Origin of the sequence: Nonomuraea sp. NPDC049158, assembly GCF_040648335.1 — a bacterium.
Lineage (GTDB): Bacteria > Actinomycetota > Actinomycetes > Streptosporangiales > Streptosporangiaceae > Nonomuraea.
Genome location: NZ_JBEZDM010000005.1, coordinates 111174 through 224492 on the forward strand (window position 1 = coordinate 111174; position 113319 = coordinate 224492).

Consider the following 113319-nt stretch of genomic DNA (forward strand, 5'->3'; position numbering starts at 1 on the left):
CAGCTGAGAAGCCGCTCTACACGGCCGTTTGGGCTGCCGGGGCTGTCACGGGAACCCTCCACGTGACCACCGGCCAGACCGTGGAGCAGCGCGGCAAGGAGCTCCTGGCGCGGGCGAAGCAGGGCCTGCGTCCCGTTGCCATGGCCGTCGAGCCCGGCAAGCTCTACACCACCGTGTGGGGTACGGGCAGCTCGGCCGGCCTGAAGGAGTATCTGCAGCTGTCCAGCGTGACCTACAAGCTCAAGTCCCTCGAGTTGAAGGGGCTGGGCTACCACCCCATCGTCACGAACGTCGAGGACAACGTCTACGCGGCGATCTGGAGCAAGAACTAAGAGTTCGGTGGCCGCCGGGTGGTCGATCTCGGATCGAGAATTCCGCCTGGCTGGGTGCTTCCGCGTTCTGGGAGACGGCCGTAGGTCGTCGCCCGGCCGCTGCTGCCTCCGGATGGACTCTTCGGCTCTACCTGGAGGGGAAAGGCTCAGGGCCATGGGTACGGGCTTTGGACCAACTCGTACCCGTGGCCCTGGTCTGCTCTACGGCCATCGCCGATACCGTGCAGTTGAGCCGGCCTTCGTGTTCGGCCCCGGCAGTCCGGGCGGTCAGGTTGCCCCGGATCTCCTCCAGGCGGTGCCGCCGACTCAACCCTCAAAAGCGGACGATTCGCCGAACTGATCTTGCTGGAGCTCAAAGTCATGAGGACCGGGTCAATGGCGATGATGAGTGGGATTGGATCTTCGGGCGCGTTCCCGGGTGCCGGCGTTTCAGACCGAGTCGACCAACTGGCGTGAGGGCCCATATCCGATCTTCCAGTCCGCGCAGTAGCCGATGAGCCCGTCGGTCGTGCATCGGACCGCGATGCTGACCCAGCGGATGTCCGAGGTCGGCGTGTCGTCGTAGAACGAAAAGCCGACTGCCGTCTCGAACTGGTCCGAGCCGCAGGTGCACTCGACGAAGTAGTTGGCTTCGGCCTCTTCCTCTGTTGTCGGCCAGTTCTCTTCGCTGTCGAGCATGTAGGTGGTCTGGTCGCATTGGGCGCATGTGCGGCGCACGCATGTCGAGGATTCGTCGGTCTCGAGGACGAAGACCTGACCTGAGCAGTGGGCGCAACGTGCCGCAACCACCTGATGCGCGACGTATTCGTTCGGCTCGACGCCGATATAGGTGACCAGGTCATTGATGTCGTCTCCGACCCAGCTGTCGTTGATCTTCCTGAGCGTCACATAAGCAAGGTAGCGGGCGCCCTCCGGCCGGTACGTCCGCTGCCGCCCTTTCGTGCGCTCCTTCGTCCAAGCTCTTGTGCCGACACGCCAGGGTGTGTCGGCCATCGGGTGTTCACAACGCGTTCACCAAGAGGGTGCGGCCGTGGGCGGGGCCTTCCACGGCGTCCACATAGACGCGCGCGACGTCGGCCGCCGGTGTACCAGCGGCGGGGTCCATGCCCAGGTCGAGGAGGGTTTCGCGCACCCAGCCAGGGCTGACGGTGTTCAGGCGGACACCTCGCGGCATCTCGATCGCGGCGGCGTGTACGAACGCCTCCAAGCCCGAGTTGACCAGGTAACCGAGCGAACTGCCCGGGATGGGCTCCGCGAACCGTCCGCTGGTGAGCGTGACGGATCCGCCGTCCCGTACGCGCGTGAGCGCTCGCCGGACCAGGTTCACCTGTCCGATCAGCTTCCCTTCGAGCCCGTCGCCCCAGAAGTCCGCGTCCGAGCGCGTGTCCAGTGGTGACAGGCCGCCGCTCGCCGCGCAGCACACCACCGCGTCCACTTGGCTGACCTGCGAGAACAGGGCGTCGACCGACGCGGTGTCGGCCATGTCCACGCGTACCGGGCCTCGGCGCGCCGCGCGGACCACCTCGTGGCGGGCCTCCAACGCCTCGGCGACCGCACTTCCGATGGTCCCCGTCGCACCGATCATAATGATCTTCACTGGTTCTCCCGAAAAGGTGTCCGGAGACCAGGCTGCGGCCGACGGTACGTCCCATCCAGCCCTCCGCCGGGGGTACACCTGACAGGTGCAGGCTCCACGGCCGCTGGTTCGCGACACTGGGATATATGGACGTACATGGTGAACTGGGCGAGTTCTTGCGGTCGAGGCGGGCGCGGCTGCAGCCCGAGGACGCCGGACTTCCCACGTTCGGAGGACGTCGCCGGGTGCCCGGCCTGCGGCGTGAGGAGCTGGCTCAGCTCGCCGGGGTGAGTGCCGGCTACTACACCCGCCTCGAACAGGGCCAGAGTCCCAACGCCTCCGACGCCGTGCTCGACGCCGTCGCCCGGGTCCTGCGCCTGGACCAGGCCGAACGCGCCCACCTCTACTCACTGGCCCGGCCCAAGGCGAGGACCCGGCGCCGGGCGGCCAAGCCTGAGCAGGTACGGCCGGGCGTACGGCTCATGATCGAGTCTTTCGGGGACGTGCCCGCACTGGTCATGGGGCGCTTCCTCGACGTCCTGGCGTGGAATCCGATGGCGCACGCGCTGCTGGCCGGGCACCTCGACTTCGACGCCCCGAACCGGCCCGCCGAACGCCCCAACATCGCCCGCATGCTGTTCCTCGACCCCCACATGCGCGAGCTGTACGGCGACTGGCCGCGCAAGGCGCGCTCCACCGTCGCCGATCTGCGGCTGATCGCGGGCCGCTATCCCGGCGCTCCGGGCCTGACCGGTCTCGTAGGCGAGCTGACGGTCGGGAGCCCGGAGTTCGCGAAACTGTGGGCCGCGCATTCTGCTCCGGGCCGCGGACTGGTGAAGCTCGGAGAACGGTTACGGCTTCTGCCCGGCCCGGTCGACGACGCCCACGACGGTGCGCGTGAACGCCAGCCAGACGGTTCCCTTCTCGATGCTCCACTCCACGCGAGGGGGACTCGGAACATACTTGCCGTCCTTGATTTTGAACTTTTTGACTCCCGGCTGCGGATATCGCTCCTCGTGATCCGCCAGCGCGGTCTCGCGCCTGCCTCGGAAGGCGTACGTCGACGGGTCCAGCAGGACCTCGCGTTTGAGCCACTTGTCGGAGACGCGAGAGACCGACAGCGCCGGACGACCCTCGTCATCCACCGCCGACTCGTTCACCGTCACGCCGGAGAGCTTGGCCATCGCCTTGAAGATGGCGGCCTCCTGGGCCGGCGGGGGGACGTTCTGCTGCAGGGTCACGGCGAACCGCAGGAAGATCCAGTCGTCCTGATCCGCGTCCGGCACAGCGTGGATCTTGCGGAACTTGGCCAGCAGTTTGTCAGGGTCGGTGGGCAGCGCGGCCACCATCGCGTAAGTGTTCTCCGGCGTCCGATCCCCGGGGTTGGTGGTCATCAGCTTGCCACGCACCATGTAGCCGACCCGCTTGCCGTCGGCTCGCGTCCAGAACTCGTGGATCTTGCTCGTCAACGGCGTCTGCGGCGTGAGCCGCTTGCCCAGGATGTCCTTTTCATGGCTCCGCACGCGCATCTCGGTGTAGATCCACTGATCGTCGCGTGGCGGCGTGAAGTCCTTCTCCTGTACGGTCGCCGCGATCCTGGTGAGCACCACCTGCGCGTTGGCAGCGGGGAGTGTCGGCTGTCCCTCTCCTCCTCCCAGGGACTGGAACACGGTCGCCCCCGTCGCGATCACCACCGCCGAGGCGGCCACCGCCAGCGCCCGCATCGCCCACCGGCGTTTGGGGCGGGGCCTGGCGGCTCGCGCCAAGAGGGCGGCCCTGGCCGCTGACTGCGCGGCGGGCGAGGCGGGCCGCGGGCGGTCCCAGGCCTCGCGCAGCGTCTCCAAGTCGTTCATGATGCGTCCTCTCCCAGTACGGCCTGGATCTTCCTGCGGGCCCTGTGCAGCCGTGAGCGTGCCGTTCCTGCTGGAATGCCGAGCGCGCTGCCCGCCTCCTCGGAGGTGAACTCGGCCCAGGCGATCAGGAGCAGCACATCCCTGTCACCGTCGGCGATCTCGGCCAGGGCCTGGGCGAGCCGGGATTTGCGCGCGCCCGCGTCCACCACCCCGGCTACTCGGTCGGCGTGGTCCTCCATGGGTTTTTCCGTGCCTGCTTTGGCCAGCGCCCGGTACTGGCGTACTTCGGCGCGGCGGTGCCGGGCGATGAGGTTGGAGGTGATGCCGTACAGCCAGGGCCGCGCGTCGGGGCGCGCGAGGTCGTAGCCGGTGCGTTTGTCGAAGGCGATGAGAAACGTCTCCGCGGCGATGTCGTCGGCTAAGGCGCTGTCCAGCCTGCGTGCGGCGTAGTCGTGGATCTCGGGGTAGTAGCGGTCGAAGATGGCGGAGAACCGTTCGGGCTCCCCCCACGACTGTTCGATGATCACGGCATCGCCGACCTGCGCGGGCAGCGCCCGTGACATCGCGATCACCTCTCGGTCCTTGGGTTCACACCTCTCCTTCACCGATCGAGCGGGAAGTGTTCACGACTGGCGTGAAGCGGCTTTGACGAAGGCTTGTAACAGTGGGTCATGGTGTGTGACCATCAGCGACATGCTTCACAAGAACACCGCTGTAACGCCGCGCGAGGTCCTCGACCGGATCGCCGGAAAGTACGCGATCCAGATCCTGGTGGCGGCATCGGACGGGCCGGTCAGGTTCACCGACTTGGAACGACTCATCGAGGGCATCAGCCGCCGGATGCTCACCCTGACGCTGCGCGCTCTGGAACGTGACGGCCTGCTCGAACGTACGGTCTACGCCACGGTCCCGCCCATGGTCGAGTACGCGGCCACGCCCATGGCGTTGGAGCTCCACGAGGCGATGCTGACGTTCACCGACTGGTCGATCAGGCACAGCGCGAGCGTGGCGGAGTCCCGCGAGCGCTATGACGCGCGCCACGCGGCCGCCGGCTGACGAGCTAGACCGGCGTCTCCACCTGGTCGGCCGAGGCCGAGGCCGGTTCGCGAGGGGGCAGGCGCCGGACGAGCCGGCCGATGGAGGCGATGAGCAGCGGGACCAGCAGGACGCCGATGAGGATCGGTGAGGCCATGTACCGGAAGTCCTGGGCGGAGATGTTGGCCAGGATGGCGAGCTGTTGCCCCACCACCGGCGCCGCCACGGCGATCACATAGCGGTTGCGCTGTGCCAGCGCGCCCAGGGCCACGGCCAGATAGGACAGGTAGCACCAGAACGCGCCCCGCCACAGCAGCCAGTCGTACTGCGGCTGCTCGGCGGTGGCCAGCCACGAGCTCGCCGTCTGGTAGAGGCCCTGCGACATCGGCCTGAGCGAGTAGACCCACCGGCCCTGGAAGTCGGGCACCTTGTTGGGTCCCACGTAGGTGTCGGCGTTCGGGCGGAGGGAGAACCGGTAGGTGCGCCCGCCTTCGACCGTGTCGTCCCCGAACACCTTCCAGGCGATCGCGCCCCGGCACAGCCTGGTGTCGACCACCATCGCCGGCTTTTCGAGGAGCAGCCGTTTCCAGAGGTCCAGCAGCTCACTGGCGTGCGCGTCGGCCTGCGGCCAGCTGAAGTCACGCCGCCAGATCAGCGGGTTGATCGTGTAGCAGTTGCCGCCCTCGGTCCACCTGGTCAGTGGCGCGACGGCGGTCATGAGCGTCTTGTCCTGCTCGGTGAACAGCTCCGGATGGTCCCGGTACGCGACGGCGATGTCGCCGAAGGCCGTGTGGTAGACGTACGTCTTCGACGGGGCCGCGATGCCGAACTGGGGGAACAGCAGGTTGTTGAGCAGCAGCGGGATGGCCGCCGCCACCGTGCCGACCAGCGCCAGCCGTACGCGCATGGCCGAGACGACCACCAGCAGCACGACGATGGCGACGCCCACGATGAGGAAGCCGTTCGCCCGGAACAGCCCCAGCGCGGTCATCAGCAGGCCCAGCCCGAGCAGTCTGCGATAGGTGACGGTACGGTCGGCGGCCATCGCGGCGCAGGCGGCCGCGATCGCCACCGCGCAGATCGTGAACGGCACGTCCTTCCAGAGCGTGACCGTGAACGCGCCGGCCGTGGGCACCAGCGGCAGGAGTACGGCCACCACCGTCGTCGACCTGCGTGGCGCGCCGAGGTTCTTGAGCGCTTCCGTCAGGTAGGTGAGCGCCGCCGCCATGGCCGTGGTCTGCAGGAACGTGACCGTGCCGAGGTCACCGGTGGTCCTGAAGCTGAGCCACAGCAGCGAGTCGTAGAGGACCGAGTGGTCGCCCACCCAGGGACCGACGAGGGTGTGGCTTAGATAGAGGACCGAATCGCGGCTGAACAACCCGGGATAGAACGCCGCCCACCAGCAGGCGAGAACGGCCTGAATAGCGACGAACGTCCCGAGTGGCACCCATCGCCGGCGCTTGGCGATTTCGATCTGCATAGCTCCCGATCCAGGCGGTTCAGGGGTAGCTCACCCCGGCTTCCATCCCCTTGCCGCGCTCCAGCGTCGGCACGGTGACGAGGTGGTAGCCGCGCTTCTTGAGTTCCTTGATGATCGCCGGCATGGCTTGTACGGTCTGCGGCACCACGTCATGCATGAGTATCACGCCGTCGCGCTTGGCTAACCTGAACACGGCCGCCTTGATTTTCGCTACGTTACGCAGCTTCCAGTCGAGTGTCGTACCGGTCCACAGCACCTGCGAGAGGTTCTGCGACCCCGCCAGGCCCAGCACCCGGTCGTCGGTGGCCCCGTACGGCGGGCGGAACATCTTCGGCAGCGTCCCCGTCTGCTCCTTGATGAGTTCCTGAGTGTTCTGGATCTCGGCCAGGATCTCGTTGTCGAGCAGCGTGGGCAGCGACGGATGCGAATAGGTGTGGTTGCCGATGGCGTGGCCTTCGGCGGCTTCCCGTCTGACGATGCTCGGATATTTCTCCACCTGCGCGCCCACCAGGAAGAAGGTGGCTTTGACGCGTTCCTTTTTGAGCAGGTCGAGCAGCTTCGGCGTATGGACGCTCGGGCCGTCATCGAAGGTCAGGGCCAGACATTTGACCCGGCTGCAATCGATCTCCGCGTGAGCGCTCGTCGCGGGGAGCGACGTCATCGCTAAAGACGCCGCAAGTATGCCGTGAATCACCACATGCGCTAGCTTATGGCCAAAGTCGACGCTGGAAGACTCTTAGATCGTTCCCATATATGACGCGGTGCGCGGTACGGGACACCTCCAGGGCGAGCCGGTTCTCCGCCGCCCAGTCCTCGATCGTGGTGATCGGCACCGGGTGGATCCACTCGCGGGCGACGATCAGATCGTGGATGCGGCAGGCGGCGTTGCGCCACAGGGGCCGCGCGCTCATGTCCGCGTACACGAGCAGGCCGCCGGGCCGTACCGCGGCGCAGGCCCGATCGAACACCGCCCGCTGCGCCGGAATCGGCACGTGGTGGATGACGTCCTGCATGTGGACCACGTCGTAGGAGCGGGCCGGCCACGGCGAGCGGGCGTCGCGGTGCTCGAAGCGCAGCGTCGAGCCGCTGTCGCGCAGCCGGACGGCCATCCGCCCGGCCAGCCCGATCGCGACCGGGCACGGGTCGAAGCCGTGCCCCTGGACGCGTTTCCCGCGCGCCGCCATGAGGCCGAGCATCAGCCCGGAGCCGCACCCGATGTCGAGCACGCTCGCACCCTCCGGCACGTACCCGATCGTCTCCTCGAACGGGCAGGCCAGCACCCGCAGCCGCTGCTTGAACCGCAGGGCCCGGGGCGCGTCCGCGTACAGGCGCCGGGCGTCGTCGAGCAGCAGGCTCCGATCGAGCGACACGGGGATCTCCTAATCCTCGCGGCGGGCACGCAGGAACAGCGTCACGCCCCTGAGCGAACCGACCGGCAGGCACCTCTCCAGCCTGACGATCGCGGACAGGCCGGCGTTGACCAGCGGGGACACCGGCCGCAGGTGGTCGCTGCCCGTGGACGAGTGCCGGCGCCGGGCGATCAGCGGGCGCAGGAGCACGTTCCAGCTCCACAGCCGCTCGACGCGCAGGCCCGCCTTCTCGACCACGCCGGTCAGCGAATCGCGGCAGTAGCGGCGTACGTGGCCGACGGCGTAGTCATGGGCCGACCACAGCGACATGTCGCAGGGGACCGCGATCAGCGCCCGCCCACCTGGCCGCAGCACCCTGGCGATCTGCTCGGTGGCCAAGTAGTCCTCCTCGATGTGCTCCAGCACGTCCAGGGCGGTCACGAGGTCCACGCTCCCGGACTCGACCGGCAGGTCACGCGCGTCCGCCTGTACGGCCCGGAGCCCGCGACCCCGGGCCACCTCCACCGCGAGCTCGGAGCAGTCGGTCGCGGTCGCCTCCCAGCCCTCCTCGACGAGGACCAGGGTGTTGCCGCCACCGGCCGCGCCGACGTCGAGCGCCCGGCCGGGCCGCAGGCGACCTACCTCGGCACGGAGGATGGCCCGGCGCTCCCGGTACCACCAGTGGCCGTCTTCGAGCGCGGCCATGCGGCGGATCTCTTGTGCGCGCATCTCTGTCATTTCGTTGGGGCCCGCCTTGGGAAGACCCACCGGTCCAGTGCGGCGAAGCGCAGCAGGGTGAGCAGGAAGTACGTGCCGACGGCGGTGGTCGCCTCGGACAGGCGACCGCCCGGTGACGGCAGGCCGAGCACCGCCATGGTGGTGATGGCGTAGTCGGCCAGGAAGGCCGGCGCGGTACGGACGCGTGGGGCCGTACGGTGACCGCCGAGCACGTTGACCGTCCAGCGGCGGGCCTCGGCGCCGGCGAAGCCGGTGAGCAGCAGCGCGGCGAGGTTGGCCGCCGCGGCCGGCCAGTGCTCACGCAACGGGAGATAGAGCAGCGCGTAGAGGAGCGTCGAGAACCCGCCGATCAGGGCGAACGACCCCAACCTGGCCAGCGTCACCGCGCGCGGCCGGGCGACGACCGCGTCCGGATGCGTGGGCGTGGGCTCCGTCTCGTTCGCCACCTTCAGCGCCGCCTTGCCGGTGGACATCGACCGCGCCACCCTGGCCAGCCCTCTGAGGTCCTCGAGCGCTGTCCTGATGATGCGGACGCGCGAGTCGAGATCCTCGACCCAGTCCACCGCCACCTCGTGGACGCGCAGGCCGTTGTGCTCGGCCAGCAGGAGCAACTCGGTGTCGAAGAACCAGCCGTCGTCCTCGACGCGGTCCATGAGCGGCCTGATCACGTCGGTTCTGGCGGCCTTGAAGCCGCACTGGGCGTCGCTGAAGCCGACGCCGAAACCGTACCGGAGCAGGGCGTTGTACCCGCGCGAGACCAGCTCCCGCCGCAGCGACCTGCGGGTACGGGCGCCGCGCGCGAGCCGGGTGCCGATCGCGACCTCGGAATGGCCGCTGGCGAGCGCGGCCACCATCGGGAACAGCGCGCCGAGCCCGGTCGACAGATCGACGTCCATGTACGCGACGATGTCGGCCGGGCTGTCGCGCCAGGCGGCCTTCAACGCCGCACCACGGCCCCTGGTCTCCAGCTTGCGGGCGTGCACCTGCGGGAACTCGCGCGTCAGCCCCCGGGCGACCCGCCAGGTGCCGTCGATGCTCCCGTTGTCGACGATCGTGATGCGCCACGGCAATGGGAAGGAATCGCCGAGGAACGCGTTGAGCGTCCTGATGCAACCGGGCAGTGCCTTTTGCTCGTTGAGCACCGGAATGACGATGTCCACGGTCGCCAAGGTGGCCGGTTCGCCGAGAACGGCCGGGCTCCTGTCCATGGCGGAACGCGTGTTCATCTGAATGGTGGCGCGGAGACCCGGTCCTTCAGGGGCTGGGAGGAAGCGCCACCCCTCCTCTCGAAACAGTATGGAAAGACTTGGTCACGTTCGGTAATATGTGCGGTGGGTGAGGGCACTGTGACAGGGGGTGCGCGATGGCGATCCGCCGCTCCGCCACCAAACGCGACGGCCTGCCCACGATCGTGCAACTGCGGCTCACGACCAACCCGGTCCAGACCGATGCGCTGGCGGCGGCGGTGCTGCTGTGTAATCAGGCGGCCACTGTCGTTTCTCGGCTGGCCTGGCAGCACCGCACGTTCGCCGTGGTGAAGCTGCATCGGCTGGCCTATTACGAGGTGCGCGGGCAGGTGACCGGGCTGGGCGCGCAAGCGGCCGTGCAGGCGATCGCCCGGGTCGCCGGCGCCTACGCCAACCGGCGTTCCAGCAAGAAACGGGCTCACATCTTCCGTCCGCAGGGTGCCGTCCCCTACGACGCCCGGCTGATGAGCTTCCATCGTGACGCCCGGACCGTGTCGCTGTGGACGCCCACCGGCCGCGTCATCGTCTCCTACACCGGCCGGCCGGAAGATCTCAAGGCCGTGGATACGCTGCCAGTGGGGGAGGCCGATCTGGTCTGCCGACGCGGAGTGTGGCTGTTGCAGGTGGCGCTCACCCTGCCCAAACCAGTAGTACGCGAGCCGGTCGGCGGCTTTGTGGGGGTGGATCAGGGGGTGGCGAACCTGGCGGTCACCTCCGATGGTGCGGTGCTGCCCGGCCCGGCGCTGCCGGGGCCGGTCGGCGGTAACGGCCACGTCCGTACCCTGCGGGAGCGGCGCCATCGCCAACGTCGTCGGTTGCAGAAGAAGGGCACGTCTGCGGCGCGGCGGGTGCTGCGTCGTCTGTCGGGGCGTGAGCATCGGATGATGACCGATCTCAACCACCAGATCAGCAAGTTTGTGGTGCGTGAGGCCGAACGCACCGGTCGTGGTGTCGCCCTGGAGGATCTGCAAGGTATCCGCGGGCGGGTAAGGGCTCATCGGTTCCAGCGGCGCACCCTGCACGGCTGGGTGTTCGCCCAGCAGATCGCGTTCACCCGCTACAAGGCCGCGCGAGCCGGGGTCGCCTTCGTGCTGGTCGACCCCGCCTACACCTCGCAGGCGTGTCCGGAGTGTGGGTGTGTGTCCAGGGCGAACAGGCTGGCGCGGGGCCGGTTCGTCTGCACCGGGTGTGGCCTCGCTGGGCACGCCGACCACATCGCGGCCCGCAACATTGCCGCACGCGGCATTGCGGGCTGGGCTGCCATCAATTAGCCACACGCTACCGGCCTCCCTTCACCCAGACGGGACCGCGAGAGCAAACCACCAGCTTCAAACGGTGGTAGTTGATACGGGAATGCTGCTGCGGCCGTCCATTGATGCGCGGGCTGTTTCTCCGCACCATTCTTGGAGTAGGGCAGACTTTTACCCGGCGCCGAGTTCGTAGACCGAGCACTGGCCGCTGCGGAAACGCAGCGTCGCGAAGCCATCAAGGGCCGTGTCATTCTCCGTGAACGCCCATTTGACGCCATATTCGCGTACGAGCCGCGCGACATTCTCCGCCGACGGCTGCCGGAACATCGCGTCGTTCGCCGCCAGCCGCGCCTGGTCCGCGAACGGCAGGGCCAGGTAGGAGATGCCGAACGGCTCACTTCGCGACATCGTGCTCTGGGCGTACGCCCACCCCTCCACCAGCACCCGCCGCTCGCTGTAGGCGGACACCCAGAAGTGGCGGCTGTCGCACACCTTCCAGCCGACGGGCCGGCAGTGCGCGTCGGTCGCCACCACATCGTCGGGCGAGGAGTGATCCCGCAGCCACCGCCCGGCCTCCAGCGCACCCTGCGGCACCATGCGCACGGGCGGCGGCGCCGCAGGATGGCTCGACGGCCCGACCCCTTGGGCCAAGGTGGCCGGCACCGCGTAGCCGGTGAGCAGCGCGACCACCGCCAGCACTACGGGTCCGCGCCGTTCATGCTGCGGCGCGAACGCCACGGCCCGGCGCCACAACGCGATGACCGCGAGCGCCACGGGCCCGCGCCACAGCGCGACGGCCGCGACAACCGCTGCCACGAGCACGAGGTAAGGCAGTGCGAGGGGAAACAGTCCGTGGACCGGTATGTCCGGTCCGAGCAGCGCCCGGACCCCCACGGCCAGCCCGGCCCCCAGCGCCACCCACCCCTTGGCGGTGGCGAATCCGCGCTCCCGGCCCAGCGCCGCCATCCCGGCCACGGACGCGATCGAGAGGTACGGTCGAGCGCCCTCCAGGAAGTAGTACTGGCTGGCCGACGGATGCCCCAGCAGTACGACGCCGCCGATGCCCCCCGCCCCGATCCCGACCAACAGCAGCATGCCCGGATCCCGCAGGACCGCCCGCCTGGCCAGCACGCCCAGCAGCCCCGCCCACACGCACGCCAGGCAGATGAGGTGAATCCCCGTCAGCCCGGCCATCGGCCACACGGAGGCTCTGGCAACCTGCTTGGGTCCGAGGTCCATCACCAGTCCCCATACCGGCCGCATGCTCGCGAACGGCGCGAGCACCAGCCCCTGCCGCTGACCCCCGAAGACCACGAACTGCGCGAACGCCAGACCGGCCAGCATGATCCCGATGCCCACGAGCGCGGGCCGCGACCACCGCTCGGTCAGCGTGCCTCTGACGCCTACGAGCGCGGGCCGCGACCACCGCCCGACGACCAGGACGAGCACCAGCCCACCCAGCAACAGCGGCAGGAAGGTCGCCTTCGCGCCGGTCAGCGCCACCGACAGCACCCCGACCAGCACCCACCCGCCCGCTCCGGTCCACTCCCGGCGCAGGCAGCCGACGAGCACCAGCACCACAGGGACGCAGAGCAACGCCCCGAACGTCTGCGTCGGACTGGTCCACACCGTGAACATCGACCGCGAGGTGAACAGATTGCTCGCTCCCCGGTACAGCTCCGGGCTGACGGCGAAATACGTCACGAAGACCGCCGCCACGCCCGCCCACCACTGCCCGGTCACCCGCCTGGCCAGCACCGCCACCAGCACGACCATGGCCGCCATCATCGGCAGCATCGACAGCCGGTAGAGGAGGGTCTGCGGTTCGATACCGGTGACCCAGCTGGTGGCGGCCATCTCGGCGTAGACGTACCAGTGGTAGGACAGCGGCTCGCCCAGGACCGTCGGGACCGTCGGGGGCATGTGGTGCTTGAGCTCGCCGAGCAGGGCGAGGTGGTAGGGCATGTCGACGTAGGGAGTCGCGTTGCCGGGCCAGGTCAGGCCGTGGCCCCCGTAGAACGACAGGGTGCTCCAGACGACGAGATAGCAGACGACCCCCGCCAGGGCCCACGCGCACCAGAGGGGCATCCACTCGCGACCCGCCGTCCCGGCTCCCGTCCCCGGGCTCGCTCCCGCTCCCGTCCCCGGGCTCGTCCCCGGTCCCGCGTCTGGTCCCGGTCCCGATCGCCAGTGTCGTCGTAGCCGGGGTACGGCGATGAAGGCGGCGATCACCGTAACGGGCCAGAGGAGCACCAGCAGCGGTAGCCCGACCGTGCGCGCCAGGATGTAGGCCAGCACCTCGACCGCGTACCCCAGTGCCAGGCCCGCCGCCAGCTCCTCGGCGAGCGGCCCGCGCCCCCGTGCCAACGCCCGCCACAGCAGCGTCCCGGGAACCAGCACGCCGACCCCGATATAGCCCCCGAAAGCCGCAATATCCCGGACGGAAACCCCGCGCCAGACGAGCGCCGCCACGGCCACCAAGCCGACCAGCCCCACCGGCACCCAGCCGGACCACCTCCGCCGTCCCACCACCGGCGAGGTCACCACGCTCTTTGCCGCCGTGATCGTCATGCAGTCGCCACGACCTCGTCCGCCGTGATCGCCACGCCTTTTGCGGCTGTGATCGTCATACGGTCACCACGCCTTTGCCCGCCCTGATCGTCATGAGATCACGGTCACCAGACGGGTGAACTCGGCGGTCAGGTCCACTCCATCCCAAACCCGGTGAAAGCTCAGCGCGCTCCCGACCGGCACCATCCGATCGACCCCCCGCCCGCCCAGCGCCCCCGCCAGCAACTCCAGCTCGGCCGGGACGAACCCGAAGTGCGTCATCGTCTGATCCCGGCGCTCCACCAGCCGAGCCAGCTCGCCAAGACCATCGAGCCGGGCGTGCGCGAACGTCCCGGCGCCCAGCCACCGTCGTGGCGCCGCCTCGGGACCGGCCAGGGTGACGCTGGCCAGCGCGTTGCCGTGGAAGTCGATGGCATGGGCGTCGCCGTCGGCGGCCAGCCCGTACGTGGCCACCCTCTTCTCCACCGCCATCGCGGCGTCCACGGACCACCCCCGCTTGGCCACGGCCCGCGCGAGCCAGGCGGTGAACTCCTCGCGCGCCACGTCGCAGTCGCTGGCCGTGCCGACCCAGTAGACGGTGCGCGGGGACGAGCAGGCCGCCTGGTCGAACCAGTAGGCGTCGTTGGCGAACCCCTCGGCGACCGCCCCCCGCGTGGCGGCCGACGCCGACAGCCAGGCCGCCGCCCGGAGCACCGCGAACGACGTACGGTCGGGAAAGGTGAGGTCACGCGCGTGCGGGGCGAGTGGATGGCGGCGGATCTCGCCGACCGCGGCGTCGCCGCCCCAGATGACCCGCAGGTCGCACGCCGCCGACAGGGCCGCGGTGATGGCGTCGGAACGGTCGTACGTGACGATGCGCTGCGTGGCGGCCACCACCGGATCGGCGTCGGCCAGCGACTCCCGCAGCGTCCGCGTGATCGTCTCGGCCACGGCGCCCGCGCGCGGCGACAGGCGTACCACGTTGCGGTTGCCCATCAGCGCTGAAAGCGCCCAGGAGTAGACGAAGACGGTGTCGACGTTCGCGGGCGGGACGTGGAACACCAGGCCGCGCGGCGCCCGCAGATGATCGCCCCGGGGTCCGTCGAGAAGCCGCGTGAGCTCGCTGGGCCGCAGGAAGAAGCCCAGCGAGGCCAGCTCGGGATGGCGTCGCGCCAGCTCCGGACTCAGCAGGCGCCTCCCGAACCCGGTGAGGAACCCACGGATCCGCTCATCACCCACCGCGAGCGGCTCGCCCCCGGACACCTGCCCGATCAGCGTCTCAACCGACATATCCCGGCAATCCGGGAACCTGACCCCCAGTTCGGACGAGAGCTCGCTCATCACGCCGCCGACCGCGCCGAGGTGTCGCTGCAGCCGCGCGCCTCCGCCCTGGGCAGCCGCCCGAGCACCGAGAACCGCTTGCCCGGCCACACCCCGTCGTCCACCCCGTGCACCACGCCGAGGTCCTCCGTCAGCAGCACGTGCCCCGGATAGGACGTGGGCAGCGTGCTGACCACCTCGATCAGCCCCGGCACGCCGGGCGGCGCCTCCTGCCACGTCTCCGGATCGCGGATCACGACATCGGCGAAATCGGGGCAGTAGAGCCCGCCTCCGTCCGGCCCCTCCAGGAACACGGTGCCGATCTGCTCGACCATCCCGTAGAAGTCGTGGATGCGCCGCAGCCCGCACTCCTCGCCCAGCCGCCGGCGGAACGTGGCGTTGTCGACGGCCTGCTCCGCCAGCCGTTTCCAGCCCCCGGAGTGGATCAGCACCCCTTGCGAGAGGTCGAGCTCACGCAGGTGCGACCACACCATGAACGTGAACCCGAAGATCAGGTAGGGCGCACCACCGTGCCGGGTGAGAAAGCCCTTGACCGCCTCGGCATCCAGCCCGCCATCCTCGTCGAGCACGAAGGTGTGGTCCCTGCCGAAGTGCATCATGCCGAGCACGCCCGCCCCGCGAGCGCTCAGCGTGGCAGCGCGGATCGCCGAACGGCTGTCGACGATCAGCATCGGCAGCCGCCGCTCACCCAGCACCGCCCGCAGCGTCGCTGCCAGCATGCGCGGCTGCGTGGCCGCCGCCTCGCGGTCGAGATAGACGCGGCTGGGCCGCTGCCCGGTCGTCCCGCTGGAGGTGAGCACCCTGAACACCGCGCTCTCCGGCACACTGCGCAACTCGTGCGTCTTGAACAGCCGCACCGGCAGCCACGGCAGATCCGCCACCCGCTCGTAGGGCCCGACCGCCCCGATCGCGTCCAGAATCCGGCGGTACGGCAGGCACGCCCGCCGATGCCGCTCGGTCAGCGCGACCAGCTCGGGCAGCAGCGCGGCCTCCTTCGCCTCCTGGGACAAGGTGAAGACGCTCATGTACGGGCCTCCAGAGCGGGATAGTCGATCTTCCCGGTGCCGAGCAGCGGCAGCCGGTCCACGCCGCGTACGTCGAACCCGCTCCAGTGGAGCCGCAGCTCGGACCCCAGCCGCCGGGCCAGCGTGGTGCATCCGTCGGCGTTGAGGCCCTCGGCCCAGACCGTGACCCGGTCGTCGCCGCTGGTCGCCGCGACGGGCCCGCGGTCGCGGAGCAGGCGTTCGATGTCGTCGAGGTTGACGCGTACGCCGAAGACCTTGGCGATGCGCTTCATCCGGCCGGTGATGTAGAGGAAGCCCTCGTCGTCGAGGTGGCCGAGGTCGCCGGTACGCAGCACGCCGCCCAGGTCGTCGCCTCTGGCCAGGTCGTCGGCCGTTTCGGCGTAGCCCATCATCACGTTGGGGCCGTGGTAGAGGACCTGGCCGTCATCAATGGTCAGGCGGCCGCCGGGGACGGCCAGGCCCACGGAGCCGGGCTTGGCGGCCAGACGGTCATGGGGGAGTACGGCGATGCGGGCGGTCGCCTCCGTCTGGCCGTACATGACGAGGAAGCGCTGGGCCTTGGCGGCGAACTCGGTGATCAGGTCGGGCCGCAGCCGCCCGCCCGCCTGGGTCATGGTGATGAGCGCGGGGTGCTCGACCGGGTCGAAGCGGAGCTTGCGCAGCATCTCGTACTGGTAGGGGACGGCGGCCAGTGAGGTGCAGCGGTGCTCGTCGAGCATGGTCCAGAAGGACCGTTCGAGCAGGCCCGCGTCGGTCAGCACCACGGTGGCGCCCGCGGCGAGGTGGCTGTTGAGCACCGACAGGCCGTAGCTGTAGTAGAGCGGGAGGCTGGTCGGCGCGATCTCGTCGGGCCCGATGGCCAGGGCGGCGGCGATGGCGTGGGCGTTGGCCGAGATGGCCGACCGCGACAGTCGGACGAGCTTGGGGTTGCCGGTCGAACCTGAGGTGGCGAGCAGGACGGCCAGGTCCGGATGGGGCTCGGGGGTGCCGCCGCGGGCGCGTCGCAGGCCGTCGGCGGCCCGCGTGAAACCGAGCAGGGCGGCGGGCTTGAACCTGGCGGCCAGCTCGGCCAGCGCGCCGGGCGGCAGATCGGGGTCCAGCAGTGCGATGGGCCTGCCCGCCTGCAGCGCCGCGAGGTAGCGCAGCACGGACGGCAGGTCGTTGCGCATGCCGCAGAACACCGGGCCGGGCGGCAGCGCGGCCAGCGCCTGCCTGGTGCTCGCGATCCGAGCCGCCAGGTCGTCACCGGTGAGCACTCCCGGCTCTCCGGCGACGACTATCCGCGCGTCCGGATGCGGAAGGCACAGCGGTGTCTGCGCGTCCGGGTGCGGAAGGTGCTCCGGTGTCCGTGCGTCCGGGTGCGGAAGGCCCTCCCGAGGAGTCAGGTCCTCGCCGATATGCGGTGAGGGACCGTCGGCTGGGTGGGGTGCGCCGGAGTGTCCGGAGTGTAGGGAAGCGTTCATGAAAGACCGCCCGTCCATCGTGTCGGAGGCTTACAGCACCAGCCCGCCGTCCACCCCGATGACCTGGCCGGTGATGAAGCAGGCGTCGGCGGAGAGCAGGAAGGCGGCCGCGGCGGCCACGTCGCCGGCGGTGCCCAGGCGGCCGAGCGGGGTCGCGGCGACGGTGTCGGCGCGTGCCCGGTCGTCGAGCGTGGAGAGCATGTCGGTCTGGATGTAGCCGGGTGCCACCGCGTTGACCCGGATGCCCTGAGGCCCCAGCTCCTTGGCGGCGGCGAGGGTGAGGCCGAGCACGGCGGCCTTGGTGGCGGAGTAGACGGCCTGGCCCGGCGCCCCCTTGCGGCCCATGACCGAGGAGACCAGGACCACGGCCGGGTCGGTGCCCCTGCGCAGCAGCTTGACCGCGGCCTGCAGGGTGTGGGTGGCGCCCAGCGCGTTGACGTGGAAGAGCCGGCTCACCACGTCGCTGTGCATCATGCCGAGCAGGCTCGCCGCGTGGCCGCCCGCGTTGATCACCAGGGCGTCGAGCCGCCCGTGCCGCCGGTGGACCTCCCGCATCATGGCGGACACCGCGGCGGGGTCGGCCACGTCGCCGTGGACCGTGTCGGTGCGGCCCCCGGTCTCGGCGGCCACCTCGGCCGCCGCCTTGGCGGAGCGCTCCTGGTCGCGCCCGTGAAGGACGACCTCGTGACCGGTACGGGCCAGCCGCACGGCGACGGCCCGGCCGATGCCCAGTGTGGAGCCGGTGACGAGGGCGACCCGGCGCTCAGGTGACGGCGTCGGCACCGTGCTTCTCCAGCAGTTCGGCGGCCTTGGCGAACGAGCTCATGTCGATCATCTCGTCCGTGTCGATCATGATGCCGAACTCGTCCTCCATCGCGGCGACGAGCGCCATGTGGGCCAGTGAGTCCCACTGCGGGATCGCCCGGTATTCGAGCCCGTCGACGTCCCGGTCGGCCGGCAGGCTCAGCGAGGCGCGGAAGACGCCGCGCAGGCGGTCGAGCTGGCTCATCTCTGCTCACTTTCTGTCTTCGGACAACCACGTAGTGTAGCCGTGATCGTCCGTCAACAGAAACCAAGCACCCGTCGTGAGTAATAGAACCGTATAACGGCGAGTGCCCGCTGTGCCGGGCTGGGAATGTCGCCTGGGGCGCGTCAACCGCTACAGGGGGAATGATGGACGAATCCAATCACTGGTACGGGCACTCCCGCATAATCGGCCGATACTGTGAACTGGCGGAGGACACTCCCCGGCGAATACAGGGTTTCCTGCAGCACGGCTGGAACTATCTCCACGGATTCCCGCCCAACGACCACTGGTGCAGTCCCGGATACCCCCGTTTCGTCTGGTCCGAGGTGCTCAGACGACGTGGCTGGTCGATGGGACGACGTGGTCACTATGTCATCGGTGCGCCGTGGATCTACCTCCTTGAGATGGAGCCGAAAAAGGCCGCGGTCCCCGAAAGGAAGGGTACGATCTGGTATCCCTTCCACGGCTGGGAAAAGCATTCGGTCAGCGGCGACCATGCCCGGCTGGCCGCCGAAATCGCCGAAGTGGAGCCGGGGCCGGTGACAATCTGTCTTTACTGGTTGGAATTCGCTAATCCGGACATTCGGCGGGCTTATCGGTCGGCGGGTTTCCGGGTCATCTGCCATGGTGAGCGCGGCTCGCGGTGGGATGGCAAGGGACGTGACTTCCTGTCCGGCCAGCTCACCGAGCTGCGGCGGCATCGCCGGGTGGCGTCCAACCGGCTCGGCAGCGCGCTGTTCTACGGCGCCTCCGTGGGCTGTGAGGTCGCCGTCTACGGAGACCCGATGCAGCTGGAGGACGAGCGGCCCGAGTACGGCGGCACCGCCCGCCGCATGCGGCTCTGGCCCGAACTGCACGGCGTGCGCGTCGACCCCGAGGCGGCCAGGGAGGCGGCCCGGCAGGAGCTGGGATTCGAGTATCAGGCGACACCGGAGGAGCTACGGCGAATGTTCGGCTGGAAGCGGGCGCGATGCGCATGAACGAGGCACCCGAGAACGTCCGGCTGATCGGCGGCGAGATGCTGCTGTGGTCAGACTCATCCCATACGTCCGGCGTCACGGACTGGCGGGGCGTCGCCCTGGAGCTGGTCAGACGCCTGCTCCCGATGGAGGAGGACGCGAAAGCCAGGGTGCTGCTGGTCGGGCCGCACCCGCGCGGCCTGGTGGACGAGGTGGTCGCGCGGGCCGCGTCGGTGGCCGTGCTGCTGCGCTCCTACCCCGACGCCTGCGCCCTCGCCGAGCGTCATCCCGATCTGGCCGTGTACTGCGGCCGTCTGTCGGCACTTCCCGAGAGCGCGCCGTACGACCTGGTCCTGGCGCTCGACGGGTTGCGGCGTACGCACTCGGCCGAGGAGGTCGCGCCGCCCTGGCGCGAGTCGCTGGGCGCGCTCGCCGCCCTCGTCGCGCCGGGCGGGCGATTCGTCCTGAGCGTGAGCAACGACCTGGGCATCGACCGGTTCGTCGAGGCCAGGCCCGCCGACCGGGACGGCGGCGACGAGCACTGGGAGCCGCACGGTTTCGACCAGGGCTACCCTGACGGGCCCGGCGCCCTCGACGAGGAGCTGGTGGCGGCCGGGCTGACCCCCGAGAGGTGTTACGCGGCCTACCCGGGCCGGGCGGCGCCACGCGCGCTGCTCTCCCGCGAACTGCTCGGATACGACCTGCCCGACGCGCTCACGGTGCCGTTGAGCGCCCGCGGCGGCGACAGGATGCTGGTGGCCGATCCGCTGCGGCTGACCCGGCTGGTGTTCAGCCACGGCCTCGGCGAGCAGCTCGCCCCGCTATGGGTGGCCATGGCGACCAGACCCTCGGACGTGCCGCTCGGCCAGTACGAGGACGCGCCCACGGACCTGCCGCTCGGCCTGTTCGAGGAGGGGCACGCCGTACACGAGGTCACCTGGGGTGCCACCCGACGGCTGTCCGACGGCGTGGAGCGGGCCATCCCCGCGGGCCGGGTCGTGGAGGAGGTCCTGATCGAGGCGTGCGCCCGCGAGGACGTACGGGCCGTCCGCGACCTGCTCACCGTGCTGGGCGACTGGGTCGAGATGGGCGGCGACGCCGCGGCCGACAACCTGGTCTGGGACGGCGAGCGGTTCGCCGCCATCCATGCCCTGCCCGCGCCGCCCACCCGGCCCGCCGACCGCGTGGTGCTGTGCCGGGTGCTGTGGCGGTTCGCGGTACGCCTGCTGGCCGCCGGTCACCACCACCCGTGGCCGTGGCCGCGGCAGACCGAGCAGCTGACGCTGACGCTCTGCGGCATGGCGGGCCGGCCGTGCGACCAGGCGGATCTCGACCTGGCCCGCAAGCTCGACGCCGAGCTGGGGCAGCCGGCCGAGCTGAGCGACACCGCCCCGACGTACCGGGACCTGCTCGGCGCGCGGGACCGGCTGGCCGACCAGCTGACCGCCGCGCTGGCCAGGGTGTCCCGCCTGGAGACCAAGCTCACCTACCGCGAGCGCGAGCTGCTGCGGGCCAGGGGCCGGCTGAGAAAGACCCAGCGGAAGTCGGCCGCCTACCGCAGGACGCTCGGCTACCGGCTCTCGCGCCGCCTGGCCCGCCCGCGCAGGGTCGCCCGCCGGGTCCTGCGCCTGCTGTCCGGCTGACGAAGAGGAGTTCCCGTGCCGGTTCTTTCGGTGATCGTCCCGTTCTACAACGTCGAGAAGTACATCGGTCCCTGCCTGGATTCGCTGGCCGCGCAGAAGCTCGAGGACCTTGAGATGATCTGCGTGGACGACGGCAGCACCGACGCCGGTGCCGCCGTGGTCGAGGCCCGGATGGCGGCCGACCCGAGGATCAGTCTCATCCGGCAGGCCAACCAGGGGGTCGGGCGGGCCCGCAACATCGGGGTCCGCCGGGCCACGGGCCGCTACCTGGCCTTCGTCGACGGTGACGACAAGGTGCCGCCCCGCGCGTTCCAGCGGCTGGTCGCCTCCCTGGAGGCCACCGGTTCCGATCTGGCCTGCGGCAACGTCATGCGGCTGCACCGCAACCTGCTCGTGCCCTCCTGGGCGCACAAGCTGGCGTTCGCCAAGTCGCGCAAGCGCACGCACATCACCCGCCACCCGCTGCTGATCCGCGACCGCATGCTGTGGAACAAGGTCTACCGGCTCGACTTCTGGAACGCCCTCGGCCTGGCCTTCCCCGAGCGCATGTACGAGGACCAGCCGGTCGCCATGGCCGCGCACGTGGGCGCCTCGTCGGTCGACGTGATCAAGGGCATCGTCTATCACTGGCGGCAGCGCGACGAGGAGGGCGCCTCGATCACCCAGCGCCGCCTGGAGCCGGCCAACCTGCGTGACCGCCTGCTGTCGGTGCTGGAGACGGCCGCGCTGCTCACCACCGGCGCGCCCGCGCTCAAGCCGGACTTCGACCGCGACACACTCGAGATCGACATGAGCGTCGCGGTGGAGGCGATGGCCATGATGGGCGCCGCGGCCGATCCCGACCTCGTGGACCTGGTCGTCCGCTATCTCGACGGCGTCGCGCCGGAGGCGTGGCAGAGCATCCCGTTCGCGCAGCGGCTCCAGGTGCACCTGCTCCACGGGCGGCGCCTGGACGAGCTGGCGCGCGTCTTCGAGCAGGACCGCGCGGGCCGCCTGCTTCCGCGGGTCAGCCCGCCGGGCCTGCTGCGCAAGCGCTGGTACGGCCGGCACCCGGCCATGCCCAGGAACCTGTCGGAGGTGACGGCCGAGCTCAAACTGTCGGCCCGGCTGGTCGGGCTGGAGTGGCGCGACGGCGAGCTCGGCGGTGAGGGCCGGATGAGCATCGGCCGGTTCGACGTGTCGGACCTGCGCGGGACGAGTGCGCAGGTGTGGCTGCAGGAGCGCCGGACCAATGACATCGTCCCGCTGTCCGACCAGCGCGTCTCGCCGACCTGGGCGAGCGTCGAGCAGGAAGAGGGCGGTGCGGTGACCGAGCACGGGTTCTCCTTCGCGTTCGCGTTCGACCCGGCGACGCTGACCCGCGCGCAGCTCGCCCGGCGGGGGCACTGGGATCTGCGGGTACGGCTGCGCGGCCCCCGGCTGAAGCTGGAGGCGAAGGTGGTCGGATCGCGCTGGCTGCCGCCGCTGGTGCCCGCGCCGAAGCGCAGGGCGGGCGTGTGGCTGGTGCCGGTACGTGGCGGCGGCGGGGCCTGGGGACTGCGGTTGCGCCGGGCCGAGGCGCTGATCGGCGAGTGCCGGGTGGACGGCGCCGACCTGGTCTTCTCCGGCGAGCTCAGCGACCCGGGCGACGGCGATCCGGTGCTGCGGCTGGTGCGCAGGAGCGACGGCGAGGAGATGTACTTCCCGGTCACGCTGGCCGGGCAGAACTTCCGGGCCCGGGTGTCGCTGGTGGACATCGACGAGGTCGTCGGCCGCGAGTCGCGCTGGGACTTCGTCATCGACCAGGGCCGGGAGATCCGGCCGCTGGTACGTACCCGGGCCCGGCCGATCGTGACGGTCGCCGAGCGGCGCTTCCTGGTGGACCGGGGGGACGACGGCTGCCTCATGCTCGCCGAACGATGAGCAGGCCGTCAGTCCAGGATGGCGCGTAGCCGCTCGACGACCTCGTCCTGCTGCGGGTCGGTGAGGTCGGGGAAGAGCGGCAGCGAGAGCTGCTCGGCGTAGTAGGCCTCGGCTTCGGGGCAGGTCCCGCGCCGGTAGCCGAGGTCCTCGAAGACCGGGTGCCAGTAGGCCGGGATGTAGTTGACCTGCACTCCGATGCCCTCGGCCCGCATGCGTTCGTAGACCTCCCGCCGGCGGCCGTCGCGGACCCTGACCGGGTAGAGGTGCCAGCACGGCGTGGTGTACGGGCGCTGCGCGGGCAGCGTCAGGCCCGGCAGGTCGCCGAGCAGCGCGTTGTAGCGGGCGACCAGCTCGATCCGCCGCGCGCGGAAGCCGTCGAGCCGTCGCAGCTGGCTGAGGCCGAGCGCGCAGAGCACGTCCGGCAGCCGGTAGTTGAGGCCGAAGTCGTGGACCTCCTGGTGCCAGCCGCCGTGGCCGGGATCGCGCTGCTCGGCCGGGTCCCGGACCAGGCCGTGGTTGCGGAAACGGGCGGCGCGGACATAGCGGTCGTGGTCGCGTACGGCGACGGCGCCGCCCTCGGCGGTGGTCACGGTCTTGGTCGGGAAGAACGAGAACGTGGTGAGGTCGGCCTGCTCCCCGACCGGCCGGTCCTTGTAGAGCGAGCCGAGGGAGTGGGCCGCGTCGCCGATCAGTACGGCCCCGGTCCGGTCGGCGATCGCGCGGAGTTCGTCGTAGTCGGCGGGGTGGCCCGCGTAGTCGACCGCGGTGATCGCCTTGGTGGCGTCGCAAGCCAGTGACTCGACCGAGGCGGGATCGAGGTTGCCCGTGTCGGGCTGCACGTCGGCGAAGACCACCCGGGCGCCGCGCATGGCGGCGGTGGCGGCCGTCGCCACGAACGTCAGCGGCGAGGTGATCACCTCGTCCCCCGGCCCGATCCCGGCCGCCGCGTACGCGACATGCAGGGCCGCCGTGCCCGACGTGACCGCCAGGCACGGCACGCCGCCCGTCCAGCGGGCCAGCTCGGCCTCGAACGTGCCGACCATGGGCCCGGTCGTCAGCCACTCGCCGAGCAGCACCTCGGTCACGGCCTGGACGTCGGTGTCGGCGATCGACTGCCGTCCGTAGGGGAGCATCAGACGCCCACCGTCACCATGGCGCGCAGGTCCTCGACCGACAGCCAGCGGTCGTTGGTGTCGGAGCGGTAGGCGAAGCCGTCCGGCAGCAGCTCGCCGCCCTGCGGGGGCACGTAGCCCCAGCTGGCGATCGTCGGCTGCACGACGTAGCGGTCGCTCAGGCGAAGCGTCCTGCGGCCGTCGTCGGGGCCGATCATCTCCTCGTGCAGCTTCTCGCCGGGCCGGATGCCGATCTCGTAGACCGGGCTCCGGGGCGCGAGTGCCTGGGCCAGGTCGGGCAGGCGCATGCTGGGGATGCGCGGCACGTACAGCTCGCCGCCCTGCATCAGGTCGAAGGAGTCGACCACGAACCGGACGGCCTGGTCGAGCGTGATCCAGAACCGGGTCATCCGCTTGTCGGTGATCGGCACGCTGCCGCCCTCCTGGGCCAGCCGCAGGAAGAACGGCACCACCGAGCCCCTGCTGCCCACCACGTTGCCGTAGCGGACCACGGCGAAGCGGGTGATGTGGCTGGCGGCGTAGTGGTTGGCCGAGACGAACAGTTTGTCGGCGACCAGCTTCGACGCGCCGTACAGGTTGATCGGGCTGGACGCCTTGTCGGTGGACAGCGCGACGACCTTGCGCACGCCGCAGTCGATGGCGGCCTCCACCACGTTCTGGGAGCCGGAGACGTTGGTCCTGACGTATTCGAACGGGTTGTACTCGGCCGTGTCGACCTGCTTCAGCGCCGCCGCGTGCACGACGTAGTCGATGCCGTGCATGGCCCTGGCCAGGCGATCCCTGTCGCGTACGTCGCCGATGAACCAGCGCAGCCGCTGGTCGTCGTCGAACAGGTGACGTGCCTCGTACTGCTTGAGTTCGTCGCGCGAGAAGACCACCATGCGGCGCACGTCGAGGTGGTCCAGCGCGTGCCGGACGAAAGCCTTGCCGAAGGACCCCGTGCCTCCGGTGATCAGAATTGACGATCCACTGAGAATGCTCACGCGGCCCCCCGCCGTAGTCATCCGAGCTGCCCGGTAGCATAGCGCGATCATTCAATGACACACGGTCACAGTGGGGAATGGGGCTTCGGTGCGGATTGTCGGAATCATCCAGGCGCGCATGGGCTCGACGCGCCTGCCGGGCAAGGTCTTGCGCGATCTCGGGGGCCGCTCCGTGCTGGGCTGGGTGGTCCGTGCGGTACGCCAGGCGGACGCGGTCGACGACCTGATGGTGGCGACCACCACGGAGGCGGCCGACGACGCGGTGGTGGCTGAATGCGGCAGGCTCGGCGTGTCCTGGCACCGGGGACCGGTCGACGACGTGCTCACCCGGTTCACGCAGGCGCTGCGGAGTCACCCGGGGGAGGCCGTCATGCGGTTCACGGCGGACTGCCCGTTGCTCGATCCGGTGGTGATCCGCGAGGCCGCGCTGGTCTTCCGCGCGGTGCCCGGCCTCGACTACCTGAGCACGGGCCTGGCCCGCACGCTGCCGCGCGGCCTCGATGTGGAGATCGCGGGGCTGGCCGCCCTGGAGCGGGCCGACCGGGAGGCGGCCGCGCATCACCGTACGCACGTCACGTCCTACCTCTACACGCATCCGGGGGAGTCGCGGCTGCTCGGCCTCGCCTACGCGCCGGCGGCGGCCGACCTGCGGGTCACGCTCGACACCGAGGACGACTGGCGGCTCATCTCGCGGGTCGTCGCGGAGCTGGGTGACCGGTGTGTGCCGGTACGGTCGCTGGTCGGCTGGCTGCGGGAGCGGCCCGAGGTGTGCGAGCTGAACGCGCACGTGGCGCAGAAGGCGTTGCAGGAGGCGTGACGCACCGGGTGGGGTTCCGCTGCGACGCGGGCGTGGCGAGCGGGGTCGGTCACCTGGTGCGCTGCGTGGCGTTGGCCGAGGAGCTGTGCGGGCGGGGGGCCGAGGTGCTGTTCCTCGGGGACGTGGCGGGGTCGGCGTGGGCGGAGTCGCAGTTGCGGCAGCGCGCGTTCCCGCTGTGCCCGGCGCCTGCGGAGCCGCGGGCGCTGGCCGAGCTGGTACGGGTGCTCGGGCTGGACGCGGTGGTGCTGGACTCGTACGTGCTGGCTCCCGGTACGGGCGCGGCGCTGCGGGCGGCGGGCACGGCCGTACTGGCGATCGTCGACGGCGACCCGCTGGGCCAGGAGGCGGACCTCTACCTCGACCAGAACCTCGGCGCCGAGCTGCGCCCCTTCCGACGCCCGGTCTCGCGCCCGGGGGAGGCAGCGGACGGGTCGTGGAGTGGGCCCGGGGATAGGTCTCGGGGTGGGCCGGGGGGCGCGCCCGAGAGCGGGCCGTGGGATGGGCCCTGGGGTGGGCGGCTGGCGGGGGCTCGCTATGTGCTGCTGCGGGACAGCGTCCTGCTGATGCGGGGGACCGCCCGCCGCCGCCCGGCCCGGCCGGAGGGGCCGCTGGTGCTGTGCTTCTTCGGCGGCACCGACAGCGCCGGTGTGGCCCCGGCCTGGGCCGGGGCGCTGCGTGCCACCGGGCTGCCGTTCCGGGCGACCGTGGTCAGCCCGGTGCCGTTCGAGGTGGACGGGCCCATTGCGGTCATCCCGCCGACGGACCGGCTGCCCGGCCTGATGGCCGAGGCCAACCTGGTGATCACCGCGGCCGGCTCGGCCGTCTGGGAGCTGCTGCACCTGGGTGTGCCCACCGCGCTGAGCTGGGTGGCCGACAACCAGCTGATCGGCTACGAGGCGCTGGTCGGTGGCGGACTCGCGGCGGGCCTGGGACCGGCCCCGGACGCGGCGGCCGTCGATGTCCTGTCCCGCCTGCTCGCCGACCCGGCGTCCCGCGAGGAGTACGGCAGGCGCGGCGCCGGGCTGATCGACGGCCGCGGCAGGGAACGCGTCGCCGACGCGCTCCTCGCTCTCCTCTAAACGAGCTCTCCTCTGAACGAGCCCTCCTCTGAACCCATTAACCTTCAGACCAGGTCCCAGGTCAGTGGTGTGCCGAGCGTGGCGTCCCTGGCGAAGCGGCGGCCCATCACCTGCGCCGCCGCCGCCGGCGGCAGCCCCCCGGCCGGCCGGATGGAACGGACGTTCTGCTCCGTCACCGGCTCGCCCGCCCGCACATCCCGTACGACATACAGCGACCGCCGGAACCGCAGCCCTTCGCGCTCGGAGGCCCGCGGCCCGATGACCGCGCTGCCCAGCGACTGCCAGGCTCGCTCGCTCTCCACCACGAGCGCCGCGAGCTCGGCCGGCTCCAGCGAGAACGCCGAGTCCACACCCCCGTCGCCCCGGTCCACCGTGACGTGCTTCTCGATCAGGCACGCGCCCAGCGCGACCGCCGCGAGCGCCGCGCCGATGCCGGGCGTGTGGTCGGAGATGCCGACCACCGCGCCGGTGAGCCCGGCGAGCAGCGGAAGCGAGCGCAGGTTGCTCTCGGCGGGCGCGGCGGGGTAGGAGGCGGTGCAGGCCAGCATGGCGAGCTGGGTGCAGCCCGCCTCCCTGGCGGCCTCCGCGGCGGCGTGGATCTCGCCGATGGACGCCATGCCGGTGGAGATGATCAGCGGCTTGCCCGTGGCGGCGGCGAGCCTGATCAGGGGCAGGTCCACGATCTCCGAAGAGGCGATCTTGTAGGCCGGGACGCCGAGACTCTCCAGCAGATCGATGGCCGTGGGGTCAAAAGGCGAGGAGAACGGGATGAGCCCCCGCCCGCGAGCCCTGGCGAAGATCGGCTCGTGCCACTCCCACGGCGTGTGCGCCCGCTCGAAGAGCCGGTAGAGACGCTCGCCGCCCCACAGCTCGTGCTCCTCGCCCAGGCGGAAGGCGGGGCCGTCGGCGTCGACGGTGATCGTGTCGGGGCGGTAGGTCTGCAGCTTCAGGGCGTGCGCGCCGCTGTCGGCCACCGCGTCGACGATGGCCAGCGCCTGCTCCAGGCGGCCGTTGTGGTTGCCCGACATCTCGGCGATGACGAAGGGGGGCTGTCCCGCCCCGATCGCGCGCCCGGCGATGGAGATCATGAGTGGTCGTCCTTCCTGATGAGTTGCACGGTGACGACGTCGCGGCGGACGCCGTCGATGTCGCGCCGGTGGACGGCGACCTCGGCGAAGCCGAAGCGCCGGTGCAGCCCCCTGGCCGCCTCGTTGCGGGCGAGCACCTCGCCCCGCAGCGTGGTCAGCCCCAGCGGCCCGAAAGCATGGTCGATGGCGGCCCGCTCCAGCCCGATCCAGGCCGGCAGCAGCGCGCCCGACGGCTCCAACCTGGCCAGATCGAGGTAGAACCCCCATTCGCCGCTCCGCGCGGCGGGGTCGAGCCCGGAGAACGTCACCACCCCCGCGGCGGTCCCGTCGTGGACGTAGATCAGCACCCGCCTGGCCGGATCGTCCTTTACCCCGGCCCACCACCGGGCGTGCTCGGCCTCGGCGATGACGTGGGTGGTGAAGCTCGCCGCCCGCACTTTCGGGTGGTTGCGCCATCGGCGGATGGCGGGCAGCTCATGGTCGTGTACGGGTCTCAGCACGGCTTCCCCCTACTCAGCGCGCTCGATCCATTGCACAACGTAGCGGATCCATCCGGCAAAGAGCTGATCAGAGTGCGGCATCGAACGTCGTGCCGGAGTGATGGCCAGGGCATGCTGCCCTCGACCCCAACCCCGACCCCAAGGGAGCTCCTCGGTATGACGCCCATCCTCAGCGTCGTCGTCCCGATCTACAACGTAGAGCCGTATATCGGCGAATGTCTGGAATCTCTGGCGGCTCAGACGCTGGAGGACATCGAGGTCATCCTCGTGGACGACGGCTCACTGGACGCGAGCGCGCGGGTGGCCCGCGAGTTCGCGGCCCGCGATCCGCGCTTCGTCCTGTTCGACCAGCCGAACCAGGGCCCCGGTCCGGCGCGCAACGCGGGGATCCGGCGGGCCCGCGGCACCTATCTGGCCTTCGCCGACAGCGACGACGTCGTGCCGCCCAAGGCGTACGAGCTGTTGGTGGAGTCGTTGCGGGAGAGCGGCTCGGACTTCGCCTGCGGCGGGGTGCTGCGCCTGACGGAGGGCGAGCTGGCCGTGTCGTCCATGCACGAGAAGGCGTTCCGGCGCCCCGCGCGGGGCGCGCACATCCGGGAGCGCCGGTCCCTGATCAGGGACCGCACGGTCTGGAACAAGGTCTACCGGCAGGACTTCTGGCGTAAGCACGAGCTGGAGTTCCCGGCGGGGATCTATGAGGATGTGCCGCTCAGCATGCGGGCGCACGTGCTGGCGACGGGCGTCGACGTGCTCCCCGACATCGTCTACCACTGGCGCAAGCGCGAGGAGGGGGAGAGCTCGATCACCCAGCGGCGGATGGAGCTGCCGAACCTGGCCGAACGGCTGGCCGCCATCCGCGCGGTCCGGGCCTTCCTCAGTGAGCAGGAGCCCGAGCTGGCCGACGCCTTCGACGGCGTGGTGCTGGAGAAGGACCTCCTGTTCCTGTTCCAGGCGCTGGAGTACGCCGAGGACGACGAGATCGGGCCGCTGCTCGAACTCTCGCAGGAGTGGCTGGCCGGGCTGAGCCCCGTCGCTCTCGGCGAGGTGGCGTCGCTGCGCAGGCTCGAACTCCACCTGCTGGGCCGCGGCCTGGTCGAGGAGCTGCGGGTGGTGCGCAGGTTCAGGCGCGACTCGGTCGACGGCACCCCCATCGTGCCGCACGAGATCGGCTGGTACGGCGACTACCCCTACTTCCGCGACCGGACCCTCCAGATCCCCGACGCGGTCTTCGAGGCGAGCGACGAGGTGAAGCTGCTGGCCACGGTCCATGAGTGCGGCTGGACGGGCAGCCGATTCGAGGTGCGCGGCGAGGTGGCCCTGCACCGGGTGGCGCGGGAGCCTAACCGGATCGGGATGTGGCTGACCGACGGCGAGCGCCGGGTCCCGCTGGAGGTACGGCGCACGGGCGGGCAGGGCGTCTCGGTGGAGATCGACCCGGCGATGCTCGAAGAGGGCGGGCCGAGCTGGCGGCTGCACGCACGGGTGGAATTGTGCGGCCTCGTGGTGAAAACGTGCTTTCGCGATGCCGAGGCGCAGAAGGTCTGGCGGCTGTCGGTGCCAGGATGGTCAAGAACCAGCATGGACATCGCCCAGTAGTTCCAGAGAGTAATTGGATCACGGCGGTGCGTCGCCATGCTTGGAGCCATGAGGACCTATTCGCTGGATGACGTCTACGCGACACGCAAGCGGAGAGACTCCTGGTGGACCGTGTACTTCGTGGACCCGGTCGCCTGCCGGGCAGCTCTGCTGGTGGCCAACCACACGCGGTTGACGCCCAACCAGCTCACGGTGGTCTCGCTGGTCCTCGGCATGGTGTCCGCCGTATGTCTCGCGATGGACCTGCTGGCCGCGGGGGCGGCCATGTTCTATCTGAGCTTCATGGTGGACTGCCTTGACGGCAAGATAGCGCGGCTCAAGGGCACGGGGACGCCCTTCGGCCTGTGGCTCGACTACGTCGGCGACCGGATCAGGGTGGTGTGCTGCGCCACCGGTCTCGCTTACGGCCAGTACGCGATCACCGGCGACGTTCGCTACATCGTCATGGGCGCGGCGGTGGCGGTGGTCGACCTGTTCAGGTACGTCAACGCGCCGCAGATGAAGCGGGTCCGCGAGACGGTCAAGGCGGAGCGGGAGGCCGACGGGGAGGCCCGGGCGGAGGAGGACGAGCCCGAGGTGCGGATACCGCGCCAGAGGCCGCCGACGAACCGCTCACGTCGTCTCGTGCGGCGGATCAACAAGGCGATGGCCCGCCGCCGTATCCGTGCCCACCTGATCAGCGGCATCGAGTTCCACGCCGCGGTGTTCGTGGTCGCGCCGCTCGTGGGCACCGTGGCGCTGATCCCGGTCTCCGCGGTCGCCAGCGTCTCGTTGCTGGTCAACGAGGGCTTCCTCGTCCACCGGATGTGGCTCTTCACGCGCAAGTACAGCGTGCCCTCCACGAGGAGCCGAGAGCACGTTCTCGTCTAAGTTTTCGGGGGTTTTCATGTCAGACCGGCCCATCTTCGTCGTCGGCTGTCCGCGCTCCGGCACCACGATGCTGCAGCTCATGCTCCACTCGCACCCGCGGATCGCGGTGCCGCCGGAGACCAGGTTCCTGGTGCCCGTCTACCACCGGCGCCGCTCGTTCGGCGACCTGCGCGTCGAGGAGCGCCGCCGTGCGCTCGCGGAGTGGATCGCGGGCGACCGCAGCACCAAGTTCCGCGAGCTCAAGATCGACAGGGAGGACTTCGTCCAGCAGGTCGTCGACGGGCCCGGAACGCTCGGCTCGGTGCTCGGCACCACCTTCCGCATGTACGCCGACCGCTTCGACAAGGCCCGCTGGGGAGACAAGCGGCCCAGCTACGTCAAGCAGGTCGACATCCTGCTCAGGCTCTTCCCCGACGCCCAGTTCATCCACCTGATCAGGGACGGCCGCGACTGCGTCTCGTCGCTGAAGGAGATGCCCTGGTACACGCTGGACTCCTTCCACGCGATCTCCACCTGGGCCGAGGCCATCGACGCGGGCAACAGGCTGCGGCGGATGCTGCCCGAGGACACCTACTACGAGCTGCGGTACGAGGACCTCACCGACGATCCGGCGACCGAGATGAAGAAGCTCTGCCACTTCCTCGACGAGGACTTCGACCCGAGTACGGTCTCTCCGCGCGAGGCGGCCACCGTGGCGGTCCCCGCGCACAAGGTCTGGCACAGCAACACGCACGGCGAGGTCACCCGCGCCAGGGTGGGCAGCTGGGCCAAGCGGCTGGAGGACTGGGAGATCTCGCTGTGCGAGCAGGTGCTCGGCGACCGGCTGGAGGCCAACGGCTACGAGCTGTCCGGCGCGCCGGCGGCGGCCAAGGAGCACCTGGTCACCTGCCACAAGACGATGCAGAAGCGCCGCGCCAACCGGATGCGCAAGATGGTGCGCGACCGCATCAACCGGCTGCGCGAGCCGAGCCCGGTCGCCGCGCTGCTCACCTCGAAGCAGCAGCTGCTCGCCGGGATACCGCAGCCGCGCAACGAGTCGCCTGAGCTGGCCCAGCGCGCGCGATAGGAGATCTGCTCGTCACCTGGTCAGGTGGACGAACAGGGATTCCCAGCGGTCCAGGACGTGGTCGAGCCGGAAGGCGGCGGCCCGTGCCCGAGCGGCGGCGCCCAGGCGCCGCCGCTCCCACGCCGAACCCATCAGCCGGGCCAGCGCCGCGCCGAACGCGCCGACGTCCCCGGCCGGGACGAGCACCGGCCCTGCCGACCGCACCCCGCCCGACACGTCGAACGCCACCGCGGGCACCCCATGCGCAGCCGACTCCAGCAGCACGATGGGCAGCCCCTCGTGCTCGCTGGTCAGCCCCAGGATCGCCGCCTCCAGATATTCGCCCGGCATCCGATCGGCGGGGACGCGGCCCCTGAACACCACCCGCTCCCCGACGCCCTCACGCACGGCGTGCGCGCGCAGCCGCTCCAGCTCGCTACCGTCGCCGATCAGGTGCAGCTCCCACGGCGCCGGCGCGCCGGCCCTGGCGAACGCGCTGATGAGCCGGTCGAACCGCTTGACCCCCTCCATCCGCCCCACCCCCAGCACCCGGGGCGTCTCCAGCCCGGACACCTCCTCCGGCCAGCGCGCCAGCGGGTTGGGCAGGGCCCAGGTGTTGGGCAGCAGCGCCTCCTCGGAGAAGCGCCAGGCGTCGTCCTCGCTGAGGAAGACCGCCTGGTCGAGCTTGAGGTAGTGCTGCCGGATCGAGCCGAGGTGCCAGCAGCCGCGGGCGTGCTCGTACGAGCCGTGGTACTGCCCGACCCGATGGAGCGAGCCGGGCAGGACGGACGTCAGCCGCGTCACCACCCCCGGCGAGGTCAGCACCGCGAAACCTCCCCGCATCGGGTCGAACAGGGCGGCCAGCCGCTCGTCGGCCCGCCTGCGTGCCCGCGCGCTCTGCGGTCCCAGGGGTTCCGGGCTGATCACGTGGCGCCTGTAGTTGGGCTCCTCGACGTAGCGGAACGGCGCCGCCGCCCGGTGCAGCCCGACCACGTGCACGTCGTAGCCGCGTTCGGCCAGCCCCTGCGCCAGGGTGTGCGTCACCTGCTGGATGCCCCCCAGCGTGTCGGCGTCCATGCAGGCGAACACCACGGTCACGACGCCGCCCGGTGCCCGAAGAAGGCGTCCACGACGCGCGCGGCGGCGTCTCCCCGCTCGTCCGCGCACCACAGCTCGCGGAAGGCCGCGTACCGCTCGGCATGGGCCGCGTGTACGGCCGGCAGCTCCCGCAGCGCCTCGACCACCTCCTCGGTCGTCGTGACGCACGGCCCGGGGGCGATCGCCGGCAGGTCGTGGTAGACGCCCCGCTCGGTCAGCCGGTACTCGTCCCAGTCGTCGATCAGGAACACCATGGGCTTGCCGGTCAGCGCGTAGTCGCACATCACCGAGGAGTAGTCCGTGAGCAGCGCGTGCGAGGCCAGCATCAGGTCGTTGATCTCCGGGTACGACCCGGCGGGCCGGACGAAGTGCCTGACGTGCTGCGGGGTGCTGAAGCGTTCCACCGGGTGCGTGCGCAGGATCAGCACCCACTCGCCGGCCAGTTCCTCGGCCATCAGCTCCAGGTCCGCCCGGATCGACTGGCCGCTGTTCTTGGCCCGGTCGCGATAGGTGGGCGCGTACAGCAGGATCTTCCTGCCGGGCGGTATCTCCAGCCGTCGCAGGACGTCGTGCCTGCTCTCCTGGCGCACCAGCGCGTCGCAGCGCGGCGTGCCGTACCTGAGGACCTGGCCCGTGTAGCCGTTGGAGGGCAGGAAGACCCGCGAGAACTCGGCGCTCGGCGAGACGAGCGCGTCCCAGCGGGCGACGGCGGCGCGCCACTCGGCGCGCGGGCGGTCGAAGTCGGCGCGCAGGTCGGGCGCGTCGAAGCCGACCGACTTGATGCCCTGGCCATGCCAGGTCTGGAGATAGCGGGTCCCGGGCGGTTTCGGGTAGTTGAGCGGGAAGCCGTGGCTGTCGACCCAGATGCCCGCGCGGGCCAGCAGCCATACGTACCGCCAGCCGCCGCGGCGGACGAGCCGGGCGTCGGCGGGGAAGTTCGCCCGGCACCTGGCCACCGACCAGACGACGCGGATCGGCAGGCCGCGTCGCCGCAGCTCCTCGTAGATGGCGCGCGGGCTGCCGGTGTAGCCCTTGCCGACGTCGGCCTCGAACAGGGCCAGGTCAGGTCGGGGCGGGAGCAGGCGGATCACCGTCTTGTAGAAGCGCAGCTTCATCGCCGGCGTGCTGAGCCGCCGCAGCAACCGGCGCTTGAGCCGGTAGAGACGTGACCTGACCGAGGGCACGCGTACGCGCAGGTACGCGGCGTTGCCCTCGGCCGTGACCGTGCGCGCCGCCGGCAGCGCGATCGGCTCCAGGTCGGGCGGGGCCATCAGCCGGTCGGTCGTGGTGCGGCCGTCGCAGTTCCTGGTGAACCCGATGCGTGGTTCGCACGAGGCCGTGGGCGTGAAGGTGATCTCACTCACGTAACCGCCGTCACCGGAGGCGACCGGCTGGATGGGGACGCGCTGGCCGCCGAGCTGGAGGAAGGCCGTCCAGTCGACCGGCAGCACGCCGAAAGGGTCGTAGGTGTGCACGCTCATCCGGATCCGCTCGCCGTCCCCGGCGATCTCGGTCACCTCGTGCCGCAGCCGGGCCGCGCTGTAAGGCAGCTCGGCCATCCGCAGCCGGGTGATGTCCATGCCGGGCGTGACCGTCGTGCCCCAGTACGTCCGTCCCTCATGGCGTACGGCGGCCCGTGGGGCGGCACACGGGTCGGGCAGCGACCGGGCGGCCACCAGCAGGTCGTCGACCCGGTCGCCGAGGATGAGATGGCAGCAGACCCGGGCCATCGGCTCGATCCGCTCGAACACCTCAGGCGGGATCTCCTCCAGGTAGGGCCGCACCACGGCCGCGAACTGCTTCGCCCACACCCGGCCGCGCCTGGGCAGCGGGTTGAGGTACACGCGCAGGTCCTGCCTGAGGAAGCGGTACTGCCGGTCGGGCACCAGGTCCGCGGCGTCGTGGGCGCGCAGCACGTCGTCGCTCATCCGGGCCGCCGCCACGCGGTGCCGTACGTTGTCCATCTCCTTGATGTTGAGCGAGATGGAGCGGTCGTCGGGCGCGCGGTGCCAGTGGTAGACCACCCAGGGCACGACCGCGAACCGGCGCGAGATGGCGTACAGGCCGGCCGCGAAGACGTGGTCCTCGTAGTGGATGTCCTCCGGGAAGCGCAGCCCGTTCTCGCGCAGGAAGCGCACGTCGTAGAGCTTGTTGGTGCTGAAGCAGTCGAGGAACAGCTCGGGCTCCGCGCCGATGCCCGCCACGACCCGCCGCCTGGCGAACAGCGACGGGTAGTAGGGCGCGAGCCGGCCGCTCCGCTCGTGCAGCCGGGAGATCTGCCCGGCCACGAAGTCGGCGCCGGTCCGCTCGATCTCGCCGAGCAGGCTCTTGCAGGTGTGCCTGGGCAGCTCGTCGTCGCTGTCGAGGAACATCACGTACGGCGCGGTCGTCGCGTCGAGGCCGTCGTTGCGGGGCGCGCCGCAGCCGCCGCTGTTGACCTGCCGGCGCAGGTAGCGGACCCGGGAGTCGGACCGCGCCAGCTCGCCGGCCACCCGGGGGGTGTCGTCGGTGCTCGCGTCGTCGGCGATGATCACTTCGAGGTCGCGTAGCGACTGGCCGAGTACCGATCGCACGGCCCTGGGCAGGCGGGCCGCGTCGTTGTAGGTGATCACGACAACAGTGCAGTCCGGCATGCTCATCTCCCCCGAATGTCCCCCGAAATAAGACATGTGGGGATGAACTTCCCCGGCTTCGGGAGAAGTGTCCGGACTTGATGGTGTCTTTGCTGAATCAGCGCGTCTGATCAGCCAACGGATATCAGCGCATGAGGCGTCTGATCAGCCAGCCGAGGAACAGCAGCCCCGCGATCGCCCCGGCGATGGGCGCCAGGCGCTTCAGCAGTGGCGTCCCGGCGATCTCCAGCAGGTCGAGCGCCTCCTCGTCGGGCGTGCGCGACGTACGCAGCGTCCCGGCGGGCCGGACGTCCTCCTCGGGACCGGGCACCACGCTCAGCCGCGGCTCACCCTCCAGGGGCTCCGCCGGCACAGGTGCAGGTACGGCGGCCGCCTCGTGCGCCGGCTCGGTCAGCAACTGCGCGAGGTTGGCGGCGAACCTGTCGATGAGCTTCGCGCCGACCTCGGCCATGACCCCGCGCCCGAACTGGGCGGGCCGGCCGGTCACGTTGAACGACGTCTCCACCAGGACCGTGGTGGACCCGTCGCCCGGCGTCAGCGTGGCCTTGACGGTCGCCGAGGCCGTCCCCGCGCCACGCGCCTCCTTGCCTGACGCATTAATGGTGAGCGTATGGGCGTCCTTGTCCACGTTCTCGAACCTGGCCACGCCACGGTAGGTCACGGTGATCGGGCCGACCTTCACCTTCATCCGGCCGGTGAACTCATCGCCCTCGAAGACGTCGAGCGAGGCCCCCGGCAGGCACGGCGCGACCCGTTCGACGTCGAGCAGTACGGCCCACGCCTGCTCGACCGGCACCGGAACGCTGAACTCATGCTCGAACCGCATCGCCATGGATCCGCTCCTCTCCGCTGATTGCGACATTACGACTGAGAAGGGGCGCCCCGAAAGGGCGCCCCCTCAAACCGGTCAGGGAGACCCGGCGGCGTGGAGTATCGCGCGATGGGTCAGCACCCTGGCCAGGTGCCGGCGATAGTCCGGCTGGGCGTGCAGGTCGGAGGGCGGAGCCGTGTCGGCCGCCGCCTCCTCGCACGCCTGCCGTACCTCATCGCCCAGTTGCTTACCCCGCAGAGCGGTCTCGACCACATGGGCCCGCACGGGCGTCGGGCCCATGTTGGTCAGGCCGATCCGCGCCTCCTCGATCACTCCGTTGGAGCGCTTGACCGCCGCGGCCACCCCGACGATGGCCCACGACTGCGCGGTCCGGTGGAACTTCTCGTAGTGATAGCCCCAGTCGGCGCCGAGCTTGGGGAGCCGCACCCCGACCAGGACCTCTCCCGGCCGCAGCGCCGACTCCAGGTAGTCGACGAAGAACTCGGCGGCGGGGATCTCCCGCTCGCCCTCGGCCGACCTGGCCACGAAGACGCCCTCCAGCGCCAGGACCACCGCGGGCAGGTCGCCCGCCGGGTCGCAGTGCGCCAGCGAGCCGCCGAACGTGCCGCGGTGGCGTACGGCGGGATCGGCGACCGTCGCGGTGGCCCGCACCACGAGCGGGCAGTCGGCGTTGACCACGCCGGAGCGCAGCACCTCGTCGTGCGTGGCCATCGCGCCGATGAAGACGTGGTCGCCACGGTCGTGCACGCCCGTCAGCTCTGGCAGGCGGCCCACGTCGACCAGCTTCGACGGGTAGGCCAGCCGGAGCCGGAGCAGCGGAAGGAGCGACTGCCCACCGGCCAGGACCTTGGCGTCCTCGTCGGCGGAGAGCTCCTGTACGGCCTCGCCGAGCGAGCCGGCGCGGACGTAGTCGAACTGGGCCGGGATCATCGCAGCGCCCTCCAGATCCGCTCGGGTGTACACGGCATCTGGATGTCGTGGATGCCGCGTGGTCGCAGCGCGTCGACGATGGCGTTGACGACCGCCGGGGTCGAGGCGATCGTGCCGGCCTCGCCGACGCCCTTGGCGCCCAGGGGATTGCTGGTGGCCGGGGTCTCGGTCCGGTCGGTGACGAAGTCCGGCAGGTCCATCGCCGTCGGCAGCAGGTAGTCGGCCATCGTGGTGGTGAGCAGGTTGCCCTCCGAGTCGTAGACGGCCTCCTCGTACAGCGCCTGCGCGACGCCCTGCGCGATGCCGCCGTGGATCTGGCCCTCGACGATCAGCGGGTTGACCACCGTGCCCACGTCGTCGACCGCCACGTACGAGCGGATCTTCGCCATGCCGGTCTCGGTGTCCACCTCCACCGCGCACAGATGGGTGCCGTGCGGGAAGGAGTAGTTCTCCGGGTCGAAGGTGGCGTCGGAGTCGAGCCGGGCCTCGACGCCCTCGGGCAGGTCGTGGGCGGTGAACGCGGCGTAGGCCAGCTCCTGGATGGTCTTCTGGGAGTCGGTGCCCTTCACCTTGAACACGCCCTCGGCGAACTCCAGGTCGTCGGGCGCGCATTCCAGCAGGTGCGAGGCGAGCTTCCTGGCCTTGTCCTTGACCTTGTCACACGCCTTGAGCACGGCGATGCCGCCGACGGTCAGCGAACGCGAGCCGTAGGTGTCCATGCCCTTGTGCGCGATCGCCGTGTCGCCGTGCAGCACCGTGATGTCCTCGAACGGCACGCCGAGCGCGTCGGCGGTGATCTGGCTCCACGCCGTCACGTGTCCCTGGCCGTGCGGGGAGGTGCCGGTGATGACCTCGACCTTGCCGGTGGGCAGCATGCGTACCGAGCCGTGCTCCCAGCCGCCCGCGCCGTAGTTGGCCGCGCCGAGCATCCGGGACGGGGCCAGCCCGCACATCTCGGTGAACGTGCTCACCCCGATCCCGAGCTGGACCGGGTCGCCCCGGTCGCGCCGGTCGGCCTGTTCGGCGCGCAGCTTGTCGTAGCCGAACAGCGCCATCGCCTTGTCCGTCGCCGCCTCGTAGTTGCCCGAGTCGTAGGTCAGCCCGGAGATGGTGGTGTACGGGAACTCCTCGTGCTTGATCCAGTTGCGCCGCCGTACCTCCAGCGGGTCCAGGCGCAGCTCGGCGGCCAGCTCGTCCATGAGCCGCTCGATGCCGTACGTCGCCTCGGGCCGGCCCGCGCCCCGATAGGCGTCGGTCGGCATCTTCGTGGTGAAGACGCCCGTACAGCCGAACTCGTAGGCGTCCATCTTGTAGATGGCGTTGAACATGGACGCGCCGAGCAGCGGCACGCCGGGCGTGACCAGCATCAGGTAGGCGCCCATGTCGGCCAGCAGCTCGACCTGCAGCCCGCGGATCCGCCCGTCCGCCTCGGCCGCCAGCCTCAGGTGCTGGATCTGGTCGCGGCCGTGGTGCACGGTCAGGTTGCCCTCGGAGCGGGACTCCGTCCACTTGACCGGCTTGCCCAGCCGCCTGGTGAGCAGCAGGCACAGCACCTCTTCCGCGGTGACCTGGAGCTTGGAGCCGAACCCGCCGCCCACGTCGGGCGCGATCACCCGGATCTTGTGCTCCGGGATGCCGGTCACCACGGCCAGCATGACGCGCAGGACGTGCGGGATCTGCGTGGCCGACCAGAGCGTGAAGGAGTCGCCGTCGGTGGTCGCGAGCACCGCCCGCGGCTCCATCGCGCTCGGGATGAGCCGCTGCTGGATGTAGGTCCGGTCGATGACCACCGGCGCGTCCCTGAAGGCCGCCTCGACGTCGCCCGAGGTGATCTTCACGGTGAACGCCTGGTTGCCCGCCTCGTGCACCTTGGGGCTGTCGGGGGTGAGCGCCTCGTTCATGTCGAGTACGGCCGGCAGCGGCTCGTAGTCGACCTCGATCGCCTCCAGCGCGTCCGCGGCCAGGTAGTGGTCGGTGGCGACCACGCAGGCGACGGCCTCGCCCACGTACCGCACCTCCGACACGGCCATCGGCGGGTGGTCGGGGATCACGATGTCCTCGCTCACCGGCCAGGCGCACGGCAGGCTGCCCTGCTCGGCGGCGAAGTCCTGGCCGCCGAACGCCGCCACGACGCCCGGCAGGTCGCGCGCCGCCGAGACGTCGACCCGGGTGATCCGCGCGTGCGCCATCGGGCTGCGCAGGAACATGACGTGCAGCATCCCCGGCTGCCGCAGGTTGTCCGTCCACTGGGTACGCCCGGTCAGCAGCCGCCTGTCCTCCTTGCGCTTCCTCGCCTTGCCGACCTCGGTCATGGCGTCTTCACCGCCTGGCCCATCTCCTGCGCGCCCCGGCGTACCGCGCGGACGATGTTGCAGTAGCCGGTGCACCGGCAGAGGTTGCCTTCCAGGCCCTCCCTGATGGCGTCCTCAGACGGGTCCGGATTGTCCCTGAGCAGGTCGATCGCGGCCATGACCATGCCGGGGGTGCAGTAGCCGCACTGCAGGGCGTGTTCCTCGTGGAAGGCCTGCTGCATCGGGTGCATCGACCCGTTGGCGCCCAGGCCCTCGATGGTGACGACGTCGCAGCCGTCGGCCTGCACGGCGAGTACCGAGCAGCTCTTCACACTCTTGCCGTCGAGCATGACGGTGCAGGCGCCGCAGTTGCTGGTGTCGCAGCCGACCGGGGTGCCGGTCTTGCCCAGACGTTCTCGTAGCAGGTGGACGAGAAGGAGGCGCGGCTCGACTTCCTCCTCGTACTTGACTCCGTCGACGGTGATGGCTGTCCGAGGCATACGTCCTCCCAGAGGAGCGCGGGAAAGGCGGACAAGGCCAACGTACGCCGGTGTTTTTCCCGGTCAAGGGTTACTTGCCGCGGATCACCCGCGCGATTACGGCGACGAGCCCCGCGAAGCCCAGCCCGATGATGACCAAAGACACCAGGACCAGGGGGTCCGTGATCTCACGGGTCAGGATCAGGATGCCCAGCACCACGAAGAGCATGCCGCTCAGCAGTGCCATCCAGTCCGTCCGGTGCACCCGGCGCGGCTTGTCGACCTCACGCGGCACGCCGCACCTCCATGTCGCCGACGCCGCCCCGCAGGTTCAGCACGATCGTCGGGACGGCGCCCTTCGGCCGCGTGTCGGGCTCCAGCACCTTGTCGAACTTGACGTCGACGCCGCCTCTGAGCGACTGGTCCACCTTGATGTCGCCGACCTTGTTGGTGGCGTGCACCTCGACCCGCGTCGTCGGTGGCACGATCACGGTCAGCTCGCCGATCGAGACCTTGGCGTTGACCGTCAGGTTCGCGCCCGGCGTGAGCTTGAGCGCGGACAGGTCGAGCCGGCCGTCCCCGACTCCCACGTCGTAGATCCGGCTCGCCTCCGCCACGGTGGTCGGCCGCCAGACGAAGTCGCCGATATTCCGCGGCAGATCGCCGACCATCATGCCGAGGCCGACCAGCAGGGCGACCATGGTGCCGGCCGCGACCAGGCCCGCGCCGCGGCCCCACCAGGCGGCGATCAGCAGCCCGGCGCCGATGGTGACGAGTACGGCGCCGCCGACCAGGGTGGGACTGACCCCCGAGGCGGACCTGGCTTGGACCGCCACGACGATCCCTCCAATGATGATTGCCAGCAACATGGTCATGGCGCCGATGAACGATCTGGGCCGCTTCTGCTTCTGGCGGGGCGGGGGCGTCGGCCTGCCGTACAGGGCGGGGTCGTACGGCGAGTAGCCGCCGGCGGCTCGCCTGCGCGGGTCGAGCGGCTGGAAGGGGCCGTTCGGCGCGAACGGCTCGCCGTAGGTGAGGGCGGTCATCGGGTCGGTACGGGAGCGCGGCGGCGCGGGCGGCTGAGGCGGCGTCCCGGGGGCGGGCCTCGGGCGCGGCTCCGCGCTCCCGTAGGGCTCCGCGCTCCCGTAGGGCTCTGCCCTCCCGTAGGGCTCCGCCGTCTCGTACGGCTCCGCCGTCTCGTACGGCTCCGCGCGAACGGCGGCCGGCTCATCGGCCCGCCTGTCGATCGGTGATTCCGTGGGCTCGTCGGTGGCCCGGTCGTCGATCGGCACGTCGGCGGGGACGGGGTTGACGCGCGTCGGGGCGGTCGGCGGCTCCGATCCGGCGGGAGACGCGGTCACCGTCTCCGCCGGCCTCTCCGCCGCCGTCTGTGTCTCCGTCACCGGTTCGCGTGTGTACGGCTCGGCGGCCGGGCGGGGCCGCGCATAGCCCGTCGTGGGCGCGGTGTGGCCAGGGATGGGCGAATACGTGAAGTCGTTCAGGTACGGCTCGGAATCGCCTGGATGGGCGCGGCGGGTGAGCCGCTCGGGCATCGACCGGACCAGGCCGAGCAGGTCCACGCCGTTGGTGTGCGCCGCGAGCAGCCCGATGGCCAGCATCATGCCGACCACCAGCGTGCCCGAGTCGAGCCAGACCGTCGCCAGGTTGAGGCCGAGCCCGGCGGCGAGCACCGCCGTCAGCAGCGCCATCACGGTGGCGGCGTCGAAGTCGCGCCCGGTCCACTGCTCGATGTAACCGGGCCGCCCGTTCGGCTCCTTCATCAGCAGGAACGCCGCGATGTACAGGAACAGCCCCATCCCGGAGCCGAACAGCAGCACCGCGAAGGCCACGCGGAACACCACCGGGTCGATCCCGGTGTATCGCCCGAGCCCGGCGCAGACTCCCATGAGGAAGCGCCCCTCGCTGCTACGTCGCAGCGCGGTCGGCGGAGCGGCCGGTTCCTTCGGTGGTGCTTCTGTCATGCCACTATCGTGGCCCCACCAGCCCACCGTCTGCATCCGGGAGACCCCTGAGCCGACCCGGGGGTTGTTCCCTGATGTCCCCAACGCGGCGGACATGTGACTATGGCGATGTTATGGCTGACCAGAAGACTCTTGCCCAAGCCGGTGGCGACGCGCCCTACCGCCGGATGATGCGCCCCATGGAGGGCCGGCTGCTCGGTGGCGTGGCACAAGGGCTCGCGGCTCAGCTGAAGCTCGATCCCGTGGTGATCAGGCTGATGTTCGTGCTGCTCAGCGTGGTCGGCGGGGTCGGCGGGGTGGCGTACGCGGTGCTCTGGATGATCACGCCCCGCGTGCCGTACGAAGGGCAGCCGCCGCAGCGCGACTGGAGCCAGCTCGCGGCGTTCGGCGCGATCAGCATGGCGCTGGTCGCGTTCGGCTGGCTGACCGGCGCCTCCAAGGGGGGCATCGCCATTCTGCCGTTCGCCGTGGTCGGCATCGGCGCGCTCATCCTGTGGCAGCAGGCCGATCCCGAACGCCGCCGCAACTGGGTGAGCGGGGCGACGAAGAGCATCAGGAAGAACCGGGTGCGCACGCTGCTCGGCATCGCGCTCGTCGTCATCGGCGCGGCGGGCTTCCTGGCCGCTCAGGGGGAGCTGTCCAAGGCCAGGCCCGGCCTGCTGTTCACCATCGTGGTGGTCGGCGGGCTGGCGGTCATCGCCGCGCCCTGGCTCGCGGGCCTGTGGAAGGAGCTCCAGCTGGAGCGGCGCGACCGCATCAGGTCGGAGGAGCGGGCCGAGGTCGCGGCGATGGTGCACGACTCGGTGCTGCACACGCTCACGCTGATCCAGCGCGTCGCGCACGACCCGCGCGAGGTCACCAGGCTGGCCCGCGCGCAGGAGCGCGACCTGCGCAACTGGCTCTACCAGCCCGCCCAGGACGCCGACGCGACGCTCGCCGCGGCCGTACGCAGGATCGCGGCGGAAGAGGAGGACGCGCACGGCGTGCCGATCGAGGTGGTCTGCGTGGGCGACATCGAGCTCGACTCGGCCGGCAAGCTCGGCGCCATGCTGAAGGCGTCGAGGCAGTCGATGGTCAACGCCGCCAAGTACTCCGGCAGTCCATCTATTTCCGTCTATGCCGAGGTAGAGGGCGAAGAAGCCACGATTTTCGTGAAGGATCGTGGCAAGGGATTCGACCTCAACGCGGTGCCTCTCGACAGAATGGGGATCAGGGAGTCCATCATCGGGAGAATGGAGCGTCACGGCGGCGCCGCCAGGGTGCGCACCGAGCCCGGTGAGGGCACGGAAGTGATGTTGACGATGAAGGTGGAGAAGCAATGACCAGGGTGCTGATCGTCGACGATCACCGGCTGTTCCGTTCCGGCGTACGGGCCGAGCTGGGCGACTCGATCCAGGTCGTCGGAGAGGCCGAGGACGTCGAGACGGCGGTCAAGGCGATCGCCGAGCTCGCTCCCGACGTGGTCCTGCTCGACGTGCACATGCCCGGCGGCGGCGGGCAGGAGGTCCTGCGCAGGGTGCTCGGCGCCGGGTCGCAGGTACGCTTCCTGGCGCTGTCGGTGTCCGACGCGGCCGAGGACGTGATCGGCGTGATCCGCGGCGGCGCCCGAGGCTACGTGACCAAGAACATCAGCGGCACCGAGCTGACCGACGCCATCCGCCGGGTGGCCGACGGCGACGCGGTCTTCTCGCCGCGGCTGGCCGGGTTCGTGCTCGACGCGTTCGCCTCGTCGGAGGCGCCGTCGATCGACCCCGAGCTCGACTCGCTGACGCAGCGCGAGCGCGAGGTGCTCCGGCTGATCGCCCGTGGCTATGCCTACAAGGAGATCGCCAAGGAGCTGTTCATCTCGGTCAAGACGGTCGAGACGCACGTGTCGTCGGTGCTGCGCAAGCTTCAGCTGTCCAACCGGCACGAGCTGTCCCGCTGGGCCACCGCCAGGCGCCTGGTCTAGCGGTATTCGGGGGTTCGGAGCGGCGTCTGATCTGGTGGCTTTTCTGGGGCCAAAGGCGGCGTGTTTTCTGGGCCGAAAGCGGCGTGTGTCGGTTTTGGCGGGCCGACATGCTGGCTTAGTTGGCTCTGGCATGCGACATTTCCAGAATGGGCAGGGACGTGCCGGTCGTCGTGTTCAGTCGGGACGATCGTCGGAAATATCGGGAAAGAGTGCGACGATGCCTGGACGTCTTCGCCCAGATGCTCCGCGAGGCTCGCTTCGAGGACGACCGGCCCCTCGCCGGGCTGGAGATCGAGCTCAACATCGTGGACGCCGCGGGCGAGGCGGCCATGCGCAACGCCGAGGTGCTCGCCGCGATCGCGCAGCCCGACTGGGCCACCGAGCTGGGCCAGTTCAACATCGAGATCAACATCGAGCCCCAGGAGCTGGGCGGCGACGGGTTGCTCAGGCTGGAGAACGACGTCAGGGCCCGGCTCAACCACGCCGAGGAGCGCGCCCAGTCCGAGGGCGGCCACCTGGTCCTGATCGGCATCCTGCCCACGCTGCGCGAGCAGGACATCGGCGAGGGCACGCTATCGGCCAACCCGCGCTACCGGCTGCTCAACGAGCAGATCTTCGCCGCCCGCGGTGAGGACCTGCACCTGTCGATCGAGGGCATAGAACGCCTCGACACCCACGCCGACAGCGTCGCGCCCGAGGCCGCGTGCACCAGCGTGCAGCTCCACCTGCAGATCAGCCCGGAGCAGTTCGCCGCGCACTGGAACGCCGCCCAGGCCATAGCCGGGGCGCAGGTGGCCGTCGCCGCCAACTCGCCGTACCTGTTCGGCCAGGAGTTGCACCGCGAGACCAGGATCACGCTGTTCGAGCAGGCCACGGACACCCGTCCCGCCGAGCTGAAGGCCCAGGGCGTACGGCCGCGCGTCTGGTTCGGCGAGCGGTGGATCACCAGCGTGTTCGACCTGTTCGAGGAGAACGTCCGGTACTACCCGGCGCTGCTGCCGCTCTGCGAGGAGGAGGACCCGCGAGCCGAGCTGGAGCGGGGCCGCATCCCAGAACTGCACGAGATGACCCTGCACAACGGCACGATCTACCGGTGGAACCGGCCGGTGTACGCGGTGGTCGGTGGCACCCCGCACCTGCGGGTGGAGAACCGGGTGCTGCCCGCCGGGCCGTCCGTGGTCGACATCGCGGCCAACGCGGCCTTCTACTACGGGCTGATGGCCGTGCTCCCGCATGCGGAGCGGCCGATCTGGAGCCAGATGTCGTTCGCCGCCGCCGAGGACAACCTGAACAGCGCGGCCAGGCACGGCCTCGACGCGCGTCTCTACTGGCCGGGGCTGGGTGAGGTGCCCGCCGGCGAGCTGATCCTGCGCCGCCTGCTCCCGCTGGCCCGCGAGGGGCTCGACAAGTGGGGCGTGGACCGGCCCGTGGCCGACAGGCTGCTCGGGGTCATCGAGGGCCGGTGCCTGTCGGGCCGTACCGGTGCGACCTGGCAGATGGACCGCGTGAAGGCGCACGGCGGCGACCGGCACGAGGCGCTGCGGGCGATGACGCTCGAGTACATCGAGCGGATGCACGGCAACGAGCCGGTGCACACTTGGGAAGTGTGACGCCTTTGAGAAAATCCCTGGCCCTTGTCCTGGTGTTCCTCCTGGCCGCGTGCGGACTGACCCGGCCCGTTTCCAGGGACGCGTCAGGGGCCGACACGTTCGAGGGTGACGTACGGACGGCGCGGGAGCTGACGGAGGCGTTCTGGAAGCAGCAGTTCAGCGCCCTCGGCCGGACTTACCGCCCCATTACCGATTTCGTCCCCTATTCCGGGAATTCTGGGCCGAACTGCGGCGGCCAGCCTGCCGTCCCGAACAACGCCTTCTACTGCCCTGACGGACATTTCATCGCCTATGACCAGGACTGGATGGAGTCGCTCTGGAGCGAGATGGGGGACGGCTCGGTCTACCTGATCATCCCCCACGAGTTCGGGCATTCGGTGCAGGCGCAGCTGCGGGCCGGCTTCGAGCTGAACGTACAGGCGGAGCTGCAGGCCGACTGCTACGCGGGCGGCACGCTGTCGTCGCTCGTCAGCGCGGGCGCGCTGCGGGCGGAGCCGGGGGACGAGGACGAGCTGATCCTGAACCTGGAGGCGGCGGGCGACGCCACGGACGACTGGCTCAACCCCAGCGCCCACGGCACGGCCCAGCAACGCCAGCAGTCCTTCGCCAACGGCTTCAACGGCGGAGTGGGCGCCTGCTGATCTTTTGTCGGGTTCGCGGCGGATGGGCGAGGGCCTGCTGGGGATGTACTCGCGTGTCAACCCAAAGGATGATGCGGCCGATCATGACGTCGGCATACCGTTGCCCCATGCCATTGGGAGAGATCGGCTGGCTGCGCGGGGGCGCCTGCAGATCCAGTGATCCTGAGCTGTTCTTCCCGCTCGCGCCCTCCGCCACCCAGGAGGCCCGCGCCAAAGCGGTCTGCGCCACCTGCCAGGTCCTGACCGAGTGCCGCTCCTACGCGCTGACGGCAGGGGAAACGGACGGCATCTGGGGCGGCCTGACCCCGGAGGAGCGCCGACGCTCCCGCTTCCCCTCCGGCTGGCGCAGCCCAGCCGCCAGTTAGCGCCGAGCGCTGTGGGCCATGACGTGGTCTGTGGGCCACGTGCGGGCCACATGCGGGCTGCGGCCGGCGCGGCCCGTGACGGACGCGGGCGACGTAGCCTGCAGGAGTGCTGCTTCGCTCGATCGCCGTGCTGGCCGTGGCCAACGTCCTCAACAACCGGGTGGCGCCCCGCCTCGCCCCCCTGACCTCCGCCGCCGCGACCGCCGCCCTGGTGGCGATGGCGCGACGGTCCGGGGTCTCCTGGCAGGAGCTCGGGTTCGAGCACGGGCCAAGGGGCGCGGCGATCGGCGGCGCCCTGGCAGCGGGTGTCGCCGCCGTCTACACGGCCGGGGTCGCGATGCCACGCACCCGTCCGCTGTTCCAGGACGACCGCGCCCTGTCGCTGTCGCGCGCCCGCGTCCTGGAGGAGGCGCTGGTGCAGGTCCCTCTGGGCACGGTCCTGCTGGAGGAGATGGGTTTCCGCGGAGCTCTGTACGGCACGCTTCGCCGTACCCACGGCACCGTCGCCGCGACGGCGGTGTCGTCGGCCCTGTTCGGGCTGTGGCACATCCTCCCGGCCATCGACATGTCCCGCGCCAACCCCGCACTCGGCGCCCTGACGGCCGGTGAAACCCCTGGCCGCCTGGACACGGCCCGCGTGGTGGCGGGCAGCGTGGTGTCGACGGCCGCCGCAGGCGTCCTGTTCTGCGAACTACGCCGCCAAGGCGGATTGACCGCCCCGACCATGCTGCACCTGGCGACCAACTCCCTCGGCTACCTCTTCGCCCGAATCGCCGGAAAGCAGCCCGCGCCCACCACATGAGGTCGTCCCAGGCAGGACCCGTCTCAGCCGGTGGTGACGGTTTGGAAGCCCTCCGCGTAGTGGCCTTCGCCGAAGCCGGCCTGTTCGGCCCACGCGGCGAAGCGGGTCTTGACGAAGTCGGCGAAGCCCTCGACGTGTCCGACCTGGCTGACGTGCGACTGCAGGGCCGCCAGCTTGCGGTCGAACGCCTCTGTGACGTCCATCCAATGGTTGGGGGTGGAGCCGCCCATGAGCCAGACCTCGCGGACCGTCCAGGCGTCCAGACCCTCGTCCTTGACCAGCTCGGGGAAGGCGTACGGGTTGCGGGCGTCGGGGTAGACGGCGTCGAGGGTGGAGCCGCCCACCGCGCGGTGGTCGGGGTGGCTGGGGGCGACGAACTGGTAGTTGCGGTCGGGGTGGTGGGTGATCACCAGGTCGGGTCGTACCTGGCGGATGACCCTGGCGATGTCCTTGCGCAGCGCCAGCGACGGCACCACCGAGCCGTCCGCGTGGCCGAGGAAGCGGACGTCCGTGACGCCCACCGCCTTGGCGGCGGCCGTCTGTTCGGCTCTGCGTAGTTCGGCCATGCCGGTGTTGTCGAGCGTACGTTCGTTGCCGCCCGCGTCGCCGTCCGTGACCAGCAGGTAGGTGACCTCGACCCCCCGATCACCGAAGAGGGCGACCGTGCCCGCGGCGCCGAAGTCGGCGTCGTCGGGGTGCGCGGTCACGACAAGTACCCGGTTGATCTCGTTGTCGGCGAGCATCTTCTCCCTTTCGGATCGTTCCTTGACGACAACCAGCGGTTCACGGCCGACATTCCGGACCGCCACGGGTTTCGGGCGGCCATGGGGAGGGCTGGGGTTCCAGGCGTCGGGGCCTGGCGGGGTGGGTTCGTGGTTTCAGGGGTTCGGAGGGGATTGTCGGTTTTGGCGGGTGGGATTCCAGGCGTCGAGGCGCCGTTTGTCGGTGGAGAGTCTTAACCTGGGTGCGTGCCGACCCAAGTCTCTGTTGACCACCCCTTGCTCGATGGCCTCAACCCGCAACAGCGGGAGGCCGTGATCCATCACGGCGGTCCGCTGCTGATCGTGGCGGGGGCGGGGTCGGGAAAGACGCGGGTGCTCACCCATCGCATCGCCTACCTGCTCGCCGAGCGTGAGGTGCATCCGGGCGAGATCCTGGCCATCACCTTCACCAACAAGGCCGCGCGCGAGATGAAGGAGCGCATCGACCGGCTCGTCGGGCCCAGGTCGAAGGCGATGTGGGTGATGACGTTCCACAGCGCCTGCATGCGCATCCTGCGCCGCGAGGCCAAGCGGCTCGGGTTCCCCTCCAGCTTCTCCATCTACGACCAGGCCGACTCGCAGCGGCTGATGGCGATGGTGTGCCGGGAGATGGACCTCGATCCCAAGCGCTACCCGCCGCGGTCGTTCTCCGCCCAGGTGAGCAACTTCAAGAACGAGCTGGTCGACTACGAGACCGCGATCGACAAGGCGGGCTCCCACCTGGAGAAGGTGCTCGCCGAGGCCTACAAGAGCTACCAGCGCAAGCTCACCGAGGCCGGCGCGATGGACTTCGACGACATCATCATGAACACGGTGACGCTCTTCCAGCTCTTCCCGGAGGTGGCCGAGCACTACCGGATGCGGTTCAGGCACGTGCTCGTCGACGAATACCAGGACACCAACCACGCCCAATACATCCTGATCAGGGAGCTGGTGGGCCGCCCCGACCTGCGTACGGCCGACGGCGAGCTGGTCCGTTCGGGTGCCGACCAGTCGGAGCTGTGCGTGGTCGGCGACGCCGACCAGTCGATCTACGCCTTCCGTGGCGCGACGATCCGCAACATCCTGGAGTTCGAGCGCGACTACCCCGACGCGCGCACGATCCTGCTGGAGCAGAACTACCGCTCCACCCAGAACATCCTGGCCGCCGCCAACGCCGTCATCGCCCGCAACGAGTCGCGCAAGCCGAAGAACCTCTGGTCCGACCAGGGCGACGGTCCCAAGATCGTCGGTTACGTGGCCGACAACGAGCACGACGAGGCCATGTTCGTGGCCCAGGAGGTCGATCGGCTCAGCGACGAGGAGGGCGTCAAGGCCGGCGACGTCGCGGTGTTCTATCGCACCAACGCGGCCTCCCGGGTGTTCGAGGAGATCTTCATCCGCACCGGCCTGCCCTACAAGGTGGTCGGGGGCGTGCGCTTCTACGAGCGCAAGGAGGTCAAGGACCTGCTGGCCTACCTGCGCGTGCTGGCCAACCCCGCCGACGTGGTGTCCATGCGGCGCATACTCAACGTGCCCAAGCGCGGCATCGGCGACCGGGCCGAGGCGATGCTGGAGGCGCTCTCGTCCCGTGAGCGCATCTCCTTCTGGGAGGCGCTGCGCAGGGCCGAGGAGGCGTACGGCATGGCGACGCGCTCGCTCAACGCGGTGCGCGAGTTCGTCGCGATGATCGAGGGGCTGATCGGCAAGGCCGAGGGCATGCCGCCGTCGGCGCTCGCGGAGGAGATCCTGGTCGCCACCGGTTACCGCGCCGAGCTGGAGGCTTCGGAGGATCCGCAGGACGAGTCCCGGCTGGAAAACCTCAACGAGCTCATCTCGGTGGCCTCGGAGTTCGAGGAGGCCAATCCCGAGGGCACCCTGGTGGAGTTCCTGGAGCAGGTGTCGCTGGTGGCCGACGCCGACCAGATCCCCGAGGCCGACGGCGGGCAGGGCGTGGTCACGCTGATGACCCTGCACACCGCCAAGGGGCTGGAGTTCCCGGTCGTCTTCCTGACCGCGATGGAAGACGGCGTCTTCCCGCACATCCGCTCGCTGGGCGAGCCGAAGGAGCTGGAGGAGGAGCGCCGGCTGGCCTACGTGGGGATCACCAGGGCCCAGAAGCGCCTCTACCTCACGCGGGCCGCCGTACGCAGCTCGTGGGGCTCGCCGTCGTTCAACCCGGCCTCGCGGTTCGTCAACGAGGTGCCGGTGCAGCTGCTCGACTGGCGTACCCCGCCGGAGAAGTCGGCCTGGAGCGCGGCGACCCGGCGCGAGCCCGCGCAGGCGGCGGCGCCGAAGAAGGGCGCCCGCACGGTGCCCACGCTGGCGCCCGGCGATCGGGTGACGCACGACGCGTTCGGGCTGGGCACCGTCGTGTCCGTGGACGGGGTGGCGGAGAAGACCAAGGTCAAGATCGACTTCGGGAGCGGAGGCGAGAAGACGCTGCTCCTCGCCTACGCTCCGCTGGAAAAGCTCTGACCACCGGAAGGCTCTGACCACCGGAAGGCTCCGACTCACCGGCAGGCTCCGACCCGCCGGAAGGTGAACTGCCGGAAAGCTTCGGCCTGTGGGGTGCTCAGCTCTTCTGCTGGGCGCCCTTCGGGAGGGCGCTGCCCTTCTTCCACTCGGTCCAGTTGAGCTGCCAGTAGCTCCAGCCGTTGCGCCAGTCGAGCTTGCGCTTGGTGCCAGTGATCTTGACGACGTCACCGCGCTGGGCGATGCCGTAGAACCATTTGGCGCCGGCTGGGGTGGCGCGGACGCAGCCGTGACTCTGGTTAGAACGGCCTAGAAACTGGTAGTAGCCGGCGCTCTGGTGCACATACTCGCCGCTGTCGGAAATGCGTACCGCCCACGGGATCTCCTCCTTGTAGTACTGAGGGTCCTTGGGGTCGGTGACGCCCATCCACGCCGAGGTCATGGTCTCCAGCGGCTTCTTGTTCATCGTGAGGTGGGTGCCGCTGGTGGTCAGGTAGACGTCCACGCCGTTCTTGACCATGCCGCCGCGGCCCGCGCTGATGGGGATCGACTTGACGAGCTTGCCGTCGCGCCGGACCTTCATCACGTGGCTGCGGGTGTTCACCACCGAGATGTTGGAGTAGCCGACGGCGAAGCGCCGGCTGACGTCCTTGGTCGCCTCGTTGCCGGGCAGCTGGCTGAGGCGGGCGGTGAACTGCACCTTCTGGTGCGGACGCCAGTACGTCTTGGTGCGGTAGACGACCTTGCGGTCGGTCACCCAGCGCCAGGCGCCGTCGACCGGCCGGTCCGCCTGCACCTGCAGGACGGCCTCGGCCGCCGCCCTGTCGGTCACCTTGCGGTCGAACGTCACGATGATGGGGAAGCCGACGCCCACCTTCTCCTTGGCTTCACCCTCGGGGGTGATGTCGGCGATCTCCAGTACGGCCTTCTTCGCCGCGACCTTCTGTACCGAGCTCTTCGGTACGGCCTTCCTCGGCACGGCGGCGCCGGCTGCGTGCACTGGGGTGGTGGCGGCGGCCTGAGCCACAGCCACCGGGGCCGGCGTTCCTTCCGTGCTACAGGCCGCCACCGTGGTGATCAGGGCGGCCAGAGCCAGCATCCGGGGGAGGGGTTTCAAGGGTTTACTCCAGGACTATGTACTACGCATCAGGCGTCTCATAAGTGAGACAACCAAAAGATGCCATACGTGGACGCCTGGCTATAACGATCATGTAACGCCTATCGGGGTCCTGGTTTGCGGCCCCCGGCTCAGTCGTTGAGCTTGGTGGTGATCTTGCTTGCGGGCGGCGACTTGATCGAGACCTTGGTGCCCCAGCCGGTGTAGCGGGTCTCGGTCGTGACCGCCTTGTCCTCCCACCAGGAGATGTCCAGGAAGTCCGTGGCCTGCCACGAGGTGGTCAACCGGCTCGGAAGCCCCTTGCCGTCGACCTTGAGGGCGTACGTGACGGTGGCCTCGGTGTTGGAGCGCATCGGGATCGAGCTGCTGAACCAGGGGGAGATCTTGAAGAGCTGGGTGAAGGTGATCTGGCCGCGGTAGGTGGACCCGCTGAGCTTGCCGTTCTTCACCAGGGCGGCGAGCGTCGCGGGCTCGGCCGGGCTCACCACCTGGCCGAACCAGCTGCTCATGGTGGTGAGGTTCATCTTGCTATACGTCTTGAACCAGGTCTTGCCCTTCGGCATGTCCTCGCTCAGGGTGCCGCCCGACACCCACGCGACGTCACCGATCGCGATGGTCCGCTCGGGCGTGGTGTTGTGCCCGTCGTACAGCGGACTGGGGAACTTCCCGGTGATGTCCCAGCCGGTGATCCCCTTCTTGCCGAACTGGATGCTGCCGGTGCGCCGGACCAGCGGATCCTTGTTGGCGGCGCCGACGAACGCGCTGGCGTCGGTGAAACGGACCCCGTGTCCGGCCACGAGCTGCGCCTTTAACGCCGCGACGGGGTTCTTCGGCGCCGCTTGAGCGGGGGCGGACGAGACGAGTACGGCGACGCCGGCCGTGAGTGCGGTGATCATGAGTTTCATGAAGCGACATCCTGCCCACAAATGATCACGACCGCACCTCATTACCCGCGCGGGAAGGCCATGATCACCTGAGTCGGCGCGAATGGCGCCGGGCTCGGCGGGAGACCCAATAGGGTGCCGGGATGCGGGTACTGATTTCGGGTGGGGCGGGGTTCATCGGGAGCACGGTCGCGTCGGCGTGCCTGGACGCGGGGATCACGCCGGTGATTCTCGACAACCTGGTCACGGGGCGGCGGGAGTTCGCCGAGGGCCGGACCTTCTACGAGGGCGATATCGCCGACGGGGCGCTGGTCGACAAGATATTCGCCGAGCAGCCCGACATCGAGGCGGTCATTCATTGCGCCGCGCTGATCGTGGTGCCGGATTCGGTGGCCGATCCGGTCGGCTACTACCGGGCGAATGTCACCAAGAGCCTGGAGTTCGTGGATCACCTGCTGCGCAACGGGTGCGAGCGGATGATTTTCAGCTCCTCGGCGTCGATCTACCGTACGAGGGACGACCATACGGTCGACGAGCGGTCGCCGCTCGACCCGCAGAGCCCCTACGCGCGGACCAAGGCGGTCTGCGAGGCGATGTTCGCCGACATCGCGGCGACCCGGCCGATCAACGTGCTGTCCCTGCGCTATTTCAATCCGATCGGGGCGGATCCCGCGATGCGCACCGGGTTGCAGCTGCGGCGGCCGAGCCACGCGCTGGGCAAGATGATCGGCGCGTACGAGGAAGGCGTGCCCTTCCAGATCACCGGCACCGACTACTCCACCCGTGACGGCTCCGGGATCCGCGACTACGTCCACGTCTGGGATCTGGCGGCGGCGCACGTGGCCGCCTTGCGGCGCTTCGACGAGTTGTCCGGCGTGGAATCGGTCATCAACCTGGGCACCGGCTCGGGGACGACCGTGCGTGAGCTGGTCGACGCGTTCAACCGGGTGGTGACGCGGCCGGTCGAGGTGGTCGAGACCGAGCGGCGGCCCGGCGACGTGGCAGGCGCCTACACGCGCAGCGACCTCGCGCACCGGCTGCTGGAGTGGCGGCCGCGCTACTCGATCGAGGACGGGATCAGGCACTCGCTCGAATGGGCCGCCGTACGGGACACACGCCTCGCCGAATGAGTTCGCGATCGGCGGCGAGACTCCCGGCTGCTCGTACGGGTCCAGGAGGGACGGCCGGGGTCGATGCGGGTGTGGCTCGAGGTGCCCGACGCCCGCGCGGCGGCGAAGGAGCTGGGAGGGGCGGCGTTCGAGGTCTTCACCGGATGGACGGTGGAGATCGCCGACCCGTGGGGGAACGTCATCGGCCTGACCGACTACGTCAAGCAACCCCGTCTGTCCCGCCTGGCGACGGGAGAGACGGGAGAGGCGTGAGCCCGGCTGTCTCACGGTGGAGCTGAGGGCGAGCCGGTCGGTCCTACGGTGGAGCCGAGCGTGAGCCCGGCTCCTGCGAGAGAGCCGAGCGTGAGCTCGGTTCTCTCGGGCTGAAGCCGTACAGCGGTGCGCTGGTTACTTCGCGATCCTGCTGAGCGGAAGCGTCAGCGACGGAATCTCGTCCGTGCTGTCCGTGCCGTCCTTGAGCTCGTCCGTCACCTGGTCGGCCGGCGGCGCGGTGATCTTCACCGCGTTGCCCCAGCCGCTGTACAGGGTCTCGACGCTGAGGGCCGACTCGTCGTCCATGTTCGCGGAGAGCGCGGCCAGCGGCATCGTCGTGACCAGCCGGGAAGGCAGGCCCTTGGCGTCGACGGTGAGCTTCCAGGACAGGGCGATCTTCGACGTCTTCTTGCTGGCCGTGCCGAGCAGGAGGTTGCCGCGGAAGGACGGGGAGATCCTGCGCAGCTCACCCACGGTGATCTTGCCCGCGTAGCCGCCCTTGGCCGGCTTGGCGCTCTTGAACAGGGTCTTGAGCGTGGCCGACTCGGTGAGGTTGAGCGGCTGGCCGTAGACGCCGCTCAGGCCGGAGAACGGGATGTTGCGCATCCTGACCCAGGTCTTGTCCGCGGGCAGCAGGTCCACCCAGAGCCCGCCGGACAGGTAGGACGTCTTGCCGATCGTGATCGTCCGCTCGGGCCTGGACAGGGCCTTGAGGGTCTTGTCCTCGTCGCTGCCCGGTCCCATCATCTTGACATTGAACTTGCCGGTGATGTCCGACGCGGCGACGCCCGTCTTGCTGAACTGGTACGCGCCCGACCGGCGGGTGATGATGCCCCGCATCCGGCCCTGAATGGCGGTGGTGCGCTCGCTGAACTTCACACCCTTGCCGGCGACGAACTGCTTCTTCACCGCGGCGACCGGGTCCTTGGCGGCCGGTGCCGCCTGTGCCGGCCCGGCAGCCATGAGTGTGGCGGCCGACGCTAAAGCCAGCCCCGTGATGATGCGCTTCATATCAATGCCCTCGTCTCTTGATTTACGGAAGCGGAAGGATCCTGCCAAACGAAGATCACGACGATATCTCAACCGATTGTCCGCAGCGAGGAAAATATGTGGATTTTTCGTGCAGAAGGGCCCCGACACGGTCGGGGCCCTTTGTTGAAATTTCTGACTATGGGGTGTTTCCATCGTCGTCAGGCGGAACGCTGACGTAGTTCCTGTCGATGGCGGTCGGCGGTTCGGGGGCCTTCTTCGCCAGGTCCTTGATGTCCTCGACCTGGTCGGCAGGAGGCGCGGTCACGTTCACCGCGGTGCCCCACTCGGTGTATCGGCTTTCGGTCGTAGCGTTGAGGGTGATCTTCTTGGTGACCTTCATGGACCACGAGATGGCCAGCCGCTTCACCAGTTTCTGCGCGTCGAGCGTCAGGCGCCAGGAGATCACGGATTTGCCGGGCTTGCCGGTCGGCTTCACCACGATCTGCTCGCGGAACGTCGGCGACAGCTTGTACAGCTCGGCGAAAGTGACCGAGCCGCGATACTGGGCGCCGCTTACCGACTTCTTCGTGGCCAGCAGGTATTTGAGCGTCGCCGGTTCGAAGACGTTGATGAGCTGGTCGCCATAAGCGGCCGAGGACGGGCTGCCGTTCATGCCGACCCAGCTCTTGTTCTCGGGTACCAGCGTGCTGTACAGCCCGCCGTTGACGTACATGCGCTTGCCCACGCTGACGAGGTAGATCCGCTCGGTGAGCAGCTCGACGGAGTCGGCGATGGAGGCGTCCTTCGCCGCCAGCTTCTTCAGCCGCGCCCGTTCCTCCGGTGTGAGGATCGGAGTACGGGTGTTCTCGGCGCCCGCGATGCCCTTGGCGTCGAAACCGATCACGCCCTGCCTGTCGGCCTGGGTGTAGGACTCATCGCCGACCTTGATGCTGGTCCGCTCGGCGAACTTGACTCCTTGCCCCGCGACGAACTGCTTCTTCAGCGCCGCCACCGGGTCCGCCGGCTTGGCCTGCGCGTACGCGGGAGCGGCCACGGCCAGCGCGGAAACTGCCACCGCGCCGGCGATCCATCGCCTCATAGATGTGGGTGCCCTTCTTCAGATGTCCCGAAATATCGTGCTGAAGTGAGATCACTGTCACATAACGGGATAACTGAGACCCGATGACCTGGTCAGGTCAAGCTTGGGGCTAGGCTTCACTGGCGGAAACGCCCGGCACGCACGCACGGGGTGGCCCGGGCCGTCGAATCATTCAGTCGGACAAGCGTCGAACATCAGTCGGATAAGCAAGGACGGACCCTCGTGGACCTGTTCGAACATCAGGCGAAGGAGCTCTTCGCTGACTACGGCATCCCGGTGCCACGCGGCATCGTCGCTCACACCGTGGAGGAGGTGCGGGCGGCGGCTGAGCAGCTGACCGGCCGCGTCGTCGTCAAGGCCCAGGTGAAGACCGGAGGCCGCGGCAAGGCCGGTGGCGTGAAGGTGGCAGACGACGCCGCCGACGCCGTTGACAAGGCCAACGCCATTCTGGGCATGGACATCAAGGGCCACACGGTCCACAAGGTGCTCGTGGAGGAGGCCAGCGCGATCGCGGAGGAGTACTACTTCTCCTTCCTGCTCGACCGCGCGAACCGTACCTTCCTCGCGATCTGCTCCGCCGCGGGCGGCATGGAGATCGAAGAGGTCGCGCACACCGCGCCCGACAAGGTGGCCAAGATCCCGGTCTCCGCGCTGGACGGCATCGACCGCGCCAGGGCGCGGGAGATCGCGGCCGCGGGCGGGCTGCCCGAGAAGGCGCTCGACGGCGCCGCCGAGCTCATCGAGAAGCTCTGGTGCGCGTTCGTCGACGAGGACGCCACGCTGGTCGAGGTCAACCCGATGATCCTGTCGGCTGACGGCCAGGTGAAGGCGCTCGACGGCAAGGTCACGCTCGACGACAACGCCGCGTTCCGCCAGCCGGAGCACGAGGCGTACGCCGACAAGAACGCCGAGGACCCCCTTGAGGCCAAGGCCAAGGCGAAGGACCTCAACTACGTCAAGCTCGACGGTGACGTGGGCATCATCGGCAACGGCGCGGGCCTGGTCATGTCGACCCTCGACGTGGTCGCCTACGCCGGCGAGGCGTTCCCCGGCAAGCCGTCGCCCGCCAACTTCCTCGACATCGGCGGTGGCGCCTCTGCCGAGGTCATGGCCGCGGGCCTGGAGATCATCCTCTCCGACCCGGCGGTGAAGTCGATCTTCGTGAACGTCTTCGGCGGCATCACCTCCTGCGACGCCGTGGCCAACGGCATCGTCTCGGCCTTCAAGCTGCTGGAGAGCCGCGGCGAAGCGGTGACCCACCCGCTGGTGGTCCGGCTCGACGGCAACAACGCCCTGCTCGGGCGGCAGATCCTGGCCGACGCCGCACTCCCGCGCGTCGAGCTGGTCGACACGATGGACGACGCGGCCAAGCGGGCCGCCGAGCTCGCTGCGGTAGGTGCGTAACACATGGCTATCTGGCTGACCGAGAACAGCAAGATCATCGTTCAGGGCATGACCGGCGGTGAGGGCACCAAGCACACCCGCCGCATGCTCGCCTCCGGCGCCCGCGTGGTCGGTGGCGTCAACGCCCGCAAGGCGGGCACGACGCACGAGGGCCTGCCGGTGTTCGGCACGGTGAAGGAGGCCATGGAGCAGACGGGCGCCGACGTGTCGGTCGCCTTCGTGCCCCCGGCCTTCACCAAGGACGCCGTCAAGGAGGCCATCGACGCGGAGATCCCGCTCTGCGTGGTGATCACCGAGGGCGTGCCGGTCCACGACTCGACCGAGTTCTGGGCGTACGCGATCGCCAAGGGCAACAAGACCCGCATCATCGGCCCGAACTGCCCCGGCATCGCCTCGCCCGGCGCCTCCAACGCCGGCATCATCCCCGCCGACATCACCACGGCCGGTCGTATCGGCCTGGTGTCCAAGTCGGGCACGCTGACGTACCAGCTCATGTACGAGCTGCGCGACTTCGGCTTCTCGACCGCGGTGGGCATCGGCGGTGACCCGGTCATCGGTACGACGCACATCGACGCGCTCCAGGCCTTCCAGGACGACCCGGGCACCGACGCGATCGTGATGATCGGTGAGATCGGCGGCGACGCCGAGGAGCGGGCCGCGGCCTACATCGAGCAGCACGTCACCAAGCCCGTGGTGGCCTACGTCGCGGGCTTCACCGCCCCGGAGGGTAAGACGATGGGCCACGCCGGCGCCATCGTCTCCGGCTCCGCCGGCACCGCGCAGGCGAAGAAGGAGGCCCTCGAAAAGGTGGGCGTCCGCGTCGGCAAGACTCCGTCCGAGACCGCGCGCCTCATGCGCGAGATCATGCAGTCGCGCTGATTTCCGGCTGAAGAACGCCCCGCCCGTTTCGTGGCGGGGCGTCTTTTTTGTGCCGAGCCGGTAGGTGGTGTCCTCTGTGAAACCGCGGAGACCCCCAAAGAGGGCGAAAAATGGGAGAGGGAAAGCATCCCGCGCGGCGCGTCAACCAAGCGTTGGTTGGTAAAGCTTGAGAAAATAACTACTTGTGACGGCGCTCCTCGAATCGGTACTAGGTCGGCTGCCCGGCGTCTCGAGTGATGACGACGAGACGCGCCGGCCGCTGCCCGTGTCCGGGATGCTCGCCGCCGCCATCACGCTGGGCGTCGGCCTGGCCGTACTCACCACGCTGACCCTGGTCGGGTGGATCGCCGCGCCGCGCGGCGCGCTGGGCGCGGGACTGCCGGGCGTGTTCCGTACGGCGGCGCAGGTGTGGCTGGCCGCCCACCACGCCGGGTTCGCGATCCCCGGCGGCAAGGTGGGGCTGCTCCCGCTCGGCCTGACGATCCTGCCCGCCGTGCTGCTCTACCGCGCCGGGCGGTGGATGGCGCGCGACGCCGACCTGCGGCTGCGGCTGCCCGCGCGGCTGCCCAAGAACAGCCCGCGCGAGCAGGCCAACGCGCGCCGCCGGGCCCAGCTCGTCCTGGTCGCGCAGGCCGGGGTCTCCCTGGCCGCCCCCTACGCCCTGCTCGCCGGGCTCATCGCGCTCGTCGCCCGCAACGACATCACCCAGCCGTTCATCGGCGAGGCGCTGGTCAGCCACTTCGTGCTGGCGTTCTTCGCGGGGGCGCTGGCCACGGCGCGGACGATCGGCCCGTGGCGGGCGATGCTGCGCCTGCTGCCCGAGCGGGTGCGCGCCCTGACCGTCGGCACGGCCGTCGCCACGACGGTGCTACTCGTCGCCGGGCTCGCCCTCGTGCTGACCGCCTTGATCGTGAACTTCGGCCAGGTACGCGAGCTGTCCAACGTGCTCGCGCCCGGGTTCGTGGGCGGCGTGCTGCTCCTGCTGGTCCAGGTCCTCTACCTGCTCAACACCGTCATCTGGGCCGCCTCCTACATCGCTGGACCGGGCTTCGCCGTCGGCGCCGACACCCTGGTCGCGCCCACGGGCGTGCAACTGGGCACGGTGCCGAGCCTGCCGCTGCTCGGCGCGCTGCCCGAGAGCGGTCCCGTGCCGGGCTGGACGATGGCGGTGATCGCGCTGCCGTTCGCCGCCGGGACCGTGGCCGGCATCGTGGTGGCCAGGATGGCGCCGTCGCCTTCGTACGAGGCCGCGCCGCTGTGGGGGTTCTTCACCGGGATCACCACCGGGCTGGTCGCCGCGCTGCTCGCCGCGCTGTCCGGCGGCCCCATCGGCGGCGGGCGGCTGGCCACGGTCGGGCCGTCGCCGTGGGAGGTGGCGCTGTCGGTGGGCCTGGAGGTGGGCGTCGCCGCCGGCATCTCCGCGGGCGTGGCCAACGTGCTCCTGCTCAACCGGCGGGCCCGCGCGCCGCTCGACAAGGCCGCGGTTCCGGTACGCAAGGCGGGCGCCGCGATCGCCAGGGCGGCGAGCAAGGTCGGCCTGGCCGAAGCCGACGCCCGGCCCCTGCCCGGCCACTGGATGGACGCCACCGAGGCCGACACCCAGGCCATCCCGGTCATTCGCGACGACTGGCAGGACGAGCACGCCTCGGCCACGGCGGAGACGCTGGCCCAGGCCCTGCCGGTGCTGCCGGAGCGGGACCGGCCGCCGCGTACGGACATCGTCGACGAGTCGGACGACCGGGGCGGCCATGTCATCTACGTCGACCCGTATGCCTGGGACCGCGATTAGGGCGGTGACCCGGGTGGTCTGTTCACGCGTCCGTCTCGATCCATGTGACGGTCCGTGGTGGCTGGGGTCCTTGTGGAGGCAACCCCCTTCGGGGGAGGAGAAGTAAACGGTCTGTTGTGGTCCGGGTCCCTGGGGAGGGAGATCCCCCTCCGGCTACGGCTGCACCGCGCCCAGGAGTTCGAGCACGTCCGGCGGGAGCTTCTTCTGGGCCGCGTCCCTGAACTGGGTGAAGCACTCGCCCTGCGACGAGACGGTGCCCGCGCCCTTCAGGCAGTTCTGGTAGGCGGAGTATTCGTCCATCAGATAGAGCTGCATCGCCGTGGCCAAGGCCGACAGCGTGAGGGCGATCGAGGAGATGGCGATGCCGCCCACCGCGATGCCCGGCGGCTTGCCCGCGCTCTTCAGCTGGGGCAGCGCGCGAATGCCCGCCATCAGCGCGAACACCGCCATGACCAGCCCCGCCAGCGGCAGCATGAACGTCATGGCCAGCGCCGCGATGGCCAACCAGATGGCTCGGCGGCCCGCGGAATCCGCGGGCTGCTGACCCGCCGGTGCCTGCACCGGTGTCGACACCTGACCTCCTCTGCGTCGCCGGACGAAGAGCGGATACGCTTGCAACCCCACCCCGGTTTTCTCATTGGAGTGCGCGTGTCAAAGGCTGGGCGGCTCGTCGTCCTCGTCTCCGGCTCTGGAACAAACCTACAGGCCCTACTGGACGCTTCGGCCGACCCGTCCTACGGCGCCCGCGTGGTGGCCGTTGGTGCGGACAGAGACGGCATCGAGGGATTGGCTCGGGCATCGCGGGCTGACGTCCCTACTTTCGTCGAAAAACTGGGTGATTACGAGAAGCGGTCGGAGTGGAATATCGCGCTCGCGGACCGGATCGCCTCCTACGAGCCCGACCTGGTGGTGTCGGCGGGCTTCATGAAGATCATCGGCGCCTCGACGCTCGACGCGTTCCCGGTGCTCAACACCCATCCCGCGCTGCTGCCCTCCTTCCCGGGTGCGCACGGGGTGCGTGACGCGCTCGCCCACGGGGTCAAGGTGACGGGCTGCACGGTCATGCTGGCCGACTCCGGCGTCGACAGCGGGCCGATCGTCGCCCAGGAGGCCGTGGCCGTCCTGCCGGGCGACGACGAGGAGGTCCTGCACGAGCGCATCAAGACCGTCGAGCGCCGCCTGCTCGTCGAGATCGTCGGCCGGATGGTCCGTGAGGGCTGGACGGTCAGCGGACGGACCGTCCTCATCGGCAACCAACCAGAGGTCGGCGGACGGACCGTCCGCATCGGTAACCAACCAGAAGGGGAATCGAAGTGACTCGCATCGCCATCCGGCGCGCGCTGATCGCGGTGTACGACAAGTCCGGGCTGGAGGAGCTGGCCAGGGCTCTCGACGGCGCGGGGGTGGAGATCGTGTCAACGGGCGGCACCGCCGCCGCCATCGCCTCCTACGGCATCCCCGTCACCAAGGTCGAGCAGCTGACCGGGTTCCCCGAGTGCCTCGACGGCCGGGTCAAGACGCTCCACCCGCGCGTACACGCCGGGCTGCTGGCCGACCTCACCAAGCCGCACCACGTGGCCCAGCTCGACGAGCTGGAGATCGACCCGTTCCAGCTGGTGGTGGTCAACCTCTACCCGTTCGAGCAGACGGTGGCCTCGGGCGCGTCCGACGAGGAGTGCGTCGAGCAGATCGACATCGGCGGGCCCGCGATGATCCGCGGCGCCGCCAAGAACCACAGCTCCTGCGCCGTCGTGGTCGACCCGCGCTTCTACGGCGACGTGGTGGGCGCGCTCGGCGAGGGCGGCTTCACGCTGACCGAACGCCGGCGGCTGGCGGGCATCGCCTACGCCCACACGGCCTCGTACGACGTGGCCGTGGCGTCCTGGTTCGCCAACGCCTACAAGGTCGACGACGACTGGCCCTCGTTCATGGGCGCCACCTGGAAGCGCAAGTCCACCCTGCGCTACGGGGAGAACCCGCACCAGTCCGCCGCCCTCTACACCGGCGGCCTCGACGGCTTGGCCAATGCCGAGCAGGTGCACGGCAAGGAGATGTCGTACAACAACTACCTCGACGCCGACGCGGCCTGGCGGGCGGCCTGGGACTTCGCCGAGCCCTGCGTCGCGATCATCAAGCACCAGAACCCGTGTGGCATCGCCATCGGCTCCGACGTCGCCGACGCGCATCGCAAGGCGCACGCGTGTGACCCGGTCTCGGCCTACGGGGGCGTCATCGCGGTCAACGGGGCTGTCACGGCCGAGCTGGCCCGGCAGATCGCCGAGGTGTTCACCGAGGTCGTCGTCGCGCCGTCCTACGAGCCCGAGGCGCTGGCCGTACTGACGCAGAAGAAGAACGTCCGCCTGCTGATCTGTCCCTCGGGCCCGGCCAACCCGGCCGAGTTCCGCCGGATCGACGGCGGCCTGCTCGTCCAGCGGACCGACCGGGTCGACGCGCCCGGTGACGCGCCGGAGCACTGGCAGCTCAAGGCGGGCGAGCCGGTCTCCGAAGCCATGCTGGCCGACCTGGCGTTCGCGTGGCGGGCCTGCCGCTCGGTCAAGTCCAACGCCATCCTGCTGGCGTCCGGCGGGGCGACCGTGGGCGTCGGGATGGGGCAGGTCAACCGGGTCGACTCGTGCCGCCTGGCGGTGAGCCGCGCCGACGCGCGGGCCAAGGGGTCGGTGGCGGCCTCGGACGCGTTCTTCCCGTTCCCCGACGGGCTGGAGGTGCTGATCGAGGCGGGCGTCAAGGCGGTCGTGGAGCCCGGCGGATCCGTACGCGACCAACTGGTCATCGAGGCGGCGGAGAAGGCGGGCGTGGCGCTTTACTTCACGGGGACACGCCACTTCTTCCACTGACGGTCCAGGGTAAAAGGGCGGTACGAAGCCGCCCTTTTGCGCACAAGCATAAGTAATGTCCGGTTACGCTGTGGGCCTTGCCGCTCGTCCGCTCTCCGGGAGTACTCCTTATGGCGCCGCTCGACTCGGTTCTGTATGCCTTCGTGACCATGAACGGGATCGCCACCAGTCCGGTCATGTTGGTGGTGCTCGCCTTCCTCGGGGCCTTCCTCGGAGCGCGCGTCGTGGAGGTCATCCCGTTCACCCGCCGCATCATCGAGCGGCGCGCGGCGGCCCAGACCGCCGAGCGCGAGTAGCCCACCGGCCGCCTGAGCGTCTCAGGCGGCCGTACCTGAACGTCTCAGGCAGAGGTCCGTACCTGAGCGTCTCAGGCGACCGTGTACCTGAACGCCTCAGGCGACCGTACGGGACTGGCTCCAGGCGAGCTTCGCGGCTCCGGCGAGGCCGGCCCGTACTCCCAGAGTGGTCGGCTCCACCTTCACCGCCCTGACGAACGCCAACCCGGCCACGTCGTCCAGCGCCCTCGCCAACGGGTCGAACAGGACCGGTCCCGCCGCTGAGACGCCGCCGCCGATGACCACCTTGGTGAGCTCGATCGCGGCCGCGGTCGAGGCGATCATGCCGGCGAGTGCCCTGGCACCCCGTTCGAACGCCGCCACCGCCACGGGATCCCCCGCTGCCGCGTCTTGCGCCAGCGCCCGCGCGTCGGCCGCGCCGTTCCGCACGTCGGGTGCGCCGTTCCGTGAGCCGGCTGTGCCGTCCAGGCCGTTGGCCGGGCCGTCCAGCCCGTCAGTCCGGCCTGGGGTCCAGCCGTTGGCCAGCGCCCAGCGGGCCAGGTTCGGGCCGCTGGAGTAGTGCTCGACGCAGCCGCGTCCGCCGCACTCGCAGCGCTCGCCGTACGGGTCGATGGTCATGTGACCGACATGTCCGGCATTTCCGTTGGGGCCCAGCAGCGGGACGCCGTCGATCACCAGCCCGCCGCCGATCCCGGTGGACACCACGATCCCGAGCAGCGCCGAACTTCCCCGCCCCGCGCCCAGCCAGTGCTCCCCGAGCGCCATGCACTGCGCGTCACCCGCCAGCATGGTCGGCAGGCCGGTCAGCGCGCGGACCTCGTCACGCAGCGGGAAGCCGCGCCAGCTGGGCATGTTGACGGGGCTGACGGTACCGGCGGCCAGGTCCAGCGGTCCGGCGCAGCCGATCCCGACCGCCTCCGGTGCGGGGCCGCCCCCGGTCACCTCCTCGATCAGAGCCGCCAGAGCGACCATGACGTCCGTACGCGGCGTGGGCCGGGTCGCGGAACGCAGCATGGAACCCGCCTCGTCCACCAGCGCGGCGGCGAGCTTGGTTCCCCCGATGTCGATGGCGAGTACGCGGGCCATCAGTGCTTGTGGTGGTTGTCGGGCTGGCGGGGATCGCCAGGATGTTCCAGTCCGGGCACGAGTTCGACCTTGGCGGCCCGCGACTCGTCGAGCCACCGCGCGAACATCCGCCGCCGCGCGGCTTCCCGCCGCGAGACCGCTCCGGGGGAGGGGGCCGGGGTAGGCGCCGGGTGGGCCACCGCAACGTGCCAACCCAGGGCGTCCTCGACCGGCCCGACGAGCATCCCGTACGGCCGGCGCGGGATGGCGTCGGCGATCGCCGCGGGCAGGGAGCCCAGCGTCACCGGCCCCAGCTGTTCCAGATCGTCGGCCGTGGCAGCGGCCGCCTCGGCACGGTCGGCGAACACCCGATGGCGTACGACATGCCAGGCCACTCCCTGTGCCGTACCTGGCGCCGCCTCCTGTGCCGTCGTCGGCGACCGCCACTCCGGCGGTACCTCGACTGTGGCCGTCAGGTGCTCGAACAGCGCGCGGACCCACGGGCTCCCGTTGTACGCGGAGGCGTTGATCGACCCCAGCTCCACGGCGGCCAGCGGGTCCAGCCGCCCGACCTCCACCGGCGACAGCCCGCGAGCCGTGGCCTCGTCCTCGCACAGCGCCTCGGTGAGGATCACCTGCGTCAGCCACCTGGCCAGCTGCCGGTCCTCGGAACTGCCCGGCAGAGGCAGCGCCGCACTGAGCGGGCTGTCGCGCAGCTCGCGAACCCGCCGATCCAGCGGCTCACGAGAGATCGGCCGCCCACCGACCCAGCCGATCACCGCGCCTATGCCAGGCGCGGTGGCCGCACCGGTTGCGGCGGGCCGCTCCCGCACGGGACCGTCGGGCACGGTGGCCGCCCCGGTCGTCGCGGGTCGCTCTCGTGCGGGTATGCCTGCCCCGGTCGCGGTGGGCCGTTCCCGTACGGGATCGTCCGCCGTATCGGTGAGAGCGTGGTTCATCGGGTGACCTCCAAGCGGACGGCGGGGGCGTACTGGCAGCGGCCGTACCACATGACCTTGGCCAGTGCCCAGAAGTGCCCGGCCGCCATGTCGTACGGCACCTCCACGGGGAACGACACGTCGACAGTCTCGCCCGGTGCCACGGTGAAGCCCTGGATGACCGTGGGCAGGAGCTCCCACGAGCCCCATGGGGCCGCGAGCTGGGACTCGCCGTGGATCTCGTCCGAGGTGGTGTTCGCCAGCCGTACGACGAGGGACGTGCGGTCGCCGGGGCGGAGGGAGAGCGACTCCGTGAGGGCGGTGACGGAGAGGCCGGTCGCGCGGCCCTCGGTGGCCTGGGTTCCGTTGAACGCGTCCCTCATCTTCGGGACGGCGCCCTCGACGGGCAGTTCGGGCACCTCGCCCAGCGCGACGGTGGCGACGTCCTCCACCAGCTGGCCGCCCACCGAGGTGCGGGCCGAGACGAAGTACAGGCCCTGGCCGGGGGCGGGTGTGACGGTGACGGGGAAGCGGAGATGACCGCCGGGTTCGAGGCGGAAGGCGCGCTGGGCGGGCGTGGCGCTCCAGCCGTCCGGGACGCGGAGATCCACCACGCCTTCGTGCGGCGCGTCGACGAGATGGGACGACACCACGACCGACACCTCGATGGGCCCCTGTGAGGCCGCGACGGGTGTGACGAGACCGGGCGTGACGGCGATCGACACCGGGAGATAGCCGAGTGGCGCGGGCCCCTTGTTGTGCAGCCAGTAGCGGCTGTAGACGGGCTGGGCCTGTTCGGCCGTGGCGCCCAGGTCGGGGCGCGGGGGCCGCGGCGGGGCGGGGGCGAGGTAGGTGGCGACCTCGGCCCCGGCCAGGTCGAGTGTGGTCACCGGGTCGCCGGGCCGTTCCAGCAGGTCGGCGCGGATGAGCCCGTCGAGGTCCAGAGCCGGCGACTCGATCGCGGCCCGCGAACCGAGCCCGGTCGACTCCACGAGCCGAATCGTGACGCCGTCGGCGGACGCCAGTCCGCCGGTGGCGGACTGGCCATCGGTGGGGGAGAGACCGTCGGCAGGGGACAGGCCGGGGGCAGGAGCCTGGCCGTGGGCGTGCGGGTTGCCGGTGGCCTTGATGGTGCCGAGCAGGACGTCCCGGGCGGGCTCCAGCCGCAGGAGCGAGTGCACCTGGGGCAACGTGCCGTCACCGGCCGGTGCGACCTCCCGCGCCAGCATCGGCGTGATGAACTCCTGTCCCGCCGCCGGCAGCCGCAACGCCCGCCAGTCGCCGTCCCCGCCGGCCAGCGCGTACGAGAACTCGTGCGTCCAGTGCTGCACCTGGAACCCCGCCCCATCAGGCCCGGTACGCCGAGGCGGATCCAGCCAGACCCCCGACGGCCACCCGGTACAGGACCGCATGAGCGACAGATGCAACGCCCCACCGGAATCCACCGCGAACCCCGGCAACCCGTACGTGAGCAGCGCGACCGTCCGGGACTCCAGCACCTCCTCGCCCACCGGGCACACGGCGGAGATCACGGCGTCCGCGAGATCGGCGACCAGCGCCTCCACCGGCCCGGCGACGATGAGCGCGGGCAGCGCGCGTACGTCACGCAGGTCGGCGCTGGGCTGCCACACCTCGGCCAGCGGCCGTTCGGCGGGTACCCAGACCAGCGGCGCTCCCGACTTGAGCGTGTCGAGGAAGGCCGGGTCGCTGCGGGAGAGGAGCTCGGCGGCCAGCGGGTTGGTGTCCGGGCCGCCCAGGATGATGCGTACGTCCGGCAGGTTCGAGTCGACGTCCAGCCAGCCGTACCGGGACCCGGAGGCGGACGAGGTCGTGGCGGTCACGCCCGCGCGGGCCAGCGCCACCACCAGCGAACGGGCCCCGGGCGCGTCCTCCAGAGTGGGCACCACCACCTCGGCGACCCCCAGCGCCCGCGCGCCCGCCTCGCCCAGGTCCACCCTGGCCGTGGCGGACAGTCCGAACCAGGTGTTGGCCGGGTTGTCCAGCGTCCACGGGTGCTCGGCGGTGTCGACCTCGGGCTGCGCGAACCCGCGCCCCACCACGGCGCCCGCGACGTCGGAGACCGGCAGCGCGCCCGCCACCTGCGCCGGGAAGCGGACCCGGAGCAGCCGGTCGGCGCCGGTGTAGTCGAGCACGCGGGTGGTGAACTCGACCCGGTCCGAACCCATCCACAGCGTGACGATCTGCTCGTAGGACACCTCGCCCACCTGGCCGGTGATGGTCAGGCGCTGCCCGAGGGGACTCTGCGAGGCGTGTACGGCCAGCGCGGCGGCCTCGCCGGAGCCGGTGGCGTGACCGGTCGGCAGCAGGTGCCACGGACCCTCGCCCATGTCGGGGTGCGTGGGGTACTCGTCGTACAGCCGCAACTCGTTCCCGAGCCCCGACAGCAGCTCGCGGCCCGAGGCGCGGTCGAACACCGACTCCAGGCCGCCGCCGCGCGCCGGATCGGCGACGACGCGCCACCGGTCGTTCGAGATGGCGGCCCCGGGCAGCGGCCGCCAGGTGTCGGCCGGCCCCTCGACGATCCGGTACGTCCGCCAGCCCATCGAGGGCACGTCCTTGGCCAGGAAGACCAGCGTGCCGTCCTCCTCGATCGCCGGGATCTCGCCTTCCACCCGCTCACCGGGCGCGAGCCGTACCCGAACCAGGCCGTCACGCGCGAACGGCAGCGTGTTGGTGACCACGACGCTGCGGCCGTCGAGCGAGATCTGGCCGAGCAGCGCGTCCAGCGCGCGGTCGCGGGCGTCGGCGGCCAGGTCGTGCGCCTCGCGCCAGCCCGTCAGCAGGTCGATGTAGACCTGGTCCGACTCGGAGCCGGTGATCCCGTCGTGGTGCGCGCCGTACGCCAGCTGCCGCCACACCTTGTCCAGCGCGGTGTGCGGGTAGCCGCCCAGCCCCAGCAGCGACGCGAACGCCGACAGCCGCTCGGCGTCGAGCGCCGCCACCTCGGCCGCGCGCTGGGCCTGCTTGGTGTCGATGTACGAGACGTCTTTGCCGGTGTAGATGGGGTTCATATCCCGGGTCTGCGGGCTAAATGCGGATATTTCCCCGCGCACCGCGTCGAGGAAGTCCCGCGGCGTGCCGCAGACGAACCGGGGCCAGACGTAACGGGCCGCCCAGGTCCGGTGGATGTCGGTGACCCACTTGTTCGGCGGGGTGTAGTCGGTGCCGACGGGCAGCAGGATGTTCCGGGTCGCGGCCACCGGCTTCAGCGAGCGGTAGAGCTCGTACGTCGCCCGCGTCGCCTCCTCCAGCGACGGCGAGGAGTCCATCCACCAGCCCGCCGAGTAGTGGGCGGGCATGTAGTGCGTCAGCACGCCCTGCCCCGACGGCGAGATCCACTCGAACTCGCTCGGGAACTGCATCAGGGAGGCGTCGTTCTTGGCCTCCCTGAAGTTCTTGCTGATCGGCCCCCACTGGTGGAACGGCCCCCGGGCCCACGCGCTGCCGGTCAGCCCGGCCGCCGCCAGGTAGCCGGGGAACTGCGGGTCGTGCCCGAACACGTCGAGCTGCCAGGCGGTACGCGGATCGCCGCCGAGGATGTCGCGCTGGTAGCCGATGCCGTACACGATGTTGCGGATGGTGCTCTCGGCGCCGGTCAGGTTGGTGTTCGGCTCGTTGTACGTCCCGCCGAGGAGCTCCACCCGGCCCTCGTCGAGCAGCGCGCGCAGGTCGGCCCGGCGCTCGGGGTGGGTGTCGAAGAACGGCTTGAGATAGTCGACCTCGGCCAGCACGAACCGGTAGTCGGGATCGCGCAACGCCAGCTCGATATGCGCCTCGACCAGCGCGAACGCGTTGTGCTCCCACAGCGGCCGGGTCGTTGCGTCGACCGAGAGCAGCTCCCAGGGGCTGGTGTAGGCGGCCTGCGTGTTCCACCAGACCGGGTCATAGTGGAAGTGCGACACCATGTACATCGTCCAGCCCGGCTCCTCGGCCGTCACCTCGACGTCGAGCGACGCCTCGCCGAAGGTGACGGTGCAGGGCACCACGCTCCCGTACGGCACGCTGACCTCCAGCGGCACCTCGACGGTGACCGGGCCCACCCCCGCCGGCACACTCACCGGCGCCGCGCAGGACACCCCGGGACCGCGAACGTCGAGCGGCGTCTCCTGCCCGCTCGGCTCCAGCGTGACCTTGAGCACCTGGTACGGCCGCTCGGCAGTGCCGACGAACAGGTCGGTCGACTCTGCGGACAGCAAGTGAGCAGGCAAGACGACTCCTTAAAGGAGATATGGGCGGCTTCGTCACTTTATGCTGTTCTAAGATCCATGACAACGATGTCATCACCGCCTCTGCGAACTCATCTGAATGGTGGCGACGCAGACCCGTTCCTTCGGGGCCGGGCGGAAGCGCCACCCCTCCTTTCGAAATCCCAGACGGGACCGCGAGAGCAGGCCACCGGCTTCAGCTGGTGGTAGTTGATGGAAGGATTGCGAGACATGAGCGCAGTGAAACTCGACGGCAAGGCGACCGCGGCCAGGATCAAGGCCGACCTCACGACGCGGGTGACCGCGCTCAGGGAGCGTGGCATCACCCCCGGTCTCGGCACCGTGCTGGTCGGCGACGATCCCGGCAGCCAGATCTATGTGGCGGGCAAGCACCGCGACTGCGCCGAGGTCGGCATCGCCTCCATCCGCGTGGACCTCCCGGCGGACGCCACCCAGGCCGAGGTCGAGGCGGCCATCGACGAGCTCAACGCCTCGCCGGAGTGCACCGGCTACATCGTCCAGCTCCCGCTGCCCCGCCACCTCGACACGATGGCGCTGCTGGAGCGCATGGACCCGGCCAAGGACGCCGACGGCCTGCACCCGGTCAACCTGGGCCGCCTGGTCCACATGGTCGACGCGCCGCTGCCCTGCACGCCGCACGGCATCGTGCTGCTCCTTCAGGAGTACGGCGTGCCGATCAAGGGCGCCGAGGTGGCCGTGGTCGGGCGCGGGATCACGGTGGGCCGCTCGCTCGGCCTGCTGCTGACCCGGCGCAGCGAGAACGCCACGGTGACCCTCTGCCACACCGGCACCCGCGACCTGGCCGCGCACGTCCGCCACGCCGACATCGTGGTGGCCGCCGCCGGAGTGCCCGGCCTCATCACTCCGGCCATGGTCAAGCCGGGCGCGGCCGTGCTCGACGTGGGCGTCTCGCGGGTGGACGGCAAGATCGCCGGTGACGTGGCCGCCGAGGTGGCGGAGGTGGCGGGCTTCCTGACCCCCAACCCCGGCGGCGTCGGCCCGATGACCCGCGCCCTCCTGCTCTCCAACGTGGTCGAGGCAGCCGAACGCGCCTGACCTGGACGGGCAGGCCGGGCGAACACGCCAGGTCTGGTCGCAAGCCAGCTGAACGCGCCGGATGTCACCGCTGGTCAGCTGAACGCGGCCTGACCCCTCCCACCTTCTCGCTAGGGCTGGAAGTCGGGGTCCACGGCGACGGTCACCTCAAGCAGCAGGGGCTCCTCGCGGTCGACAAGGGTGGGCATCACCTCGTCGAGCACCGCCGCGAGCTCCTCCGCCGTGTTCACCCGCCTGGCCGCGCAGCCCAGCGACCGGGCCATCCCGCCCATGCTGACCTCGGTGAACGCGGGCCACGGCGCCTTGCCGCCCGCCTTGTCGGCCAGCCGGTCCATGATCGCGTACCGGCCGTTGGCGAGCACCACGAACAGCGCGCCCACCCGGTAGTGAGCCGCGCTCCACAGCGCGTGCACCCCGTACAGCGCCGACCCGTCGCCCACCACCGCGACCACCGGCCGGTCGGGCAGCGACATGCGCAGGCCGACCGCCGCGGGCACCCCGAACCCCAGCCCGCCCATGGCGGCCGACACGAAGCCGAGCGGGTTGCGGGCCGGAACCAGCCGGTGCAGGTCAGGGCGCGACGACGGCGTCTCCTCGACAAGCACCGCATTGGCGGGCAACCGCTTGGCGAGCTGGTGCAGGACGTACGCGGCCCTCAACACCTCTCCCTCCCGGGGCAGCCCGTGCAGGACATGCGCGGCTCGCAGCACCTCCCCTTCCGGGGACAGCTCGGGTCCGTCGGGCACGGGCCGTCGCGGGGCGGGCCTGGCAGGCACGAGTACGGCCAGCCGCTCACAGACGGCGGCCGGGGCGGCGAGATAGGCCAGATCGGCCGGACTGCGGTGCGCCTCGGCCGGGTCGTCGGTGACGAGCGCGACAGTGGTACCGGCCTCGACCAGCGGACCGCTGTCGAACGGGTACTGACGAAAAACCGGGGCCCCTACGGCGAGCACCACGTCGTACGCGGCGAGCGCGGCGCGCAGCCGAGCGCGATCGGCAGGCAGCACCCCGGCGTACTGGGGATGATCCTGCGGAAAGCCCGCCATGGCACCGAACGACTCCTGCCAAACCGGACACCCCAGCCGCTCAGCAAGCGCCACCACCGCCGTCCAGCCCACCTCCCGAACGCCAGAGCCCGCGAAGGCAACGCTTTCACCGGACGGTCCCGAAGTGACAACATCCATGTCCGCGCTCGCGCCCACACCGGCGCCCGCGACGATCGCCGGGGAGTGGGCCTCGGACAGCAGGGCGGCCAGGGGCGCCAGCGACTCGTCCGATACGGCGGCCGGCCGTAGCAGTCGCGTCGGCGCCGCGATCGTCTCGTCCTCGAACGGCGCCGCCCAGTCGTCCAACGGCACCACCACCAGCGCGGGCCCTCGGAACGTGACCGCCTCGTGGAAGGCCCGCGCCACGGCCCCCGGTACGTCCTGCGCCCGTACCGGTTGGTCGACCCACACCGGATAGTCCCCGGCCAGCCCCGCCAGCCGCCCGGCCAGGAACGGCTCCAACGCCAGATGGCGACGATCCTGCTGCCCGACCAGGATCACCAACGGCACCCGGTTGGCCCGCGCGGTGGCGATCGCGCCGACCGCGTTGCCCAGACCCGCCGCTGTGTGCAGTACGGCCAGCGCCGGCGCCCCGTGCCCGATCGCCCACCCGGTGGCCATGCCGACCACCGACCCCTCATGCAGGGCCAGCACGAACCGCAGGTCGTCGGGCAGCCCGGTCAGCAGCGCGACCTCGGTCGAGCCCGGATTACAGAAGATCGTGGTCAGCCCGAACCGCCGGAGCACCTCGAACGTGGCCTCTCGAACCGTGCCCACCATGCTCACCGTGCCCGCCTGGGTCCGCCCACCGTGTGCCTCACAGCACCCGGTCGAGCCTGCTCACCAACCATGATCACTGTGGGTGATGACGATAGCACGATCGCCCGTTGTCCCAGCTAGACCGCTTGGAGAAGCTATTGGGGTGTCCACGAACCTTCGCCGGGTATCCGTTCTTCCGCTCCTCCGGGAGTGGGTGTCCCTCCCTGGAGACCTCAGCCACGACGGACCGCTATTTTCCGCTCTCCCGCTGGGGCGTCTCTTCCTGGGGCCTCAGCCACGACGGACCGTCATCTTCGGTTCCGCCGAAGGGGGTAGCCCACCATAGGGCCCCAGCCGTCACGGACCGTCACAAGGATCGAGACGGTCGTGTGACGGACCCCCGGGGGCCAGTGTCACTACCGGCGCCGGTAGCGGTCCGTGGCCTCCCTCGTGGCGCGGATCGCCGCATCGGCCGTGTCGTACGTGCGCTGCGCCAGCCCGACGAAGATGCAGTCGACGATCAGGAGCTGGCTGATCCGGCTGGCCAGCGCCCCGGGGCGGAACGCGGTCTCCCGCCCCGCCGACACCAGCGTGTAGTCGGCCAGCCCGGCCAGTGACGACCGCGGATTGTTGGTGATCGCGACCACCAGCGCCCCGGCCTCCGCGGCCGTGCGGGCCGGGTCCAGTACGTCCGGTGTCTCGCCGCCGCAACTGATCGCCACCACCACGTCTCCCGCCCGGAGCAGGGCCGCGCTGGTCAGCGCCAGGTGGGCGTCGCTGAACGGGTGGCTGGACAGACCGATCCGCAGCAGCTTCTGGGACATGTCGGCCGCCACGAGCCCGGAGGCCGCCACGCCGTACACGTCCACCCGCCGGGCCCCGGCGATGGCCGTGACGACCTCTCCGAGCGGCTCGGGGTCGAGTTGCGCCGCCGTGTCGGCCAGCGCCTCCGACTCGGCTCGCGCCACCTTGGCGATGACGTCGGTGAGCGGGTCGTCGGGGCCGAGGTCGCCGGGCACCAGCCGCTCGGGCTCCTTGGCCACGGCGGCGGCCAGGGCGAAGCGCATCTGTGAGTAACCGGCGAAGCCGAGTGCCCTGGCAGTGCGTACGATCGTCGCCTCGCTCGTCCCGGACACCCCGCTGAACTCGGTGATCGTGCTCCGGACGACCACGCCGGGGTCGGCGAGAATGATGCGCGCGATGGCCTGCGCGGCCGGCGTCAGCGACGGCAGCACCGCACGGACGGCGGCCACGGGGTTGGCCGGCTCGTTCATCCGCCCGCCCAGCTCGTCGACAGCCAGCCCGCCCATGCCGTCAACAGCCCGGCCGTCAACAGTCGGCCCGTCAGCAGCCAGGACATCAACAGCCACGACGCCAATGGCCAGCCCTTCGATAGACGGAGGCGCCCGGTCACCGGGTCAGCCATTCGGCCGCCGCCTGCGCCGAGACGCGCGAGATGCCGTGCGTGACCAGGTGCGCGGCGCCCTCGGGCGGGCCGGGGATGCCGGTGTCCACGACGATCACCTCCGGCCGCACCTGTACGGCCCGCGCCACCGTCTCCCGTACCCACGGATAACGGGCGGCGTCGTGCACCACGAGGACGACCGGCCGCTCGTCGAACGGCGGCAGCTCGCCCTCCGGCTCCATCTGAACCCGCGTGGTGCCCGGCAGCAGCGTGCTGAGCGCCGCCGTGATGCCGGTCGGCGTCGAGGGGTCCACCGCCTTGTTGAAGCGCGTGTTGACCTCCACGACCAGCGGCGGCCGGGTCAAGGTGGCCGACCCCGTCACGGTCAGCGCGGCCCTGGCGGCCTCCAGGCCCGCACCCTCGTCGACGTCGGCGCGGGCCTTGTCGCGCAGGGCCGACTGCCGGGCGTACCAGTCGGACAGGGCGAGGACCCGGGCGGCGGCCTCAGCCAGGCGCTCCTCCGGGAGGACGCCCGACTGGACGGCGGTCACGATGGCGTCGCGGATGTCGTGCAGGCTGCGCTCGGTCGACAGGCCCACGCAGATGGCGTCGACGCCCGCGCCGAGCGCGCGGACCGCGATCTCCCCTGGGTCGAACATCGCGGCCACCGCCCGCATCTCGATCGCGTCGGTGACCAGCATCCCGTCGAAGCCGAGCTCGCCCCTGAGGAGCTCGGTCATGACGGTACGGCTGAGCGTCGCGGGCATCGCCGGGTCGAGGGCGGGCACCAGCAGGTGACCCGACATGACCGAGCGCACGCCGGCCGCGATCGCGGCTCTGAACGGCGGCAGGTCGCGCTCGTCGATCAGTTCGCGCGAGGCGTGTACGGTCGGCAGCGCCAGGTGCGAGTCCGTGACCGTGTCACCGTGGCCGGGGAAGTGCTTGGCGCAGGCGGCGACCCCGGCACCCTGTACCCCGTTGACGTAGGCCACGGTGTGGCGCGAGACCAGGTCGGCGGTCGGGCCGAACGAGCGGACGCCGATCACCGGGTTGGCGGGGTTGGCGTTGACGTCGGCGGACGGCGCGTAGTTGAGCGTGATGTCCGCTTCGGCGAGCATCCGGCCGATCTGGCGGCCCACGCGCTCCGTCAGGGCCACGTCGTCCACCACGCCGAGCGCCCGGTTGCCCGGGAAGGAACTGCCGGAGGTGACCTCCAGACGGGTGACCGCCCCGCCCTCCTCGTCGATCGCGACGACGGCGCCCGGGTTCTCGGCGCGAAACCGCTGGACGAGCTGCTGCCCGGGGTTGTTGCGGGCGAACAGCACCAGGCCGCCGAGTCCTTCGCCGAGCGCCCTGAGCAACCAGTCGGGAGCCGACGTGCCTTCATAGCCTGGCTGGAGCACTGTCATCGCTAGTCGGTACAGGTCAGGGGACATGCGGCATTTTCCTTCACGATTGTTGAATTGAAGGTAATTTTCTGTCATCGTCGCCCTCGACACAACCACTTCCGAGAGGCCAAACCCCCCATGCCCAGCCGAAGGACGTTACTGAAGGGCCTCGCCCTCGCCGCTGCCGCCTCCGTCGTACCGCTTCCCGCCTTCGCCGCAGACTACGTCCCGCCGTTGCGTCAGATGCGCGGCATGTGGATCGCCTCCGTGGTCAACATCAACTGGCCGTCCAAGACCGGGCTGACCGTCGAGCAGCAGAAGGCCGAATACCTCGCCTGGCTGGACCTGGCCGTACAGCGCAAGCTGAACTCCGTCTTCGTGCAGATCAGGCCGACCGCCGACGCGTTCTGGCCGTCGCCGTTCGAACCGTGGTCGCAATGGCTGACCGGCACCCAGGGGCAGGACCCCGGCTACGACCCGCTGGGCTTCATCGTCGAGGAGACGCACAAGCGCGGGCTGGCCTTCCACGCCTGGTTCAACCCGTACCGGGTCTCGATGCAGGCCGACCCGGCCAAGCTGCACCCCGACCACCCGGGACGCAAGCACCCCGACTGGATCCTGCCGTTCGGCGGCAAGCTCTACTACAACCCCGGCATGCCCGAGGTGCGGAAGTTCTGCCAGGACGCGATCATGGACGCGGTCACCCGGTACGACATCGACGGCCTGCACTTCGACGACTACTTCTACCCGACGAACACCACGGCCTTCGACGACAGCGCCGCCTTCGCCCAGTACGGAGCCGGCTTCCCGGACCTGGCCACCTGGCGGCGCAACAACGTCGACCTCATGGTCTCGGAGATGCAGCAGCGCGTGCGCGCGGTCAAGCCGGAGATCGCCTGGGGCATCAGCCCGTCGGGCATCTGGCGCAACAAGGCCAGCGACCCGCTCGGCTCCGAGACCAGCGGCGGCCAGTCGTACGACAGCCTGCACGCCGACACCCGGGGCTGGGTGAAGAAGGGCTGGCTCGACTACATCGCCCCCCAGCTCTACTGGTACATCGGCCAGCCCCCGGCCGACTACGCCAAGCTCGTCCCGTGGTGGTCCGACGTGGCGAACGGCACCGGCACCCTGCTCTGGATCGGCCAGGCCGCCTACAAGGCGGGCGACCCCGCCCAGACCGCGCCCGAATGGCAGAACCCGGCCGAGCTGTCCAAGCACCTCACCCTCAACCGGGACAATCCCCCGGTCAGTGGTGACATCTGGTACAACGCCAACGACCTGCGGGCCGACCGGATCGGCTCGATCAGCACGGCCGTGAACGACCACTACACCCGGCCCGCCCTGGCCCCGGTGCTGACCAGGCTGGCGGGTGGCGAGGCGCCGCACCGGCCGGTGCTGGCGTACGCGCTGCGGAAACACGGCGGGGTGGAGGTACGCGCGGTCGCGACGGATCGGCACGAGCCCTTCCAGTTCGCCATCTTCCGCTTCCCCGGCAAGGCCGCGTCCAGCGCGTTCGCCGACGCCCGGAACCTGGTCGCGGTGCTGCCGGGCGACCGGCAGGTGCGCTGGGTGGACCCGGAGGGCAAGCGCGGAGATCACTACTACGTGGTCGCCGTGGACCGGGCCAACCGGACCAGCAAGCCGAGCAACGGGTTCCGGGTGCTGTAGCGGGTTCCCCGGTGGTTCGTCACGCGACCGTCTCGATCCCTGTGACGGTCCGTGGTGGTTGGTGTCCTTTCGGGGGAGACCCCTTCGGGAGCGGATGAACGGAGTGCGATGCGGGTTCTCGGCCTCATCTCAGGTACGTCCCACGACGGGATAGACAGTGCGGTCGTGGACTGGTCGCTCGACGGCGGTGTGCTGACCGGCACGCTGATCCACGCCGGCGAGCGGCCGTACGAGCCAGGCCTGAGAGCCCGTATCGTGGCCGCGCTGCCGCCCAACAGGATCGACCTGGGCGAGGTCTGCGCCCTGGACACGCTCATCGGCCAGGCGTTCGCCGAGGCGGCGGCCGAGGGGCCGGCGGCCGAGCTGATCTGCTCCCACGGGCAGACGCTCTTCCACTGGGTGGAGGGCGGCCGGGTGCTCGGCACCCTGCAACTGGGCCAGCCGGCCTGGATCGCCGAGCGCACCGGGCTGCCCGTGGTGTCGGACGTGCGGGTGCGCGACGTGGCCGCCGGCGGGCAGGGGGCGCCGCTCGTCTCCTACCTCGACCTGCTGCTCATGGCCGGGCTGCCGGGGCGTACCGGGGCGTTGAACCTGGGCGGGATCGCCAACCTGACCGTGCGGGAGCCGGCCATCGCCTACGACACCGGCCCCGCGTGCGCGCTCATCGACGCCGCCGCGCCCCCGTACGACAAGGACGGGGTGCTCGGCGCGGCCGGAACGGTCGACGCGGCGCTGCTGGCGCGGCTGCTGGCCGAGCCGTACTACGCGAAGGAGCCGCCGAAATCCACCGGTAAAGAGCTCTTCACACCGGGGTACGTCAAAGCGGACCTCCCGCGGGCCGACCTCGTCGCCACACTGACCGCGCTCACCGCGGAGACCGTGGCGGCCGAGATCCGGCGGCACGGGCTCGACACCGTGATCGTCTCCGGCGGCGGTGTGCGCAATCCCACACTCATGGGCATGCTGCGCGCACGCGTGCCGGACACGCGACTCGTGACCAGCGACGAACTCGGCGTGCCCGCCGACGCGAAGGAGGCGATCGCCTTCTCGTTGTTCGGCTGGCTCACCGCGCACGGTCTGCCGTCTACCGTGCCCAGTTGCACGGGCGCCTCAGGGGCGCGCGTCCTGGGCACGGTGACGCCGGGCTCCGGTCCGCTCGTGCTGCCGGAACCCCTCGCCGTGGCGCCGGTCGCGATCCGTTTCCTCTAGTGGGCCGCGCTCAGCGACCCACCACAGGTAGCGGGGTCTGCACCTATGAAGCCCTGCGTCCGGCCGCCGTCGGCTGCTGTTGCTCGGCCGACGTCCCCGACCGCTGTGGTGGCACCACAGGAGTCGGGCGCACCAGGCCCAGCGCGACGACCTCGTTGGCCAGCCGCGTGCGCCGGTTGGTGCCCTCGGGAATCCGGAACTTCTGGTACAGCCGCAGCAGGTGTTGCTTGACCGCGGCTTCGGTCACGACCAGGTCGTCGGCGATCTCACGTGCGGTCGCCGGGGCGACGAACGCCTCATCCGACAGCGCCGGCCTGCAGAGCGAGGTCAGCACATCGACCTCGCGCCTGGTCAGCTCGGGCGCAGCGGCCCTGCGCAGTTCGACCTCGGGGGTGAAGTCCTCACGGGGGACTCCGCCGATGCGACCGCGCGCCGCGCCGAAGGAGACGACGTCGCCGTCGTCAAGCACCCTCCGGGCGATCGGCCTGCCGTTCACCCGTGTGCCGTTGCGGGACAGGCCCAGATCAACGACGTACAGGTAGGGTCCTCGCCTGACGAACTCGGCATGGAGTCGAGACACACTCGGGTCGGTCAGCCGGATGTCCGCGCCCCGGCCCCTCCCCACCGTCGTGATCTCGGGGCGCAACGGGACCACCTCGCCGGTGTCCTCGATGCGTATGAACGGCCCCTCCACGGCAGTTCCTCCCCAGGTAGCCCGCCGTAACTATTACTACAGCTCCGGCTTACCCAAACGAGGGGATGCGGAATCGCCTTTGCCATAAGGAGAATCCAGCATGAAATTGGTCTGGACCTTCGCGGCCGGTTTTGCCTGCTCACGGGTAGACTTCGGGCGGAGATAAGCGGAGGAAACACTCATGGCGGACAAGCCCACGAAAGGCCTGGCCGATGTCGTAGCCGCGTCGACAGCGCTCAGCGACATTGACGGGAAGGCCGGTCGTCTCTTCTATCGCGGATACGACATCCACGATCTGGCCGGCCGCGCGACGTTCGAAGAGACCGCTCACCTGCTGCAGTGCGGCAAGCTTCCCAATCGGGACGAGTTGGACAGGTACGGCGAGGAGCTGGTGCGGGGCCGCGAGCTCGGCGCGCTCGTCTCCGCGAACATCCCGGAGATCGCCGAGAAGCAGAAACCGATGGAGGCCCTGCGCTCCCTCGTCTCCCTCTCCGGTGCGGACGATCCGGACAAGGACTCGATCGCCCCCGACGCGAACCTGCGCAAGGCCGCCCGCCTGACCGCGCAGCAGCCCCTGCTGGTCGCCCGCTACCACGCCGCCCGCAACGGCGCCGAGGTCCCGGAGCCCGACCCGGCGATGAGCATCGCGGCGAACTTCCTGCTGCAGGTCACCGGACGTGTTCCGGCCCAGCGCGAGGTCGAGCTCTTCGACGCCTGCCTGGTGCTGCACGCCGACCACACCATGAACGCCTCGACGTTCGCCGCCCGCGTCTGCGCCGCGACCCTGTCGGACATGCACTCGGCCATCGTCGCCGCCATCGGGACGCTCAAGGGCCCCCTGCACGGCGGCGCGAACGAGCAGGTCATGAAGACCCTCGAATCGATCTCGCCCACCGGGGTGGCGCAGGCCGTACGCGAGAAGCTGGCCGCCGGCGAGAAGATCATGGGCTTCGGCCACCGCGTCTACAAGACCGAGGACCCGCGGGCCACGCACCTGCGCAGGATGTCGCAGGAACTCGCCGAATCCACCGGCGACGACACCTATTATCGGATGTCCAAGGAGATGGAGGAGGTCGTCTTCGAGATGAAGGGCCTCTATCCCAATGTCGACTTCTACGCGGCATCGGTCTATCACTATCTCGGCATTCCGACGGACCTGTTCACACCGGTCTTCTCGATCAGCCGCATGTCCGGATGGACGGCGCACGTGATCGAGCAGCATGCCGACAACAGACTGATCCGCCCCGACAGTGAGTACATCGGTGAGCGTGACCAGAAGTGGAAGCCGATCGAGGAGAGATGAGCCTGGACCGGAGAGAGCGGGGCACGATGCCAACGGAGGTCCGCAGCGAATGCGACCATAAGCAGGCACGTTGAGTCGTTCTGGAGAGAGTTGGGGGCCGTACCCGCTGGTTCTGGCGGGTGCGGTCGTCGGCGTTGCGCTGATTTTCCTCGTGGACCCGCGGTGGGGCGGGTTCGCGTTGGGCGCCGCCGTCATGGTGGCCGCCGCGCTCCGTTTCGCCGGGTACGGCGGGCTCGCCGTACGCAGCAAGAGGACGGACGTCATCACGCTCGGGGCGTTCGGATTCGTGCTCGTCCTCACCTCGCTGATCTTGGCGAACGACGAGCTCAAGGGAATGATCATGTCCCTTTTGGCCCGGTGATCCACCTCCACCGACCCGGTCGACGCGGGGCCGCCTTCGGGCGGCCCTTTCCGTGTCTCTAGAACATCTCTTGGCCCTCACAGAGCGTGACGGAGTTGATCAGATGGGTAAGAGTCCCTGGTAAGAGTCATAGGTGGCCCAGGGGGTTCGGATGCGCTTGCGTCTTTTGAGTGGGGTGGGGCTGATCGCGGTCACGGCGGTCGTGTGCGGCTGTGGCTCGGAACCGGCCGCCAAGCCGGTGAACACCGCGGCCAACACGGCGGCCAAGCTGAAGCAGGCCAAGGCCGCTCAGCTGGCGCTGGCCGCCAAGGTGAAGGCCAACGAGCTGGGGCAGATCCCGGTGCTGATGTTCCACCGGGTGATCAAGAATCCGGCGACCACCGACGACCGGACTCCCGAGCAGTTCAGGGGAGACCTCGAACGGCTGGTCAAGGACGGGTACGTACCGATCACCGCCGCCGAGTACGTCACCGGCAAGATCGACATCCCGGCGGGCAAGCACGCGGTCGTGCTGACCTTCGACGACTCCTCGCCCTCACAGCTCACGCTGGACGAGATGGGCAACCTGGCGCCGGACACCGCCATCGGCATCCTGCGTGACGTGGCGGCGAAGAATCCTGGGTTCCGGCCGGTGGCCACGATGTACGTCACGCGCGACATGTTCGGCAAGACCGTGCGCGACGAGCAGGCCCAGATGCTGCTCTGGCTCAAGGACAACGGGTTCGACATCGGCAACCACACCCGCGACCACATCAACCTGCGGGGCCGGTCGGAGAAGGAGGTCGAGGAGCAGATCGCGACCATCCAGACGATGGTCAGCTCCCTGGCCTTCGTCAAGCCGGTGACCATCGCCCTGCCGTACGGCAACCAGCCGCACAACAAGAAGTGGGCCATGCACGGCAAGCTCGGCGACGTCACCTATGACCACAAGGGAGTCTTCCTGGCCGGTTACACGCCCGCGCCCGCGCCGTTCAGCAAGTCCTTCGACCCGCTGGGCATCCCGCGCATCAGGGCGATGGACAAGAAGGGTGACTGCAAGCAGTTCTGCTCGGTGGCCTGGCTCGACTGGCTGAAGAACAACCCGGACATGCGGTACACCTCAGACGGCGACCCGTTGACCGTGGCCTTCCCCAAGTTCAAGAATCCGTTCCTGCGGACGTCCTTCACTGCACGGGCTCTCGCGTACTGAACGTGATGCCGGCCCGGCGCAGGCGCTCGATCAGCGGGCGGCCCATCGCGGAGGCGGTGGTGACCTGGCCGGCGATCTCCGGCACGTCGTCGAAGGCCAGGCAGAGCGCCGACTCGCCGAGCATCTTGGCCGTCTCGTCGTAACCGGGGTCGCCGCCCGCGACCTCGGTGACGACCCGCCGGCCGCCGCCCTCGCCGAGGATGGTGACCTTGAACCAGTTGCGGGCCCGCTGCTCGGGGGTGGGCCCGTCGCCCGGCTTGACGCGGCTCGCCATCCAGTCGCGTACCGGGGGGATCTGCGCGAGCGCCGCCATCGTGCCCGCTCCCGCCGCCACGGCGAGGGCGGCGGGCAGGGTCTTGACGGCGTAGTACTGGCGGTAGGTGAAGTCGGGTCCGTAGCGGTCGAGCAGGCGGGCCGAGCGGCCGACGATCAGCGGGTCCAGGCTCGGCATCGGCAGCGCCCATCCGCCGACATAGCGCAGGCCGCCGGGTAGTGAGCTGACCCGGCGGTCGGGCGGCAGCGGCTCGGCCGCGCGTCGCCGGGCTCCCGCCTCCAGGAGTTGCAGGGGGCGCGAGACGATCGTCATCCCGGAGGCCAGCGTGCCTCCCGACGCCCGCATCTGGCTCCTGAGGAACCCGCTGACCCTGAGTGGCACGTGCTCCGGGAGCCGGTCGACCGTGAAGAGCACGCCCAGGTCGTAGGGGATGGAGTCGAAGCCGCACGCGTGCACCAGCTTGGCGCCCGTCGCGGTGGCCCGCCGGTGGTGGCGGACGTACATCCGGTCCACGAATTCGGCCTCGCCGGTCAGGTCCAGATAATGAGTGCCCGCCTCGGCGCAGGCGGCCACGAGCGGCTCGCCGTACCGGAGGTAGGGGCCGACGGTCGTGACGACGACGCGGGTCGAGCGGGCGATCGCGGCCAGCGAGGCGGGGTCGGTGGCGTCGGCGATCAGGATCGGGACGTCGAGGCCGAGTCGTTCCAGCTTGGCCCGGTCGCGCCCGGCCAGTGCCCAGCGGACCTCGGGGCCGGCCGTCTTGGCGAGGTAGGCCGCGGTGAGCGCGCCGGTGAAGCCGCTCGCCCCGAACAGCACGATGTCGTACGCACGGGCCATAATCCCGAGCCTCCTCGGTGCTTCTCGTAGTTTCGCCCTATTCTGGGGTAATTCGGCGTTTCTCCTCACCATGGTGATGGCGGGTGGCCATACTGCTCCTGGCGACAAACCGTGACGTCACGAACGGTTAACGGTTCCCTGAGAGCTTACTGAGCGTCGTAAAGTTTGCGTCGTTGGGCTTTGTTTGAACGTGGGGAAGATGAATGCCGCAGATCTCGCCGCTGGTCGCCGGCGACCCCGGCCAGCTGGGGTCGTTCCGGCTGGTCGGCCGGGTTGGGGAAGGCGGCCAGGGCATCGTCTACCTGGGCGTCACCGATGAGGGGGAGCAGGCGGCGATCAAGCTGCTGCATGTCAAGTTCAGTGGGGACACGATCGCCAGGTCGCGGTTCGCCAGGGAGCTGAAGGCAGCGCAGCGGGTGGCGTCGTTCTGCACGGCCCGGGTGATCGAGGCCGATCTCGACGGCGACACGCCGTACATCGCCAGCGAGTACATCGACGGGCGCGCCCTCAGGGACATCGTCGACGAGGACGGCCCGCTGCGGGGGACGGCGCTCGACCGGCTGGCGATCGGCACGGCGACCGCGCTGACCGCGATCCACCACGCCTCGATCGTGCACCGCGACTTCAAGCCCGACAACGTGCTGATCGCCGCCGACGGGCCGCGGGTGGTCGACTTCGGCATCGCCAGGATCATCGACTCGAGCGGCACCATCACCAGCCGGGCCATCGGGACGCCCGCGTACATGGCTCCCGAGCAGATCGCCGGGGACGATGTCGGGCCTTATACCGACGTGTTCGCCTGGGGGGCGGTGATCGCGTTCGCGGCCACCGGGGAGACCGTGTTCGAGGGCAACTCGATCGCGGTGGTGCTCAACCGGATCCTCAACCACGAGGTCGACGTGTCCATGCTGCCCGAGCCGCTGCGCGGCGTGGTGCGCTCGGCGTTGTCGAAGTCGCCCGAGGAGCGGCCCTCGGCCGACCAGATCCTGCTGCGGCTGCTCGGCCAGCCCGAGACGGTCGGCGCCTCCACGGCCGTGCTGACCCGGGGCGTACAGGTGGCCAGCGACGACACCACCCCGTTCATCAGGGTGTCGGCCGGGACGCTCGGCACGGGCTCGCCGTCGAAGGCGCAGCTCATGCATCCGCCGGAGCAGTCCTCCGTGACCGGCGGCGAGCCGATCCCCTGGGCGACCGGCTCCACGCCGCCACCGCCCCGAATCCTGGACGAGCGGCCGACCATGGCCACCCCGGAATCCGGCCCGCCCGCGCCACGCGGCCGGCGCCGCGCGGGGTGGGTCGCGCTGACCGTGGCGATCCTGCTGATCGCCGCCGCCTCGATCGTGGCCGTGCAGAACAACTGGCTCCAGCTCGCGCTCGGCGAGGAGCAGCCCTCGCCCCATCCCGCCCCGCCGGACTCCTTCGCCTCGGTCGTCGACAAGGTGGCGCAGACGAAGAAGATCGTGATCGGCGTGAAGGGCGACCTCCCCGGCGTCTCCCTGGAACGTGGCGGCGGCTTCGAGGGCTTCGACATCGAGCTGGCCAAGCTCGTCGCGGAGCAGCTCGGCGCCAAGCAGACCGAGTTCGTCAAGATTCCCAAGTTCGAGAGGGAGAAGGCGCTGGAGGGCGGCACCGTGGACCTGGTGATCGCCACCTACTCCATCGACAAGAGCGGCGTCGAGTTCGCCGGCCCGTACTATGTGGCCCACCACGACCTCCTGGTCCGCGACGGCGACTCGATCGACTCGATCGACGACCTCAAGGGCAAGAAGATCTGCGCCCCCGACAGTCCGTCCGTCGGCAATGTCCAGGCCCGCGTGAAGGTGGAGCTCGTCACGGTGGGCAACTACGCGCAGTGCATGGACCTGCTCAGGAGCGGCGACGTCGCCGCGGTGCCGGGCGAGGACCTCATCCTGGCCGGCTTCGCCAGCCGCGAGAACCAGCGCTTCAAGATCCTCGGCGCCAAGCTCAACGACGAGCGCTACGCCATTGGCATCAAGCACGGAGACGCGAAGACCTGCAAGGCGGCCAACGGGATCATCGCCTCGCTCTACCGCAAGGGCGTCGTCAAGAGCCTGCTGGCTCGGCATTTCGCCAACGTGGACTTCACTCCCGAGCAGGAAACACCCTCGATGGTCTCCTGCGGATGACGAACGGGTAGCATCCGAAAGTCAATGATTCATCCTGCGAGTTAGGGGAAGGCCATGGCCACGCCCGTCAAGGTGACCGTCACCGGAGCCGCCGGTCAGATCGGCTACGCACTGCTGTTCCGCATCGCGTCGGGGCAGCTGCTCGGCCCGAATGTCCCGGTCAAGCTCAGTCTGCTGGAGATCCCGCAGGCGGTGAAGGCAGCCGAGGGCACCGCCATGGAGCTCGACGACTGCGCGTTCCCGCTGCTGTCCGGCATCGAGATCACCGACGACCCGAACGTCGCGTTCGCGGGCACCAACGTCGCGCTGCTCGTCGGCGCCATGCCGCGCAAGGCCGGCATGGAGCGTGGCGACCTGCTCGGCGCCAACGGCGGCATCTTCGGTCCGCAGGGCAAGGCGATCAACGAGCACGCGGCCGATGACATCAAGGTCCTGGTCGTGGGCAACCCGGCCAACACCAACGCGCTCATCGCCCAGCAGAACGCGCCCGACGTGCCGGCCGACCGCTTCACCGCGATGACCCGCCTCGACCACAACCGCGCGCTGTCCCAGCTCGCCGCGAAGCTCCAGGTCCCGGTCACCGAGATCAAGAACATGACCATCTGGGGCAACCACTCCGCCACGCAATACCCGGACCTCTACCACGCCGAGGTCGGCGGCAAGATCGCGGCCGAGCAGGTGGAGTCCGAGTGGCTGCGCGACACCTTCATCCCGACGGTGGCCAAGCGCGGCGCCGCCATCATCGAGGCCCGCGGCGCCTCCTCCGCCGCCTCCGCGGCCAACGCCGCGATCGACCACGTCTACGACTGGGTCAACGGCACCGACTGGACTTCGGCCGCCGTCGTCTCCGACGGGTCCTACGGCGTGCCCGAGGGCCTCATCTCGTCGTTCCCGGTGCGGGCGGCGGGGGGCCGGTTCGAGATCATCCAGGGTCTGGAGATCGACGCCTTCTCCCGCGAGCGCATCGACGCCAGCGTCCAGGAGCTCACCGAGGAGCGCGACGCGGTGGCCTCGCTCGGCCTGATCTGATCCGTCCTGACAAGGCGCGCGTCCGTTTCCGGGCGCGCGTCTTTTTGGTTATATGTACGATTTGCGGCCTATTTCCCTTTTGTGCGGCTAAGGGCACATAGTGATTTCCGCGGGGGGATTCGGCGGGGAGGTGGCGAACAGCACCCCCGCCGCCGCCGCGAGGCTACCCAGCACAACGAGGACGCCGAAGACTATCTTCGTGACCCTTGGTGAAAAGCTCCTCACATTTCGATATCACAGCACATATCGGGACTTCCTATACCTATTTCCCGGAAAGCGCTGCCCAAGCGTCAGAGACGATCTCCCGCAGAGAAGGGCGCTCGGCCTTCCAGCCCAGCTCACGCTGGATCTTCTCGGACGAGGCGACCAGTACGGCCGGGTCGCCCGCCCGGCGCGGCCCCACGACGGCGGGGATGTCGTGGCCGGTGACCTCGCGGCAGACCGAGATCACCTCCTGGACGGAGAAGCCGGCGCCACTGCCCAGGTTGTAGATCTTGTGCTCCCCGGGGGTGAGCGCCTCCAGTGCCAGCAGGTGGGCGACCGCCAGATCGGCCACATGGACGTAGTCGCGCACGCACGTGCCGTCGGCGGTCGGGTAGTCGGTGCCGAACACGCTGACCGACTCGCGCTCGCCGGTGGCCACCTTGAGGACGTTAGGGATGAGATGGGTCTCAATGGTGTGCCGCTCGCGGAAGCGGCCGTACGCGCCGGCCACGTTGAAGTAGCGCAGGCTCACCGCCCCGAGCCCGTGCAGGCCCGCGTAGGCGGTCAGGGCGGTGTCGACGGCCAGCTTCGAGGCGCCGTACGGATTGGTGGGCCGTGTCGGGTCGCTCTCCAGGATGGGGGAGCGCTCGGGCTCGCCGTACGTGGCCGCGGTCGAGGAGAACACGATCCCGCGCACGCCCCGCTCCCGCATCGCGTCGAGCAGCGCCAGCGTGCCGCCGAGGTTGTGCGACCAGTAGAGGCCGGGCTTCTCCACCGACTCGCCGACCAGTGACTTGGCCGCGAAGTGCAGCACCGCCTCCACGCCCGCCAACGCCTCGTGGGCCTCGGTGATGGACCCGCGGACGAATCGCGCCCCCTCGGGCACGGCGTCCTCGTGGCCGGTCGACAGGTCGTCGAGCACGGTCACCTCGTGGCCCGCCTCGACGAGCTGCGCCGCGACGACGCTGCCCACGTATCCGGCGCCTCCGGTGACCAGCAATCTCATGTTTGCTCCTGTGGCTATATGTTTAATTTTGTCGGGCTCGGTGTTCAGCATACGCGGGAAACGTGCCGAGTACGCTGCCAACCACCATGTTTGACACCCTCGCGGCCAATATCGCGCTGGTCCTTCTGTTCATCCTCGTCGGCGGCTTCTTCGCCGCGGCCGAGATGGCGATGGTCTCCCTGCGGGAGAGCCAGGTGCGCAAGCTCGCTCAGAAGGGGCGCCGCGGCGAGCGGGTCGCCAAGCTCGCCCAGGACCCCAACCGCTTCCTGTCCGCCGTGCAGATCGGGGTGACCGTCGCCACCATGCTGTCGGCCGCGTTCGGCGCCGACCGGCTCGGCATGCAGTTCGTGCCCGTGCTCGAACGCTGGAACGTGCCCCACGCCGTCGCCCCCGTACTCGCGCTGGTGCTGGTGACGCTCGCCATCTCGTACGTCTCTCTCGTGCTCGGCGAGCTGGCGCCCAAACGCCTGGCCCTGCAGCGGGCCGAGGGGCTCTCGCTGGTCGTGGCGCCCTTCCTCGACCGCGTCGCCATGCTGTCGCGCCCGATCATCTGGGCGCTGTCGAAGTCGACCGACGGCGTGGTCAAGCTGCTCGGCGGCAACCCGCAGGCCGACCGGGAGGAGGTCACCACCGAGGAACTGCGCGACATGGTCGTCGGGCACACCGACCTGACCGCCGACGAGCGCAAGCTGATCGCGGAGGTGTTCGCCGCCGGCAAGCGACAGCTCCGCGAGGTCATGCTGCCCCGCACCGAGGTGGAGTTCATGGAGGCCGACACCACACTGGCGGAGGCGGCGGTGCTGGCCTCGGGGCTGCCGCACTCGCGGTTTCCCGTCTACCGCGAGTCGTATGACGAGGTCATCGGGTTCGTGCACGTCAGGGACCTGCTCGACCCGGTGCTCACCGGCCGGATCGAGCCGATCAGCGAGCTGGTGCCGATCCGGCCGGTCAAGTTCGTACCGGCCTCCAAGCGCCTGCTCACCACGCTCTCGGAGATGCGCGACGAGGGCCACCACCTGGCCATCGTGGTCGACGAGTACGGCGGGACGGCCGGCATCGTCACCCTGGAGGACCTGGTCGAAGAGCTCATCGGCGACATCAGGGACGAGTACGACGTCGAGGGCGACACCGTGGTCCTCCCGGCGGGCGAGATGGAGATCGACGGCCTGACGAACCTCAACGACTTCGCCGCCCAGACCGGCATCCGGCTGACCGACGGTCCGTACGAGACGCTCGGCGGGTTCGTGATGTCCATGCTCGGCCATGTGGCCGCCGTCGGGGAGATGGTGGAGGTGCCCGGCTTCGAGCTGACCGTCATCGAGCTCGACGGACGCCGTATCGCCAGGGTGAGGGTGCAGCGCCGTCCGGCGGTCGAGTCGCCGCCCGAGCTGGATTCCTGACACAATTGGCTGCTATGGCCAGACCTCGTGTCCTCTCCGGCATCCAGCCCACCGCAGACTCCTTCCACCTGGGCAACTACCTGGGTGCGGTCCGCCAATGGGTGACGCTGCAGGAGACTCATGACGCCTTCTACTGCGTCGTCGACCTCCACGCGATCACGGTGCCGACCGAGCCCGCCGCGCTGCGCCGCCGCACCCGTGTGGCCGCCGCGCAGCTGTTCGCCGCCGGGCTCGATCCCGAGCGCTCGACCGTGTTCGTCCAGTCGCACGTGCGCGAGCACAGCGAGCTGGCCTGGATCCTCATCTGCCTGACGGGCATGGGCGAGGCGGCCAGGATGACGCAGTTCAAGGACAAGTCAGCCAAGTTCGGGGAGAACGCGGCCAGCGTCGGGCTCTTCACCTACCCGGTGCTCCAAGCCGCCGACATCCTGCTTTATCAGGCCAACAGCGTGCCGGTCGGCGCCGACCAGAAGCAGCACCTGGAGCTCACCCGCGACCTCGGCCAGCGCTTCAACCACCGCTTCGGCGACACCTTCACCCTCCCCGAGCCGTACATCCTCAAGGAGGTCGAGAAGATCACCGACCTCCAGGACCCGACGGCCAAGATGTCCAAGTCCTCCTCCAGCCCGGCCGGCATCCTCGACGTCCTGGAGCAGCCGGGACCGCTGCGCAAGAAGGTCATGCGCGCGGTCACGGACACCGGCTCGGAGGTCCTGTTCGACGAGGACGACAAGCCCGGCATCTCCAACCTGCTGCGCATCCTGTCCGCGCTCACGGCCACGCCGATCCCCGACCTGGTCGCGCGTTACGAGGGCCAGGGCTACGGGACGTTCAAGAAGGACGTGGCGGAGGCCGTCGTGGAGACGTTCACGCCCATCCGGGAGCGCACGGAGAAGCTGCTGGCCGACGAGGCGGAGCTGGACCGGCTGCTGGCCATCGGCGCCGAGCGGGCCGGCGCCGTGGCCCGCCAGACCATGGCCGAGGTCCGCGACCGGGTCGGCTTCCTGCCCCGCCTCTGACCTGCGCGGACGCCGAATGGATCTTCGGCAGATCTAAAGGCGCCGCTTCGGCAGATCTAAAGGCAAAGGCACGGCAGATTTAAAGGCGGAGCTTCGGCAGATCTAAAGGCCGGGCTAGGGTGGACCCATGAGGGAAGCGGTCGACTACCTGCCCCGGCGTGCGGCTTCTCTGGTGTACGACGCACTTGAGGACACCCGTGTCGTCGTCGTCAATGGTGCTCGCCAGGTCGGTAAGAGCACCCTTGCCGAGCGGGTGCTGCGCCATGTCCCCGGCAGCGTCGCCCGCTTCCTGGACGATCCCGTCACTCGCCTGGCGGCGAATGAGGATCCAGTCCGTTTCGTGAGTCATGACGGCTTGATGCTCATCGATGAGGTGCAGCGGGTTCCCGATCTCTGGCTCGCCATCAAGCACGTGGTGGATCGCGACCCGCGCCCTGGACGATTCCTGCTCACCGGATCCGCTCGCCTCCTCGCGCTGCGCAGCCTCCCTGACTCGCTGCCCGGCAGGTCGGAGACCATCGAGCTCTGGCCGCTCTCGCAGGGGGAGATCGACGGCCACGAGGACGGCTTCGTCGACGCGGCGTTCGCGATGGGGGAAGATCTGCGCGCCGAATCGATCGGTCTACGCCGGAAGGACTATCTCGCTCTGGCCGCTCGCGGCGGATACCCAGAAGCGATCAAGCGGACGACCCCTCGGCGTCGCGAACGGTTTTTCGACGGCTATCTCGCGGATTTGATCGCCCGGGACGTGAAACAGGTCGCCGAAATCGAGCGTGCGTCCGACATGCGGCGGTTGGTCGCCTTGCTGGCGGCTCAGACCGGAGGGCTGCTCAATATGAGTCGGCTCGCGAGCGAGCTGGGTCTGTCGAGCCCGACCGTCCGCAGCTACGTGGAGATTCTGGAGACCATCTTCGTGGTCCGTCTCGTGCCGAGCTGGTCGTCGAACGCGACCACGAGAGCTGTGGCCACGCCCAAGGTGATCTTCGTCGACCCTGGCATGGCTGGATACCTCACCAGCGGAAGCGTCGCGGACACCACTCATGGCGGGCTCCTCGAGAACTTCGTGCTGAGTGAGATAACCAAGCAGCTGACCTGGGCCGGTACATCGGCTCGCCTCTATCACTATCGAGACCGGGACCAGTACGAGGTGGACGGGATCATCGAGAACAACGGGGGTCGGATCATTGCCATCGAGGTCAAGGCGGCGGAGACCGTTCGCGGCGACGACTTTCGCGGACTGCGGCTCCTCAAGCGTCGTTTGGGTGATCGCATGCTTGCCGGGTTTGTTCTCTACTGCGGGCCGGAGTCGTTGAGCTTCGGTGACGGGCTCGCCTGCCTCCCGGTCTCCGCTCTTTGGACGACGCGGTCTCCAGCGCAGGCGCCGCTTTCCGGGGATCAGTAGTCAAGACAGGGATCACCAGAGGACGCCGCCGCCCTCTTCGCTGAGGAAGACGCCGGTGGTGGCCTGGCCGGCGATGTAGGTCCGCCCGGCAGGCGGCCGCGGTGACTAGCGGAAGCGGCGGCGGCCCACGGCCAGGAGGACCTCCCGGAGGGCGTCCGCCGCCTTGCGTACCGTTTCCTCAGGGACGCCCGCCATCACCTCTTCGTGGGCCTTTCCCGAGACCTCCAGGGCGGTGTTGGCCAGGCTCAGGCCCTCGGGGGTGAGCTGGACCCAGCGGCTGCGCGCGTCGCCCGCGTTCGCCGCCCGCTCCACGTAGCCGGCTGTCGTGAGGCGCTGCAGGACGTTGCTCGTGCCGCCCGAGGTGAGGTAGAGGCTTTTGGTCAGGTCGCTGGGCTTGAGCTGGTGTGGGGGACCGGTGCGGGCCAGGGCGGCGAGGACGTCGAACTCGGCATAGGTCAGGCCCAGGTCCGCCAGTTCGGCCTTGATCGCCGTCTCGAAGAGCATGTTGAGGCGGGACATGCGCTTGCTCAGTTCGAGGTCGGCGATGAGTGACGACGACAGGCCGGAGTCCTGCCAGCGGGGGACCATCGCGTCGACGTCATCGTGCTTCATGGATCGAGGATACTTGGCGGTATATTGCTTTTTGAAAAGCTTCTTACTAAGCTTTTTGGCATGGCAATAATTTTGATCAAGAACGGGACCGTCGTCGACACCGAGCCGGAGCCGGTCGTGCTCGGGCGGATGGACGTACGGGTCGAGGATGGCCGGATCGCCCAGGTGGGGCCGGACCTGCCCGAGGTGCCGGGGGCGGAGGTCGTCGACGCGACGGGGATGATCGTGCTGCCGGGGTTCGTCGACAGCCACCGGCACACCTGGCAGGCCGGTATCAGGGCGATCGCGCCGGACATCACGTTCGGCGGCTATCTGCAGCGCGTCCTGGGTGAGCTGGCTCCCGGCTACCGGCCTGAGGACGTCTACGCGGGCAACCTGGCCGGCGCGCTGGAGTGCCTGGACGCCGGGATCACCACGTTGCTCGACTGGTCACATGTGCAGTTCACGCCCGAGCACACCGACTCCGCCGTGCGGGCGCTGCGCGAGTCGGGCATCAGGGCGATCTTCGGCTACTGCCACGGCGGGCCGCGCGAGAACCTGCACAAGGAGGGGCACCGGGTCCATGACGAGCACTTCGGCACGGGCGGCCTGGTGACCATGGCGATCGCCGCTCTCGGGCCGGAGATCGTCAGTGAGGACGACGCGCTGGCGGAGTGGCGGCTGGCTCGCGAGCTCGACCTGCCCGTCACCGCGCATCTCGGCGGCCACAGCAGGGAGAGCTCCACCAAGGGGCTCGCGTTCCTGAAGGCCAACGGGCTGCTGGCGCCGCGCACGACATACGTGCACGCCAACCACTACAGCGACGACCAGCTCAAGCTCATCGCCGACAGCGGCGGTGGCGTGTCCGTGTCGCCGATCGACGAGATGGCTCTCGGCATCGGTTACCCGATCAGCGGGCGGGCGCGGGCGGCCGGGATTCCGACCTCGCTCAGCATCGACTCCGTGACGTGCGCGCCCGGTGACATGTTCAGCCTGATGCGGACCGCGTTCGCGCTGGAGCGGGGCCGCCCGGACGGCCAGGGGCTGGGGTTCCGCGCCCGTGACGCGCTGCGGATGGCCACCATCGAAGGCGCCGAGGTGGTGGGGCTGGGTGACACCGTCGGCTCGCTGCGGGTCGGCAAGCAGGCCGACCTCGTGCTGCTGCGTACCGGCACGCTGGGCATGGCGGCCGCGCACGATCCGATCGGCGCGGTGGTGCTCAACGCCGACACCAGCGCCGTCGACACCGTCCTGGTCGGTGGACGGGTGGTCAAGCGGGGCGGCAGGCTGCTGCATCACGATGTCGCGGAGGTGCTCGCCAGACTCGCCGAGTCCGCCCGCGCCGTCACCAGCACGTCGCGCGCGTGACGGCGCGACGCTCGTGACCGCGCGCGTGACTTCGCCATGCGCATGACCGCGCTCGTGACCGCGCTGCGCTCATCACCCGCGCGAAGCTCCTGGCTGCCGGGCTCCGTGGTAGAAGGGCGGTAGTCAGGGCAGGTGCCTGGCGACGGCGGGGCACCTTGGAAGGCGGCGCGCGGCACGGTGTTGACGAAGGTGATGGCACGCGTCGAGTCGGCCAAGGCCCGGAGTGGCCGCGTCGTCGAGTCCTGGCGGGTCCGCCGCCTCTGGATCGACCACCTGATGAGGACCGTGCAGCGCTACCAGCTGCGGTTCGGCGATCGGCTGGCCGGGGCGGTGACCTACTTCGCGTTCCTGTCGTTCTTCCCGCTGGTCGCGCTCGCGTACGCGCTGTTCGGCTACGTCCTGTCGTACGACCAGAACGCCATCAGCACGCTCGAGTCGGCGATCAAGGACCAACTGCCCGGACTCGCCGACCAGATCGACCTCCAGGCCATCGCCCAGGCCAGGGCGACCGCCGGGATCATCGGCCTGGCCGGTCTGCTCTACGCGGGGCTGGGCGCCGTGGACGCGCTGCGTGGGGCGCTGTGGGAGATATCGATGACCACGGTCCCGCCGCCGAACTTCTTCGTCGCCAAGCTGCGCGATCTCGTCTCCCTGCTCCTGCTCGGTGTGACCATGATCGTGTCGGTACTGATCGGCGGGGCCGCGACGCAGGCGACGACCAAGGTCGCGGTGACTCTCGGGCTGGGCAGCGCGCCGGTGACGACCGGCACGCTCTGGCTGGTGGGACTGCTGGCCAGCGTGGCCGCCGACTGGGTGCTGTTCCTGATCGTGCTGGGCTGGGTGGGTCGCGCCACCCAGCCCTTCCGGGTGCTGGCCAGGGGGGCGCTGCTCGGTGCCATCGGGTTCGGGCTGCTCAAGCAGGTCGCGTCGCTGCTGCTCGGGCAGACGCTGAGCAACCCGATCTACGGCGCGTTCGCCGTCATGGTGGGGCTGCTGGTCTGGATCAACTTCTCCGCCAGGTTCGTCCTGTACGTCGCCGCCTGGACCGCCACGGCCGGGCTCTGCCCGCCGCCCGCACCCTCGCCCATCCCGTCGAACACGCCCATGCCGTCGAACGAGGTCACCTGACCTCAGCGAATGGGGTCACCTGGCCTCAGCGTCGCGAGCCATGTCGGGGGCCTCAGCGTCGTGAGCTGCGCCGGCGGCGGATGCCGTAGCCCAGCCAGGTCAGGCCGAACAGCAGCCCACCCCCGATCACGATCGAGCCCACCGTACGGCTGGTGTCCGTCTGTTTCGAGGCGGCCGAGTCGAGCAGTGGCGCCGTCACCGGTGGCGCGGTGACGACCGGTGAGGTGGTCGCCTGCTGCGCGGGCAGTTCGACCGGCAGCGGATCGACCAGCTGACCGACCGCCGTGACCTTGCCCCGGGCGGCGAAGCCCCAGTCGAGCAGGCTCGCCACCTCCTCCCAGAAGTACCCCTCGTGCCGCATGATGGTCACGATGATCGTGTGGCCGCCACGTGTCGCGGCGCCGACGAAGCTGGCCTGGGCTTTGGACGTCCAGCCGTTCTTGACGCCGATCATGCCCTTGTAGCGCCACAGCAGCTTGTTGTGGTTGCTGATCTCGTAGTACTTCTTGGGCGCCGGAAATTTGGCGACCTTCGTACTGATATATCGACGGAAGTCGGGGTTGCCGAGGCCGGCCCGTGCGATGAGTGCCAGGTCGTACGCCGAGCTGCTCTGCCCCGGCTTGTCCAGCCCGCTGGGCGTCTTGGCCACCGTGTCGTTCGCCTGCAGCTGCTTGGCCTCGGCGTTCATGTCGCGCATGGTCTTGGCCAGGCTGCCGTTCGCCTCGGCCAAGGCCATCGCCGCGTCGTTGCCCGACGACATCAGCAGCGCCTTGAACAGGTCGTCGACCTTGTAGAGCGGCTTGGTCGTCAGGCCGACGGCGGTGCCCTCCTGGTCGACGGCGTTCCGGCTGGGCTTGACCGTGAGGTTCTTGTCCAGCTTGGGGATGAGCGTGACCGCGGTGAGCGTCTTGAGCGTGCTGGCCGGTAGGTAGCGCCCATGCGGGTCCTTGGCCGCGAGCACCTCGCCGGTCTCGAGGTCGGCGATCACGTACGAGGTGGCCTTGGACTTCGGCGGTGCCTTGATGCCGGCGGGTCTCACCAAACCGCGGCTGCCCAGCAGCTCCCCGCCGACGGGCTTCGGCGTCGGGGTAGGCGTCGGCGTGGCGTGGGCGGTCCCCGTGAGCGCGACCGTCGCGAGGAGTGCCGTGAGGAGTGCCGAGACGGGCACCGGTTTCATCAGCATGGCGGTCTCAGCGTAGCTTCGTGTCATTGCACATGTGCCGACACATCCCCTGATGATCGGCACCTGATACTAGAGAAGTGGTCATGTCGCGAAAGATCGCCGGATTCCTCATCGTGCTCGGCGTGTTCATGGTGTTCGAGTGGATCAACCTCGGGTTTAACCTGGCAGACGGCCATCCCACGAGCTTCTACGTGGTGCACGGCATCCTGATCGCGGTCAACCTCATACTCGCGATCGTATTGGCCGTCATCGGCTGGAAGGGGCTCCGCAGAGCGCGCGGCGAGTGAGCCGGTGCAGCTCGTCGGCCTCCTCGCGGGAGTCGCCGATCGTGGTGAAGCCGAGCTTGCCGTGTTCGGGGAGCGCCCCGAGCAGGTGGAAGACGTTTCCCGTACGACGGGTGTGATCGAAACCGAGACCGAGGGCCTCGACCATCCGCACGACCTGGCCGGGGGAGCGGCCGCGCAGGCAGCCGGCCGCGCAGTTGTCGGTCGCGGTGTAGTACTTGGGCTGGTCACCGGCCATGAGCAGCCCGGTCCCCGGATCGTAGGAGGCGCCGGTGGTCAGCACCGCGGCGCCGAAGGGATGCGTGGTGCCGCCGATCCGCAGGTTGACCTCGCACAGCAGCGCCGCGTAGCCGGCGTCGGTCTCCAGCGCGAAGAAGTCCATGCCGAACAGTCCCACCACGCCCCGCTCCGCCATGACGCGGGCGATCCGCTCGGCCGACGCGCCCACCTCGGCCCGGTACTCCGGCGCCGCGGGGAACGTACAGCCCTGGTAGACGTCCTGGTTGGCGCCGCCGAGCACCTGGTCGTGGGTGGCGACGACAGCATGCTGGCCGCCGGGCGTGATGCGGGCCAGCGCACTGGGATAGTGCAGCGGGCGGTGCTCGATGAACTCCTCCACGACCGCGCCGCGTTCGCGGATCTTCGCGGTGAAGCTCTTCCAGGTCTCGCCGTACGCGGAGAAGCTCGTCCCCGACAGATCGCCCTTGGGCACGATGGCGTTGCCGAGACCCGAGTAGCCGTCGTTCAGCTTGACCATCACCCGCCGGCCCGGCAGAGCCTCGATCGCGTCCTCGATCTCGGCCAGGGAGTGCAGGTCTCCGAACCCGCGGGCCATCGGCACGCCGGCCTCCTGGCCGACCTCGCGGGAGCCGCTCTTGGAGCCGTAATAGGCGAGCGAGGTGGCCGGGCCGTACACGGGAATGCCCAGCAGCGCGGCGAACTCCTCCTCCAGCTCGCTCAGCACGAACGGCACCATCCACGCGTCGCCGTCGATCGCCTCACGCACCTGCTCGACCATCTCGGGCCGCGAGAGCAGGGTCCTGGTGAGCGGCTGCGAGTGCGGGTCGTCGAGAGTGATCAGCCGCAGCCGTTTGGCGGCGTCCTCCGGATCAGGCAGGAAGCCGAAATAGTAGGCGATGATGTCCGGATCGATGGGCGCGGAGGAGAGGTAGATCACTTTGACGCGGGGCTCGCGGAGCGTGAGGAGGAGGAAGAGCAGGCGCTCCTCGTAACATCTCGCACCGGTGATGCGGCGCAGTTCGTCCTGCGGAAGGGAGAGCGAGGGTACGACCACCAGGGTCCCCTCGCTCGGCTCGAAGATGCTCAACCCGGCATACTTCTCCCCGAACGGGATTTTAGTGATCATATTGCGAGTGAAACACGCATTCTACGCGAAAGCATCCATCGTCGGAGTGTCATGACCATGACGGGAGGTGACAGGATTGGAAAGCGCAGACCACGTTTGGAAGTCGTGTCCACGGGTCACCATCTAATGATCCCTTGTGACTATTTTCCGGGTCATCTGCGCCTTCACTCAGTGTGACGACCTGCGGTTACGGGCATGCAGCCGCCTGGCTTTCGGGGTTTCTGTCGGCGCGAAGCCACACGCAAGAGATAAAGTTGGAACATCGCCTTCGGGTTCATGGCCGACCGCCGTGTTTCCGCAGTGGGTTGTCCTCAGGAGGGGATCACAACCCCGTGCTGACGATCTCTGGCACCGAAACCTGTGGGTGCGGCATTTTCGCCGGACGGCTGCTCTGACCGGACAGCCGACCGCAGCGAGGCCAAAGGACGATTTACGGCGCTATAAGCCGTGTGACTTCGGGCAGTTGACGATCACATGGCGATTGGACGGGACGGTGACTCATGCGGGGACGTGAGCTTCGGGGGGAACTCGACGCGTTCCTGACGGAGACCGATCAGGAGTTGGTGGCATTCCGCCGCGACTTGCACATGCATCCTGAGCTGGCCTTCGCTGAATATCGCACGACTCAGCGCATCGCCGAGCGGCTCACCGCCGCCGGTCTGGTGCCGTCGGTGCTGCCTCGCGGCACCGGCCTGATCTGCGACGTGGGCAGCGGAGACGGCCCCACGGTCGCGCTGCGGGCCGACATCGACGCGCTGCCGCTGCACGACGAGAAAGACGTGCCCTACCGCTCGACCGTCCCGGGCGCCTGCCACGCGTGCGGCCACGACGTGCACACCACGATCCTGCTCGGCACCTCGATCTTCCTCGCCCAGCAGGCCGCCGCGGGCCTGCTGCCCGGCCGGGTCCGCCTGATCTTCCAGCCCGCCGAGGAGCTGCCCGGCGGCGCGCTCGAGGTCATGGCGCACGGCGGCATCAGCGGCGTGGAGCGCATCTTCGGCCTCCACTGCGACCCGCGCGTCGACCTCGGCCACGTCGGGCTCAAGCCCGGCCCGATCACCTCCGCCTGCGACAAGCTGGCCATCAGGGTGTCGGGTCCCGGCGGCCACACGGCCCGCCCGCACCTCACCGCCGACCTGGTCTTCGCCCTCGCCAAGATCCTCACCGAACTGCCCGCCGCGCTCTCACGCCGGGTGGACCCGCGCTCCTCGCTCAGCCTGGTCTGGGGCAAGGTCCAGGCCGGTTCCGCGGCCAACGCGATCCCCGACGACGGCGTGGCCGAGGGGACCGTGCGCTGCCTCGACGAGAACGCCTGGCACGCGGCGCCCGACCTGATCAAGTCGCTGCTGGAGTCGGTCGCCGGGGCGTACGGGATCGACGCGACGATGGAATACACGCGCGGGGTGCCGCCCGTCGTCAACGACGAGATGAGCGTCGACATGCTGGCCGAGGCGGTCGAGCGGGCGCTGGGGCCGGGCGCGGTGGTGCCCACGCAGCAGTCGCTCGGCGGCGAGGACTTCGCCTGGTACCTCGAGTCGATCCCGGGAGCGCTGGCCCGGCTCGGCACGCGCACGCCGGGTGGCGTGACGTACGACATCCACCAGGGGACGTTCGACATCGACGAGGCGGCGATCGGCATGGGCGTCCGCCTCATGGCCGCGACAGCCCTCACTGCGCTCTGGGAGCCGGTTGTCGACTCTGTTCTCGCCTGATTTTTTCTTTTACGGCAAGCATGGGCCAGCCCCACCCTTCCGGGCGGGGCTGGCCTCTGTCCAGGGAAACGCTCCTCCGGTTTACCGGGTTGAGCGCCGTGACGTGCGCATACTTGACCCCGGCCGCCCTATGGCCGGACCACCGGCAGGATCAAGGATGACCTGGCCGGGTTGACGGTGAATTTCGAGCCCTCCGGGTACCGGAGGGTGTAGTCCCGGTCCGTTGACGTGATGATCAGGCCGATCTTGTGGCCCTGGTCGAACCGGTAGTCCTTTGGCTGGAAGTCCCAGGTGAAGGTGTATTCCTGGGCGGGCCTGACGCTCTCTGTCCTCGCCGGGTCGTGGCGGTTCCTGATGTCCAGCCAGCCCCTTGAGACGATCTTGTAGGGTGTGGTGGCCGTGCCCAGCCTGCGCAATGCCGTGCAGCCCGTGTCGCCTGGGACGCCTTCCCCGTAGCAGAGGGTTTCGCCTGTTGGGACCAGGGTTCCGTCTGCTCTGGTGCCTGTGCCGTAGTCGACCAGCAGGGCCGTCAAATACGGCGATGAGCCGCCATCGCGGGCCGCTCGCAGCGAGATCGTCGGGGTGCCGGAGATCCGGACCGCGGCCGGCAGCTCCGGTGTCAGGTAGGCCAGACGGTTGGGATCCGCGGCCGGGGCCGCCTCCACCAGTTGTTCGGCCGTCCGCGACTTCTGGTCGACGAAGGACTCGCGGGCCGCGTACTGCGGGAAGACGTTCAGCTTCGAGCCGGAGCCGAGGTGCAGGGCCACTGGCTTGGTGGCCGGAAGCGGCCACGATGCGTGAGTGCCCCACTCGCCGGGGGCGATTTCGACGTCCGCCTGCGGCTCACGCATGATGCCGCTGTCGATGCCGTACAGCCAGTAGTCGAACCACCCGTGCAGTTGCCGCAGCCATTCGACGGTGCGCAGGTTGAAGGGGTTCATGTGGGTGCCCTGGTGCAGCCAGATCTTGCGCGGCACGTGGCGCTTGGACAGGGCGTACCACCACTGGGCGAACTGCTTGGTCTTGACGTTCCAGTCGTTGAGGCCGTGCACGACGAAGACGCTGGCCCTGACCTTGTCGACGTCGTTGAGGTAGTTGCGGGCGTTCCAGAAGCGGCTGTAGTCGCCGCTCACCCGGTCCTGCGTCGCCGTCAGGTAGTCCATGACGGGCCCGCACACCTTCTGCCCGTCGGCGCGGGTGAGCACGTACTTGGCCAGCACGTCCGCGTCCTCGCCCTGGAAGCCGCCCGCCGCCAGCACGCCGCCGTTGGCCCGGTAGTAGTCGTACCAGGAGGAGATCGCGGCGATGGGCACGATCGTCTTCAGTCCCTTGACGCCCGTCGAGGCGACCGCGTTGGGCAGCGTGCCGTTGTAGGAGACGCCGATCATGCCCACGTTTCCGGTCGACCAGGTGGCCGAGACGGGCGCGCCCTCCGGGGTGAACCCCTTCGCGCGGCCGTTCAGCCAGTCGATCGCGGCCTTCGGGCCGGCCGTCTCGTTGCGGTCTCCGGTGGTGGGGCAGCCGGTGGCGCGGCCGCTGCCCAGGTTCTCCACCAGCGCGATCGCGTAGCCGCGGGGCAGGAAGTAGTTGTCGTAGTAGCCGTCGAACGGCTCGGCCGCCAGCTTGTTCGCGAACGAGCGCAGGGTCGGTAGCGGGTTGCCGTTCTCGTCCACGTCCACCACGTGGTTCGGCACGTCGTTGCCGCCCGCGTAGTAGGGGCTGGCCTCCATGATGACCGGGACCTTCAGCCCCTCGTCGGTCTCCTTCGGGCGCAGGATGTCCACGGCGACGCGGTCCGGCAGGCCGTCGCTGTCGCTGTCGGTTCCGGCGACCTCGACGTACACCGTCTGCTTGACGGCGTCGGCGCGGGAGAAGACGGGCTGGGTGGCGTTGTTCTCGATCTTGATCGCCGGGGCCGCGGCCGGGGCGGTCGGTGTATCCGCTGTGGCGGGCGCCGCGCCCATGGCCGCGATGAGGACCGCGGCCATGGGCATGATCATGGCCTTCCAAGGATGCATGTCGGGCTCCAGGATGAAAATCCACCGTTGATCAGGAATCTCTGCCATGATCGACCTGACGGCAAGGGCCCCCCGGTGTCCAAAGTTGGGTAAAGCTTCCCGAGCCGGTCCTCGGACCGCATCCGCAGATTCAGGTCACGGACACGAGTGATGTCGATAACGGAGCGGTTGCGACCCTGTGCGCCGGTTTTGTCCGCCCTGGTCAACCAACTATCTTCCGTGCAGGGTTGCCGTACATTTCTTCGCGCCTGCGACGAAGTTTGACGGCGGGGAAATGGAAAGGAGTCGCCTTGCTCAGCAAGCGATTCGGCAGGATGGCGGCCGGTTCGATAGCGGGTGCCATGCTGATGGCGGCCGCGGCCTGTGGCGGCAGCGGCGGCACGGGAAGCGACGCCACGTCCAGCGCGGCGCCGACCTCCGGGGCCAGCAGTGAGGCGCCGAAGTCCGGCGCCCTCAAGGTCGGCCTCGCTTTCGACGTCGGCGGCCGTGGCGACAAGTCCTTCAATGACGCCGCCTACGCGGGCCTGGAGAAGGCCAAGACGGACCTCAAGGCCGACATCAAGGAGCTGAGTCCCGCGGCCGACGGCTCCAACCGCGGCGAGCTCCTCCGCCAGCTGGCCGACGCGGGCTACAACCCGATCATCGGCGTCGGCTTCGCCTACGGCGACGACATCAAGAAGACGGCCGAGGAATACCCGGAGATCCAGTTCGCGGTCGTCGACTCCGCCTCGAACGCGGCCAACGTCACCGGCCTGCTGTTCGCCGAGGAGCAGGGCTCCTACCTGGCGGGTGTCGCCGCGGCGACCAAGGCCAAGAGCGGCCACGTCGGCTTCGTCGGCGGTGTCGAGAACGACCTGATCAAGAAGTTCCAGGCGGGCTTCGAGGCCGGTGTGAAGTCGGTCAAGAAGGACGCCAAGATCGACGTCAAGTACCTCAGCCCCGACGGTGACTTCAGCGGCTTCAAGGCCCCCGACAAGGGCAAGGTCGCGGCCGAGAAGATGTACCAGGACGGGGCGGAGATCGTCTACCACGCCGCCGGCGACTCGGGCCTGGGCGTGTTCCAGGCGGCGGCCGCGGCCAAGAAGAAGGCCATCGGCGTCGACTCCGACCAGCGCCAGACGGTCAAGGAGAGCGACCTGCAGTCGGTCATCATGACCTCCATGCTCAAGCGCGTGGACGTCGGCGTGTTCGAGTTCGTCAAGGCGTTCCAGGGCGGCGCCAAGGGTGGCAGCAACACCATCTACGACCTCAAGGTCGACGGCGTGGGCCTGGCCACCACCGGTGGCGAGATCGACGACATCAAGGACAAGCTGGACGCCGCGAAGCAGGACATCATCGACGGCAAAATCACGGTTCCGTCCAAGCCGTAATTGAGGTAGGAACGTTGACCGAGGGCCCGGAGTCCAGACCGACCCCGGGCCTTCGGCCTATCCGCTCTTGGAGACACCAGTGAGCGGAGCGATTGAGGAGCGGTGAGCGATCTGTGAACGCCGACACCCTCGCCGCGGTGCAACCCGCCGTCGAGCTGGAGGGCATCACCAAACGCTTCCCCGGCGTCGTCGCCAACCATGACATCCGCATCACCGTCGAACCCGGCACGGTGCACGCGATCGTGGGGGAGAACGGCGCGGGCAAGTCCACCCTGATGAAGATCCTCTACGGCATGCAGAAGCCGGACGAGGGCACGATCAAGGTGAACGGTGTGGAAGTGGCCTTCCGCACGCCGAGCGACGCCATCAACGCGGGCATCGGCATGGTCCACCAGCACTTCATGCTGGCCGACAACTTCACCGTGCTGGAGAACATCGTCCTCGGCGCCGAGCCGAAGAAGGGCGGCCGGCTCGACTCCGCCGGGGCCCGCGCGCGCATCAGCGAGCTGGCCGCCGGCCATGGCCTGCGGGTGGATCCCGACCGGCTGGTGGAGGATCTCGGCGTCGGTGACCGGCAGCGAGTGGAGATCCTCAAGGTCCTCTACCGTGGCGCGCGCATCCTGATCCTCGACGAGCCGACCGCGGTGCTCGTACCCCAGGAGGTCGACGAGCTCTTCGACAACCTGCGCGAGCTCAAGGCCGAGGGGCTGACGGTCATCTTCATCTCCCACAAGCTCGACGAGGTGCTCAGCATCGCCGACGCGATCACCGTGATCCGGCGCGGCACCACGGTCGCCAGCGTCGACCCCGCCGATGTCACGGCGCGGCAGCTGGCCGAGCTCATGGTCGGCAGCGAGCTGCCCACGCCCGAGACCCGCGAGTCCACGGTGACCGACGAGCCGGCGCTGACGGTGTCCGGGCTGACCATGGAGGCCGACGGCTTCCGCCCGGTGCCCAAGGGCGCCTCGATCCCCCTGTACGTGGAGAAACTCCGCGCGGAGGGCCGCCGGCTGCTCCTCGACGACGTGTCGTTCGAGATCCACAAGGGCGAGATCCTGGGCATCGCCGGGGTTGAGGGCAACGGCCAGTCCGAGCTGATCGAGGCCATCATGGGCATGCGGCCCGTGCACGGCGACATCTCGCTCGACGGCGCCGACATCAGCACCTGGTCCACCCTCAAACGCCGCGAGTCGGGCATCGGCTACATCCCCGAGGATCGCCACCGCCAAGGTCTGCTGCTGGAGGCCTCGCTCTGGGAGAACCGGGTGCTCGGCCACCAGACCAGACCGCCCGCGCGCAAGGGCATCTGGGTCAACCGGCGCGCCTCCAAGGCCGACACCGAACGCATCGTCAAGGACTACGACGTCCGCACACCGAGCGTCGACACGCTGGCGCTGGCCCTGTCGGGCGGCAACCAGCAGAAGCTGATCGTCGGGCGGGAGATGAGCGGCGAGCCGAAGTTCCTCATCGCCGCACACCCCACCCGCGGCGTCGACGTGGGCGCCCAGGCCGCGATCTGGGACCACCTACGCAACGCCAGGGCCGCGGGCCTGGCCGTACTCCTGATCTCGGCCGACCTCGACGAGCTCATCGGCCTGTCCGACACGCTGCGGGTGATCTACGGCGGGCGGCTCGTCGCCCGCCTCGACCCGTCCGACGTCACACCCGAGCGGTTGGGCGGCTACATGACCGGCGCCATCACCAGCACTGAGGAGACGTGATGCCCGCCGGGCTCTACCGGGCGCTACTGACCGTCGCCGGCGCCATCGCGGCCATCATCCTGGCGATCCTGATCTCCAGCGTCGCGATCATCGCGGCCGGGGCCAGCCCCGAGGCCGCGTTCGCCGCCTTCTTCGACTTCGGCGAGACCGAGCGGGCGGTGGTCAACGGCATCACGACCATGCTCAACCGGGCCGTGCCGCTGTACATCGCGGGCCTGGCCGTGGCCGTCGGCTTCCGCATGAACCTCTTCAACATCGGCGTCGAGGGCCAATACCGCATCGCGGCCATCTGCGCCGCGTACGTCGGCTCCACGTTCGTGGCGCCCGCCTGGATCCAGATCCCGGTGATCATCGTGGTGGCGATGGTCGTGGGCGGTTTCTACGCGCTGATCCCCGCCGTGATGAAGGTGACGAGGGGGGTGAACGAGGTCATCTCCACGATCATGCTGAACTACATCGCGATCAACCTGGCCGCCTTCCTCGTCCGCGGTCCCTTCACGGGGGAGCGCGCCAAGGGCGTGCTCACCACCACGACGCCCGCGCTGCCCGAGTCGGCCTGGTTCCCCAACCTCAACGTCCTGTTCGAGATGTTCAGGCTGCCCGCGCCCCGTGGCGGCGGTCTGTGGGGCTTCCTCCTGGTGGCCGTCCTGCTGGGCATCGGGCTCTGGGTGCTGCTGGAGCGGACCCGGTTCGGCTTCGAGGTCAAGGCCAGCGGCCTCAACGCCTCGGCCGCGCTGGCCTCCGGCGTCAGCCCGAAGAAGATGGTCATCTCCGCGATGGTGCTCTCCGGCGCGATCGCCGGGCTGATCGGCATGCCGGAGATCCTCGGCGACAAGCACTCCTTCGGCTCCAACTTCACTCCGGGCCTGGGCTTCCTGGGCATCGCCGTGGCGTTGCTCGGCCGGAACAAACCTGGTGGCATCGCGATCGCGGCGCTGCTGTTCGGCTTCCTGGACCGGGCGCAGGGTCCGCTGCAGTTCGCCGACGTGCCGCCGTCGGTCATCATGATCATGCAGGGCACGATCGTGCTGCTGGTGGTCATCGCCAACGAGATCACCGGCAGGATCGCGCTGCGGCGCGAGGAACGGCGGGCCGCTCAGCAGCTCGGCAGGAACACTCCCGTTGAGGTGACAGCATGACAAAGGTCAGCCGGTATCACCTGGCGCTCATCGGCGTGGCCGTGCTCATTCTGGTCATGTCGGTGGTCCGCGTCGTCTCCGGGCAAAACGACATCACCTCGTCCGGCACGTTCAACGCCGCCCTGCTGCTGGCGGTGCCGATCGGCCTGGCCGGGCTGGGCGGTCTCTGGGCCGAGCGGGCGGGCGTGGTCAACATCGGCCTCGAAGGCATGATGGTGCTCGGCACCTGGTTCGCCGGCTGGGCCGGATACCAGTGGGGGTTCATGGCCGCGCTGGTCGCCGGGCTGATCGCGGGCGCGCTCGGCGGGCTGATCCACGCGGTCGCGACCGTGACGTTCGGCGTCGACCACATCATCAGCGGCGTCGCCATCAACCTGCTCGGCCCCGGCATCACCCGCTTCCTGTCGGAGGTCCTCTACGGAGAGGGCACCCGCGCGGCCGCGGCGGGCGCGGGCATCACCACCTCGCCGGCCATGTCGTCGGAGGCGCCCGAGCCCAGCCTGCCGCTGTTCTCGTCGGGCCCCGACTGGCTCGGCAGCCTGGAGCGCACCCACTGGTTCCTGATCTCCGACGTCGCGGGCATCCTGCGCGGGCTCACCCACGAGGTGAACGTGCTGGTCATCCTGGCCGTGCTGCTGCTCCCGCTGACCTTTTTCGTGCTCTGGCACACGGCGTTCGGCGTGCGGCTGCGCTCGGCGGGCGAGAACCCGTGGGCGGCCGAGTCGCTGGGCGTGAACGTCTACCTGATCAAGTACGTGGCCGTCGTCATCTCCGGCGCGTTCGCCGGGCTCGGCGGCGTGTTCCTGGTCTTCATCTCCACCAAGTACGTCGAGGGCCAGACGGCCGGCCGCGGGTTCATCGGCCTGGCCGCCATGATCTTCGGCAACTGGCGGCCCGGCGGGCTGGCCGCGGGCGCCTCGCTGTTCGGCTACGCCAGCGGCCTGCAGTTGCGCAGCTCCGGGGCCGTGACGGCGTTCTTCCTGTTCGGCGCCATCCTGCTGCTCATCTACATCGGCACCAAGGTGCGCGCGCTGCTGTCGTCCGGCCAGCCGGCGGAGATGGTCACCAGGGGCGCCAGGGAGTACAACCTGATCGCGGCGGCCGCCGCGGGCACGATCGTGCTGATCTGGCTGTGGCTGACCGTCGACAAGTTGCCGAACGAATTCGTCTTCATCACACCACACGTGCTCACGCTGCTCGTGCTCCTGGTGGCTTCGCAGCGACTGCGGATGCCCAAGGCCGACGGCGTGCGCTATCGCCGGGGGGAACAGCATTGAACGTCGACTGGGACGGCCTGCGCACGGAGGCCGTCGAGGCCATGCACAACGCGTACGCGCCCTACTCCAAGTTTCCCGTCGGCGCGGCGGCGCTGGTGGACGACGGCCGCGTCATCACCGGCTGCAACGTCGAGAACGCCTCCTACGGCCTGGGCCTGTGCGCCGAGTGCGGCCTGGTCTCGGCGCTGCACTCCTCGGGCGGCGGCCGGCTGGTGGCCTTCACCTGCGTGGACGGCCACGGTGAGCTGCTGATGCCGTGCGGGCGTTGCCGGCAGCTGCTCTTCGAGTTCGGCGGCGAGGAGCTGCTGGTCGAGACCGTGGACGGGCCGAAGCGGATGGCCGAGATCCTGCCCTACGCCTTCGGCCCCGACGATCTGTCGAGGTCGGCCTGATGTCCATGGACGTCATCGAAGTCATCGTCGCCAAGCGGGACGGTGGCGAGCTGACGGCCGCCCAGATCGACTGGGTGATCGACGCCTACACCCGCGGCGCGGTCGCCGACGAGCAGATGTCCGCGCTGGCCATGGCCATCCTGCTGAACGGCATGAACCGGCGCGAGATCGCCGGCTGGACGCAGGCGATGATCCGCTCGGGCGAGCGAATGGACTGGTCCGCGCTGGACCGGCCCACCGCCGACAAGCACTCCACCGGCGGCGTCGGCGACAAGATCACGCTGCCGCTCGCCCCGCTGGTGGCCGCGTGCGGCGCCTATGTCCCGCAGCTGTCGGGCCGCGGCCTCGGCCACACGGGCGGCACGCTGGACAAGCTGGAGTCGATCCCCGGCTGGCGGGCCTCGCTGTCCAACGACGAGATGCTCTCGGTGCTGCGCTCGGCGGGCGCGGTCGTCTGCGCCGCCGGCTCGGGCCTGGCCCCCGCCGACAAGAAGCTGTACGCCCTGCGCGACGTCACGGGCACGGTCGAGTCGATCCCGCTCATCGCGTCGTCGATCATGTCGAAGAAGATCGCCGAGGGCACCGGGTCGCTGGTGCTCGACGTCAAGGTGGGCTCGGGCGCGTTCATGAAGACGCCGGAGCGGGCCCGCGAGCTGGCCGAGACGATGGTCGCGCTGGGCACCGACGCGGGCGTGCGCACGGTCGCCCTGCTGACCGCCATGGACCGTCCCCTGGGCCGCGCTGTGGGCAATGCCCTGGAGGTCGAGGAGTCGGTCGAGGTCCTGGCGGGCGGCGGGCCGCCGGACGTCGTGGAGCTGACCGTACGGCTGGCGCGGGAGATGCTGGAGGCGGCCGGGATCTCCGGCCCTGACCCGGCGCGGGCGCTGGCGGACGGCTCGGCCATGGACGCCTGGCGCCGGATGATCACCGCCCAGGGCGGCGACCCGGACGCGATCCTGCCCAGGGCGGCGGAGACCATGGTGGTCGAGGCGCCCGCCTCAGGAGTCCTGTCGCGCCTGGACGCCTATGCCGTCGGCCTGGCCGCCTGGCGGTTGGGGGCGGGGCGGGCTCGTAAGGAGGATCCGGTGTCGTTCGGGGCGGGCATCGTGCTGCATGCCAAGCCGGGTGACCTCGTACGCGAGGGGCAGCCGCTGATGACGCTGCACGCGGACGAGACGGGTCGTTTCGAGCGGGCCTTGGCGGCGCTGCAGGGCGGCTACGAGGTCGGGACAGGCAGCGCCGAGGTGCTGCCTCTGGTGCTCGACCGGATCACGGCCTAGTAGACGGGCGCCGGCGGCGTCGGCGCTCTGTGCCGCAGCCTCAGCGTACGAGGACGGGCGCGTCGGCGAAGATGTCGGCGAGGACGGCGCGCTGCGTCGGGAGAGCCTCCTTGTGGCGCGCTCTCCCCGCCTCGGTGATGCAGACGAAGACGCCACGGCGGTCCTGGTCGCACACCCCCCGCGAGACCAGCTGAGCCTTCTCCAGCCGCGCCACGACCCTGGACAGCGCGCTCTGGCTCAGGTGAACCTCGTCACAGAGCTCCTGGATCCGGAGCTTCTTGTCGTGATGGACGATCCGGTCCAGCACCTCGAACTCGCTCGGCCCCAGGCCGTGCTTGTCACCCAGCTCGCGTTCCAGCGAGCACATCGCCTTGGCGTGTTTCGCCAGGACGTAGTGCCAGGTCCCGACCACGAACTCCTCGTCCATGTCGCGGAGGTTACCACTTCGCTAAAACTGATGCAACGGAATTAAATGCGTTTGCATTAGATGCGGATGCATGTAGTGTACTGACTCATGTCCTCTCACTCATCCCGTTGGGGCGCGCTCGCCGTGCTCTGTGCAGTGATCTTCCTTGACGCCCTTGACGTGTCGATGGTCGGCGTGGCGCTGCCCGCCATCCAGCACGACCTGGGCCTTTCTACCTCTTCTCTGCAGTGGGTTGTCAGCGGCTACGTGCTCGGTTATGGCGGTCTTCTGTTGCTGGGCGGCAGGACCGCCGACTTGCTCGGGCGACGCAGGGTGTTCCTGGTCGCGCTGGGTGTCTTCGCCGTGGCGTCGTTGCTCGGTGGTCTGGTGGACGACGGCGCTCTGCTGATCGCGGCCAGGTTCATCAAGGGGGTGGGCGCCGCCTTCACCGCGCCGGCCGCCCTTTCGATCATCACCACCACGTTTCCCGAGGGGCCTGAGCGCAACAAGGCGCTCAGCATCTTCACCGCGTGTGGCGCCAGTGGTTACTCGCTCGGGCTGGTGCTGTCCGGCCTGCTGACCGAGATCGGCTGGCGGTGGACGCTGCTGATGCCGGTGCCGGTCGCGATCATCGCGCTGATCGCCGCGCTCAGGGTGCTGCCGCGTGGCGAGGAGGAGCGGGCCGAAGGCGGCCACGACCTGATCGGCGCCGTGCTGATCACCGCCTCCATGCTGCTGCTCGTCTTCACCGTCGTCCAGGCGCCCGAGGCAGGCTGGACCTCGCTGCGCACGATCGGCTCGCTGGTCGCCGTCGCCGCGCTGCTCGGCCTGTTCGTCTTCGCCGAACTGCGGATGAGGCACCCGCTGGTCCGGCTGGGCATCCTGCGCTCCGGCTCGCTCGTCCGGGCGAACCTGGGGCTGCTCATCCTGATGGGCTCCTACGTGGCCTTCCAGTTCGTGGCCATGCAGTACTTCCAGAACCTGCTCGGTTGGTCGGCTCTGGGCACCGCGCTGGCGTTCCTGCCCGCCGGGGTGCTCGTCGCGATCACCTCGACCAAGATGGGCGACTTCGCCGACAGGTTCGGCACCACCAAGCTGACCATCATCGGCGCGGCCGCGCTGGCCGGTGGCTACGCGATGTTCCTGGGCATCGACGAGCACCCCAGCCTGGGCGGTCTGGTCATTCCCGGCATGCTGCTGCTGGGCATCGCGTTCGCGCTGTCGTTCGCGCCGCTGAACATCCAGGCCACGAACGGCGTGAGCGACGACGAGCAGGGGCTGGCCTCCGGGCTGCTCAACACCTCCGGCCAGGTGGGCGGCGCGATCGTGCTCGCCGTGGTCTCGGCGGTGCTGACCTCGAACGGCACCACCCTGTCGATCGAGTCGCTCCGCTCGGCGATCGTGGTGTCGCTGGTGCTGGCGCTCGTCGGGGTGGCGATCTCGGCCACCGGGCTGCGCGTGCGCAAGCCGGTTGCGGCCCCGCAGGAAGAGGCGAAGGTGTACGAGACGGTCTGACCTGTACATCCGATTCGTTGGCAGGGCCCCGCGCGGTCGCGTACCGCGCGGGGCCTTCTCGCGTATCTCATCCGCTCGCCGCTTGTGGTCCTCTGAACTGGGGAATCAATCTGGCATGCGCCCGCCACCCGCGCTCGGGCATCCGTCGCGCCGCCGCCCGGCCCACGCCGCCGCTCTGGCCTGTCTCGTCGTACTGACCGCGTGCGCTACGGCCCCGCCGGGCGGCGCTGGGAGCGGCGCGACCACGAGAGCGTCAGCCGAGCCCACCCTCCCGCCCAGGGTGGCTACTCCACCGAGGTCGAACGGCCGGACCTCCACCTCCACTTCCACCTCCTCGTCCTCGTCCTCCATCTCTGTCGACACGGGCACGCGGGGGGCGGCGCCGACGAGCACGGTCGAGGTGGACGTACAGCACCACATCGACGACCCGGCCGTCGTGCTGGCCGTCCGCTACGCCGCCCACGACACCTATGACCGCGTGGTGATCGACCTCAAGGGCTCCATGCCCGGCTACAACGTCAAATGGGTGGACAAGCTGCTGCAGGACGGCTCAGGCGAGCCCTTCGACCTCCCCGGCGGCGCGTACCTCCAGCTCATCCTCGCGCCCGCCGACGCCCACGACGCCAAAGGCCGGCCCACCTGGAAGGGCGGCCCCATCTTCCCGGCCAACCTCGGCAACGTGACGCACGTGGTCAAGACCGGCGACTTCGAGGGGCGCGTCGGCGTCGGCCTCGTGCTCAACCATCAGGCGGCGTTCGAGCTGAAGGAGCAGTCCGATCCCGACCGGCTCGTCATCGACGTGGCACACTGACCTGGTGGTTAGAAAGATCGAAGCGGCAACCCGCATCCCGGTGCCCGGCGGCAAGCTCATCGAGGAGCACGTAGGCCGCGTCAACAGCGGCGACGAGGCGGTCTCCATCGCCCACATGGTCGCCCCGCCCGGCTGGGACGAGCCCGCCCAAACGCCCTCGTTCACCGAATACACCGTCGTCCTGCGCGGCACGCTCCTGGTCGAGCACGCCAACGGCACGACCGAGGTCACGGCGGGCCAGTCCATCGTCACGGACCCGGGCGAGAAGATCCGCTACAGCACCGGCCCGGACGGCGCCGAGTACATCGCCGTCTGCCTGCCCGCCTTCTCCCCGGACGGGGCCAACCGCGCCGAGGATTGACCGATCAGCCGCGCAGCGCGGAGGCGAATCCGACCATCGGCTTGATCGCGGCGATGATCGCGGTCGCCTGCGGGTCGTTCACCTCCTCCGCCACGGTCAGCTGGATACCGCTGGTCACGGCCGCCGAGAAGATCGCGTCGTACATCGCCGCGGACTGCGTCCGGTCGAACAGGATGCAGGACTCCCCGGCCGGCTCCGCGAACGGCACCCGGTCACGTCCCGCCCAGTGGTGCCGCTGGCCGACCACCGCCACCAGCGGCACCCGCAGCAGGTGGCGGCTGCGCAGGCCGGTGGCGGGCGGCTTGCCGTAGACCATCGCGACGTCGAGCCTGCCCTCGGCGAGCGCGGTCAGCTGCGGCCCGGTGCGCATCTCCACCATTTCCAGGTCGATCTCCGCATGCCGGGCGTTCGGGGCGGCCAGCGTGGCCGGCAGTACGCGCTGCCCGGCCGGGAAGTTGTAGCCCACCCGCACGGTGCCCGCCCGCCCGGCCGCAGCGGCCCTGGCGGCCTGTGCGGCGCCCCGTACCCGGGTGACGATGTCCTGCGCGCGGTCGCGGAACACCTCGCCGGCGGGGGTGAGCCGCACCTCGTGCGAATTGCGCGAGACCAGCTCGACCCCGACCGAGCGGTCCAGTCGCTGCAGATGCTGGCTCAGTGACGGCTGCGACAGGTGGAGCCGGGCGGCGGCCCGGCCGAAGTGCAGTTCCTCGGCGATCGCCAGAAAGGAGTTCAGATGACGAAGTTCCACGTGCGGCCTCCCGGGCGCACGCTATCCCGGCAGGGGGAGCAGGCGATGAACGCCCGGCGTCCTACGAGCGGCAAGCGTTGATCAAGAGCGTTGTAAGCCGATGCCTCTATTAATGGGCTGAAAGCACGTGATGTGGGAGCACACCGGATGCCGGGGCGCCCAAGGGATCTGGAGGCTCCGCCATGACACGTCCGACCGCCGCTCGCGCGTACATGCTCGGCTTAGCCATCGCCGCTGTGCTGCTCGCCGCATGTAAACCCCAGGCGGAAACGGCCAAAGGCGGCAACCCCAAGCCGACGGGCGGCTGCTCGCTCACCGTGGAAGAGCTCTCCAAGGCCACGTCGCTGAGCTGGGAGCTGAAGGAGAAGAGGGACGACCACCCGCTGGAGACCCTCGAATCGGTCAAGGCGAGCGTGTGTCTCTACACGGCGGCGGACGCTCCGCAGGCGGGGTCGGATCCGCTGGTGCTGAGGACCGACACCGTCGGCGGGAAGGACGTCGCCGCCGTTCGTCAGGAATTCACCGAGTCGTGCACCGGGTACGACGGCAAGGTGCGCGAATCGGCGGCCGCCGCCGGCGCGGTCGTGTGCGATCGTGACGGCGCCGTGGTGGAGGGGCTGGTGGAGAGCGTTGACCGGCTGGTGAACGTCTATTTCGTGAACGCCGACGAGACCACCGCCACCAAGCTCACCAAGAAGTTCGACGCGATCCTGACCGCCGTGAGGTGATCGGCGACACGGGCCGATGTCCGCCCAGTTGGCGCCGGGAGTTCGTCGGTGGAAGACGCATATCATGGGCGGATGAGGCCCACGCTTGACGAGATCCGACGGGCGCCCAAGGTGCTGCTGCATGACCACCTCGACGGCGGCCTGCGGGCCGAGACCATCGTCGAGCTGGCTCGCGACTCCGGCTACGGCGAACTGCCCACGACCGACGCGGACGAGCTTCGGCAGTGGTTCGAGGAGGCGGCCGACTCGGGCTCGCTCGAACGCTACCTGGAGACCTTCCAGCACACCGTCGGCGTCATGCAGACGCGCGAGGCACTGACCCGCGTCGCCGCCGAGTGCGCCGAGGATCTGGCGGCCGACGGGGTCGTCTACGCCGAGGTGCGCTTCGCGCCCGAGCAGCACACCACTACGGGGCTCAGCCTCGATCAGGTGGTCGAGGCGGTGCTGGACGGGTTCCGGCAGGGCTCCGAGGGGCGCGGGATCAAGGTCGGCACGCTCCTGACCGCGATGCGGCATCAGGCGCGGTCGATGGAGATCGCCGAGCTGGCCGTGCGTTATCGGGATGGCGGGGTGGTGGGCTTCGACATCGCCGGGGCCGAGGCGGGTTACCCGCCCACCAGGCACCTCGACGCGTTCGAATACCTGCAGCGGGAGAACGCGCACTTCACGATCCACGCGGGCGAGGCCTTCGGGTTGCCGTCGATCTGGCAGGCCATCCAGTGGTGCGGCGCCGATCGGCTCGGGCACGGGGTGCGGATCATCGACGACATCTCGGTGTCGGACGACGGCTCGGCCAAGCTGGGCCGCCTGGCCGCGTACGTCCGCGACAAGCGCATCCCCCTGGAGATGTGCCCCACCTCCAACCTGCAGACCGGAGCCGCCGACTCC

Annotated in this window: 100 protein-coding genes and 1 pseudogene (2 of these 101 running past the window's edge); 53 read left to right on the forward strand and 48 right to left on the reverse strand. The window is 69.8% G+C overall.

Annotated elements, in window-relative coordinates:
* Window positions 1-332 carry the 3' portion of a hypothetical protein gene (locus AB0B61_RS13390; protein ID WP_358431516.1) on the forward strand. The gene continues 538 nt to the left of window position 1, outside the view, so 332 of the gene's 870 nt are visible here — the last part of the coding sequence; its start codon lies beyond the left edge, outside the window; the stop codon is at window positions 330-332.
* Between the two features lie 429 nt (window positions 333-761).
* Here the strand turns inward: AB0B61_RS13390 and AB0B61_RS13395 are convergent, their stop codons facing one another.
* Entirely contained in the window at window positions 762-1220 is a 459-nt protein-coding gene (locus AB0B61_RS13395; protein WP_358431517.1) for a hypothetical protein, read from the reverse strand.
* A gap of 112 nt (window positions 1221-1332) precedes the next feature.
* Complete coding sequence (locus AB0B61_RS13400) at window positions 1333-1929, reverse strand: short chain dehydrogenase (RefSeq protein ID WP_358431518.1); 597 nt, start codon at window positions 1927-1929, stop codon at window positions 1333-1335.
* A 125-nt stretch (window positions 1930-2054) separates the two neighbouring features.
* Here AB0B61_RS13400 and AB0B61_RS13405 point away from each other — a divergent pair.
* Window positions 2055-2675: pseudogene (locus AB0B61_RS13405) on the forward strand (helix-turn-helix transcriptional regulator); the annotation flags it as partial.
* A gap of 84 nt (window positions 2676-2759) precedes the next feature.
* On the opposite strand, the gene AB0B61_RS13410 reads toward AB0B61_RS13405, so the two are convergent.
* Both AB0B61_RS13410 and AB0B61_RS13415 read right to left on the reverse strand, forming a co-directional pair.
* On the reverse strand, window positions 2760-3761 hold the full coding sequence (locus AB0B61_RS13410) for a CU044_5270 family protein (protein WP_358431519.1): 1002 nt from the start codon (window positions 3759-3761) through the stop codon (window positions 2760-2762).
* Window positions 3758-4324 carry an RNA polymerase sigma factor gene (locus tag AB0B61_RS13415; RefSeq protein ID WP_358431915.1) on the reverse strand — a complete coding sequence of 189 codons (567 nt, stop codon included), beginning with the start codon at window positions 4322-4324 and terminating at the stop codon, window positions 3758-3760. Before AB0B61_RS13415 ends, AB0B61_RS13410 begins: the two co-directional genes overlap by 4 nt.
* A 130-nt stretch (window positions 4325-4454) precedes the next feature.
* Between AB0B61_RS13415 and AB0B61_RS13420 the strand changes: the two genes are divergently transcribed.
* Window positions 4455-4817 carry a helix-turn-helix domain-containing protein gene (locus tag AB0B61_RS13420; protein ID WP_358431521.1) on the forward strand — a complete coding sequence of 121 codons (363 nt, stop codon included), beginning with the start codon at window positions 4455-4457 and terminating at the stop codon, window positions 4815-4817.
* A gap of 4 nt (window positions 4818-4821) precedes the next feature.
* Here the strand turns inward: AB0B61_RS13420 and AB0B61_RS13425 are convergent, their stop codons facing one another.
* Genes AB0B61_RS13425 through AB0B61_RS13445 form a run of 5 tightly spaced genes read right to left on the reverse strand, consistent with a single transcriptional unit; the run spans window position 4822 to window position 9589 of the window.
* Window positions 4822-6276, reverse strand: coding sequence for a hypothetical protein (locus AB0B61_RS13425; protein ID WP_358431523.1), 1455 nt, complete (start codon window positions 6274-6276; stop codon window positions 4822-4824).
* 19 nt (window positions 6277-6295) lie between these two features.
* Window positions 6296-6973, reverse strand: coding sequence for a polysaccharide deacetylase family protein (locus AB0B61_RS13430; RefSeq protein ID WP_358431524.1), 678 nt, complete (start codon window positions 6971-6973; stop codon window positions 6296-6298).
* Between the two features lie 10 nt (window positions 6974-6983).
* Window positions 6984-7646, reverse strand: coding sequence for a class I SAM-dependent methyltransferase (locus AB0B61_RS13435; RefSeq protein WP_358431525.1), 663 nt, complete (start codon window positions 7644-7646; stop codon window positions 6984-6986).
* Between the two features lie 9 nt (window positions 7647-7655).
* Window positions 7656-8354 carry a class I SAM-dependent methyltransferase gene (locus AB0B61_RS13440; protein ID WP_358431526.1) on the reverse strand — a complete coding sequence of 233 codons (699 nt, stop codon included), beginning with the start codon at window positions 8352-8354 and terminating at the stop codon, window positions 7656-7658.
* Window positions 8355-8359: 5 nt separating this feature from the next.
* Window positions 8360-9589, reverse strand: coding sequence for a glycosyltransferase (locus AB0B61_RS13445; RefSeq protein WP_358431528.1), 1230 nt, complete (start codon window positions 9587-9589; stop codon window positions 8360-8362).
* A 137-nt stretch (window positions 9590-9726) separates the two neighbouring features.
* On the opposite strand from AB0B61_RS13445, the gene AB0B61_RS13450 reads away from it, so the two are divergent.
* The gene (locus tag AB0B61_RS13450; RefSeq protein WP_358431529.1) at window positions 9727-10881 is read left to right on the forward strand and encodes a transposase; all 1155 of its coding nucleotides are present in this window, start codon (window positions 9727-9729) and stop codon (window positions 10879-10881) included.
* 150 nt (window positions 10882-11031) lie between these two features.
* Here the strand turns inward: AB0B61_RS13450 and AB0B61_RS13455 are convergent, their stop codons facing one another.
* From AB0B61_RS13455 to AB0B61_RS13480, 6 genes are all read right to left on the reverse strand, one after another.
* Window positions 11032-13431 (reverse strand): hypothetical protein, encoded by a 2400-nt coding sequence (locus tag AB0B61_RS13455; protein WP_358431530.1) that lies wholly within the window; start codon window positions 13429-13431, stop codon window positions 11032-11034.
* Between the two features lie 90 nt (window positions 13432-13521).
* On the reverse strand, window positions 13522-14700 hold the full coding sequence (locus AB0B61_RS13460) for an acyl-CoA reductase (RefSeq protein WP_358431532.1): 1179 nt from the start codon (window positions 14698-14700) through the stop codon (window positions 13522-13524).
* A gap of 50 nt (window positions 14701-14750) precedes the next feature.
* Window positions 14751-15776, reverse strand: coding sequence for an acyl-protein synthetase (locus tag AB0B61_RS13465; protein WP_358431534.1), 1026 nt, complete (start codon window positions 15774-15776; stop codon window positions 14751-14753).
* Entirely contained in the window at window positions 15773-17239 is a 1467-nt protein-coding gene (locus AB0B61_RS13470; protein ID WP_358431536.1) for an AMP-binding protein, read from the reverse strand. Before AB0B61_RS13470 ends, AB0B61_RS13465 begins: the two co-directional genes overlap by 4 nt.
* Window positions 17240-17269: 30 nt before the next feature.
* The gene (locus AB0B61_RS13475) at window positions 17270-18022 is read right to left on the reverse strand and encodes an SDR family oxidoreductase (RefSeq protein WP_358431538.1); all 753 of its coding nucleotides are present in this window, start codon (window positions 18020-18022) and stop codon (window positions 17270-17272) included.
* Complete coding sequence (locus tag AB0B61_RS13480; RefSeq protein WP_357948443.1) at window positions 18003-18248, reverse strand: acyl carrier protein; 246 nt, start codon at window positions 18246-18248, stop codon at window positions 18003-18005. The genes AB0B61_RS13475 and AB0B61_RS13480 overlap by 20 nt, the downstream gene beginning before the upstream one ends.
* A gap of 368 nt (window positions 18249-18616) precedes the next feature.
* Between AB0B61_RS13480 and AB0B61_RS13485 the strand changes: the two genes are divergently transcribed.
* Genes AB0B61_RS13485 through AB0B61_RS13495 form a run of 3 tightly spaced genes read left to right on the forward strand, consistent with a single transcriptional unit; the run spans window position 18617 to window position 22770 of the window.
* On the forward strand, window positions 18617-19246 hold the full coding sequence (locus tag AB0B61_RS13485) for a hypothetical protein (RefSeq protein WP_358431540.1): 630 nt from the start codon (window positions 18617-18619) through the stop codon (window positions 19244-19246).
* On the forward strand, window positions 19243-20868 hold the full coding sequence (locus AB0B61_RS13490; RefSeq protein WP_358431542.1) for a hypothetical protein: 1626 nt from the start codon (window positions 19243-19245) through the stop codon (window positions 20866-20868). The genes AB0B61_RS13485 and AB0B61_RS13490 overlap by 4 nt, the downstream gene beginning before the upstream one ends.
* A gap of 15 nt (window positions 20869-20883) precedes the next feature.
* Window positions 20884-22770 carry a glycosyltransferase family 2 protein gene (locus AB0B61_RS13495; protein ID WP_358431544.1) on the forward strand — a complete coding sequence of 629 codons (1887 nt, stop codon included), beginning with the start codon at window positions 20884-20886 and terminating at the stop codon, window positions 22768-22770.
* Between the two features lie 8 nt (window positions 22771-22778).
* Here AB0B61_RS13495 and AB0B61_RS13500 read toward each other — a convergent pair whose 3' ends face one another.
* Both AB0B61_RS13500 and pseB read right to left on the reverse strand, forming a co-directional pair.
* Window positions 22779-23903 carry a DegT/DnrJ/EryC1/StrS family aminotransferase gene (locus tag AB0B61_RS13500; RefSeq protein WP_358431546.1) on the reverse strand — a complete coding sequence of 375 codons (1125 nt, stop codon included), beginning with the start codon at window positions 23901-23903 and terminating at the stop codon, window positions 22779-22781.
* On the reverse strand, window positions 23903-24886 hold the full coding sequence (gene pseB, locus AB0B61_RS13505; protein WP_358431547.1) for a UDP-N-acetylglucosamine 4,6-dehydratase (inverting): 984 nt from the start codon (window positions 24884-24886) through the stop codon (window positions 23903-23905). Before pseB ends, AB0B61_RS13500 begins: the two co-directional genes overlap by 1 nt.
* Window positions 24887-24974: 88 nt before the next feature.
* On the opposite strand from pseB, the gene AB0B61_RS13510 reads away from it, so the two are divergent.
* Both AB0B61_RS13510 and AB0B61_RS13515 read left to right on the forward strand, forming a co-directional pair.
* Window positions 24975-25703 (forward strand): glycosyltransferase family protein, encoded by a 729-nt coding sequence (locus AB0B61_RS13510; protein WP_358431549.1) that lies wholly within the window; start codon window positions 24975-24977, stop codon window positions 25701-25703.
* Window positions 25700-26782 (forward strand): hypothetical protein, encoded by a 1083-nt coding sequence (locus AB0B61_RS13515; protein WP_358431550.1) that lies wholly within the window; start codon window positions 25700-25702, stop codon window positions 26780-26782. Before AB0B61_RS13510 ends, AB0B61_RS13515 begins: the two co-directional genes overlap by 4 nt.
* A gap of 44 nt (window positions 26783-26826) precedes the next feature.
* Here the strand turns inward: AB0B61_RS13515 and pseI are convergent, their stop codons facing one another.
* Complete coding sequence (pseI, locus tag AB0B61_RS13520; protein ID WP_358431552.1) at window positions 26827-27870, reverse strand: pseudaminic acid synthase; 1044 nt, start codon at window positions 27868-27870, stop codon at window positions 26827-26829.
* Window positions 27867-28370 carry a UDP-4-amino-4,6-dideoxy-N-acetyl-beta-L-altrosamine N-acetyltransferase gene (gene pseH, locus AB0B61_RS13525; protein WP_358431554.1) on the reverse strand — a complete coding sequence of 168 codons (504 nt, stop codon included), beginning with the start codon at window positions 28368-28370 and terminating at the stop codon, window positions 27867-27869. The genes pseI and pseH overlap by 4 nt, the downstream gene beginning before the upstream one ends.
* 156 nt (window positions 28371-28526) lie before the next feature.
* On the opposite strand from pseH, the gene AB0B61_RS13530 reads away from it, so the two are divergent.
* Genes AB0B61_RS13530 through AB0B61_RS13540 form a run of 3 tightly spaced genes read left to right on the forward strand, consistent with a single transcriptional unit; the run spans window position 28527 to window position 31902 of the window.
* Entirely contained in the window at window positions 28527-29966 is a 1440-nt protein-coding gene (locus AB0B61_RS13530) for a glycosyltransferase family 2 protein (protein ID WP_358431556.1), read from the forward strand.
* A gap of 48 nt (window positions 29967-30014) precedes the next feature.
* The gene (locus tag AB0B61_RS13535) at window positions 30015-30836 is read left to right on the forward strand and encodes a CDP-alcohol phosphatidyltransferase family protein (RefSeq protein WP_358431558.1); all 822 of its coding nucleotides are present in this window, start codon (window positions 30015-30017) and stop codon (window positions 30834-30836) included.
* Window positions 30837-30852: 16 nt separating this feature from the next.
* On the forward strand, window positions 30853-31902 hold the full coding sequence (locus AB0B61_RS13540) for a sulfotransferase (protein ID WP_358431560.1): 1050 nt from the start codon (window positions 30853-30855) through the stop codon (window positions 31900-31902).
* Window positions 31903-31914: 12 nt separating this feature from the next.
* On the opposite strand, the gene AB0B61_RS13545 is transcribed toward AB0B61_RS13540, so the two are convergent.
* The 8 genes from AB0B61_RS13545 to AB0B61_RS13580 all read right to left on the reverse strand — a co-directional run bounded on the left by AB0B61_RS13545 (window position 31915) and on the right by AB0B61_RS13580 (window position 42126).
* A complete protein-coding gene (locus tag AB0B61_RS13545) occupies window positions 31915-32979 on the reverse strand; it encodes a glycosyltransferase (protein WP_358431562.1) in 1065 nt (354 codons plus the stop codon).
* The gene (locus tag AB0B61_RS13550; RefSeq protein ID WP_358431564.1) at window positions 32976-35612 is read right to left on the reverse strand and encodes a CDP-glycerol glycerophosphotransferase family protein; all 2637 of its coding nucleotides are present in this window, start codon (window positions 35610-35612) and stop codon (window positions 32976-32978) included. Before AB0B61_RS13550 ends, AB0B61_RS13545 begins: the two co-directional genes overlap by 4 nt.
* A 124-nt stretch (window positions 35613-35736) precedes the next feature.
* Complete coding sequence (locus tag AB0B61_RS13555; RefSeq protein WP_358431566.1) at window positions 35737-36444, reverse strand: SRPBCC family protein; 708 nt, start codon at window positions 36442-36444, stop codon at window positions 35737-35739.
* 75 nt (window positions 36445-36519) lie between these two features.
* Window positions 36520-37374 (reverse strand): xanthine dehydrogenase family protein subunit M, encoded by an 855-nt coding sequence (locus AB0B61_RS13560; protein ID WP_358431568.1) that lies wholly within the window; start codon window positions 37372-37374, stop codon window positions 36520-36522.
* Window positions 37371-39686, reverse strand: coding sequence for a xanthine dehydrogenase family protein molybdopterin-binding subunit (locus AB0B61_RS13565; protein WP_358431570.1), 2316 nt, complete (start codon window positions 39684-39686; stop codon window positions 37371-37373). Before AB0B61_RS13565 ends, AB0B61_RS13560 begins: the two co-directional genes overlap by 4 nt.
* Window positions 39683-40165 carry a (2Fe-2S)-binding protein gene (locus AB0B61_RS13570; RefSeq protein WP_358431572.1) on the reverse strand — a complete coding sequence of 161 codons (483 nt, stop codon included), beginning with the start codon at window positions 40163-40165 and terminating at the stop codon, window positions 39683-39685. The genes AB0B61_RS13565 and AB0B61_RS13570 overlap by 4 nt, the downstream gene beginning before the upstream one ends.
* A 70-nt stretch (window positions 40166-40235) precedes the next feature.
* Window positions 40236-40439 (reverse strand): hypothetical protein, encoded by a 204-nt coding sequence (locus tag AB0B61_RS13575; RefSeq protein ID WP_358431574.1) that lies wholly within the window; start codon window positions 40437-40439, stop codon window positions 40236-40238.
* Window positions 40429-42126, reverse strand: coding sequence for a PspC domain-containing protein (locus tag AB0B61_RS13580; RefSeq protein WP_358431575.1), 1698 nt, complete (start codon window positions 42124-42126; stop codon window positions 40429-40431). Before AB0B61_RS13580 ends, AB0B61_RS13575 begins: the two co-directional genes overlap by 11 nt.
* Before the next feature lie 113 nt (window positions 42127-42239).
* Here AB0B61_RS13580 and AB0B61_RS13585 point away from each other — a divergent pair, with 113 nt between their 5' ends.
* The 6 genes from AB0B61_RS13585 to AB0B61_RS13610 all read left to right on the forward strand — a co-directional run bounded on the left by AB0B61_RS13585 (window position 42240) and on the right by AB0B61_RS13610 (window position 47495).
* Window positions 42240-43448: a PspC domain-containing protein gene (locus AB0B61_RS13585; protein ID WP_358431577.1), complete on the forward strand. Its 1209-nt coding sequence runs from the start codon at window positions 42240-42242 to the stop codon at window positions 43446-43448.
* A complete protein-coding gene (locus tag AB0B61_RS13590) occupies window positions 43445-44077 on the forward strand; it encodes a response regulator transcription factor (protein ID WP_225293703.1) in 633 nt (210 codons plus the stop codon). Before AB0B61_RS13585 ends, AB0B61_RS13590 begins: the two co-directional genes overlap by 4 nt.
* Window positions 44078-44286: 209 nt before the next feature.
* Entirely contained in the window at window positions 44287-45687 is a 1401-nt protein-coding gene (locus AB0B61_RS13595) for a glutamate--cysteine ligase (protein WP_358431579.1), read from the forward strand.
* Window positions 45684-46328, forward strand: a complete 645-nt coding sequence (locus tag AB0B61_RS13600; protein WP_358431580.1) for a neutral zinc metallopeptidase — start codon at window positions 45684-45686, stop codon at window positions 46326-46328. Before AB0B61_RS13595 ends, AB0B61_RS13600 begins: the two co-directional genes overlap by 4 nt.
* Before the next feature lie 107 nt (window positions 46329-46435).
* A complete protein-coding gene (locus tag AB0B61_RS13605; protein ID WP_225293697.1) occupies window positions 46436-46693 on the forward strand; it encodes a WhiB family transcriptional regulator in 258 nt (85 codons plus the stop codon).
* A gap of 106 nt (window positions 46694-46799) precedes the next feature.
* On the forward strand, window positions 46800-47495 hold the full coding sequence (locus AB0B61_RS13610) for a CPBP family intramembrane glutamic endopeptidase (protein WP_358431582.1): 696 nt from the start codon (window positions 46800-46802) through the stop codon (window positions 47493-47495).
* Between the two features lie 23 nt (window positions 47496-47518).
* Here AB0B61_RS13610 and AB0B61_RS13615 read toward each other — a convergent pair whose 3' ends face one another.
* Window positions 47519-48238 (reverse strand): PIG-L deacetylase family protein, encoded by a 720-nt coding sequence (locus AB0B61_RS13615; RefSeq protein ID WP_358431584.1) that lies wholly within the window; start codon window positions 48236-48238, stop codon window positions 47519-47521.
* Between the two features lie 255 nt (window positions 48239-48493).
* Between AB0B61_RS13615 and pcrA the strand changes: the two genes are divergently transcribed.
* Window positions 48494-50713: a DNA helicase PcrA gene (pcrA, locus tag AB0B61_RS13620; protein WP_358431916.1), complete on the forward strand. Its 2220-nt coding sequence runs from the start codon at window positions 48494-48496 to the stop codon at window positions 50711-50713.
* Window positions 50714-50810: 97 nt separating this feature from the next.
* Here pcrA and AB0B61_RS13625 read toward each other — a convergent pair whose 3' ends face one another.
* Together AB0B61_RS13625 and AB0B61_RS13630 are read right to left on the reverse strand one after the other, a co-directional pair.
* Window positions 50811-51827: a L,D-transpeptidase gene (locus AB0B61_RS13625; RefSeq protein WP_358431586.1), complete on the reverse strand. Its 1017-nt coding sequence runs from the start codon at window positions 51825-51827 to the stop codon at window positions 50811-50813.
* 131 nt (window positions 51828-51958) lie between these two features.
* A complete protein-coding gene (locus AB0B61_RS13630) occupies window positions 51959-52732 on the reverse strand; it encodes a hypothetical protein (protein ID WP_358431588.1) in 774 nt (257 codons plus the stop codon).
* Between the two features lie 122 nt (window positions 52733-52854).
* Here AB0B61_RS13630 and galE (AB0B61_RS13635) point away from each other — a divergent pair, with 122 nt between their 5' ends.
* Both galE (AB0B61_RS13635) and AB0B61_RS13640 read left to right on the forward strand, forming a co-directional pair.
* Window positions 52855-53841 carry a UDP-glucose 4-epimerase GalE gene (gene galE, locus AB0B61_RS13635; protein WP_358431589.1) on the forward strand — a complete coding sequence of 329 codons (987 nt, stop codon included), beginning with the start codon at window positions 52855-52857 and terminating at the stop codon, window positions 53839-53841.
* A 63-nt stretch (window positions 53842-53904) separates the two neighbouring features.
* Complete coding sequence (locus AB0B61_RS13640; RefSeq protein ID WP_358431591.1) at window positions 53905-54093, forward strand: hypothetical protein; 189 nt, start codon at window positions 53905-53907, stop codon at window positions 54091-54093.
* Window positions 54094-54228: 135 nt separating this feature from the next.
* Here AB0B61_RS13640 and AB0B61_RS13645 read toward each other — a convergent pair whose 3' ends face one another.
* Window positions 54229-55104 carry a hypothetical protein gene (locus tag AB0B61_RS13645; RefSeq protein ID WP_358431592.1) on the reverse strand — a complete coding sequence of 292 codons (876 nt, stop codon included), beginning with the start codon at window positions 55102-55104 and terminating at the stop codon, window positions 54229-54231.
* 157 nt (window positions 55105-55261) lie between these two features.
* A complete protein-coding gene (locus AB0B61_RS13650; protein ID WP_358431593.1) occupies window positions 55262-56164 on the reverse strand; it encodes a hypothetical protein in 903 nt (300 codons plus the stop codon).
* A gap of 222 nt (window positions 56165-56386) precedes the next feature.
* On the opposite strand from AB0B61_RS13650, the gene sucC reads away from it, so the two are divergent.
* The 3 genes from sucC to AB0B61_RS13665 all read left to right on the forward strand — a co-directional run bounded on the left by sucC (window position 56387) and on the right by AB0B61_RS13665 (window position 60236).
* The gene (sucC, locus tag AB0B61_RS13655; protein ID WP_358431595.1) at window positions 56387-57568 is read left to right on the forward strand and encodes an ADP-forming succinate--CoA ligase subunit beta; all 1182 of its coding nucleotides are present in this window, start codon (window positions 56387-56389) and stop codon (window positions 57566-57568) included.
* Window positions 57569-57571: 3 nt separating this feature from the next.
* Window positions 57572-58447: a succinate--CoA ligase subunit alpha gene (sucD, locus tag AB0B61_RS13660; protein ID WP_219531323.1), complete on the forward strand. Its 876-nt coding sequence runs from the start codon at window positions 57572-57574 to the stop codon at window positions 58445-58447.
* A gap of 184 nt (window positions 58448-58631) precedes the next feature.
* Complete coding sequence (locus tag AB0B61_RS13665; protein WP_358431596.1) at window positions 58632-60236, forward strand: DUF6350 family protein; 1605 nt, start codon at window positions 58632-58634, stop codon at window positions 60234-60236.
* Window positions 60237-60389: 153 nt separating this feature from the next.
* On the opposite strand, the gene AB0B61_RS13670 is transcribed toward AB0B61_RS13665, so the two are convergent.
* Window positions 60390-60809 (reverse strand): hypothetical protein, encoded by a 420-nt coding sequence (locus tag AB0B61_RS13670; RefSeq protein ID WP_358431597.1) that lies wholly within the window; start codon window positions 60807-60809, stop codon window positions 60390-60392.
* Between the two features lie 75 nt (window positions 60810-60884).
* On the opposite strand from AB0B61_RS13670, the gene purN reads away from it, so the two are divergent.
* The 3 genes from purN to AB0B61_RS13685 all read left to right on the forward strand — a co-directional run bounded on the left by purN (window position 60885) and on the right by AB0B61_RS13685 (window position 63387).
* Window positions 60885-61553, forward strand: coding sequence for a phosphoribosylglycinamide formyltransferase (gene purN / locus AB0B61_RS13675; protein WP_358431598.1), 669 nt, complete (start codon window positions 60885-60887; stop codon window positions 61551-61553).
* The gene (purH, locus tag AB0B61_RS13680; RefSeq protein WP_358431599.1) at window positions 61550-63091 is read left to right on the forward strand and encodes a bifunctional phosphoribosylaminoimidazolecarboxamide formyltransferase/IMP cyclohydrolase; all 1542 of its coding nucleotides are present in this window, start codon (window positions 61550-61552) and stop codon (window positions 63089-63091) included. Before purN ends, purH begins: the two co-directional genes overlap by 4 nt.
* Before the next feature lie 110 nt (window positions 63092-63201).
* Window positions 63202-63387 carry a hypothetical protein gene (locus AB0B61_RS13685; RefSeq protein ID WP_358431600.1) on the forward strand — a complete coding sequence of 62 codons (186 nt, stop codon included), beginning with the start codon at window positions 63202-63204 and terminating at the stop codon, window positions 63385-63387.
* A gap of 96 nt (window positions 63388-63483) precedes the next feature.
* On the opposite strand, the gene AB0B61_RS13690 is transcribed toward AB0B61_RS13685, so the two are convergent.
* The 3 genes from AB0B61_RS13690 to AB0B61_RS13700 are packed head-to-tail and all read right to left on the reverse strand — an operon-like array spanning window position 63484 to window position 69619.
* Window positions 63484-64473 (reverse strand): ROK family protein, encoded by a 990-nt coding sequence (locus tag AB0B61_RS13690; RefSeq protein WP_358431601.1) that lies wholly within the window; start codon window positions 64471-64473, stop codon window positions 63484-63486.
* On the reverse strand, window positions 64473-65411 hold the full coding sequence (locus AB0B61_RS13695) for a hypothetical protein (protein ID WP_358431602.1): 939 nt from the start codon (window positions 65409-65411) through the stop codon (window positions 64473-64475). Before AB0B61_RS13695 ends, AB0B61_RS13690 begins: the two co-directional genes overlap by 1 nt.
* Window positions 65408-69619 (reverse strand): glycoside hydrolase family 38 C-terminal domain-containing protein, encoded by a 4212-nt coding sequence (locus tag AB0B61_RS13700; RefSeq protein ID WP_358431603.1) that lies wholly within the window; start codon window positions 69617-69619, stop codon window positions 65408-65410. The genes AB0B61_RS13695 and AB0B61_RS13700 overlap by 4 nt, the downstream gene beginning before the upstream one ends.
* Before the next feature lie 228 nt (window positions 69620-69847).
* Between AB0B61_RS13700 and AB0B61_RS13705 the strand changes: the two genes are divergently transcribed.
* Window positions 69848-70693 (forward strand): bifunctional methylenetetrahydrofolate dehydrogenase/methenyltetrahydrofolate cyclohydrolase, encoded by an 846-nt coding sequence (locus tag AB0B61_RS13705; protein ID WP_357948558.1) that lies wholly within the window; start codon window positions 69848-69850, stop codon window positions 70691-70693.
* Between the two features lie 110 nt (window positions 70694-70803).
* Here AB0B61_RS13705 and AB0B61_RS13710 read toward each other — a convergent pair whose 3' ends face one another.
* The 3 genes from AB0B61_RS13710 to AB0B61_RS13720 all read right to left on the reverse strand — a co-directional run bounded on the left by AB0B61_RS13710 (window position 70804) and on the right by AB0B61_RS13720 (window position 75312).
* Window positions 70804-72519 (reverse strand): thiamine pyrophosphate-dependent enzyme, encoded by a 1716-nt coding sequence (locus tag AB0B61_RS13710; RefSeq protein WP_358431917.1) that lies wholly within the window; start codon window positions 72517-72519, stop codon window positions 70804-70806.
* A gap of 395 nt (window positions 72520-72914) precedes the next feature.
* Complete coding sequence (locus AB0B61_RS13715) at window positions 72915-73868, reverse strand: MurR/RpiR family transcriptional regulator (protein WP_358431604.1); 954 nt, start codon at window positions 73866-73868, stop codon at window positions 72915-72917.
* Between the two features lie 40 nt (window positions 73869-73908).
* The gene (locus tag AB0B61_RS13720; protein WP_358431605.1) at window positions 73909-75312 is read right to left on the reverse strand and encodes a glycoside hydrolase family 3 N-terminal domain-containing protein; all 1404 of its coding nucleotides are present in this window, start codon (window positions 75310-75312) and stop codon (window positions 73909-73911) included.
* 117 nt (window positions 75313-75429) lie between these two features.
* Between AB0B61_RS13720 and AB0B61_RS13725 the strand changes: the two genes are divergently transcribed.
* Window positions 75430-76959 (forward strand): family 10 glycosylhydrolase, encoded by a 1530-nt coding sequence (locus tag AB0B61_RS13725; protein WP_358431606.1) that lies wholly within the window; start codon window positions 75430-75432, stop codon window positions 76957-76959.
* Window positions 76960-77067: 108 nt separating this feature from the next.
* Entirely contained in the window at window positions 77068-78168 is a 1101-nt protein-coding gene (locus AB0B61_RS13730; protein ID WP_358431607.1) for an anhydro-N-acetylmuramic acid kinase, read from the forward strand.
* A gap of 43 nt (window positions 78169-78211) precedes the next feature.
* Here the strand turns inward: AB0B61_RS13730 and AB0B61_RS13735 are convergent, their stop codons facing one another.
* On the reverse strand, window positions 78212-78862 hold the full coding sequence (locus AB0B61_RS13735; RefSeq protein WP_219531308.1) for an FHA domain-containing protein: 651 nt from the start codon (window positions 78860-78862) through the stop codon (window positions 78212-78214).
* Between the two features lie 181 nt (window positions 78863-79043).
* On the opposite strand from AB0B61_RS13735, the gene AB0B61_RS13740 reads away from it, so the two are divergent.
* The 3 genes from AB0B61_RS13740 (at window position 79044) to AB0B61_RS13750 (ending at window position 81715) form a co-directional block, all read left to right on the forward strand.
* The gene (locus AB0B61_RS13740) at window positions 79044-80165 is read left to right on the forward strand and encodes a citrate/2-methylcitrate synthase (RefSeq protein ID WP_358431608.1); all 1122 of its coding nucleotides are present in this window, start codon (window positions 79044-79046) and stop codon (window positions 80163-80165) included.
* Window positions 80166-80235: 70 nt separating this feature from the next.
* Window positions 80236-80526, forward strand: coding sequence for a DUF3017 domain-containing protein (locus AB0B61_RS13745; protein WP_358431610.1), 291 nt, complete (start codon window positions 80236-80238; stop codon window positions 80524-80526).
* Window positions 80527-80677: 151 nt separating this feature from the next.
* A complete protein-coding gene (locus AB0B61_RS13750; RefSeq protein ID WP_358431611.1) occupies window positions 80678-81715 on the forward strand; it encodes a polysaccharide deacetylase family protein in 1038 nt (345 codons plus the stop codon).
* Here the strand turns inward: AB0B61_RS13750 and AB0B61_RS13755 are convergent.
* Window positions 81690-82826 (reverse strand): saccharopine dehydrogenase NADP-binding domain-containing protein, encoded by a 1137-nt coding sequence (locus tag AB0B61_RS13755; RefSeq protein WP_358431613.1) that lies wholly within the window; start codon window positions 82824-82826, stop codon window positions 81690-81692. The genes AB0B61_RS13750 and AB0B61_RS13755 overlap by 26 nt on opposite strands.
* Window positions 82827-83029: 203 nt before the next feature.
* On the opposite strand from AB0B61_RS13755, the gene AB0B61_RS13760 reads away from it, so the two are divergent.
* Together AB0B61_RS13760 and AB0B61_RS13765 are read left to right on the forward strand one after the other, a co-directional pair.
* Window positions 83030-84973, forward strand: a complete 1944-nt coding sequence (locus tag AB0B61_RS13760; protein WP_358431614.1) for a transporter substrate-binding domain-containing protein — start codon at window positions 83030-83032, stop codon at window positions 84971-84973.
* 54 nt (window positions 84974-85027) lie between these two features.
* Entirely contained in the window at window positions 85028-86002 is a 975-nt protein-coding gene (locus AB0B61_RS13765) for a malate dehydrogenase (RefSeq protein WP_358431615.1), read from the forward strand.
* A 262-nt stretch (window positions 86003-86264) separates the two neighbouring features.
* Here AB0B61_RS13765 and galE (AB0B61_RS13770) read toward each other — a convergent pair whose 3' ends face one another.
* Window positions 86265-87212: a UDP-glucose 4-epimerase GalE gene (gene galE, locus AB0B61_RS13770; protein WP_358431617.1), complete on the reverse strand. Its 948-nt coding sequence runs from the start codon at window positions 87210-87212 to the stop codon at window positions 86265-86267.
* An 86-nt stretch (window positions 87213-87298) separates the two neighbouring features.
* Between galE (AB0B61_RS13770) and AB0B61_RS13775 the strand changes: the two genes are divergently transcribed.
* The 3 genes from AB0B61_RS13775 to AB0B61_RS13785 all read left to right on the forward strand — a co-directional run bounded on the left by AB0B61_RS13775 (window position 87299) and on the right by AB0B61_RS13785 (window position 91033).
* Window positions 87299-88612 (forward strand): hemolysin family protein, encoded by a 1314-nt coding sequence (locus tag AB0B61_RS13775; RefSeq protein ID WP_358431618.1) that lies wholly within the window; start codon window positions 87299-87301, stop codon window positions 88610-88612.
* Between the two features lie 14 nt (window positions 88613-88626).
* Window positions 88627-89631: a tryptophan--tRNA ligase gene (gene trpS / locus AB0B61_RS13780; protein WP_358431619.1), complete on the forward strand. Its 1005-nt coding sequence runs from the start codon at window positions 88627-88629 to the stop codon at window positions 89629-89631.
* Window positions 89632-89758: 127 nt separating this feature from the next.
* Window positions 89759-91033, forward strand: a complete 1275-nt coding sequence (locus tag AB0B61_RS13785) for an ATP-binding protein (protein ID WP_358431620.1) — start codon at window positions 89759-89761, stop codon at window positions 91031-91033.
* Between the two features lie 105 nt (window positions 91034-91138).
* On the opposite strand, the gene AB0B61_RS13790 is transcribed toward AB0B61_RS13785, so the two are convergent.
* Entirely contained in the window at window positions 91139-91645 is a 507-nt protein-coding gene (locus tag AB0B61_RS13790) for a MarR family transcriptional regulator (protein ID WP_358431622.1), read from the reverse strand.
* A 60-nt stretch (window positions 91646-91705) separates the two neighbouring features.
* Here AB0B61_RS13790 and AB0B61_RS13795 point away from each other — a divergent pair, with 60 nt between their 5' ends.
* Both AB0B61_RS13795 and AB0B61_RS13800 read left to right on the forward strand, forming a co-directional pair.
* Window positions 91706-92992, forward strand: coding sequence for an amidohydrolase family protein (locus AB0B61_RS13795; RefSeq protein ID WP_358431623.1), 1287 nt, complete (start codon window positions 91706-91708; stop codon window positions 92990-92992).
* 192 nt (window positions 92993-93184) lie between these two features.
* Window positions 93185-94120 carry a YihY/virulence factor BrkB family protein gene (locus tag AB0B61_RS13800; protein WP_358431624.1) on the forward strand — a complete coding sequence of 312 codons (936 nt, stop codon included), beginning with the start codon at window positions 93185-93187 and terminating at the stop codon, window positions 94118-94120.
* Window positions 94121-94172: 52 nt separating this feature from the next.
* On the opposite strand, the gene AB0B61_RS13805 is transcribed toward AB0B61_RS13800, so the two are convergent.
* A complete protein-coding gene (locus AB0B61_RS13805; RefSeq protein ID WP_358431625.1) occupies window positions 94173-95303 on the reverse strand; it encodes a D-alanyl-D-alanine carboxypeptidase in 1131 nt (376 codons plus the stop codon).
* A gap of 83 nt (window positions 95304-95386) precedes the next feature.
* Between AB0B61_RS13805 and AB0B61_RS13810 the strand changes: the two genes are divergently transcribed.
* Window positions 95387-95590: a hypothetical protein gene (locus AB0B61_RS13810; protein ID WP_358431626.1), complete on the forward strand. Its 204-nt coding sequence runs from the start codon at window positions 95387-95389 to the stop codon at window positions 95588-95590.
* Here AB0B61_RS13810 and AB0B61_RS13815 read toward each other — a convergent pair.
* Entirely contained in the window at window positions 95550-96953 is a 1404-nt protein-coding gene (locus AB0B61_RS13815; RefSeq protein WP_358431627.1) for a peptide ligase PGM1-related protein, read from the reverse strand. The two genes, AB0B61_RS13810 and AB0B61_RS13815, sit on opposite strands and share 41 nt — an antisense overlap.
* Window positions 96954-97453: 500 nt before the next feature.
* Here AB0B61_RS13815 and AB0B61_RS13820 point away from each other — a divergent pair, with 500 nt between their 5' ends.
* On the forward strand, window positions 97454-98665 hold the full coding sequence (locus AB0B61_RS13820; protein ID WP_358431629.1) for a M20 family metallopeptidase: 1212 nt from the start codon (window positions 97454-97456) through the stop codon (window positions 98663-98665).
* Window positions 98666-98793: 128 nt separating this feature from the next.
* Here the strand turns inward: AB0B61_RS13820 and AB0B61_RS13825 are convergent, their stop codons facing one another.
* The gene (locus AB0B61_RS13825) at window positions 98794-100683 is read right to left on the reverse strand and encodes a Xaa-Pro dipeptidyl-peptidase (RefSeq protein WP_358431630.1); all 1890 of its coding nucleotides are present in this window, start codon (window positions 100681-100683) and stop codon (window positions 98794-98796) included.
* A 290-nt stretch (window positions 100684-100973) separates the two neighbouring features.
* Here AB0B61_RS13825 and AB0B61_RS13830 point away from each other — a divergent pair, with 290 nt between their 5' ends.
* The 6 genes from AB0B61_RS13830 (at window position 100974) to AB0B61_RS13855 (ending at window position 107862) form a co-directional block, all read left to right on the forward strand.
* The gene (locus tag AB0B61_RS13830; protein ID WP_358431632.1) at window positions 100974-102053 is read left to right on the forward strand and encodes a BMP family ABC transporter substrate-binding protein; all 1080 of its coding nucleotides are present in this window, start codon (window positions 100974-100976) and stop codon (window positions 102051-102053) included.
* Window positions 102054-102166: 113 nt separating this feature from the next.
* Entirely contained in the window at window positions 102167-103774 is a 1608-nt protein-coding gene (locus AB0B61_RS13835; protein ID WP_358431633.1) for an ABC transporter ATP-binding protein, read from the forward strand.
* The gene (locus tag AB0B61_RS13840; RefSeq protein WP_358431635.1) at window positions 103774-104913 is read left to right on the forward strand and encodes an ABC transporter permease; all 1140 of its coding nucleotides are present in this window, start codon (window positions 103774-103776) and stop codon (window positions 104911-104913) included. The genes AB0B61_RS13835 and AB0B61_RS13840 overlap by 1 nt, the downstream gene beginning before the upstream one ends.
* Window positions 104910-106190 (forward strand): ABC transporter permease, encoded by a 1281-nt coding sequence (locus AB0B61_RS13845; protein ID WP_358431637.1) that lies wholly within the window; start codon window positions 104910-104912, stop codon window positions 106188-106190. Before AB0B61_RS13840 ends, AB0B61_RS13845 begins: the two co-directional genes overlap by 4 nt.
* Window positions 106187-106582: a cytidine deaminase gene (locus AB0B61_RS13850; RefSeq protein WP_358431638.1), complete on the forward strand. Its 396-nt coding sequence runs from the start codon at window positions 106187-106189 to the stop codon at window positions 106580-106582. Before AB0B61_RS13845 ends, AB0B61_RS13850 begins: the two co-directional genes overlap by 4 nt.
* A 5-nt stretch (window positions 106583-106587) precedes the next feature.
* Window positions 106588-107862 (forward strand): thymidine phosphorylase, encoded by a 1275-nt coding sequence (locus tag AB0B61_RS13855; RefSeq protein WP_358431639.1) that lies wholly within the window; start codon window positions 106588-106590, stop codon window positions 107860-107862.
* 40 nt (window positions 107863-107902) lie between these two features.
* Here the strand turns inward: AB0B61_RS13855 and AB0B61_RS13860 are convergent, their stop codons facing one another.
* Window positions 107903-108289, reverse strand: coding sequence for a MarR family transcriptional regulator (locus AB0B61_RS13860; RefSeq protein ID WP_357650985.1), 387 nt, complete (start codon window positions 108287-108289; stop codon window positions 107903-107905).
* A gap of 135 nt (window positions 108290-108424) precedes the next feature.
* Between AB0B61_RS13860 and AB0B61_RS13865 the strand changes: the two genes are divergently transcribed.
* From AB0B61_RS13865 to AB0B61_RS13875, 3 genes are all read left to right on the forward strand, one after another.
* Window positions 108425-109783, forward strand: a complete 1359-nt coding sequence (locus AB0B61_RS13865) for an MFS transporter (RefSeq protein WP_358431641.1) — start codon at window positions 108425-108427, stop codon at window positions 109781-109783.
* 115 nt (window positions 109784-109898) lie between these two features.
* Entirely contained in the window at window positions 109899-110594 is a 696-nt protein-coding gene (locus tag AB0B61_RS13870) for a hypothetical protein (RefSeq protein ID WP_358431642.1), read from the forward strand.
* Window positions 110595-110598: 4 nt separating this feature from the next.
* Entirely contained in the window at window positions 110599-110955 is a 357-nt protein-coding gene (locus tag AB0B61_RS13875; RefSeq protein ID WP_358431643.1) for a cupin, read from the forward strand.
* A gap of 4 nt (window positions 110956-110959) precedes the next feature.
* Here the strand turns inward: AB0B61_RS13875 and AB0B61_RS13880 are convergent, their stop codons facing one another.
* Window positions 110960-111703 carry a LysR substrate-binding domain-containing protein gene (locus AB0B61_RS13880; RefSeq protein ID WP_358431644.1) on the reverse strand — a complete coding sequence of 248 codons (744 nt, stop codon included), beginning with the start codon at window positions 111701-111703 and terminating at the stop codon, window positions 110960-110962.
* Between the two features lie 182 nt (window positions 111704-111885).
* Between AB0B61_RS13880 and AB0B61_RS13885 the strand changes: the two genes are divergently transcribed.
* A complete protein-coding gene (locus AB0B61_RS13885; protein WP_358431645.1) occupies window positions 111886-112431 on the forward strand; it encodes a hypothetical protein in 546 nt (181 codons plus the stop codon).
* A gap of 72 nt (window positions 112432-112503) precedes the next feature.
* Window positions 112504-113319, forward strand: partial view of an adenosine deaminase gene (locus AB0B61_RS13890; RefSeq protein ID WP_358431646.1) — the 5' portion only. It continues 258 nt past the right edge of the window; only the first 816 of its 1074 coding nucleotides appear in the window; its start codon is at window positions 112504-112506; the stop codon falls past the right edge of the window.

What these genes read in the sequence shown, in the direction of transcription:
- AB0B61_RS13410 (WP_358431519.1), bottom strand. Translation starts at nt 3,761, where the DNA reads ATGAACGACTTGGAGACGCTGCGCGAGGCCTGGGACCGCCCGCGGCCC.
- AB0B61_RS13415 (WP_358431915.1), bottom strand. Translation starts at nt 4,324, where the DNA reads ATGTCACGGGCGCTGCCCGCGCAGGTCGGCGATGCCGTGATCATCGAA.
- AB0B61_RS13420 (WP_358431521.1), top strand. Translation starts at nt 4,455, where the DNA reads ATGCTTCACAAGAACACCGCTGTAACGCCGCGCGAGGTCCTCGACCGG.
- AB0B61_RS13425 (WP_358431523.1), bottom strand. Translation starts at nt 6,276, where the DNA reads ATGCAGATCGAAATCGCCAAGCGCCGGCGATGGGTGCCACTCGGGACG.
- AB0B61_RS13440 (WP_358431526.1), bottom strand. Translation starts at nt 8,354, where the DNA reads ATGCGCGCACAAGAGATCCGCCGCATGGCCGCGCTCGAAGACGGCCAC.
- AB0B61_RS13445 (WP_358431528.1), bottom strand. Translation starts at nt 9,589, where the DNA reads ATGAACACGCGTTCCGCCATGGACAGGAGCCCGGCCGTTCTCGGCGAA.
- AB0B61_RS13450 (WP_358431529.1), top strand. Translation starts at nt 9,727, where the DNA reads ATGGCGATCCGCCGCTCCGCCACCAAACGCGACGGCCTGCCCACGATC.
- AB0B61_RS13455 (WP_358431530.1), bottom strand. Translation starts at nt 13,431, where the DNA reads ATGACGATCACGGCGGCAAAGAGCGTGGTGACCTCGCCGGTGGTGGGA.
- AB0B61_RS13460 (WP_358431532.1), bottom strand. Translation starts at nt 14,700, where the DNA reads ATGTCGGTTGAGACGCTGATCGGGCAGGTGTCCGGGGGCGAGCCGCTC.
- AB0B61_RS13465 (WP_358431534.1), bottom strand. Translation starts at nt 15,776, where the DNA reads ATGAGCGTCTTCACCTTGTCCCAGGAGGCGAAGGAGGCCGCGCTGCTG.
- AB0B61_RS13470 (WP_358431536.1), bottom strand. Translation starts at nt 17,239, where the DNA reads ATGAACGCTTCCCTACACTCCGGACACTCCGGCGCACCCCACCCAGCC.
- AB0B61_RS13480 (WP_357948443.1), bottom strand. Translation starts at nt 18,248, where the DNA reads ATGAGCCAGCTCGACCGCCTGCGCGGCGTCTTCCGCGCCTCGCTGAGC.
- AB0B61_RS13485 (WP_358431540.1), top strand. Translation starts at nt 18,617, where the DNA reads ATGGGACGACGTGGTCACTATGTCATCGGTGCGCCGTGGATCTACCTC.
- AB0B61_RS13490 (WP_358431542.1), top strand. Translation starts at nt 19,243, where the DNA reads ATGAACGAGGCACCCGAGAACGTCCGGCTGATCGGCGGCGAGATGCTG.
- AB0B61_RS13500 (WP_358431546.1), bottom strand. Translation starts at nt 23,903, where the DNA reads ATGCTCCCCTACGGACGGCAGTCGATCGCCGACACCGACGTCCAGGCC.
- pseI (WP_358431552.1), bottom strand. Translation starts at nt 27,870, where the DNA reads ATGATCTCCATCGCCGGGCGCGCGATCGGGGCGGGACAGCCCCCCTTC.
- AB0B61_RS13530 (WP_358431556.1), top strand. Translation starts at nt 28,527, where the DNA reads ATGACGCCCATCCTCAGCGTCGTCGTCCCGATCTACAACGTAGAGCCG.
- AB0B61_RS13535 (WP_358431558.1), top strand. Translation starts at nt 30,015, where the DNA reads ATGAGGACCTATTCGCTGGATGACGTCTACGCGACACGCAAGCGGAGA.
- AB0B61_RS13540 (WP_358431560.1), top strand. Translation starts at nt 30,853, where the DNA reads ATGTCAGACCGGCCCATCTTCGTCGTCGGCTGTCCGCGCTCCGGCACC.
- AB0B61_RS13550 (WP_358431564.1), bottom strand. Translation starts at nt 35,612, where the DNA reads ATGCCGGACTGCACTGTTGTCGTGATCACCTACAACGACGCGGCCCGC.
- AB0B61_RS13555 (WP_358431566.1), bottom strand. Translation starts at nt 36,444, where the DNA reads ATGGCGATGCGGTTCGAGCATGAGTTCAGCGTTCCGGTGCCGGTCGAG.
- AB0B61_RS13560 (WP_358431568.1), bottom strand. Translation starts at nt 37,374, where the DNA reads ATGATCCCGGCCCAGTTCGACTACGTCCGCGCCGGCTCGCTCGGCGAG.
- AB0B61_RS13565 (WP_358431570.1), bottom strand. Translation starts at nt 39,686, where the DNA reads ATGACCGAGGTCGGCAAGGCGAGGAAGCGCAAGGAGGACAGGCGGCTG.
- AB0B61_RS13570 (WP_358431572.1), bottom strand. Translation starts at nt 40,165, where the DNA reads ATGCCTCGGACAGCCATCACCGTCGACGGAGTCAAGTACGAGGAGGAA.
- AB0B61_RS13580 (WP_358431575.1), bottom strand. Translation starts at nt 42,126, where the DNA reads ATGACAGAAGCACCACCGAAGGAACCGGCCGCTCCGCCGACCGCGCTG.
- AB0B61_RS13585 (WP_358431577.1), top strand. Translation starts at nt 42,240, where the DNA reads ATGGCTGACCAGAAGACTCTTGCCCAAGCCGGTGGCGACGCGCCCTAC.
- AB0B61_RS13590 (WP_225293703.1), top strand. Translation starts at nt 43,445, where the DNA reads ATGACCAGGGTGCTGATCGTCGACGATCACCGGCTGTTCCGTTCCGGC.
- AB0B61_RS13605 (WP_225293697.1), top strand. Translation starts at nt 46,436, where the DNA reads ATGCCATTGGGAGAGATCGGCTGGCTGCGCGGGGGCGCCTGCAGATCC.
- AB0B61_RS13615 (WP_358431584.1), bottom strand. Translation starts at nt 48,238, where the DNA reads ATGCTCGCCGACAACGAGATCAACCGGGTACTTGTCGTGACCGCGCAC.
- AB0B61_RS13630 (WP_358431588.1), bottom strand. Translation starts at nt 52,732, where the DNA reads ATGAAACTCATGATCACCGCACTCACGGCCGGCGTCGCCGTACTCGTC.
- galE (WP_358431589.1), top strand. Translation starts at nt 52,855, where the DNA reads ATGCGGGTACTGATTTCGGGTGGGGCGGGGTTCATCGGGAGCACGGTC.
- AB0B61_RS13640 (WP_358431591.1), top strand. Translation starts at nt 53,905, where the DNA reads ATGCGGGTGTGGCTCGAGGTGCCCGACGCCCGCGCGGCGGCGAAGGAG.
- AB0B61_RS13645 (WP_358431592.1), bottom strand. Translation starts at nt 55,104, where the DNA reads ATGAAGCGCATCATCACGGGGCTGGCTTTAGCGTCGGCCGCCACACTC.
- AB0B61_RS13650 (WP_358431593.1), bottom strand. Translation starts at nt 56,164, where the DNA reads ATGAGGCGATGGATCGCCGGCGCGGTGGCAGTTTCCGCGCTGGCCGTG.
- sucD (WP_219531323.1), top strand. Translation starts at nt 57,572, where the DNA reads ATGGCTATCTGGCTGACCGAGAACAGCAAGATCATCGTTCAGGGCATG.
- AB0B61_RS13685 (WP_358431600.1), top strand. Translation starts at nt 63,202, where the DNA reads ATGGCGCCGCTCGACTCGGTTCTGTATGCCTTCGTGACCATGAACGGG.
- AB0B61_RS13690 (WP_358431601.1), bottom strand. Translation starts at nt 64,473, where the DNA reads ATGGCCCGCGTACTCGCCATCGACATCGGGGGAACCAAGCTCGCCGCC.
- AB0B61_RS13695 (WP_358431602.1), bottom strand. Translation starts at nt 65,411, where the DNA reads ATGAACCACGCTCTCACCGATACGGCGGACGATCCCGTACGGGAACGG.
- AB0B61_RS13705 (WP_357948558.1), top strand. Translation starts at nt 69,848, where the DNA reads ATGAGCGCAGTGAAACTCGACGGCAAGGCGACCGCGGCCAGGATCAAG.
- AB0B61_RS13710 (WP_358431917.1), bottom strand. Translation starts at nt 72,519, where the DNA reads ATGGTGGGCACGGTTCGAGAGGCCACGTTCGAGGTGCTCCGGCGGTTC.
- AB0B61_RS13720 (WP_358431605.1), bottom strand. Translation starts at nt 75,312, where the DNA reads ATGACAGTGCTCCAGCCAGGCTATGAAGGCACGTCGGCTCCCGACTGG.
- AB0B61_RS13725 (WP_358431606.1), top strand. Translation starts at nt 75,430, where the DNA reads ATGCCCAGCCGAAGGACGTTACTGAAGGGCCTCGCCCTCGCCGCTGCC.
- AB0B61_RS13730 (WP_358431607.1), top strand. Translation starts at nt 77,068, where the DNA reads ATGCGGGTTCTCGGCCTCATCTCAGGTACGTCCCACGACGGGATAGAC.
- AB0B61_RS13740 (WP_358431608.1), top strand. Translation starts at nt 79,044, where the DNA reads ATGGCGGACAAGCCCACGAAAGGCCTGGCCGATGTCGTAGCCGCGTCG.
- AB0B61_RS13750 (WP_358431611.1), top strand. Translation starts at nt 80,678, where the DNA reads ATGCGCTTGCGTCTTTTGAGTGGGGTGGGGCTGATCGCGGTCACGGCG.
- AB0B61_RS13755 (WP_358431613.1), bottom strand. Translation starts at nt 82,826, where the DNA reads ATGGCCCGTGCGTACGACATCGTGCTGTTCGGGGCGAGCGGCTTCACC.
- AB0B61_RS13760 (WP_358431614.1), top strand. Translation starts at nt 83,030, where the DNA reads ATGCCGCAGATCTCGCCGCTGGTCGCCGGCGACCCCGGCCAGCTGGGG.
- AB0B61_RS13765 (WP_358431615.1), top strand. Translation starts at nt 85,028, where the DNA reads ATGGCCACGCCCGTCAAGGTGACCGTCACCGGAGCCGCCGGTCAGATC.
- galE (WP_358431617.1), bottom strand. Translation starts at nt 87,212, where the DNA reads ATGAGATTGCTGGTCACCGGAGGCGCCGGATACGTGGGCAGCGTCGTC.
- AB0B61_RS13775 (WP_358431618.1), top strand. Translation starts at nt 87,299, where the DNA reads ATGTTTGACACCCTCGCGGCCAATATCGCGCTGGTCCTTCTGTTCATC.
- trpS (WP_358431619.1), top strand. Translation starts at nt 88,627, where the DNA reads ATGGCCAGACCTCGTGTCCTCTCCGGCATCCAGCCCACCGCAGACTCC.
- AB0B61_RS13785 (WP_358431620.1), top strand. Translation starts at nt 89,759, where the DNA reads ATGAGGGAAGCGGTCGACTACCTGCCCCGGCGTGCGGCTTCTCTGGTG.
- AB0B61_RS13790 (WP_358431622.1), bottom strand. Translation starts at nt 91,645, where the DNA reads ATGAAGCACGATGACGTCGACGCGATGGTCCCCCGCTGGCAGGACTCC.
- AB0B61_RS13795 (WP_358431623.1), top strand. Translation starts at nt 91,706, where the DNA reads ATGGCAATAATTTTGATCAAGAACGGGACCGTCGTCGACACCGAGCCG.
- AB0B61_RS13800 (WP_358431624.1), top strand. Translation starts at nt 93,185, where the DNA reads ATGGCACGCGTCGAGTCGGCCAAGGCCCGGAGTGGCCGCGTCGTCGAG.
- AB0B61_RS13805 (WP_358431625.1), bottom strand. Translation starts at nt 95,303, where the DNA reads ATGCTGATGAAACCGGTGCCCGTCTCGGCACTCCTCACGGCACTCCTC.
- AB0B61_RS13810 (WP_358431626.1), top strand. Translation starts at nt 95,387, where the DNA reads ATGTCGCGAAAGATCGCCGGATTCCTCATCGTGCTCGGCGTGTTCATG.
- AB0B61_RS13815 (WP_358431627.1), bottom strand. Translation starts at nt 96,953, where the DNA reads ATGATCACTAAAATCCCGTTCGGGGAGAAGTATGCCGGGTTGAGCATC.
- AB0B61_RS13820 (WP_358431629.1), top strand. Translation starts at nt 97,454, where the DNA reads ATGCGGGGACGTGAGCTTCGGGGGGAACTCGACGCGTTCCTGACGGAG.
- AB0B61_RS13825 (WP_358431630.1), bottom strand. Translation starts at nt 100,683, where the DNA reads ATGCATCCTTGGAAGGCCATGATCATGCCCATGGCCGCGGTCCTCATC.
- AB0B61_RS13840 (WP_358431635.1), top strand. Translation starts at nt 103,774, where the DNA reads ATGCCCGCCGGGCTCTACCGGGCGCTACTGACCGTCGCCGGCGCCATC.
- AB0B61_RS13845 (WP_358431637.1), top strand. Translation starts at nt 104,910, where the DNA reads ATGACAAAGGTCAGCCGGTATCACCTGGCGCTCATCGGCGTGGCCGTG.
- AB0B61_RS13855 (WP_358431639.1), top strand. Translation starts at nt 106,588, where the DNA reads ATGGACGTCATCGAAGTCATCGTCGCCAAGCGGGACGGTGGCGAGCTG.
- AB0B61_RS13860 (WP_357650985.1), bottom strand. Translation starts at nt 108,289, where the DNA reads ATGGACGAGGAGTTCGTGGTCGGGACCTGGCACTACGTCCTGGCGAAA.
- AB0B61_RS13870 (WP_358431642.1), top strand. Translation starts at nt 109,899, where the DNA reads ATGCGCCCGCCACCCGCGCTCGGGCATCCGTCGCGCCGCCGCCCGGCC.
- AB0B61_RS13885 (WP_358431645.1), top strand. Translation starts at nt 111,886, where the DNA reads ATGACACGTCCGACCGCCGCTCGCGCGTACATGCTCGGCTTAGCCATC.